Annotated in this window: 107 protein-coding genes, 2 tRNA genes and 1 pseudogene (1 of these 110 cut by a window edge); 35 read left to right on the top strand and 75 right to left on the bottom strand. The window is 67.7% G+C overall.

What is annotated here, in order from left to right:
• The 21 genes from ACW172_RS17220 to ACW172_RS17120 all read right to left on the bottom strand — a co-directional run.
• On the bottom strand, positions 1-417 hold the 5' portion of the coding sequence (locus ACW172_RS17220) for a type III pantothenate kinase (RefSeq protein WP_492035007.1). Its footprint begins 363 nt before the window's first position; 417 of the gene's 780 nt are visible here — the first part of the coding sequence; it begins with the start codon at positions 415-417; its stop codon lies beyond the left edge, outside the window.
• Entirely contained in the window at positions 414-1,184 is a 771-nt protein-coding gene (locus ACW172_RS17215; protein WP_492032651.1) for a biotin--[acetyl-CoA-carboxylase] ligase, read from the bottom strand. The genes ACW172_RS17220 and ACW172_RS17215 overlap by 4 nt, the downstream gene beginning before the upstream one ends.
• A 124-nt stretch (positions 1,185-1,308) precedes the next feature.
• A complete protein-coding gene (gene nuoN / locus ACW172_RS17210; protein WP_492032650.1) occupies positions 1,309-2,754 on the bottom strand; it encodes an NADH-quinone oxidoreductase subunit NuoN in 1,446 nt (481 codons plus the stop codon).
• 7 nt (positions 2,755-2,761) lie between these two features.
• Positions 2,762-4,252, bottom strand: coding sequence for an NADH-quinone oxidoreductase subunit M (locus ACW172_RS17205; protein ID WP_492035006.1), 1,491 nt, complete (start codon positions 4,250-4,252; stop codon positions 2,762-2,764).
• The gene (nuoL, locus tag ACW172_RS17200; RefSeq protein WP_492035005.1) at positions 4,249-6,345 is read right to left on the bottom strand and encodes an NADH-quinone oxidoreductase subunit L; all 2,097 of its coding nucleotides are present in this window, start codon (positions 6,343-6,345) and stop codon (positions 4,249-4,251) included. Before nuoL ends, ACW172_RS17205 begins: the two co-directional genes overlap by 4 nt.
• Before the next feature lie 8 nt (positions 6,346-6,353).
• Positions 6,354-6,659, bottom strand: a complete 306-nt coding sequence (nuoK, locus tag ACW172_RS17195; protein WP_492032649.1) for an NADH-quinone oxidoreductase subunit NuoK — start codon at positions 6,657-6,659, stop codon at positions 6,354-6,356.
• Positions 6,659-7,285 carry an NADH-quinone oxidoreductase subunit J gene (locus ACW172_RS17190; protein WP_492032648.1) on the bottom strand — a complete coding sequence of 209 codons (627 nt, stop codon included), beginning with the start codon at positions 7,283-7,285 and terminating at the stop codon, positions 6,659-6,661. The genes nuoK and ACW172_RS17190 overlap by 1 nt, the downstream gene beginning before the upstream one ends.
• 72 nt (positions 7,286-7,357) lie before the next feature.
• Positions 7,358-7,849, bottom strand: a complete 492-nt coding sequence (gene nuoI / locus ACW172_RS17185) for an NADH-quinone oxidoreductase subunit NuoI (protein ID WP_492032647.1) — start codon at positions 7,847-7,849, stop codon at positions 7,358-7,360.
• Complete coding sequence (locus ACW172_RS17180) at positions 7,846-8,064, bottom strand: hypothetical protein (RefSeq protein ID WP_492032646.1); 219 nt, start codon at positions 8,062-8,064, stop codon at positions 7,846-7,848. The genes nuoI and ACW172_RS17180 overlap by 4 nt, the downstream gene beginning before the upstream one ends.
• Entirely contained in the window at positions 8,064-9,134 is a 1,071-nt protein-coding gene (gene nuoH / locus ACW172_RS17175; RefSeq protein ID WP_492035004.1) for an NADH-quinone oxidoreductase subunit NuoH, read from the bottom strand. Before nuoH ends, ACW172_RS17180 begins: the two co-directional genes overlap by 1 nt.
• Before the next feature lie 12 nt (positions 9,135-9,146).
• Positions 9,147-11,195, bottom strand: a complete 2,049-nt coding sequence (gene nuoG / locus ACW172_RS17170; protein ID WP_492032645.1) for an NADH-quinone oxidoreductase subunit NuoG — start codon at positions 11,193-11,195, stop codon at positions 9,147-9,149.
• A complete protein-coding gene (locus ACW172_RS17165; protein ID WP_492032644.1) occupies positions 11,195-11,692 on the bottom strand; it encodes a hypothetical protein in 498 nt (165 codons plus the stop codon). Before ACW172_RS17165 ends, nuoG begins: the two co-directional genes overlap by 1 nt.
• Before the next feature lie 2 nt (positions 11,693-11,694).
• Positions 11,695-13,008, bottom strand: coding sequence for an NADH-quinone oxidoreductase subunit NuoF (gene nuoF, locus ACW172_RS17160; protein WP_492032643.1), 1,314 nt, complete (start codon positions 13,006-13,008; stop codon positions 11,695-11,697).
• Positions 13,009-13,500: 492 nt separating this feature from the next.
• The gene (locus tag ACW172_RS17155) at positions 13,501-13,770 is read right to left on the bottom strand and encodes a hypothetical protein (RefSeq protein ID WP_492032642.1); all 270 of its coding nucleotides are present in this window, start codon (positions 13,768-13,770) and stop codon (positions 13,501-13,503) included.
• Positions 13,767-13,970: a hypothetical protein gene (locus tag ACW172_RS17150; protein WP_492032641.1), complete on the bottom strand. Its 204-nt coding sequence runs from the start codon at positions 13,968-13,970 to the stop codon at positions 13,767-13,769. Before ACW172_RS17150 ends, ACW172_RS17155 begins: the two co-directional genes overlap by 4 nt.
• Complete coding sequence (nuoE, locus tag ACW172_RS17145; protein WP_492032640.1) at positions 13,970-14,632, bottom strand: NADH-quinone oxidoreductase subunit NuoE; 663 nt, start codon at positions 14,630-14,632, stop codon at positions 13,970-13,972. Before nuoE ends, ACW172_RS17150 begins: the two co-directional genes overlap by 1 nt.
• Positions 14,629-15,807 carry an NADH-quinone oxidoreductase subunit D gene (locus ACW172_RS17140; RefSeq protein ID WP_492035003.1) on the bottom strand — a complete coding sequence of 393 codons (1,179 nt, stop codon included), beginning with the start codon at positions 15,805-15,807 and terminating at the stop codon, positions 14,629-14,631. Before ACW172_RS17140 ends, nuoE begins: the two co-directional genes overlap by 4 nt.
• Positions 15,808-15,898: 91 nt before the next feature.
• Entirely contained in the window at positions 15,899-16,315 is a 417-nt protein-coding gene (locus ACW172_RS17135; RefSeq protein WP_492032639.1) for a hypothetical protein, read from the bottom strand.
• A gap of 6 nt (positions 16,316-16,321) precedes the next feature.
• On the bottom strand, positions 16,322-16,906 hold the full coding sequence (locus ACW172_RS17130) for an NADH-quinone oxidoreductase subunit C (RefSeq protein WP_492035002.1): 585 nt from the start codon (positions 16,904-16,906) through the stop codon (positions 16,322-16,324).
• 59 nt (positions 16,907-16,965) lie between these two features.
• Positions 16,966-17,589: a NuoB/complex I 20 kDa subunit family protein gene (locus ACW172_RS17125; RefSeq protein ID WP_492032638.1), complete on the bottom strand. Its 624-nt coding sequence runs from the start codon at positions 17,587-17,589 to the stop codon at positions 16,966-16,968.
• Positions 17,559-17,936 carry an NADH-quinone oxidoreductase subunit A gene (locus ACW172_RS17120; protein ID WP_492032637.1) on the bottom strand — a complete coding sequence of 126 codons (378 nt, stop codon included), beginning with the start codon at positions 17,934-17,936 and terminating at the stop codon, positions 17,559-17,561. The genes ACW172_RS17125 and ACW172_RS17120 overlap by 31 nt, the downstream gene beginning before the upstream one ends.
• Positions 17,937-18,196: 260 nt before the next feature.
• On the opposite strand from ACW172_RS17120, the gene ACW172_RS17115 reads away from it, so the two are divergent.
• Positions 18,197-18,273 (top strand) — tRNA-Asp (locus ACW172_RS17115).
• A 73-nt stretch (positions 18,274-18,346) separates the two neighbouring features.
• On the opposite strand, the gene ACW172_RS17110 is transcribed toward ACW172_RS17115, so the two are convergent.
• Positions 18,347-18,991, bottom strand: a complete 645-nt coding sequence (locus ACW172_RS17110) for a hypothetical protein (protein WP_492032636.1) — start codon at positions 18,989-18,991, stop codon at positions 18,347-18,349.
• A 520-nt stretch (positions 18,992-19,511) separates the two neighbouring features.
• Here ACW172_RS17110 and ACW172_RS17105 point away from each other — a divergent pair.
• The gene (locus ACW172_RS17105; protein ID WP_492032635.1) at positions 19,512-19,829 is read left to right on the top strand and encodes a hypothetical protein; all 318 of its coding nucleotides are present in this window, start codon (positions 19,512-19,514) and stop codon (positions 19,827-19,829) included.
• Positions 19,830-19,847: 18 nt separating this feature from the next.
• On the opposite strand, the gene ACW172_RS17100 is transcribed toward ACW172_RS17105, so the two are convergent.
• The 4 genes from ACW172_RS17100 to ACW172_RS17085 all read right to left on the bottom strand — a co-directional run bounded on the left by ACW172_RS17100 (position 19,848) and on the right by ACW172_RS17085 (position 23,267).
• Complete coding sequence (locus tag ACW172_RS17100) at positions 19,848-20,684, bottom strand: polysaccharide deacetylase family protein (protein WP_492032634.1); 837 nt, start codon at positions 20,682-20,684, stop codon at positions 19,848-19,850.
• A gap of 109 nt (positions 20,685-20,793) precedes the next feature.
• Positions 20,794-22,044: a glycosyltransferase gene (locus tag ACW172_RS17095; RefSeq protein WP_492032633.1), complete on the bottom strand. Its 1,251-nt coding sequence runs from the start codon at positions 22,042-22,044 to the stop codon at positions 20,794-20,796.
• A 120-nt stretch (positions 22,045-22,164) separates the two neighbouring features.
• Complete coding sequence (locus tag ACW172_RS17090; protein ID WP_492032632.1) at positions 22,165-22,353, bottom strand: type II toxin-antitoxin system antitoxin; 189 nt, start codon at positions 22,351-22,353, stop codon at positions 22,165-22,167.
• Positions 22,353-23,267 carry an SPFH domain-containing protein gene (locus tag ACW172_RS17085; RefSeq protein ID WP_492032631.1) on the bottom strand — a complete coding sequence of 305 codons (915 nt, stop codon included), beginning with the start codon at positions 23,265-23,267 and terminating at the stop codon, positions 22,353-22,355. Before ACW172_RS17085 ends, ACW172_RS17090 begins: the two co-directional genes overlap by 1 nt.
• Positions 23,268-23,473: 206 nt before the next feature.
• Between ACW172_RS17085 and ACW172_RS17080 the strand changes: the two genes are divergently transcribed.
• The 4 genes from ACW172_RS17080 to ACW172_RS17065 all read left to right on the top strand — a co-directional run bounded on the left by ACW172_RS17080 (position 23,474) and on the right by ACW172_RS17065 (position 28,213).
• On the top strand, positions 23,474-26,653 hold the full coding sequence (locus ACW172_RS17080) for an autotransporter outer membrane beta-barrel domain-containing protein (protein ID WP_492032630.1): 3,180 nt from the start codon (positions 23,474-23,476) through the stop codon (positions 26,651-26,653).
• Between the two features lie 68 nt (positions 26,654-26,721).
• Complete coding sequence (locus ACW172_RS17075; protein WP_492032629.1) at positions 26,722-27,372, top strand: COG4705 family protein; 651 nt, start codon at positions 26,722-26,724, stop codon at positions 27,370-27,372.
• Positions 27,373-27,404: 32 nt separating this feature from the next.
• Positions 27,405-27,830 carry a hypothetical protein gene (locus ACW172_RS17070; protein ID WP_492032628.1) on the top strand — a complete coding sequence of 142 codons (426 nt, stop codon included), beginning with the start codon at positions 27,405-27,407 and terminating at the stop codon, positions 27,828-27,830.
• Positions 27,773-28,213: a hypothetical protein gene (locus ACW172_RS17065; RefSeq protein WP_492035001.1), complete on the top strand. Its 441-nt coding sequence runs from the start codon at positions 27,773-27,775 to the stop codon at positions 28,211-28,213. Before ACW172_RS17070 ends, ACW172_RS17065 begins: the two co-directional genes overlap by 58 nt.
• A gap of 84 nt (positions 28,214-28,297) precedes the next feature.
• Here the strand turns inward: ACW172_RS17065 and ACW172_RS17060 are convergent.
• From ACW172_RS17060 to dusB, 14 genes and pseudogenes are all read right to left on the bottom strand, one after another.
• Positions 28,298-29,146: pseudogene (locus tag ACW172_RS17060) on the bottom strand (metallophosphoesterase); the annotation flags it as partial.
• Positions 29,147-29,396: 250 nt separating this feature from the next.
• Positions 29,397-31,676, bottom strand: coding sequence for a TonB-dependent receptor (locus ACW172_RS17055; protein ID WP_492032627.1), 2,280 nt, complete (start codon positions 31,674-31,676; stop codon positions 29,397-29,399).
• Positions 31,677-31,933: 257 nt separating this feature from the next.
• Positions 31,934-33,310 carry a sensor histidine kinase gene (locus ACW172_RS17050; protein ID WP_492032626.1) on the bottom strand — a complete coding sequence of 459 codons (1,377 nt, stop codon included), beginning with the start codon at positions 33,308-33,310 and terminating at the stop codon, positions 31,934-31,936.
• Complete coding sequence (locus ACW172_RS17045; protein ID WP_492032625.1) at positions 33,291-33,962, bottom strand: winged helix-turn-helix domain-containing protein; 672 nt, start codon at positions 33,960-33,962, stop codon at positions 33,291-33,293. The genes ACW172_RS17050 and ACW172_RS17045 overlap by 20 nt, the downstream gene beginning before the upstream one ends.
• Positions 33,963-34,507: 545 nt before the next feature.
• Positions 34,508-34,584 (bottom strand) — tRNA-Val (locus ACW172_RS17040).
• An 83-nt stretch (positions 34,585-34,667) separates the two neighbouring features.
• Entirely contained in the window at positions 34,668-34,943 is a 276-nt protein-coding gene (locus tag ACW172_RS17035; RefSeq protein ID WP_492032624.1) for an HU family DNA-binding protein, read from the bottom strand.
• A 171-nt stretch (positions 34,944-35,114) separates the two neighbouring features.
• The gene (gene lon / locus ACW172_RS17030) at positions 35,115-37,511 is read right to left on the bottom strand and encodes an endopeptidase La (protein WP_492032623.1); all 2,397 of its coding nucleotides are present in this window, start codon (positions 37,509-37,511) and stop codon (positions 35,115-35,117) included.
• A 340-nt stretch (positions 37,512-37,851) separates the two neighbouring features.
• On the bottom strand, positions 37,852-39,483 hold the full coding sequence (locus tag ACW172_RS17025; protein WP_492032622.1) for a Na+/H+ antiporter: 1,632 nt from the start codon (positions 39,481-39,483) through the stop codon (positions 37,852-37,854).
• A gap of 4 nt (positions 39,484-39,487) precedes the next feature.
• Entirely contained in the window at positions 39,488-40,801 is a 1,314-nt protein-coding gene (gene hflX, locus ACW172_RS17020; RefSeq protein WP_492032621.1) for a GTPase HflX, read from the bottom strand.
• 156 nt (positions 40,802-40,957) lie between these two features.
• Complete coding sequence (gene hfq / locus ACW172_RS17015; RefSeq protein WP_131249128.1) at positions 40,958-41,203, bottom strand: RNA chaperone Hfq; 246 nt, start codon at positions 41,201-41,203, stop codon at positions 40,958-40,960.
• 131 nt (positions 41,204-41,334) lie between these two features.
• Positions 41,335-42,198, bottom strand: coding sequence for a D-amino-acid transaminase (locus ACW172_RS17010; RefSeq protein WP_492032620.1), 864 nt, complete (start codon positions 42,196-42,198; stop codon positions 41,335-41,337).
• Complete coding sequence (gene ntrX, locus ACW172_RS17005; RefSeq protein ID WP_492032619.1) at positions 42,198-43,607, bottom strand: nitrogen assimilation response regulator NtrX; 1,410 nt, start codon at positions 43,605-43,607, stop codon at positions 42,198-42,200. The genes ACW172_RS17010 and ntrX overlap by 1 nt, the downstream gene beginning before the upstream one ends.
• A 9-nt stretch (positions 43,608-43,616) precedes the next feature.
• Positions 43,617-45,899, bottom strand: coding sequence for a sensor histidine kinase NtrY-like (locus ACW172_RS17000; RefSeq protein WP_492032618.1), 2,283 nt, complete (start codon positions 45,897-45,899; stop codon positions 43,617-43,619).
• Complete coding sequence (dusB, locus tag ACW172_RS16995) at positions 45,896-46,960, bottom strand: tRNA dihydrouridine synthase DusB (RefSeq protein ID WP_492032617.1); 1,065 nt, start codon at positions 46,958-46,960, stop codon at positions 45,896-45,898. Before dusB ends, ACW172_RS17000 begins: the two co-directional genes overlap by 4 nt.
• Before the next feature lie 64 nt (positions 46,961-47,024).
• Between dusB and ACW172_RS16990 the strand changes: the two genes are divergently transcribed.
• The gene (locus tag ACW172_RS16990) at positions 47,025-48,185 is read left to right on the top strand and encodes a bifunctional 2-C-methyl-D-erythritol 4-phosphate cytidylyltransferase/2-C-methyl-D-erythritol 2,4-cyclodiphosphate synthase (protein WP_492032616.1); all 1,161 of its coding nucleotides are present in this window, start codon (positions 47,025-47,027) and stop codon (positions 48,183-48,185) included.
• On the opposite strand, the gene ACW172_RS16985 is transcribed toward ACW172_RS16990, so the two are convergent.
• Positions 48,186-50,519, bottom strand: a complete 2,334-nt coding sequence (locus ACW172_RS16985; protein ID WP_492032615.1) for a fused MFS/spermidine synthase — start codon at positions 50,517-50,519, stop codon at positions 48,186-48,188.
• An 84-nt stretch (positions 50,520-50,603) separates the two neighbouring features.
• On the opposite strand from ACW172_RS16985, the gene ACW172_RS16980 reads away from it, so the two are divergent.
• Both ACW172_RS16980 and ACW172_RS16975 read left to right on the top strand, forming a co-directional pair.
• Complete coding sequence (locus ACW172_RS16980; protein ID WP_492032614.1) at positions 50,604-51,098, top strand: CinA family protein; 495 nt, start codon at positions 50,604-50,606, stop codon at positions 51,096-51,098.
• The gene (locus tag ACW172_RS16975) at positions 51,095-51,340 is read left to right on the top strand and encodes a sulfurtransferase TusA family protein (protein WP_492032613.1); all 246 of its coding nucleotides are present in this window, start codon (positions 51,095-51,097) and stop codon (positions 51,338-51,340) included. The genes ACW172_RS16980 and ACW172_RS16975 overlap by 4 nt, the downstream gene beginning before the upstream one ends.
• Here the strand turns inward: ACW172_RS16975 and ACW172_RS16970 are convergent.
• Complete coding sequence (locus tag ACW172_RS16970; RefSeq protein WP_492032612.1) at positions 51,306-52,244, bottom strand: YihY/virulence factor BrkB family protein; 939 nt, start codon at positions 52,242-52,244, stop codon at positions 51,306-51,308. The genes ACW172_RS16975 and ACW172_RS16970 overlap by 35 nt on opposite strands.
• 204 nt (positions 52,245-52,448) lie before the next feature.
• Here ACW172_RS16970 and ACW172_RS16965 point away from each other — a divergent pair, with 204 nt between their 5' ends.
• Positions 52,449-53,786 carry a diguanylate cyclase domain-containing protein gene (locus ACW172_RS16965; RefSeq protein WP_492032611.1) on the top strand — a complete coding sequence of 446 codons (1,338 nt, stop codon included), beginning with the start codon at positions 52,449-52,451 and terminating at the stop codon, positions 53,784-53,786.
• A gap of 234 nt (positions 53,787-54,020) precedes the next feature.
• Here the strand turns inward: ACW172_RS16965 and mfd are convergent, their stop codons facing one another.
• From mfd to ACW172_RS16950, 3 genes are all read right to left on the bottom strand, one after another.
• Positions 54,021-57,458, bottom strand: a complete 3,438-nt coding sequence (mfd, locus tag ACW172_RS16960; protein ID WP_492032610.1) for a transcription-repair coupling factor — start codon at positions 57,456-57,458, stop codon at positions 54,021-54,023.
• Positions 57,459-57,470: 12 nt separating this feature from the next.
• Positions 57,471-57,785 carry an FAD assembly factor SdhE gene (locus ACW172_RS16955; protein ID WP_492032609.1) on the bottom strand — a complete coding sequence of 105 codons (315 nt, stop codon included), beginning with the start codon at positions 57,783-57,785 and terminating at the stop codon, positions 57,471-57,473.
• A gap of 76 nt (positions 57,786-57,861) precedes the next feature.
• Positions 57,862-58,554 (bottom strand): hypothetical protein, encoded by a 693-nt coding sequence (locus ACW172_RS16950; RefSeq protein ID WP_492032608.1) that lies wholly within the window; start codon positions 58,552-58,554, stop codon positions 57,862-57,864.
• A gap of 98 nt (positions 58,555-58,652) precedes the next feature.
• Between ACW172_RS16950 and recG the strand changes: the two genes are divergently transcribed.
• Complete coding sequence (gene recG / locus ACW172_RS16945) at positions 58,653-60,734, top strand: ATP-dependent DNA helicase RecG (protein ID WP_492032607.1); 2,082 nt, start codon at positions 58,653-58,655, stop codon at positions 60,732-60,734.
• On the opposite strand, the gene ACW172_RS16940 is transcribed toward recG, so the two are convergent.
• Genes ACW172_RS16940 through ACW172_RS16925 form a run of 4 tightly spaced genes read right to left on the bottom strand, consistent with a single transcriptional unit; the run spans position 60,731 to position 65,435 of the window.
• Positions 60,731-61,840: a DUF3089 domain-containing protein gene (locus tag ACW172_RS16940; RefSeq protein WP_492032606.1), complete on the bottom strand. Its 1,110-nt coding sequence runs from the start codon at positions 61,838-61,840 to the stop codon at positions 60,731-60,733. The genes recG and ACW172_RS16940 overlap by 4 nt on opposite strands.
• Positions 61,837-62,838 (bottom strand): ADP-glyceromanno-heptose 6-epimerase, encoded by a 1,002-nt coding sequence (gene rfaD, locus ACW172_RS16935; RefSeq protein WP_492032605.1) that lies wholly within the window; start codon positions 62,836-62,838, stop codon positions 61,837-61,839. The genes ACW172_RS16940 and rfaD overlap by 4 nt, the downstream gene beginning before the upstream one ends.
• Positions 62,835-64,313, bottom strand: a complete 1,479-nt coding sequence (gene rfaE2 / locus ACW172_RS16930) for a D-glycero-beta-D-manno-heptose 1-phosphate adenylyltransferase (RefSeq protein WP_492032604.1) — start codon at positions 64,311-64,313, stop codon at positions 62,835-62,837. Before rfaE2 ends, rfaD begins: the two co-directional genes overlap by 4 nt.
• A gap of 27 nt (positions 64,314-64,340) precedes the next feature.
• Complete coding sequence (locus tag ACW172_RS16925) at positions 64,341-65,435, bottom strand: glycosyltransferase family 9 protein (RefSeq protein WP_492032603.1); 1,095 nt, start codon at positions 65,433-65,435, stop codon at positions 64,341-64,343.
• Positions 65,436-65,659: 224 nt separating this feature from the next.
• Here ACW172_RS16925 and ACW172_RS16920 point away from each other — a divergent pair, with 224 nt between their 5' ends.
• Positions 65,660-67,123: a cryptochrome/photolyase family protein gene (locus tag ACW172_RS16920; RefSeq protein ID WP_492032602.1), complete on the top strand. Its 1,464-nt coding sequence runs from the start codon at positions 65,660-65,662 to the stop codon at positions 67,121-67,123.
• A gap of 445 nt (positions 67,124-67,568) precedes the next feature.
• On the opposite strand, the gene parC is transcribed toward ACW172_RS16920, so the two are convergent.
• Together parC and recO are read right to left on the bottom strand one after the other, a co-directional pair.
• Positions 67,569-69,776, bottom strand: coding sequence for a DNA topoisomerase IV subunit A (parC, locus tag ACW172_RS16915; RefSeq protein ID WP_492032601.1), 2,208 nt, complete (start codon positions 69,774-69,776; stop codon positions 67,569-67,571).
• A 47-nt stretch (positions 69,777-69,823) separates the two neighbouring features.
• Complete coding sequence (recO, locus tag ACW172_RS16910; RefSeq protein WP_492032600.1) at positions 69,824-70,555, bottom strand: DNA repair protein RecO; 732 nt, start codon at positions 70,553-70,555, stop codon at positions 69,824-69,826.
• 133 nt (positions 70,556-70,688) lie between these two features.
• On the opposite strand from recO, the gene ACW172_RS16905 reads away from it, so the two are divergent.
• The gene (locus ACW172_RS16905; protein ID WP_492032599.1) at positions 70,689-72,473 is read left to right on the top strand and encodes a hypothetical protein; all 1,785 of its coding nucleotides are present in this window, start codon (positions 70,689-70,691) and stop codon (positions 72,471-72,473) included.
• Between the two features lie 20 nt (positions 72,474-72,493).
• Here ACW172_RS16905 and ACW172_RS16900 read toward each other — a convergent pair whose 3' ends face one another.
• Positions 72,494-73,024: a nuclear transport factor 2 family protein gene (locus tag ACW172_RS16900; protein ID WP_492032598.1), complete on the bottom strand. Its 531-nt coding sequence runs from the start codon at positions 73,022-73,024 to the stop codon at positions 72,494-72,496.
• Positions 73,025-73,083: 59 nt separating this feature from the next.
• Positions 73,084-73,695 (bottom strand): flavodoxin family protein, encoded by a 612-nt coding sequence (locus ACW172_RS16895; RefSeq protein WP_492032597.1) that lies wholly within the window; start codon positions 73,693-73,695, stop codon positions 73,084-73,086.
• A gap of 204 nt (positions 73,696-73,899) precedes the next feature.
• Here ACW172_RS16895 and ACW172_RS16890 point away from each other — a divergent pair, with 204 nt between their 5' ends.
• The 7 genes from ACW172_RS16890 to ACW172_RS16860 are packed head-to-tail and all read left to right on the top strand — an operon-like array spanning position 73,900 to position 77,201.
• Positions 73,900-74,253 carry an ArsR/SmtB family transcription factor gene (locus ACW172_RS16890; protein WP_492032596.1) on the top strand — a complete coding sequence of 118 codons (354 nt, stop codon included), beginning with the start codon at positions 73,900-73,902 and terminating at the stop codon, positions 74,251-74,253.
• Positions 74,237-74,755, top strand: a complete 519-nt coding sequence (locus ACW172_RS16885) for an SRPBCC family protein (RefSeq protein WP_492032595.1) — start codon at positions 74,237-74,239, stop codon at positions 74,753-74,755. The genes ACW172_RS16890 and ACW172_RS16885 overlap by 17 nt, the downstream gene beginning before the upstream one ends.
• A gap of 10 nt (positions 74,756-74,765) precedes the next feature.
• The gene (locus ACW172_RS16880; protein ID WP_492032594.1) at positions 74,766-75,245 is read left to right on the top strand and encodes an SRPBCC family protein; all 480 of its coding nucleotides are present in this window, start codon (positions 74,766-74,768) and stop codon (positions 75,243-75,245) included.
• Positions 75,246-75,268: 23 nt separating this feature from the next.
• Positions 75,269-75,688: a VOC family protein gene (locus ACW172_RS16875; protein WP_492032593.1), complete on the top strand. Its 420-nt coding sequence runs from the start codon at positions 75,269-75,271 to the stop codon at positions 75,686-75,688.
• Positions 75,689-75,720: 32 nt separating this feature from the next.
• Positions 75,721-76,161, top strand: a complete 441-nt coding sequence (locus tag ACW172_RS16870; RefSeq protein ID WP_492032592.1) for a VOC family protein — start codon at positions 75,721-75,723, stop codon at positions 76,159-76,161.
• Positions 76,161-76,568: a DoxX family protein gene (locus ACW172_RS16865; protein ID WP_492032591.1), complete on the top strand. Its 408-nt coding sequence runs from the start codon at positions 76,161-76,163 to the stop codon at positions 76,566-76,568. The genes ACW172_RS16870 and ACW172_RS16865 overlap by 1 nt, the downstream gene beginning before the upstream one ends.
• Before the next feature lie 12 nt (positions 76,569-76,580).
• The gene (locus tag ACW172_RS16860; RefSeq protein WP_492032590.1) at positions 76,581-77,201 is read left to right on the top strand and encodes a dihydrofolate reductase family protein; all 621 of its coding nucleotides are present in this window, start codon (positions 76,581-76,583) and stop codon (positions 77,199-77,201) included.
• A 26-nt stretch (positions 77,202-77,227) separates the two neighbouring features.
• Here the strand turns inward: ACW172_RS16860 and ACW172_RS16855 are convergent, their stop codons facing one another.
• On the bottom strand, positions 77,228-77,494 hold the full coding sequence (locus ACW172_RS16855) for a hypothetical protein (protein ID WP_492032589.1): 267 nt from the start codon (positions 77,492-77,494) through the stop codon (positions 77,228-77,230).
• 156 nt (positions 77,495-77,650) lie between these two features.
• Here ACW172_RS16855 and topA point away from each other — a divergent pair, with 156 nt between their 5' ends.
• On the top strand, positions 77,651-80,314 hold the full coding sequence (gene topA / locus ACW172_RS16850) for a type I DNA topoisomerase (RefSeq protein WP_492032588.1): 2,664 nt from the start codon (positions 77,651-77,653) through the stop codon (positions 80,312-80,314).
• A 19-nt stretch (positions 80,315-80,333) separates the two neighbouring features.
• Here topA and ACW172_RS16845 read toward each other — a convergent pair whose 3' ends face one another.
• The gene (locus ACW172_RS16845; protein ID WP_492032587.1) at positions 80,334-81,383 is read right to left on the bottom strand and encodes a copper resistance protein B; all 1,050 of its coding nucleotides are present in this window, start codon (positions 81,381-81,383) and stop codon (positions 80,334-80,336) included.
• The gene (locus ACW172_RS16840) at positions 81,383-83,173 is read right to left on the bottom strand and encodes a copper resistance system multicopper oxidase (RefSeq protein WP_492032586.1); all 1,791 of its coding nucleotides are present in this window, start codon (positions 83,171-83,173) and stop codon (positions 81,383-81,385) included. The genes ACW172_RS16845 and ACW172_RS16840 overlap by 1 nt, the downstream gene beginning before the upstream one ends.
• A gap of 163 nt (positions 83,174-83,336) precedes the next feature.
• Between ACW172_RS16840 and ACW172_RS16835 the strand changes: the two genes are divergently transcribed.
• Positions 83,337-84,641, top strand: coding sequence for a UDP-glucose dehydrogenase family protein (locus ACW172_RS16835; protein WP_492032585.1), 1,305 nt, complete (start codon positions 83,337-83,339; stop codon positions 84,639-84,641).
• A gap of 50 nt (positions 84,642-84,691) precedes the next feature.
• On the opposite strand, the gene ACW172_RS16830 is transcribed toward ACW172_RS16835, so the two are convergent.
• From ACW172_RS16830 to ACW172_RS16820, 3 genes are all read right to left on the bottom strand, one after another.
• Complete coding sequence (locus ACW172_RS16830; protein ID WP_492032584.1) at positions 84,692-86,125, bottom strand: M20/M25/M40 family metallo-hydrolase; 1,434 nt, start codon at positions 86,123-86,125, stop codon at positions 84,692-84,694.
• Between the two features lie 78 nt (positions 86,126-86,203).
• Positions 86,204-86,779: a DUF4287 domain-containing protein gene (locus ACW172_RS16825; RefSeq protein WP_492032583.1), complete on the bottom strand. Its 576-nt coding sequence runs from the start codon at positions 86,777-86,779 to the stop codon at positions 86,204-86,206.
• 3 nt (positions 86,780-86,782) lie between these two features.
• Positions 86,783-87,136 (bottom strand): phage holin family protein, encoded by a 354-nt coding sequence (locus tag ACW172_RS16820; protein WP_492032582.1) that lies wholly within the window; start codon positions 87,134-87,136, stop codon positions 86,783-86,785.
• 128 nt (positions 87,137-87,264) lie between these two features.
• Here ACW172_RS16820 and ACW172_RS16815 point away from each other — a divergent pair, with 128 nt between their 5' ends.
• On the top strand, positions 87,265-87,573 hold the full coding sequence (locus ACW172_RS16815; protein WP_492032581.1) for a CsbD family protein: 309 nt from the start codon (positions 87,265-87,267) through the stop codon (positions 87,571-87,573).
• Positions 87,574-87,629: 56 nt separating this feature from the next.
• Here the strand turns inward: ACW172_RS16815 and ACW172_RS16810 are convergent, their stop codons facing one another.
• The 3 genes from ACW172_RS16810 to clpS form a co-directional block, all read right to left on the bottom strand.
• Positions 87,630-88,508 carry an intradiol ring-cleavage dioxygenase gene (locus tag ACW172_RS16810; protein WP_492032580.1) on the bottom strand — a complete coding sequence of 293 codons (879 nt, stop codon included), beginning with the start codon at positions 88,506-88,508 and terminating at the stop codon, positions 87,630-87,632.
• A 141-nt stretch (positions 88,509-88,649) separates the two neighbouring features.
• Positions 88,650-90,959 (bottom strand): ATP-dependent Clp protease ATP-binding subunit ClpA, encoded by a 2,310-nt coding sequence (gene clpA / locus ACW172_RS16805; protein ID WP_492032579.1) that lies wholly within the window; start codon positions 90,957-90,959, stop codon positions 88,650-88,652.
• 12 nt (positions 90,960-90,971) lie between these two features.
• Positions 90,972-91,304: an ATP-dependent Clp protease adapter ClpS gene (clpS, locus tag ACW172_RS16800; protein WP_207932384.1), complete on the bottom strand. Its 333-nt coding sequence runs from the start codon at positions 91,302-91,304 to the stop codon at positions 90,972-90,974.
• A 220-nt stretch (positions 91,305-91,524) separates the two neighbouring features.
• Between clpS and ACW172_RS16795 the strand changes: the two genes are divergently transcribed.
• From ACW172_RS16795 to ACW172_RS16775, 5 genes are all read left to right on the top strand, one after another.
• The gene (locus ACW172_RS16795) at positions 91,525-91,839 is read left to right on the top strand and encodes an ArsR/SmtB family transcription factor (protein ID WP_492032578.1); all 315 of its coding nucleotides are present in this window, start codon (positions 91,525-91,527) and stop codon (positions 91,837-91,839) included.
• A gap of 10 nt (positions 91,840-91,849) precedes the next feature.
• Positions 91,850-92,065 (top strand): hypothetical protein, encoded by a 216-nt coding sequence (locus tag ACW172_RS16790; protein ID WP_492032577.1) that lies wholly within the window; start codon positions 91,850-91,852, stop codon positions 92,063-92,065.
• Positions 92,065-92,511, top strand: a complete 447-nt coding sequence (locus tag ACW172_RS16785; protein ID WP_492032576.1) for a hypothetical protein — start codon at positions 92,065-92,067, stop codon at positions 92,509-92,511. The genes ACW172_RS16790 and ACW172_RS16785 overlap by 1 nt, the downstream gene beginning before the upstream one ends.
• Before the next feature lie 36 nt (positions 92,512-92,547).
• The gene (locus tag ACW172_RS16780; protein ID WP_492032575.1) at positions 92,548-93,264 is read left to right on the top strand and encodes a DUF4386 domain-containing protein; all 717 of its coding nucleotides are present in this window, start codon (positions 92,548-92,550) and stop codon (positions 93,262-93,264) included.
• Positions 93,265-93,394: 130 nt separating this feature from the next.
• Positions 93,395-93,916 carry a nuclear transport factor 2 family protein gene (locus ACW172_RS16775; protein WP_492032574.1) on the top strand — a complete coding sequence of 174 codons (522 nt, stop codon included), beginning with the start codon at positions 93,395-93,397 and terminating at the stop codon, positions 93,914-93,916.
• Between the two features lie 63 nt (positions 93,917-93,979).
• Here the strand turns inward: ACW172_RS16775 and ACW172_RS16770 are convergent, their stop codons facing one another.
• On the bottom strand, positions 93,980-94,450 hold the full coding sequence (locus ACW172_RS16770) for a phasin family protein (RefSeq protein WP_492032573.1): 471 nt from the start codon (positions 94,448-94,450) through the stop codon (positions 93,980-93,982).
• Positions 94,451-94,804: 354 nt separating this feature from the next.
• Here ACW172_RS16770 and ACW172_RS16765 point away from each other — a divergent pair, with 354 nt between their 5' ends.
• Together ACW172_RS16765 and ACW172_RS16760 are read left to right on the top strand one after the other, a co-directional pair.
• Positions 94,805-96,370, top strand: a complete 1,566-nt coding sequence (locus ACW172_RS16765) for a D-alanyl-D-alanine carboxypeptidase (protein WP_492032572.1) — start codon at positions 94,805-94,807, stop codon at positions 96,368-96,370.
• A gap of 110 nt (positions 96,371-96,480) precedes the next feature.
• Positions 96,481-96,798 carry a hypothetical protein gene (locus ACW172_RS16760; RefSeq protein WP_492032571.1) on the top strand — a complete coding sequence of 106 codons (318 nt, stop codon included), beginning with the start codon at positions 96,481-96,483 and terminating at the stop codon, positions 96,796-96,798.
• A 56-nt stretch (positions 96,799-96,854) separates the two neighbouring features.
• On the opposite strand, the gene ACW172_RS16755 is transcribed toward ACW172_RS16760, so the two are convergent.
• The 3 genes from ACW172_RS16755 to ACW172_RS16745 all read right to left on the bottom strand — a co-directional run bounded on the left by ACW172_RS16755 (position 96,855) and on the right by ACW172_RS16745 (position 98,936).
• Entirely contained in the window at positions 96,855-97,283 is a 429-nt protein-coding gene (locus tag ACW172_RS16755; RefSeq protein WP_492032570.1) for a J domain-containing protein, read from the bottom strand.
• A gap of 13 nt (positions 97,284-97,296) precedes the next feature.
• On the bottom strand, positions 97,297-98,139 hold the full coding sequence (locus ACW172_RS16750; RefSeq protein ID WP_492032569.1) for a division plane positioning ATPase MipZ: 843 nt from the start codon (positions 98,137-98,139) through the stop codon (positions 97,297-97,299).
• Between the two features lie 128 nt (positions 98,140-98,267).
• Positions 98,268-98,936, bottom strand: a complete 669-nt coding sequence (locus ACW172_RS16745; protein ID WP_492032568.1) for an SPOR domain-containing protein — start codon at positions 98,934-98,936, stop codon at positions 98,268-98,270.
• A gap of 111 nt (positions 98,937-99,047) precedes the next feature.
• Between ACW172_RS16745 and panC the strand changes: the two genes are divergently transcribed.
• Entirely contained in the window at positions 99,048-99,905 is an 858-nt protein-coding gene (gene panC, locus ACW172_RS16740) for a pantoate--beta-alanine ligase (RefSeq protein WP_492035000.1), read from the top strand.
• An 85-nt stretch (positions 99,906-99,990) separates the two neighbouring features.
• Here the strand turns inward: panC and ACW172_RS16735 are convergent, their stop codons facing one another.
• The 3 genes from ACW172_RS16735 to ACW172_RS16725 form a co-directional block, all read right to left on the bottom strand.
• Positions 99,991-100,389, bottom strand: a complete 399-nt coding sequence (locus ACW172_RS16735) for a Gmad2 immunoglobulin-like domain-containing protein (RefSeq protein ID WP_492032567.1) — start codon at positions 100,387-100,389, stop codon at positions 99,991-99,993.
• 76 nt (positions 100,390-100,465) lie between these two features.
• Positions 100,466-101,257: a chorismate mutase gene (locus tag ACW172_RS16730; RefSeq protein ID WP_492032566.1), complete on the bottom strand. Its 792-nt coding sequence runs from the start codon at positions 101,255-101,257 to the stop codon at positions 100,466-100,468.
• A 288-nt stretch (positions 101,258-101,545) separates the two neighbouring features.
• Entirely contained in the window at positions 101,546-102,124 is a 579-nt protein-coding gene (locus ACW172_RS16725) for a prephenate dehydratase domain-containing protein (protein ID WP_492032565.1), read from the bottom strand.
• 152 nt (positions 102,125-102,276) lie between these two features.
• Between ACW172_RS16725 and ACW172_RS16720 the strand changes: the two genes are divergently transcribed.
• Positions 102,277-103,536, top strand: a complete 1,260-nt coding sequence (locus tag ACW172_RS16720; RefSeq protein ID WP_492032564.1) for an FAD-dependent oxidoreductase — start codon at positions 102,277-102,279, stop codon at positions 103,534-103,536.
• Positions 103,537-103,542: 6 nt separating this feature from the next.
• Here the strand turns inward: ACW172_RS16720 and ACW172_RS16715 are convergent, their stop codons facing one another.
• From ACW172_RS16715 to rpiA, 4 genes are all read right to left on the bottom strand, one after another.
• Positions 103,543-104,913, bottom strand: a complete 1,371-nt coding sequence (locus ACW172_RS16715) for a class II 3-deoxy-7-phosphoheptulonate synthase (protein WP_492032563.1) — start codon at positions 104,911-104,913, stop codon at positions 103,543-103,545.
• A gap of 119 nt (positions 104,914-105,032) precedes the next feature.
• Positions 105,033-106,430, bottom strand: coding sequence for a glutathione-disulfide reductase (gene gor / locus ACW172_RS16710; protein ID WP_492032562.1), 1,398 nt, complete (start codon positions 106,428-106,430; stop codon positions 105,033-105,035).
• Positions 106,431-106,499: 69 nt separating this feature from the next.
• Positions 106,500-107,120 (bottom strand): hypothetical protein, encoded by a 621-nt coding sequence (locus tag ACW172_RS16705; protein ID WP_492032561.1) that lies wholly within the window; start codon positions 107,118-107,120, stop codon positions 106,500-106,502.
• Positions 107,117-107,800: a ribose-5-phosphate isomerase RpiA gene (gene rpiA, locus ACW172_RS16700; protein WP_492032560.1), complete on the bottom strand. Its 684-nt coding sequence runs from the start codon at positions 107,798-107,800 to the stop codon at positions 107,117-107,119. The genes ACW172_RS16705 and rpiA overlap by 4 nt, the downstream gene beginning before the upstream one ends.
• 67 nt (positions 107,801-107,867) lie before the next feature.
• On the opposite strand from rpiA, the gene ACW172_RS16695 reads away from it, so the two are divergent.
• On the top strand, positions 107,868-108,407 hold the full coding sequence (locus tag ACW172_RS16695) for a hypothetical protein (RefSeq protein WP_492032559.1): 540 nt from the start codon (positions 107,868-107,870) through the stop codon (positions 108,405-108,407).
• Here ACW172_RS16695 and glmU read toward each other — a convergent pair.
• Entirely contained in the window at positions 108,404-109,756 is a 1,353-nt protein-coding gene (gene glmU, locus ACW172_RS16690; protein WP_492032558.1) for a bifunctional UDP-N-acetylglucosamine diphosphorylase/glucosamine-1-phosphate N-acetyltransferase GlmU, read from the bottom strand. The two genes, ACW172_RS16695 and glmU, sit on opposite strands and share 4 nt — an antisense overlap.
• 91 nt (positions 109,757-109,847) lie before the next feature.
• Between glmU and ACW172_RS16685 the strand changes: the two genes are divergently transcribed.
• Together ACW172_RS16685 and ACW172_RS16680 are read left to right on the top strand one after the other, a co-directional pair.
• Positions 109,848-110,819 carry an alpha/beta fold hydrolase gene (locus tag ACW172_RS16685; protein ID WP_492032557.1) on the top strand — a complete coding sequence of 324 codons (972 nt, stop codon included), beginning with the start codon at positions 109,848-109,850 and terminating at the stop codon, positions 110,817-110,819.
• A 1-nt stretch (position 110,820) separates the two neighbouring features.
• Complete coding sequence (locus ACW172_RS16680) at positions 110,821-111,540, top strand: HAD-IA family hydrolase (RefSeq protein ID WP_492032556.1); 720 nt, start codon at positions 110,821-110,823, stop codon at positions 111,538-111,540.
• Positions 111,541-111,724: 184 nt separating this feature from the next.
• Here the strand turns inward: ACW172_RS16680 and ACW172_RS16675 are convergent, their stop codons facing one another.
• Positions 111,725-112,141 (bottom strand): winged helix-turn-helix transcriptional regulator, encoded by a 417-nt coding sequence (locus ACW172_RS16675; protein WP_492032555.1) that lies wholly within the window; start codon positions 112,139-112,141, stop codon positions 111,725-111,727.
• Positions 112,142-112,168 lie beyond the last annotated feature (27 nt).

Below are 112,168 nucleotides of genomic sequence, written 5' to 3'. Positions count from 1 at the left end.
GATGTCAAAGGTGGTGGCGGTGCCGCTGTCGATCAAGAGCAGGTCGCCCGGATAGACCAGATGCGCCCCGATGGCGTTGACCAGACGGTCGGCGCCCGCCTCGGCCGGCTTGGTGATCCGCACCTCGATGCCCAGCCTGGCGTTCTCGCCGATAACCAGCGGCTCGGCGTTCATGTAGCGGCGCGACAGGTTGCGCAGGTTGAAGATCGACTGGGGCACAACGCTGGAGATGATGCAGCCCGTCAGGTCGTCGAACGACAGGGCGTGCATGTGCAGCAGCTGGCTCAGCCAGACGGCGTATTCGTCGGCCGTGCGGTTGGCCTCGGTCGCCGTGCGCCACTGGGCGATCCACGCCTCGCCGTCGTGGATGGCGAAGAGCGTATTGGTGTTGCCCTGTTCGATGGCCAGCAGCATCAGCCCTGCCCTTTCCCATTCACGCCGAAGAAGACGTCTCCGGCCGAGATCAGGCGCAGATGACCGTCGGGCAGGCGCAGGCGCAGGGCGCCGTCGGCCTCGACCCCCTCGGCCATGCCTTCCAGCGTTTCATGGCCCAGACGGGCGACGCAGGGGCCGTCGAGGCCGCGGGTGCGGGCGATCCAGGCGTCGAGAACCGGCTGGAAGCCCAGGGTCTCCCAGCGCTCCATCCAGATGGCGAAATGGCCGGCCAGGATCTCGGCCGCGATCTCGATACGCGGGGCGGCGTGGACTTCGGCCTTCAGATGGGCGGCGACGGCGGTGGCCGGGCGCTCGGTGCCGGACGGGGCCTCGGTCAGGTTGACGCCGATGCCGACGGCCAGCCACAGGCCGCCGTCCGCATGGGGACCGGACTCGACCAGGATGCCGACCAGTTTGTCGGCCTCGACCATCACGTCATTGGGCCATTTGATCGTCACCAGCGACGGCGGCACCAGTTCGCAGACCAGATCGGCGGCGGCGAGCGCGGCGACGAAGGTGACCTGGGCCGCTTCGGCCGGGGTCTTGCGGGTGGTGGTCAGCAGGGTCGCATACAGGTTGCCGGTCTCGGAGACCCACTCGCGGCCGCGCCGGCCGCGCCCGGCCGACTGGCGGCGGGCGACGATCCAGAGCGGGCCGGCCTCGCCCGCCTCGGCCCGGCGACGGGCCTCGGCGTTGGTGGAGTCGGTCTCTTCGAGCAGCAGGATCGGCGCGCCGACCGGCGAACCCACCTTAGAGCCCGATCGGCTGAGGAGGAACCGCTACGCGGTTCCGCTGATGCCGTGAATCGGGCTCCAGGAAGATGCTGGAGCATGATCTCGCCCGAAAACCGCGGACACTTTTCGGGATCATGCTCTAGCCCGCCCCGAAGCCCGCGGCGGCGGCCTTCGTCAGGGGTTCGAGGAAGGTCAGGCCGACGATGACCAGCGGGAAGGAGAAGGCCGCGCAGGCCCAGCCGATCCACTGCGATTCCACCGGGGCGGCGTCGGTGGCGACGTCGTCCAGCGGGGCGTCGAACCACATCAGCTTGATGATGCGCAGATAGTAGAAGGCCGCCACGACGGAGGCCACCAGGCCCGCCGCCGCCACCATCCAGTAGCCCGCGCTCGCGGCCGCGCCGAACACATAGTACTTGCCCCAGAAGCCCGAGAACGGGGGCATGCCCAGAACCGACAGGGACAGGACGGTGATCGCCACCGCCGTGACCGGCCGGGTCTTCTTCAGGCCGGCGAGATCGGAGATCTGGCGGATCGGCTTGCCGCCCTTGCCGAGCGACAGAATGATCGAGAAGAAGCCGAACTGGTCGATGACGTACAGCGTCATGAACATCAGCATGGCCTGGACGCCGACGGTCGTGCCCGCCGCGATGCCGAGGATGGCGTAGCCGATGTTGATGATCGAGGAATAGGCCAGCAGGCGCTGGATGTCCTTCTGGGCCAGACCGCCGAACGAACCGACGGCGAACGAGATCAGCGAGATCAGCACCAGCACCTGGGCCCACTGGCCGTGGATGCCGAGGAAGGCGCCGTCCAGAACGCGGACGATCAGGACCATGGCCGCGACCTTGGGGGCCGTGGCGAACAGGGCGACGACCGGGGTCGGGGCGCCCTCGTAGACATCGGGCGTCCACATGTGGAACGGCGCGGCCGAGACCTTGAAGGCCAGACCCGAGATCAGGAAGACCAGGCCGAAGATCAGGCCGGCGCCGACGTGGTCGCCCGAGGCGACGGGGGCGATGTCCTCGAAGCGCATCGAGCCGGTGAAGCCGTAGATCAGGCTGGCGCCGTACAGCAGCAGGCCCGACGACAGGGCGCCGAGGACGAAATACTTCAGACCGGCTTCCGAGGCCTTGAGGTCGTCGCGGTGGAAGGCGGCGAGGACATACAGGGCCAGCGAGTGCAGCTCGATGCCGACGTAGAGCGAGATCAGGTCGCCCGAAGAGGCCATCATGCTCATCCCGACCGAGGCCAGGACGATCAGGATCGGGAACTCGAACTTGGCGATCTTCGCGCGCTGCATCCAGCCGCCGCCGAGGATCACGGCGACCGCGCCCGACAGATAGATGACGACCTTGGCGTAGACGGCCAGGGGGTCAGCGACCAGGGCGCCGTGGAAGGCCGCGCCCAGCGGGCCGGTGGCGGCGACGGCCGAGGCGGCGATCAGCAGGGCGACCGACAGGATCGAGATCAGGCGCGCGCTCTTCTCGCCGATGAAGGCGCCGAGCACGAGCAGGACCAGACCGCCGATGGCGAGCGTCAGCTCCGGCGCGGCGAGATGAAGGGCGGAGGAAAGGTCAGGCATCAGGATCTCACCCACCGATCGCGGCACGGTACGCGCCGACGACGGCGTCGACGGAGGCGGCGGTATAGTTGAGCACCAGGTCGGGCTGCACGCCCAGCCAGATGGTGCCGATGATCAGCGGGACGAAGATCGCCAGCTCGCGCATGTCGATGTCCTTGATGGTCGCCAGCGCCGGATTGACGATCTCGCCGAACATGACGTTGCGGTAGAGCGTCAGGGCGTAGACGGCCGAGAAGATCACGCCCGAGGCGGCGACGAAGGCCACCCAGGTCGCTGCCTGGTAGCCGCCGGTCATGGTCAGGATTTCGCCGACGAAGCCCGAGGTGCCCGGCAGGCCGACGTTGGCCATGGTGAACATCAGGAAGATGGCCGCGTACCAGGGCATGCGCGAGGTCAGGCCGCCGTAGAAGCTGATCTCGCGGGTGTGCATCCGGTCATAGACCACGCCGACGCAGAGGAAGAGCGCGCCCGAGATCAGGCCGTGGCTCAGCATCTGGAAGACGGCGCCCTGCAGGCCCTGGGCGTTGCCGGCGAAGATGCCCATGGTCACGAAGCCCATGTGGGCGACCGACGAATAGGCGATCAGCTTCTTGATGTCGGTCTGACGGAAGGCGACCAGCGAGGTGTAGACGATGGCGATGACCGACAGGGTCATCACGAACGGCTGGAACATCTGCGACGCGATGGGGAACATCGGCACGTTGAACAGGATGAAACCGTAACCGCCCAGCTTCAGCAGGATGCCGGCCAGGATGACCGAACCCGCCGTGGGCGCCTGGACGTGGGCGTCGGGCAGCCAGGTGTGCACCGGCCACATCGGCATCTTCACCGCGAAGGAGGCGAAGAAGGCGAGCCACAGCAGCGGCTGGAACTCGGCCGGGAAGTGGAAGGTCTTCAGCTCCGGAATGCTGGTGGTGCCGGCGTAGTAGGCCATCCACAGCATGGCCAGCAGCATCAGCACCGACCCCAGCAGGGTGTAGAGGAAGAATTTGTACGAGGCGTAGATCCGGTTCGCCCCGCCCCAGATGCCGATGATCAGGAACATCGGGACCAGGGTGCCCTCGAAGAAGATGTAGAAGAGGAACAGGTCCAGGGCGGTGAACACGCCGATGACCAGGGTCTCCAGGATCAGGAAGGCGATCATATATTCGACGACGCGCGTCTCGATCGACTTCCAGCTGGCCACGATGCAGATCGGCAGCAGGAAGGCCGTCAGCAGGACGAACAGGATCGAGATCCCGTCGACGCCCAGGTGATAGCTGGCGCCCGCGAACCACTGGTGCATCTCGACGAACTGATAGGCGGTGTTCGACGGGTCGAACTGGAAGACCAGCACGATCGAGACCGCGAAGACGGCCAGGGTCGTGATCAGGGCGATCCAGCGCGCCAGCGGCGCCGCGGCCTCGGCGGACTTCTGCGTGAACCGCGCGGCCAGGAGCACGAGGGCCCCGACGAGCGGCAGGAAGGTGACGATGCTCAGGATTGCGGGCACGGTCAGCCTCCGAACGCATAGAGAGCGAAGGCGAGGAAGCCGGCGACACCGACCAACATCACGAACGCATAGTAGTAGACGTACCCCGACTGGAACTTCGACAGCCAGCCGGCGGACTTGAGCGAGGACCAGGCCGCGCCGTTGGGGCCCAGGCCGTCGATGATCTTCACGTCGCCGATCTTCCAGAAGACGTCGCCGATCGCCTTGGCGCCCTTCACGAAGACGGCGTCATACAGCTCGTCGAAGTACCATTTGTTGTAGAGGAACGCCCAGACGGGGCTCTTCTGCTCGGCCCAGAACTTCGCGACGCCTTCCTTGAGGACGTAGATCCAGAAGGCGATCAGGGCGCCCAGAACGGTCAGGACCAGCGGCGACAGCTTCACCCACATCGGAACCTCGTGGCTCTCGTGCAGGACGTGGTTGTGGGCGCCGGTGAAGATGGCTCCACGCCAGAACTCGTGCTCGCCGTGACCGATGAAGTTCGGGGCGAAGACCATACCGGCGAAGACGGCGCCGACCGACAGCAGCAGCAGCGGCACGACCATGACCCAGGGGCTCTCGTGCGGATGCAGCGGGCCGTGGTGGTGGTCGTCGTGCGCGTGATCGTCATGGGCGTCGTGACCCTCCGGCTCGGAGTGGGTCTCGATCTGGGCGTGCGAGGCGTGATCGTCCGCATGGTCGTCATGCGCGTGCGCGGCCAGGGCCTCTTCCGTCCACTGGGGCTTGTTGTGGAAGGTCATGAAGATCAGACGCCACGAATAGTAGCTGGTCAGACCGGCGGCCATGATGCCGATGAAGAAGGCGAAATAGCCGGCCGGCGAGTGACCGCTGGAGGCCGCGGCGAAGGCGCTCTCGATGATCGAGTCCTTCGAATAGAAGCCGGCGAAGCCGCCCACTTCCGGAATGCCCAGACCGGTGATGGCGATCGTGCCGATGACCATGACGGCATAGGTGATCGGCAGCAGCTTCCACAGGCCGCCCATCTTCCGCATGTCCTGCTCGTGATGCATGCCGTGGATCACCGAACCGGCGCCCAGGAACAGCAGGGCCTTGAAGAAGGCGTGCGTGAACAGGTGGAACATGGCGCCCTGGTAGGCGCCGACGCCGGCGGCGAAGAACATGTAGCCCAGCTGCGAACAGGTCGAGTAGGCGATGACCCGCTTGATGTCGTTCTGCATCATGCCGACGGTCGCGGCGAACAGGGCCGTGATGGCGCCGACGATGGCCACGATCAGCGAGGCGGTCGGGGCGTATTCGAAGATCGGCGACAGCAGGCAGACCATATAGACGCCGGCGGTGACCATGGTCGCCGCGTGGATCAGGGCCGACACAGGCGTCGGGCCTTCCATGGCGTCCGGAAGCCAGGTGTGCAGGAAGAACTGCGCCGACTTGCCCATGGCGCCGATGAACAGGAGGAAGGCGGCCAGGTCGATCGCCGACCAGTCATGGCCCAGGAACTCCCAGGTGGTGCCGGCCTTCGAGGCGATCATCGGGAACAGCTCGGCGAAGTTGATCGTGCCGAACATCCAGAAGACGGTGATGATGCCGAGCGCGAAGCCGAAGTCGCCGACGCGGTTGACGACGAAGGCCTTGATGGCGGCGGCCGAGGCGCTGGGCTTCTTGAACCAGAAGCCGATCAGCAGATAGGAGGCCAGGCCCACCCCTTCCCAGCCGAAGAACAGCTGCATGAAGTCGGCGGCGGTGACCAGCGCCAACATGGCGAAGGTGAACAGCGACAGATAGGCAAAGAAGCGCGGGCGGCTGTCGTCTTCCGACATATAGCCCCAGCTGTAGAGGTGGACGAGCGACGAGACGCTGGTCACCACGATCAGCATGGTCGCCGACAGGGCGTCGATGCGGATCGACCAGACCGACTTGAAGTCGCCCACGGTGATGAAGGGCGCGATCTTGACGGTGAAGGGCTCGAGGCCGCCCCAGGTCCACTGGCCGAAGACGGTCCAGGCCACGGCGCAGGCGAAGAACAGCAGACCGGTCGTGACCGCCTGCGACGGGATGTTCCCGATGCGGCGGCCGAAGAAGCCGGCGATGGCGGCGCCCAGAAGCGGGGCGAAAACGCCGAGAGTGACGAGCAAGTGCAGGTTCACGATCAGCCCTTCATGACCGAGGCGTCGTCCACGGCGATGTCGCCGCGGTTACGGAAGAAGGTCACCAGGATGGCGAGGCCGACGGCGGCCTCCGCGGCGGCGACCGTCAGGACGAACATCGCCATAATCTGCCCCTGCACATCGTGCAGATAGGTCGAGAAGGCGACGAAGTTGATGTTTACGGCGAGCAGGATCAGCTCGACCGACATCAGGATGATGATGACATTCTTGCGGTTCACGAAGATGCCGAACACCCCGATGGTGAACAGCATGGCGGCGACCACGAGATAGGCGTGCAGGCCGATCATCAGCGAAGCTCCTCGGGGTTCAGGCCCGCGCCGGAGACGGCGCCCTTGATCTCGATGGCGGTCTTGGCGTTGCGCGTGACCTGATCGTGGATCTTCTGACGGCGAACGCCGGGCTTGTGGCGCAGGGTCAGGACGATGGCGCCGATCATGGCGATCAGCAGCACGATGCCCGCGGCCTGGAAGAAGTAGACGTAGTCGGTGTAGAGCACCCGGCCGATGGTCTCGATGTTCGAGGCGTCCGGGGTGGCGACCGCAACCGCCGTCGCCGTGGCCCCTGCCCCGCCGGTCACGACCTTGGCGGTGATCAGGATCATCTCGATCAGCAGGATGGTCGCGACGATGATCGCCAGCGGCATGTAACGGGTGAAGCCCTCGCGCAGGCCGACGAAGTCGACGTCCAGCATCATGACGACGAACAGGAACAGCACCGCCACCGCGCCGACGTAGACCACGACCAGCAGCATGGCCAGGAACTCGGCGCCCAGCAGGACGAACAGCCCCGCGGCCGAGAAGAAGGCCAGGATGAGGAAGAGCACGCTGTGCACGGGATTCTTCATGGTCACGACCAGAAGGCCCGAGACCACGGTGACCGTCGCCAGCAGATAGAAGGCAATGCCTTGCAGCATGATGGGCCCAGCGCCCCTTTTCGTCCTGAACCGCGATCCGTGAATCGCGGCTCCGTTTAAGCGAGATGCGCCTTAGCGATAAGGCGCGTCGAGTTCCAGATTCTTCGCGATCTGCCGTTCCCAGCGGTCGCCGTTTTCGAGCAGGCGTTGCTTGTCGAAATAGAGTTCCTCACGCGTCTCGGTCGCGAACTCGGAGTTCGGTCCCTCGACGATGGCGTCCACCGGGCAGGCCTCCTGGCACAGGCCGCAGTAGATGCATTTGACCATGTCGATGTCGTAGCGGGTCGTGCGGCGGCTGCCGTCGGCGCGCGGTTCGGCCTCGATGGTGATGGCCTGGGCGGGGCAGATGGCCTCGCACAGCTTGCAGGCGATGCAGCGTTCCTCGCCGTTGGCGTAGCGGCGCAGGGCGTGCTCGCCGCGGAAGCGGGGCGACTGCGGGTTGCGCTCGAACGGATAGTTGACCGTCATCTTGGGACGGAACATCTCGCGCACCGTCAGGCCGACGGCGCCGACGGCGTCGAGGAGCAGCGCGCCCTTCGCGGTCTGGATCAGGCGGTCGATCATCGGATGGGGTCTCCCGGACGGGTGCAGTCGCGTTTGTAGCGATCGCTGTCCTTGTTCATGATGGCGCACAGGCGCTGGCGCTCGTCTTCACGGCGCTGGATGTCGTCCTGACGGCGCTGCCAGCCGTAGACCGAGGTCGGATCGGCCTCATAGGGCTGCGGGAAGCTGCAGGCCCCGGTAGCGGCGGCGAGAAGGATGGCGGCGGCCATGCGCATCAGGCCCCCACCGCGAAGACGCGCCAGGCCGAGACGCCGACCACGGCGACCAGCGAGGTCGGCAGGAAGATCTTCCAGCCCAGACGCATCAGCTGGTCGTAGCGGTAGCGGGGCACGAAGCCCTTCACCACGGCGAACATGAAGAACCAGAAGACGATCTTCACCGCGAAGACCAGCAGGTAGAAGAGGTTGGCGATCCACACCGGCCATTGGCTGAGGCCGATCAGCTCGACGTCGAAGCCCGGGTTCCAGCCGCCGAAGAACAGCAGCGAGATCATGGCGCACATGAAGATGATGTTGACGTACTCGCCCATCATGAAGAGCAGGTACGGGGTCGAGGAATATTCGACCTGATAGCCGGCGACCAGCTCGGACTCGGCCTCGGGAAGGTCGAACGGCGGGCGGTTGGTCTCGGCCAGGGCCGAGACGAAGAAGACGATCATCATCGGGAACATGATCACGATGGTCGGCCAGGTCCCTGCCCCGCCGCCGAAGGCGAACCAGTTCCAGAACCAGCCGTCCTGAGCGGTCACGATGCCGGTCAGGTTCATGGTGCCGGCCAGCAGGATGACGTTGATGATCACCAGGCCGATGGAGACCTCATAGGAGACCATCTGGGCCGCCGAGCGCAGCGAGCCGAGGAACGGATACTTCGAGTTCGAAGCCCAGCCGCCCATGATGATGCCGTACACGCCCAGCGACGAGATGGCGAAGATGTACAGGATGCCGACGTTCAGGTCGGAGATGACCCAGCCCGGGGCGAAGGGCATGACCGCCCAGGTGATGAAGGCGGTGATCACGGTGATGATCGGGGCCAGCAGGAAGACCGCCTTGTCGGCGCCCGCCGGGACGACCACTTCCTTCAGGACGAATTTGATCATGTCCGCGAAGGACTGCAGCAGGCCGAACGGACCCACGACGTTGGGGCCCTTGCGCATCTGGATGCCCGCCCAGATCTTGCGGTCGGCGAGCAGCAGGAAGGCGACGGCGATCAGCACGGCGACGGTGACGAGCAGCACGGCGCCCGTGGTGGCCAGGAACCAGCCGAGAGGGGTGCTCCAGAAAGACATCGGGTCCATCGGTTACTCCGCCGCCATCGCTGCGGCCGGAGCCGACCGCAGGGCGGACAGCTCGACCATCGTGTCGCTGGCGCGCGCGATCGGATTGTTGAGATAGGGATCGGCCACGGCCGGGACGAAGGCCGTATCGCCGAGTTCGCCCTTCTTGCCCAGAGCCGAGGGATCGAAAGTCGCCGGGGTCGGCAGGGCGTCGATGCGGCCGAAGCTCGGGGCGTCGGCGATCAGCTTCGAACGCAGCTGGTCGAGGGTGTCGTACGGCAGGGTCTGACCGACCTTGGCCGACAGGGCGCGGACGATGGCCCAGTCTTCCTTGGCGTCGCCCTTGGGGAAGACGACCCGTTCGGCCATCTGCACCCGGCCCTCGGTGTTGACGTACAGGCCCGACTTCTCGGTGTAGGCGGCGCCCGGGAGGATGACGTCGGCGCCGTGGGCCCCGTTGTCGCCGTGGCTGCCCAGATAGACGCGGAAGGCGTTCGAGGCCGTCGAGTTCACTTCGTCTGCGCCCAGCAGGAACAGGACGTCCAGCGCGTCGGGCTTGAGCATCTCGGCGACGGTCAGGCCGCCTTCGCCGGGGACGAAGCCCATGTCCAGACCGGCGACGCGCGAGGCGGCGTTGTGCAGGACGTTGAAGCCGTTCCAGTCAGCCGTGACCACGCCGACCTTCCTGGCCAGGGCGCCGACGGCGTTCAGGACAGCGTCGCCGTTGTCGCCGTTCAGGGCGGCCGAGCCGAGGATGATGGCCGGGCGCTGGGCGTTGGTCAGGGCGTCGCGGGCGGCCTTCGGCATCTTGGCCAGCGTCTGCGTGCCGGCGCCGAGGTAGCTGTAGGGATAGGTCAGGTCGGCCTGTTCGCCGATCACGCCCACGGTCGCCTGACCGCTGAGCCAGATCTTGCGCAGGCGGGTGTTCAGCAGCGGGGCCTCGGTGCGCGGGTTCACGCCGACCAGCAGGACCGCGTCCGCCTGTTCGATGCCGATCAGGCTGGAGTTGAACAGCCAGCTCTCGCGCGGGCCGTAGCCCAGGGTCGAGCCGTCCTGACGGCAGTCGGTGTTGGCCGAGCCGAGCGCGCGGAACAGGTCCAGCGTCGCCTTCATGCCCTCGGCGTCCTGCAGGTCGCCGGCGATGGCGCCGATGCGGTTCGCGGGCGCGGCCTTCAGCTTGGCGGCGACGGCGTTCAGGGCCTCTTCCCAGGTCGCGGCGCGCAGCTTGCCGTTCTCACGGATGTACGGACGGTCCAGGCGGCGCTTCTGCAGGCCGTCGACGACGTAGCGGCTCTTGTCGGACAGCCACTCCTCGTTGATGCCCTCATTGACGCGCGGCAGGACGCGCATGACCTCGGCGCCCTTGGAGTCAGCGCGGATGTTCGAGCCCAGGGCGTCCATGACGTCGATGGTCTCGGTCTTCTTCAGCTCCCACGGGCGGTAGTGGTACTGCCACGGGCGGTGGGTCAGGGCGCCGACCGGGCACAGGTCGTTGACGTTGCCCGACAGTTCACTGTCGACGTTCTTCTCGAGATAGGTCGTGATCTCGGCGTCCTCGCCGCGCGAGATCATGCCGATGTCCGGCACGCCCGCGATCTCGGAGATGAAGCGGACGCAGCGGGTGCACTGGATGCACCGGGTCATGAAGGTCTTGACCGTCGGACCCATGTTCTTTTCTTCGACGGCGCGCTTGTTCTCGGAATAGCGCGAGCCGTCGCGGCCGTAGCCGACCGACTGGTCCTGCAGGTCGCATTCGCCGCCCTGGTCGCAGATCGGGCAGTCGAGCGGGTGGTTGATGAGCAGGAACTCCATCACCCCCTCGCGGGCCTTCTTGACCATCGGGGTGTCGGTGAAGATCTCCTGGTTCTCGGCGGCCGGAAGGGCGCACGAGGCCTGGGGCTTCGGCGGTCCGGGCTTCACCTCGACCAGGCACATGCGGCAGTTGCCGGCGATCGACAGCCGCTCGTGGTAGCAGAAGCGCGGGATCTCATGCCCGGCGCGCTCGGCGACCTGCAGCACGGTCATGCCGGGCTCGAATTCGGTTTCTACGCCGTTGACCTTGGCGACGGGCATCAGGCGGCCTCTTTACTCGCAGGGACCGTGAGGTCCGACTGTTGGTTCGTACCGTCGGGGAAGGTCTGGGTGACCGTCACGACGTCGCCTTTGACGGCGAAGGTGTTTGCGGGGTCGCCGGACTGGTTCATCCAGCGATTGTCGGCGGCATCGGGCAGATCCACCGGTTTCCAGGTCAGCAGCGGACCCTCGGTGCGGCATTGGGCCTTCATCAGGCCGCCGTCGACGGGCGCGGGCCACTGGGCGTTGACGACCGAGCCTTCCAGACCGGTGATCTGGATGGCCTCGGGCTCCTGACCATGGATGGCGGCCAGACCGGCGCGGCAGACGCGGCGCAGATCGACGGCCGACAGCGGACCCGTCGGGGCGGTCGCGGCGTCCGAAGTCACAACGGGGGCCGAGGCCTTTTCCGTCGCCTTGGACGCAGCCTTCTCCGCCGGCTGACCGCAGGCGGCCAGACCGAGAAGTCCTCCAGCGATGGCGGTCGCTGCCCTCATCTTTACTCCGCCGCGATCGCGTGGCCGGCGAAGTTCGCGCGGCGGGTGCGATAGGTCTGGATGCGGTCCTCGATCTCGTGGCGGAAGTGCCGGATCAGGCCCTGGACAGGCCAGGCCGCGGCGTCGCCGAGGGCGCAGATGGTGTGGCCTTCGACCTGACCGGCGACGTCGAGCAGCAGGTCGATCTCGGACGGATCCGCCTCGCCGATCGCCATCCGCTCCAGCACGCGCCACATCCAGCCGGTGCCTTCGCGGCACGGCGTGCACTGGCCGCAGCTCTCGTGCTTGTAGAAGTAGCTGATACGGGCGATCGCCTTCACCAGGTCGGTGTCATTGTCCATGACGATGACCGCCGCGGTGCCGAGGCCGGAGCGCATCTCGCGCAGGCTGTCGAAGTCCATCAGGGCGGTTTCGGACATCTCGCGGGTGATCAGGGGCACGGAGACCCCGCCCGGGATCACGGCCTTCAGATTGGCCCAGCCGCCGCGCACGCCGCCGCAATGCTCTTCCAGCAGCTGACGCAGCGGGATCGACATCGACTCTTCGACATTGCACGGGCGGTTCACATGGCCCGAGATCGACATCAGCTTGGTGCCGGTGTTGTTCGGACGGCCGAAGCCGGCGAACCAGTCGGCGCCGCGACGCAGGATGGTGCCCACGACGGCGATGGATTCGACGTTGTTCACGGTCGTCGGGCAGCCGTAGAGGCCGGCGCCGGCGGGGAACGGGGGCTTCAGGCGCGGCTGGCCCTTCTTGCCTTCCAGGCTTTCCAGCAGGGCGGTCTCTTCGCCGCAGATGTAGGCGCCCGCGCCGTGGTGGATGTAGACGTCGAAGTCCCAGCCATGGACGTTGTTCTTGCCGATCAGCTTGGCCTCATAGGCCTGCTTGACCGCCGCCTCCATGCGCTCGCGCTCGAGCACATATTCGCCGCGCAGATAGATGTAGCAGGCATGGGCCTGCATCGCGAAGGAGGCGATCAGGCAGCCTTCGATCAGCAGGTGGGGATCATGGCGCATGATCTCCCGGTCCTTGCAGGTGCCGGGCTCGGACTCGTCGGCGTTGACGACGAGGTAGTGAGGACGATCCTTGAGCTCCTTCGGCATGAAGGACCACTTCAGGCCGGTCGAGAAACCGGCGCCGCCGCGGCCGCGCAGGCCCGAGTTCTTGACGTTGGTGATGAGCCAGTCGCGGCCCATGTCCAGCATGTCCTTGGTGGCGTTCCAGCAGCCGCGATTCTTCGCGCCTTCGAGGCCCCAGTCCTGGAGCCCGTACAGGTTGGTGAAGATGCGATCCTTGTCTTCAAGCATGCCGATCATCGGGCCGCCTCCCCAACCAGGTGGATCCGGTCGCCACAGCCGGGAACGTGAGAGCTCGCTTCGGCGGTCGCGACGGTCGCGCTCGCCGAGGACAGGCGTTTGACTTGAAGGGGAAGGCGAAGGGCGTTCAGGGGCATCAACGGGGCCGGTCGGCTGAGAAACAGGGGAAGGCGACGGCGAAGGCGCCGCGCTTGAAGTCGGCGCTTGCGAAGGCGCCGGTTGCGACGCCAATCCTTGCGAGGACTGGGGCGTTTCCGGTCGGGCGTGCCCGCCCACGGTCATCCCCAGGACGCCGAGCAGATTGGCGAGGAAGGCGGCGGCGCGCCGTGTTTTCGACGGACGAGCGGACGCACGCCCGCGCTTGCCGGTTTTCCGATCGGCCATTCCATATCCCCTGGTCCTGACAGACCAGAGAGCATCGTTCGTCTTGTCGACGTTGGCACGACAGCTCGCCTGAACGGAGTCGATCCTTAACCGTATGATGCAGGGACATCACAGCCCCTCCGCCAGACGACGACGGTGATAGCGGGTGCGGATGACGATCCCGGCCAGGACCAGACCCCAGCCGAGACCCAGCGCCGCATAGGCGACCGGCAGGACACTGTTGGTCAGGCCGAGAATGTTGTTGCGGACCATCAGGGCCAGGACCGCGCCGAGCACGATCAGGGCCAGACCGCCCCAGCGGATCGGCAGGGCCACGCCGCGCAGCTCCTTGCGATAGGCCGCGCGGCCGTCTTCGGTGTTCAGGTCGGGAAGGCTCACGCGTCGCCCTCCCCTTTCTCAGCCTTCTTGCCCCTGGCGATGAAGCTTCCGCCGATGGCGAGGAAGGCCGCGCCGACGCCGAGGAAGGCCAGCAGGTCATGATTGGTCGCGCCGATCGCGATGAACGCCGCACCGGCGCCCAGGAAGGCGACGCCGCTTCCCTGCAGCGCCTTCGGCGATTTCGGATCGGTCTTCGACATCAGGCCGGCGCCTTGTCGGAGTTCGGCAGCTTCTTGATCGGCTTGGCGGCCGAGCCGTCGTACAGTTTCTTGTCGAGCAGGGTCAGGGCCCCGCCTTCCGGCGCCGAGTTGACGCGGTCGACGTACGGACCCGGCTTCGGCTTCTTGCCGGCCGCGAAGTCGTCGATGATCTGGTTCATGTCCGCGGCGGTCAGGTCTTCATGGTAGTAGTCGTTGACCATGGCCATCGGCGCGTTGACGCAGGCGCCCAGGCACTCGACCTCTTCCCAGTAGAACTTGCCGTCGGCCGACAGGGTCTGTTTCGGGCCGATGCGGTCCTTGCACACCTTCATCAGGTCGCCGGCGCCGCGCAGCATGCAGGGCGTGGTGCCGCAGACCTGGATCAGGGCGGCCGAGCCGACCGGCTCGAGCATGAACATGGTGTAGAAGGTCGCGACCTCCAGCACCCGGATGTAGGCCATGCCCAGGGTGTCGGCGAGCAGGCGGATGGCGGGCTCGGAAACCCAGCCCTCCTGCTTCTGGATCAGCCACAGCCCGGGGATCACCGCCGACTGGCGGCGGTCGGCCGGATACTTCTGGATCCACCAGTCGAGCTTGGTCTTGGTCGCCCTGGAGAAGGCGAAACTCTCAGGCTGGACCTGGGCGAGACGACGAACGCTCATCGGTCCACCTCTCCGAAAACGATGTCGAGCGAACCCAGGATGGCGGAGACATCGGCCAGCATGTGGCCGCGGTTCATCCAGTCCATGGCCTGGAGGTGGCGGAAGCCGGGGGCCGAGATCTTGCAGCGGTACGGCTTGTTGGTGCCGTCCGAGACCAGATAGACGCCGAACTCGCCCTTGGGCGCCTCGACGGCGGCATAGACCTCGCCCGGCGGGGTCTTGAAGCCCTCGGTGTAGAGCTTGAAGTGGTGGATCAGGGATTCCATCGACCGCTTCATCTCGCCGCGACGGGGCGGAACGACCTTGTTGTCCTCGGTCATCACCGGCTCGCCGGGGCAGTTGCGCAGTTTATGGATGCACTGCTCCATGATGTGGACCGACTGCTTCATCTCCTCGATGCGGCAGAGGTAGCGGTCCCAGCAGTCGCCGTTCTTGCCGACGATGATATCGAAATCGAGATCGGCGTAGCATTCGTAGGGCTGCGAGCGGCGCAGGTCCCAGGCGATGTCCGAGCCGCGCAGCATCACGCCGGAGAAGCCCCACTCCAGGGCCTGTTCCTTGGTGACGACGGCGATGTCGACGTTGCGCTGCTTGTAGATCCGGTTCTCGGTGACCAGGGCTTCCAGGTCGCCGAGCTTCTTCGGATATTGCTTACACCAGCGGTCGATGTCGTCGATCAGCGCCATCGGCAGGTCCTGGTGGACGCCGCCGGGGCGGAAGTAGTTGGCGTGCAGGCGCGCGCCGCAGGCCCGCTCGTAGAAGACCATCAGCTGTTCGCGCTGCTCGAAGCCCCACAGCGGCGGCGTAAGGGCCCCGACGTCGAGCGCCTGGGTCGTCACGTTCATGATGTGGTTCAGGATGCGGCCGATCTCGCAGTACAGAACCCGGATCAGCTGGCCGCGATACGGCACCTCGATGCCCAGCAGACGCTCGATGGCCAGGCAGAAGGCGTGCTCCTGGTTCATCGGCGAGACGTAGTCCAGCCGGTCGAAGTACGGGATGTTCTGCAGATAGGTCCGCGATTCCATCAGCTTTTCGGTGCCGCGGTGCAGCAGGCCGATGTGCGGATCGACGCGTTCGACGACTTCGCCGTCCAGCTCCAGCACCAGACGCAGCACGCCGTGCGCGGCCGGGTGTTGCGGGCCGAAGTTGATGGTGAACTTGCGGTCGTCCATCTCCTTCGCGTGCGAGGTGCGATGGTCCAGATCGTCCGCGAAGACGTCCAGTTCGGCGACGGTGGGCGTCATGTTCTGAATTTTTGCGCCGTCAGCCATCAGACAGCTCCGTTTCGATCGGTTCGATGCTCGGCTGATGCCGGCGCGTGAGCGCGACCAGCCAGCCGAGTGCGAGAGTAAGCAGCCCCATACTGGAGACCGCGGCCGTCGACAGCTGCCAGTCGCCGGTCAGGACCGCGATCGCCAGCGGCGTCGACAGAAGGATGGCCGAGGCGCCCAGCAGCGCGCTCTGCAACTCGCCGGCCGAAAGCCGACGAATGCCCGCGCCCACGGCCAGACAGACCACGGCGACCATGATCGCGATGCCCAGCGCCTGCTGCTGCTGCGGCGGCACGTCCGGCGTCCGCGTGAACCAGCCGGTCAGCCGCGCGCCCAGGGTGAACAGAAACGCGGTCGAGAACGTGACCAGAAAGAACGAAGACGCCGATCGAAAGGCCGCCCGATTCATATGTGCTCATCCCGCCTTCTCGTCGCCGGGCAGAACGGGAGCCGGGTATTCGGCGCCTTCCCAGGGCGACAGGAAATCAAAGTTCCGGAACTCTTGGGTCAGTTTGACGGGTTCATACACAACCCGCTTCTGCTCCTCGTCGTAACGCACTTCGACATACCCGGTCATCGGGAAGTCCTTCCGCAGGGGATGCCCCTGGAAACCGTAGTCGGTCAGCATCCGGCGCATGTCCGGATGGTCCGAGAAAATCATGCCGTACATGTCGAACGCCTCGCGCTCGAACCAGCCGGCCGAAGGATAGACCGAAACCGCGCTGGGCACAGGATCGGTCTCGTTGGTCGCGACCTTGAGGCGGATGCGCGCGTTCCGGGTCAGCGACAGCAGGTGATAGACCACGTCGAAACGGTCGGCCCGCTCCGGATAGTCGACGCCGCACAGGTCCATCAGCTGCTGGAACTGGAACGTGTCGCGCAGCGCCGTCAGGACCTCGATCACGCGATCGCGGCCGCAGAGGATGTTCAGTTCGCCATGCTCGACCAGGACGTCGACCTGAAGCGCGGCGACCATCTCCTGACCGAGCGGGGTCAGCATGGCCTCATTGGCGATCAGGCTCGCCAGGGTCCCGCCGGTGGCGCTGGAGGGAAAATCGCTCATCGCTCGATCGTCCCGGTGCGGCGAATCTTCTTCTGCAAGGTCAGCAGGCCATAGACCAGAGCCTCCGCCGTCGGCGGGCAACCCGGAACATAGACGTCGACAGGTACAACGCGGTCGCAACCCCGCACGACACTGTAGCTGTAGTGGTAATACCCGCCGCCATTGGCGCAGGAACCCATCGACAACACGTAACGCGGGTCCGGCATCTGGTCGTAAACTTTGCGAAGCGCCGGGGCCATCTTGTTCGTCAGCGTACCGGCGACGATCATCAGGTCGGACTGACGCGGGCTGGCGCGCGGGGCCATGCCGAAGCGCTCCAGATCGTAGCGCGGCATCGACGCCTGGATCATCTCCACGGCGCAGCAGGCCAGACCGAAGGTCATCCACATCAGCGAACCGGTGCGGGCCCAGGTGATGACGTCGTCCAGCGGCGCGGTGATGAAGCCCTTGTCGGCGACCTCGGTGTTGACCGCCTCGAAGAACTTGTCGTGCAGCTTGGGATCGTAACCCTCGACGGTCGAGCGCGCGCCGAGACCATAGGAGGTCAGGGGCTGGCCCGAGGCGGTCACCAGACCGCTTTTAGGTGCTGCTACTCCCATTCGAGGGCGCCCTTTTTCCATTCGTAGATGAACCCGACGGTCAGAACGCCGAGGAAGACCATCATCGACCAGAAGGCGAAGACCATGCCGGCGTGGCTGAGGTCGAACATCGACACGGCCCACGGGAACAGGAAGGCCACTTCCAGGTCGAAGATGATGAAGAGGATGGAGACGAGGTAGAAGCGCACGTCGAACTTCATGCGCGCGTCGTCGAAGGCGTTGAAGCCGCACTCATAGGCGGACAGCTTCTCCGAGTCGGGGCTGTTCGGCGCCATCAGCAGGGCCGCGACGATAAACAACAGACCGATGATGGCCGCGATCCCGATGAAGATCACGACCGGCAGGTACTGCAGAAGGAATGCGTTCATAAAAAATGGCCTCGCGGGCCGGATGGGGAGTCCGGCTGATCGGGGGGATTCGGCGCTTCTTAGACCCAACAACGCTGCCGTTCAAACCCATGCGGCAAAAGGGTTTTCATTGAGAATGGTTCGCAGATTTCAGGCTTAATTCTCGAAGATTCCCGGTGTCGCAAAAAGTACGTGCGAACCTGAATTCGTCGCTTGACCCGCCGCTACGGTCCGCCTAAACGACGCCCCTCGCCGCGGCGCAACCCGCCGCAGCGAGCAACGCGGGTGTAGCTCAGTTGGTTAGAGTGCCGGCCTGTCACGCCGGAGGTCGCGGGTTCGAGTCCCGTCACTCGCGCCATTCTTTCTGTGATCAGAAAGAATGGCGCGTCCCCCGCCTTCTTCTTCAAAGCATTGTTTTGTTGTTCCGATGCCTAGGCCGGATGAGGATTCGCACCATCTTCTGCGGACTGGCCGCCACCTGCCTCAAATGACCCAACAGCTGGCGCTGGAACAGCGGCAATCAGGGCCCCAAGGTCACCTTTGAAATCCGGCAAGACGCTGTGAGACCAAAGATGGAAACAGTGCCCGATATGATCGAGTGCCCCATCCTGCAGAGCCGGGCGTTGGTCTAGATCGATCGAAGCGAAGGTTCGAGGGTAAATCCACTGCAACCCCATCGCCTCCAGATGTGTGGACAACGCTAGAGGAAACCTGCCGCCAAACGCGGCAACCACGAACAAATCTCCTACGGCAAGAATCGAGCTACCCCAGCCTTCTAGCCACCGCCCATCCTTCAAGCCTGCGGCTCCGCCTTTCCAGCATCGGGCGTTATCGATGCTCCCAGCAAACCGCCCTACAAGGATTGAGGTGCCGTTCGGCATCACATGTGACGCGCCGAAGAACTTTCGATCATTCACTGGCACCAAGGGAGTCTCGCCCTGATGAGTGTCAATCACCATTGCGGTCATAGTCACCCAACGGGCAAGTGCGGCCTGCTGATCACGATCTAATGCACCCTGCTCTGCGAAGAATGCATGCCCCAGGTGATTTCGCGCGTAGTCTTGGATACCGCTCATCCAACCGTTGTTGCATCGCCGACAAAACCCTGGGGCCTTGTCATTTATGCGTGAGCGGCCGGCCCTACGCATGCCTTGGGTAATGATTACAACGTCCTCCCCCGGCATCATGGCGACCCGAGGTTCAAAGCCAGTCATTGAACTCTTCTTGGCGGTCTCCACGAATTTCGGATGAGGCCACAGCCATCGAGGCCAATAGTCTTCAGCGGACCTCTCGGAACCAGTGTTAGGCCCGCCGCAGAACCAGCAGCCCTCCTTCATCATGGCTGTCTTGCGCTCACCCCCGATGGTCGGAGCTGTTGCCAAACCAGCCCCTCGCGCTTTGGTCTGATCCATACCTCAAGCCTATTAGAATCCCGTGCCAGGGGAGCCTCGAAACGGTATCACGCCGAGATCTCTCAGTCGCTCTTCAGTCCTGCCCTCAGCAGCGTCTGCGGTTTCGCCTGCGCGGTTCCACACCGCTGACGTTTTGGCAACAATCTCTCCCGTTCCATGGCGTCAGATATTCGGGAGCAATCGCATGGCCTGCCTTTCGGTTCGGATGAAAGACGCGCGCGGGCATGGCGTAGTCGCGAATCCAATCTTCCTCACTTCAAGCATCGAGAATTTGGTCCAAGGCAGCGTCATTACCTTCGAGGTCATGGAGCAGGACGCGGGATCCCTGAACGCCTTGGTCAATGAGCCTGAGCTCTATTCCTTGGGCACAGAGGTCGCGTTCTTTGGGAAACTCCGATCACTGGAAGCCAAGCCCGCGACCGTGTCGGCCTTGGCGATCCTCGGAAGGCCGACCTTGCACGCCACAATTGATGTCTTCGTCGAAAGCGGCAGCGTCCAATGAGGCTTGCTCCGCATTAGGTCACAGATCGGTCTTCAGTCCTGCTCTCAGCAGCGTCTGCGGTTTCGCCTGTGCGTCCCGGCGCGCCGCGTCCCCGGCGGTGATCTGGACGAAGCGGAAGCCGCGGCGGTTCAGTTCGTCCAGCAGGCCCGGCAGGGCGGCGATCATGGCCGGATGGGTCTCGTGGATGATCAGGACGCCGCCGTCGCTCTCGGCCATGTTCGCGAGGGTCCGGCGGGTGATGGCCTCGGCGCCGATGCCGCGCCAGTCGTCCGTGCCGCCCTCGGCGCCCACGACGGCGATTCCCTCGTCGCTGAGCCAGTTTCTGAGCCCCGGGCTGTCTCCGAGCCCCGGGAAGCGGAAGAAGGGCTCTACCTGGCCCGGAGCGGCGTTTTCGACGGCCAGGAAGCCACGCCTGATCTCCGCCTGGGCCGTCTCCCTGCCCCACCAGGCCAGACGCGTCGGATGCGACCAGCTGTGGCTGCCCACATTATGTCCGCGGCGGACAGCGTCGCGGACGATGTCGGGCCTCAGGGCCGCGTACTGTCCCACATAGAAGAAGGTCCCGCGCAGGCACCGGGATTCGAGAATCGCCATGACCGCCTGCGACCCGCGCGGATCAGGGCCGTCGTCGACGGTGATGGCGATGGTCTTCGGCCCCAGAGGCGTGCGCCGGTACTGCAGATTTCCATAGGCGCCGGGCGTGGTCAGGACGACCTGTTCGATCTTGCCGGGGAAGTTGGGCGCCGTCGGGCACGGTCCCACGGCCTGGGGCGCGCTGATCGCCTGCACCGGACGCGGCGCGGGCGGCAGGAACCAGGCCCCCACGGCCACCAGAACAATCAGAAACAGCCGCACGCCGAGCCCCCGCCCGTGACCAGACGGGCTTTGTGGCCCATCGCACGCGGGTTGACGAGAGGGTTAACGTGAAAGGCGAGCGGCTGTGTCGGCTGCGCCTCTGCAAGCCCTAGTGGACCGCCAGTTCCTCGGCCGGATGGACGAAGGCGGGCTGGCCGCTGACGTCGGCATAGACCATGCACAGGTCCTCGAAGACGCGGTTCCAGGCGAAGCGCTCGACCGTATGGACCCGGGCCGCGGCGCCGATGGCCTCGATGTCGCGCGCGAACAGGGCCTCGATGGCGGCGGCGTATTCGGTCGGATCGGCCGAAGCAGCCAGCTGGCCGACCTCATTGGTGACAGTCTCCGCCACGCCGCCGGCGTTGACGCCCACGACGGGCCGGCCGCAGGCCATGGCCTCCAGCACGATCAGGCCGAAGGGCTCCTTGTCGTTGGCGTGGACGAAGGCGTCGCAGCTGGCGATGATCCGCGCCACGGCCTTGGGGTCCTTCTCATACGGCAGGGCGATGACGCGGTCCTCGGCGGGCATCCCCTGCCCGGCCCCGACCAGCACCAGATGATAGGGATCACCCAGCTTCTGGACCGCCTCGATCAGCACATCGATGTTCTTCTCGCGCGCCGGACGGCCGGCGAAGCACAGCAGGCGGGCGCTGGCGGGCAGGCCCAGCTTCTTCAGGAGCCAGTCGCGGTCGCGGCGGTCGGGGCGGAAGGTGTCGATCTCCACGCCCAGGGGCCGGATGACGATATTGCCGACCCCGGCCTCTTCCAGACGGCGGGCGATGAATTTGCTGGGCGAGACGACGCGGTCGAACTGGCCGAACAACCGGGCCCAACGCTTCTCGACCGGCTTTTTGGCCCATTCGCCGAAATGCAGGGCGGCCAAACCAGCGGGATCGGAGTGGCAGAAGCCGACGACCGGGCAGCCGGCCCTCTGACCCGCCTCCAGCGCGCCCTGACCGGGCGTGTAGGGATCGCCGGCCTCGATGATGGCGGGCTTCATGGAGGCGACCCAGGCGCCCCAGCGCTTGACCGAGGACGGCCAGCGATAGCCGTCGCCGAACGGTAGCTTGGTCGCCCGCAGCTTGATGATTCCGTCGGCGCCCGCGTCATGGCGCGCGCCGGGCACGACCAGCGAATGGGCGACGCCGGGCCGATTCTCGGCCAGCCACAGCTTCTTGGATTCCAGATAGCGCTTCACCCCGCCCGAGCGGGGCGCATAGAGCATGGTGGTGTCGACCAGACGCGGACGCGGATCCTCCGCCGAGGCCTTGAGGATCCTGAGCGTCTCGGCGACCTCTTCGTCCCACCCGGGGATCAGACGCAGGTCGGCTTCGGTGACGTCGAGATCGATCAGGCTCATTGAAGATTTCTCCGCTCGCTTGGACCGGGCAACGCGCGGCGTGCGAGTTTGGATGCGGGCGGCTTTTTTACGCGGGACCATGAAACGCCCCTAGACCCGCTCAACGCCAAGCTCAAGAGGTCATGCGGGATCGTCAGGCCCCGGATCGTTCCCGGTCGTGGGGATGCCGCGACGCAGCAAGGCCTCTCGCAGCAGGACCTCGACCTGGGCGTTGACCGAGCGCAATTCGGCGGCCGCCAGACGTTCGACGGCCGCCATCACGCCCGGAGAGGCGCGCATCAGGAAGGGCTTGCGCGGCTTGGCCGCCATCAGCCGTACAGGGTGCCGGTGTTGACCACGGGCTGGGCCTCGCGGTCCGCGCACAGCACGACCAGCAGGTTGGAGACCATGGCCGCCTTGCGGTCCTCGTCCAGATCGATGACGCCGCGCGCGCTCAGATCCTCAAGCGCGGTCTCGACCATGCCCACCGCGCCGGTGACGATCAGGCGACGGGCCGCAAGGATGGCCTCGGCCTGCTGACGCCGCAGCATGGCGCCGGCGATCTCGGGGGCGTAGGCCAGGTGGGCCAGGCGCGCCTCGTCGACCACCACGCCCGCCACGCCGCAGCGCTTGGCCAGTTCGTCGCGCAGCCGGGCGGCGACATCCTCGGCGTCGGCGCGCAGGGTCAGCTCCTGATCCACGCCCTCGACCTGTTCGCCGTGGTCGTAGGCGTAGTGGGACGCGATGTCGCGCAGGCCGGTGTCGACCTGGATGTTCACGAAGGCCTGATAGTCGTCGACGTCGAACAGGGCCTGGGCCGAATCCGACACCCTCCAGACGACGTTGGCCGCGATCTCCACCGGATTGCCGCGCTTGTCGTTCACCTTCAGCTTGTCGCTGGTGATGTTTCGCGCCCGCAAGGAAATCTTCTTGCGGCTGTACCAGGGCAGAACCCAGCGCAAACCGGTGTGGCGGTCCGTGCCGCGATAGTCGCCGAACAACAGGATGGCCGTCGCCTCATTGGGCTGCAGCGAATAGAGGCCGCACAGGATCAGCAGGCCGACGACCGCCGCGGACAGGCCGAAGACGACCGAGCCGACCTCCTCGCCATGCGATGCCGCCCCGTTTGCGCCCGCGAAACCGAGCAAGGGTCCGCCGACGATAAGGGCCAGGCCGAGCAGCAGCATCAGCACGCCGTTGGTGGTGGCGGCCGGCCGCTCGGATGAGGTGGAATGGGTGGTCATGATTCAGATCCCTCCGATATTCGTTATCGAAGTGATATCACTTTGATCGCGTCACTGACAAGCAGCATCGTTGCGAGATGCTTTCAAAGACGTCGTTCTGGCCTTGCAATCGCCTCAAATTCGAGAAACTTGAGGCAAGCTCGCGGACGCCCTGTTACAGGGTCGCGACAATCGTGCGCGTGTGTGTCCACAGGGGTTCCTACCGAATGCGTAAACTGCTCGCGACCGCTGCGGCGCTCGCTCCGCTGATGGTCGCCACCGGCGTTCAGGCGGAGGTCGTCGTTTCGACGACTCGCACCACCCCGATCCAGACCTCGAACGCGACCGGTTCGGCCGCCGACAACATCCGCTTCGCCTCGGGCGGCGGAACGAATCTGTCGTCCGGCACGGCCGTGACCATCGATTCGAACAACACGCTGATCATCGACAGCGGCGCGGCCGTGAATATCGAGAACGCCGCCGACAACTCGGTCGGGATTCAGGTCAACGGCGGGGTCTCGACGACCATCACCATCGCCGGCCAGGTCCTGGTCAACGACAGCATCAACACCTATCCGGACACCGACAACGACGGCGACCTGGATGGTCCTTGGGCGACGGGCACGGGCAAGTACGGCTTGCGTCTGTCCGGCGCGGGCGCTGTGACCGGCAACATCGAGATCCAGAGCTCGGGCGTTATCCAGGTCGAAGGCAACAACTCCTACGGCGTCGCGATCAACACGCCGCTGATCGGCAACCTTAATGCCTTCGGCAACATCAACATCGTCGGCGACAACTCCGTGGGTCTGAAGACCACGGGGTCGGTGACAGGCAACGTCAACATCGACGGCGCCATCACGGCCACCGGCGGCGGCGTGTCCGGCGCCGTGTTCGAGGGCGACGTTTCCGGGCGGCTGACGATCCAGGGCGCGGTGACCGCGACCGGCTATCGCTACACGGCCCTGGGAACCGACGCCTTCGTGGCCGGTCTGGAGGCGGAAGACAAGCTGCAGGGCGGCTCGGCGGTCGTGGTGGCGAGCAATGTGGGCAACGGACTGGTGTTCGACACCGCCCCGGTCGATGCGGACGCCAACAACGCCGACGAAGACGCCGACGGTCGACCCGACGCGTCCGAGGGCACGGCGAACATCACCGTCTACGGCGGCGCGCCGGCGGTCACCATCGGGTCCGCGACGCGGTCCATCAGCATCGGCGTGGCCGGCACGGGCGACGCCGCCTATGGCCTGATCAACAAGGGCCAGCTGGTCGGCAACGGCGTCTATGACGGCGTGGCGGCCCACGCCCTGCAAATCGGCGGCAACGCCGGCCAGACCGTCAACATCGCGGGCGGTATCCGCAACGACGGCACGATGGCCATCATCTCGCTGAAAGCCGACGGCACCGCGGTGCGCCTCGGTTCCGGGACCACGACGCCGACCCTGCTGAACAACGGCTTCATCACGGCCGCCGGTTCGACCTCCCTGGCCAGCAGCCTGGAGGCCGTGCGGATCGACGCCGGCGCCAGCCTGTCGTCCTTCACCAACAACGGCTCAATCCTGGCCAGCGCCGCGGGCGGCACGGCCAATCTGACCGCCATCCACGATCTCAGCGGCACCCTGACGAACATCGTCAACACGGGCTCGCTTCAGGCCAATCTGTCGCCGAACGACGCGGGCGACGCCATGACCGGCTCCGCGACCGCCATCGACGTGCGCGCCAACACGACCGGGGTGACGATCACCCAGTTCGGCGTGCTGGCCGGTACGGGCAGCACCGCGACCGACACCGACGGCGACGGCGTCGCCGACGCCGACGAACCCATCATGTACGGCAACGTCCTGCTGGGTTCGGGCGCCGACTCGGTCAACATCCAGAACGGCGTCTTCGTCGGCGACATCGCCTTCGGGGCCGGGGCCGACGCCCTGAACGTCACAGGCGGCGCGATCGTGCGCGGCGCCCTGTCGGACACCGACGGCCTGCTCAACGTCAACGTCGCCAACGGCACCCTGGAAGCCCGCCAGACCAACCAGCTGAACGTCACCGGCCTGAACGTCGGCTCGACGGGCACCCTGCTGGTCTCGCTGGATCCGGCGGCGGGCCTGACGGCCGGCGGTTTCAAGGTCAACGGCACGGCCACGGTCGCCACCGGCGCCACCCTGGGCATCCGGTTCACCTCGCTGCTGCAGGCGCCGCAGCGCTTCACCCTGATCCACGCCGACACCCTGAACTACGGCACGGTCAACCCGGCCGGGGTGCAGGACAACTCCCCCTATCTGTTCGTGGTCTCGGCCGGCGCCAATGTCGCCGCCGGCGACGTCTATATCGACGCCCGCCGCCGCACCGCCTCCGAGATCGGGATGATCGGGGTCGAGGCCTCCGCCTTTGACACGGTCTACAACGGCCTGGCCGCCAACTCGGCCCTGCAGAGCGCCTTCCTGTCCGAAACGACGCGCGACGGCCTGATGAACCTGTATGAGCAGACCCTGCCCGACCACTCGGGCGGTCCCCTGCTCTCCCTGGCCAGCGGCGTCGACGCCGTGACCCGCGCCCTGACCGGCCGCAACGCCTCCGCCGGCGTCGGCGAGACCAGCGCCTGGGTCCAGGAAATCAACTTCTACGCCGACAAGGACAAGACCGACACCTACGGCTTCCGCTCGGAAGGCTTCGGCGTCGCCGGCGGCGTCGAGGCCGGCACCAGCCTGGGCGCCGTGGGCGTCTCGGTCGCCTTCACCTCCTCCGACATCAAGGATCCCGAGGCCGAGGCCCAGGAAGTCCTGTCCGCCAGCCTGGTCGAGATGGGCCTCTACTGGCGCGCCCAGGGCCAGTACTGGACCACCTGGGCCCGCGCAGCGGCCGGCTACGCCACCTTCAAGGCCGACCGGGCCCTGGTCGGCGACGGCCTGTATCTGAACAACCAGTCGGAATGGAACGGCTATACCCTGGCCGCGGCCGGCGGAGCCTCCTACGAGCGGACCTTCGGCCGCCTGAACGTCCGCCCGGAAGTCTACGGCGAGTTCTTCAGCCTGCATGAGGGCTCGCGCACCGAAAGCGGCGGCGGCGACGGCTTCGACCTGAACGTCGACGCGCGCGACGGCCATATCCTGAGCGGTGTGGCGGCGGTCAACATCGGCTACGGCTTCGGCTCCAACGGCTGGATCCGCCCCGAGCTGCGCCTCGGCTGGCGTCAGAACTTCTCGGTCGATCCGGGCCAGACCATCGCCCGCTTCGCCTCGGGCGGCTCGTCCTTCACCCTGGATCCGACCGACATCCAGGGCGGCGGCTTCATCGCCGGCTTCCACCTGGCCGTCGGCAACGAGCTGGGCAAGCTGAGCATCAACGCCGACGCCGAGATGCTGGAAGACTACGTCCGCTACACCCTGCTGCTGCGGGCCAGCTTCCGGTTCTGATCCGAAGCCTCCGCACCAAACGCGAAAAGGCCGCCGGATCGCTCCGGCGGCCTTTGTCGTTTGGAGCGGTGGTAGGCGGCGACGGGTTCGAACCGCCGACCCTCTCGGTGGTTCTCGTCATCGCCCAGATCCGGGCCAGAGCCTTTCATCCCTTCCTCTACTGGGCGACCATCATCGCCTCGACCACCGCGGGCACAACCCTGGCCGACTTCGCGACGCGGTCGCTGGGCATCGGCTATACGGGAGGCTCGGCCCTGTTGCTGACCGCCGTCCTGGTCTCGCTGGCGGCCTGGCGGTTCACTCTCGGCGCGATCTCGTCGGATCTGATCGCCTCGCCGAAGGCCGAACTCTTCTACTGGGTCACCATCACCCTGTCGCAGACCCTGGGCACGGCGCTCGGCGACTGGACGGCGGACACCGGCGGCCTCGGCTATGTCGGGGCGGCGGCGATCTTCGGCGCGCTGCTGGCCGTCGTGGCGGGGCTTGCCCTGTGGCCCCGCATCAACCGCGTCATCCTGTTCTGGGCCGCCTTCATCCTGACCCGGCCGCTGGGCGCGGTCGTCGGCGACTTCCTCGACAAGCCCCTCGACCATGGCGGCCTGGCCCTCAGCCGGCCCATCGCCTCGGCCGTCCTGGCCGTCGCCATCATCGCCCTCATATGCATCCTGCCGCAGAGGGCGGGACGGCGTGACGGCGGCGATGCCGCCGTCACGGCCTGACCTGCGCTGCTCGCTATGCCCTTCGAATTGTCATGACCAAAGACCCACAGTTTGGCCGATCCGTGCGCTGGATGTCGCGTCTGGAGCGGCCGCTCCTGGCGGTCCTCGCCCTGATCGCCGGCGCCATCTGGGCCTTCCTCTATCTGGCTGACGAGGTGAAGGAGGGATCGACCGCTGCGCTCGACCGGTCGATCCTGCTCTGGTTCCGTCACGGCCAGACCCTCCAGCCGCTCGGCCCCCGTTGGCTTCAGGAGACCGAGCGGGATTTCACCGCCCGCGGCGGGTTCACCATCCTCACGCGGATCACCGTCTTCGCCGTGGTCATGTTGCTGATCACGGACGGTGGATCCAGGCCGCGATCTACTTCGCCACCGTCTGCGCCGCGCAGATCCTGTCCGAGGTGGTCAAGGCGGTCGTCGCCCATCCCCGCCCCGACATCGTCCCCCAGCTCGATCTGACTTATTCGAGCAGCTTTCCCAGCGGCCATGCCATGATGGCGCCAGCGCAGACTTCGCAGAAGCGCTCCCGGCGCCAAGGCGAGACGTCAGCGAGGCGGCGCCGTGGCGGGAGAGGGAACGCGTTTGACGCGACAGGAGGAACGCCGGCCATCGATGCGGCAGCGGTTGACCACGTGACCGTCCACGTCGCGGATCGTCGCGGCCCACGAGCGGACGCCGCGCCGCTCCAGGGTCATATAGCCGAAGCCGTCGACCCACGAGCTGAACTGCTCGACCACCGACCCCATCCCCGCGCTCGCCCCCTCGGGCAGGGTCTCCGGGAGCGGCACCTTGTCTTCCAGCGTGCCCGAGAAACCGGTCACGAACTGGCTCGGATGCGCTGACGAGAAGCTCGCCTGTTCGAACAGGTGGACATGGCCCGCCAGAAGCACGTCGACGCTGTCCGGCAGCCCCCCGCCATCGGGCGCGCCGATCACCGACTGGATGGCGCCATTGCCGGGCTGAAGGGTCATGATCCCGTTCTTGTCGTCGGCGGAGATGCTGAGGACGGGATAGTGGTCGAGCGCGAAGGTGAAGCGGGCCTGACGGCCGAGGCGGTCCAGCTCGGCGAAGGACTGGCGGATATTGGCCCGGCGCGGGTCGTCGGTCGCCAGCGCCCTGCCGCCGATGCCCGAGAGATCCATCACCACGACCTGGGCGCCGCCGCCCAGCGGCACCGCGAAGGGCGCACTGTAATCGCCGGTCGCATCGTCGGCGGCGCGGTCGCAGGTCTGGTTGGCGACCGGCGGACGGGGATCGATGAAGCGCCACCAGCCCTGACCGCCCCGCGCGCAGCTCTCGTGATTGCCCCGCGTCATGATCCACGGCGCGGCGGCCAGAAGCGGCGCCGCCGGGTCGAAGAAATCGGCCTTCCAGGCGTCATAGCCGAAGCCCCAGGGCGTCCCGGCGCATCCGGCCTCGCTGTCAGGGCACGGGTTCTCGCGATAGAGCAGATCGCCCACATGGATGACCGCGTCCGGACGCCACGCCGCGGCCCGGGCCGAGATGCGGGCGAAGGGATAGGCGGCCGGATCGTTGCAGGGCTGATACGCCGCGTCCGTAGCCTTGAGCCGGCAGCCGGTGTCCCCGATGACCACGATCCGGTTCAGACGCGCGCGCGGCAGAGGCAGACGATGGCCGTCGACCGTGGCGCTGCGCGTCCCGGTCGGCAGGGCCAGTTCGCACGTCAGCACCGGAAAGGCCGAAGGCTTCGAAAACTCGACCGCCGACGCCGTCGGACGCTGGGCCACCGTGCCCGGCTCGCGCCGCACGGTCATGGGAAGATCGCGGCGATCCGCCCGGACGGTCGGGCAATGGTCCGCCTCCGTCAGCACCCGCGCCACCGGCCTCCCCTCCTCGCCGAGGATCACATAGGCGGTCGAGGCGAAGGCCGGCAACGGCGCCAGACCACAGACCCCCGCCATCACAGTCACGAGGAGGGATCGATACGACAGGGTCATGAGCGGCGCCGGAAAAAAGGGAAACGGGGACGCGCCTGCGCGCGCCCCCTCAAGCAGACGTGGCGGACTAGAAGTTAGCCTTGAGGCTGACCTGGAAATTCCGCTCCGGCTGGAAATAATACTGGTCGTACGGCGTGGTCTTGCCAGGTTTGATGGCGGTCACTTCCTGGCTGTCGAAGACGTTGTAGACGGCCGCTTCCAGACGATAGCGGTCGAAGCTCAAGGTCGCGGTCAGATCGGCCGAGTTGTAGCCGTCGATGTGATAGGCGGCCGGTTCGCCTTCGCTGGCCCAGGACTCGCCGGTGTACTTGTCGATGAAGGACACCGTTAGGCCGTTGTGCGCGTCATAGATGACGCCGGCCGCGGCGGTGGTGGTCGGGGCCTGGGCGATCTGCAGATTACCGACCACGCCGAGCTGGGTGTTGCCCTTGGTCTCGGCGCTGTTCAGCGAGCCGTTGGCGAACACGAACAGCGAGTCCATCGCCTGGACGGTCAGCTGACCCTCGATCCCCTTGTAGATCGCCCCGCCGAGGTTGAACGATTCCGTCTCGCCCGTGGTCGCGTTGAACGCGGTCTGGATCTTGTTGTTGAAGTCCACATAGTAGACGTCGGCGTCGAACGAGAACCGGTCGCCGTGGAAGACCGTACCCAGCTGATAGTTGGTCGAGGTCTGCGGCTGCAGGTCCGACAGGTTGGGCTTGGCCACCTGGGTCGAGCTGATGTCCGGCACCAGGAAGCCTGTGGCGTACTGGCCATAGACCGACCAGTTGTCCTGCAATGCGTAACGCGCGGTCAGGAAGGTCAGGGTCTTCTCGAAGGTCTTGCCGCCGTGGAAAGGCTCGCGGGACTTCTGGTTGACCTCGGAGTCGACGCGCAGGTCGAAGTTCACGTACTTCAGGCCCGGGGTGATCGTCAGGCGCGGCGTGACGTTCCATTGCACGTCGATGAAGGGCTCGGTCTGGTTCCAGCCGGAATACTGCAGATACTCCAGCGTCTGGGGCACGCCGGCGAGGACCTTCTGGCGATAATCGGGACCGCCCGTCGTCGCGTCATAGTCGATACGCGAGCGCGGGCCGGTGTCGGCATGCTCCCACCACAGCCCCGCCCGGATCTCGCCGAACGGCACGGTCTGGGTCAGGTTCAGGGTGTCGCCCCAGATGCGATAGACGTTCAGCTTCTGATAGCCGGGGATATGGCCGTTCACCGTCGGTTTGCCGCCCGGCGTCAGAGTGATCTGCAACCCCTTCTTCGCGGCGATATCCGCCGGAGACAGGGTGACGTCCAGGGCCGATTCCGTGTCGTTCTTGTAGTAGTAGCTATAGACCGTGTTCTTCAGCGACAGGCTGTCGGTCAGGTCGCCGGCGAGACGCGCATAGTTGAAGTAGGTGTGCTTCTCGACGCTGTTGTAACCGTACCAGGTCGGCAGGTTGGGATCGTCGGTGAGGGCGAAATTCTTGCCGTACAGATCGACCTGCGCAAGGGTCGCGCCGGCGCTGTCGTTGGTGTGGATGCGGGTGTAGTTCCACGCGCCGAACACGGTCAGGTCCCAGCTGCCCATCAGCGGGAAAACGCCGCGGACCATCTGGTTGCTGGCCACCGCATCGTTGTGGGTCAGATAGCCGTCGGTCTGCATTTCCTGGAAGTTGAACAGGATATGGGCGCCGTTGAGCTGGTCGATGTCGCCGGTGTTCAGTTTGGTGACCGACATCATCGTGTTCCACGATCCGTAGGTCAGGGACTGGGAGCCGCCTCGGTCGTGGCTGACCTCGGGCGAGAACAGGTTGATCGAGCCGCCGAAGCTGGCCTGGCCGAGCTGGCTGGCCTCGCCGGGACCGCGATCGACGATCACGGCGCCGATGGTCGAGGACGGGAAGAAGGAGGTCGAGTGGTGGGTCGGGCCGTTGGCGTCGCCCCACGGGATGCCGTCGTAGGTGATGTTGTACTCACCGTCCTTGAAGCCCCGCAGGGTGGTCTTGGCCTCGCCCAGACCCGGACCGTTGAACGAGGTGCCGGAGACGCTGGGCGCCAGGTTGACGATCTGGGTGTAGTCCGCCGTGGCGGGAATGAATTGGTCGATGGCCTTGCGGTCGATGATCGATTGCGGCTGGGTCGCGTTCAGCGAGGCCTGGACGGGCGAGGACAGCGGACGGCTGGCGACGCCCGTAACCACGACGTCCTCGACGCGCGAGCTGTAGTCGGGGTTTTCCGGGTCGCCGGTCACCGGCGTGGTCGGCCCGTCGGGCCCGGTCGGCTCGGCCGCCGCGGCGCCCGCCGCCAGGCCGGCCAGGGTCAGCACCGCAAGCGCGGACACAGTGGTCCGGAAGCCGGTCTTCGAAAGGTATCGCATGAATTTTGCCCCATCTGTCCGTCTGACACCGGAGGGGGACGTTTTCGCCTCTGCCCCCCGACCTGACGAAGTCGGCGGCTAGGGCGCGGCGAGGGCCGGCTCAAATGAAGGATTCACGCACCAAAGACGACAATTCAGTAACGCCGTTTGTGGTTCTTGATTTCATTACGATTCCGCCGGATCTATATTCAGATCACGGATCATTTCTGAAACATTGTCTTTTCCCAATGTGACCAGCGGCGCGATTTTCGCGCTGGTTAATCTTGGGATGCGTCCGGAACATTCGTCGCGAAGCGCAGACGAACGCACAGGCCCGGATCGGCGTTTTCCAGCCGCATTTCGCCCCCGTGAAGACGAGCGACCGCGGCGACGATCGGCAGGCCGAGGCCCGAGCCCGGCGTCGTGCGTGCGGGATCCAGCCGGCCGAACGGCCGCAGAGCGGCCTCGCGGCGAGCCTCGGCGATCCCCTGACCATGGTCCCGGACGCAGAGTTCGACGAAGCCACGCCCTGCGGAGACGGTGACCATGGTGGGACTGCGTCCATGGCGCAGCGCGTTTTCCATCAGATTCGACAGGGCCTGGACCAGCAGCTCGGCGTCACCGGTCATCGGACAGGGCTCCGGCGCCTCGAGCAGGACGGCCCCGCCCGCCGCCTCGATATCCGCCCGCCAGGCGTCCACGACATCGGCGGCGACCTCGTCCAGCGCCAGCGACGCGAACCGTTCGCGGGCGGCGCCGGCCCTGATCTCGGCGAGCCGCAGCATGGCGTCGAACACCGCAAGGGCTGCGGCGAGGCCTGTCCGGGCACCGTCGATCGCCGCATCACGCGCTTCGGCGGTGGTCGCAGTGCGGGCAAGCTCCAGCCTTTGACGAACGTGGGACAGAGGGGTTCGCAGATCGTGCGCGACCTCCGCCGACACCTGCCGGAGCGCGCCGACGAGGTGGTTGATCTGATCCAGGGCGTGGTTCACCCCCCTTGAAAGGTCGTCCATGTCCGTCCGCGCCGTGGATCCCACGTCGATGCGAGCGGACAGATCGCCGGCGGCGACGCGGTCAAGCGCGGCGTTGATCCGGTTCATCCGTGACAGGGCGCGGCGGGTCAGCAGCAGGCCCAGCAACAGGCTCACAAGGAGCGCCAGCCCGTCCCACACGAACAGGGTTCTGAGGAGATTTCGCCGCAACGCCTCGGCCCTGTCCATGTCCTCGGCGACGGTGAAAACGGAACCGTCCGGCAGAAGGCCCGTGAAAGCCAGCAACTGGCCCTTGTCAGTCGAATGGCCGACAATGCCGGCCTCGGCCACCGTTCGCAAACCGGGCTCGAGTCGGGGCAGTTCGCCAGTGGACGAGCCCCCGCCGCCGGGAGGGTGCAGACCGTATTCGAAGGCGCCCGGCAGTCGCGTTCGAGCGGCCACGACCGAAGCGGCCCGGTCTGCTCCCCCTGCTCCGATGTCGCTGACGACGGCGTCGTATTCCATCAGGACGTGATCCCGGGCGTCGGCGAGCGCGACATTGCGGGTGACGAACCAGCCGCCGACGCTGGCCCCGACGAGCGCCGTCGCCAGAACCGCCATCTGAAGCAGGAACAGACGAAAGGCGGTGGAGCGGAACCAGAGGCTAGCCGACGAAGGCGGCATAGCCTTCTCCCCTGACCGTATGGATCAACGGCCGGTCGCCGCCCCGGTCGATCTTGCTGCGCAGCCGACTGATATGGCTTTCGACGAGGTTGGTGCCCGGATCGAAATTGAAGCGCCAGATCTTCTCCAGCAGCATGGACCGTGTCACCACCCGCGGCGTCTCGAGAAGAAGCAGCTCGAGCAGCTGGAACTCTCGGTGCTGCAGGTCGACCGGATCGCCGCCGCGCGAAACGGTTCGGGCCAGCCGGTCCAGAACGAGGTCGAGCAGGACGAGCCGGGTCTGGGTCTCCGCCTCTCCCCGGCGAGCCAAGGCGGCGATGCGGGCCGCCAGTTCGGGCAGCTCGAAGGGTTTGACCAGATAGTCATCGGCCCCGCCCTCCAGGCCTTCGACTCGGTCCTCGACCAGGCCGAGCGCAGTCAACATGAGGACTGGAATGCGATGACCGCCGGCCCTCAGCGTGCGAACGGCCGTGAGGCCATCAATGCCGGGCAACATCCGGTCGATCACCACGATATCAAAGCCCCCGCCCAGGGCCCGGGCCAGACCGCCGTCGCCGGTAGCCTCGACCTCAACCTCATGCCCCCGGACGTTCAGGCCGGCCGTGACATAGGTCTGGGTCTCGACATCATCCTCGATCAACAGAACGCGCATCGTCTCCCCGGGGCGCGAGTTTGGCCCGATCTCAAAGGACAAGCCGCACACGCGCTGTCAACCGAAGTCCCTCAAGCGCCACATAGACATTAGTCGCGCCGGTGGAACCCGAGCGGCGATGAAACCGGGTTACCAATGCAGACCAATCGCTCTCAGGCGAAGGTTCGGTTCCCGACCCGGAACTCCACGCTGTCCAGGATCGGATGGGCCTCCACGGCCGGAAGACTCAGCGCGAATGCGTGAAATGTCTCAGACGTCATCGCGCCCCAATTGAAGGGGCCTTTTTGTCCCCGAGTCGGCGAACAACGAAAGTCGGACGAGCGTGGCGGCCGTTGAATGCCGCGCGAATCGAGGGCCGGCGCACAGAAATCCGGACATTCCGCCCTGCTTGGCAGCTGGGCCGGGTTTTTCACCGAAGTGCAGATCGGTTCACCGAAGTTCGCAAAAACTGCCCCCAAACCGCCCCCAAACGGAGATTTTGCTCCATATACGGAGCATTTTTAAAATCCAATATCCACGCAATCATGTGATATTTCAGAGAAAAATGGTAGGCGGCGACGGGTTCGAACCGCCGACCCTCTCGGTGTAAACGAGATGCTCTGACCAGCTGAGCTAGCCGCCCTCACCATGTCGCGGCGCCCCTTTCGGGATGAGGAGGTCGAGAAGACCGCGCCGCGTTGGATGGGTGCTTTTGCCCGTCCCGGCCTATCCGTTCAAGACGCTTTTCAGACCTTCGCCCGGGCGGAAGCGGGCGGTGCGGGAGGCGGCGCGGCTGATGGTTTGGCCCGTCTGGGGATTGCGGGCGACGCCGGCCTTGCGGTCCACCACCACGAAGCTGCCGAAGCCGACGATGCGGACGTCCTGACCGCTCTTGAGCGCCCCGCTGACGCCGTCGGTGAAGGCGTCCAGCGCCAGCTTCGCCTGGTCGCGCGAGATATCGGCGCCCGCCGCCATGGCGGCGATCAATTCGGCCTTGGTCATCCTGGTCAGCGTCCCCTTGCCGGATGCGTCGCCGCATCCATCCCCACGTGAAGCCCATCCGGGAATCAGTAAGGCCGGGTTTTGGGCTCGCGTCAAAAGAGAAACGCGGCCCGGGAGGTCCCGGACCGCGCTTTTCGTACCTAACGCCGGATCAACCGTAAGGCTGAACCGTCAGTGGCTGACGACCGCCGAGCCGTCCGTCGCCGGCGGAGGCGTGGGGTTCAGCGGCTCGGCCGCCTCGTCCCATTCGACCGGGGTCAGGCTGCCGACCAGGGCCCATTTGAGCGCCTCGTCCGCCGTGGAGATCGGCACGATCTCCAGCGCCGACTTCACATTGTCCGGCACGTCGGCCAGGTCCTTCTCGTTTTCCTGCGGGATCAGCACCGTCTTGATGCCGGAACGCAGGGCCGCGAGCAGCTTCTCCTTCAGGCCGCCGATGGCGGTGACCCGGCCGCGCAGGGTGATCTCGCCGGTCATGGCGATGTCCTTGCGGATCGGGATCCCGGTCAGGACCGAGACCATGGCGACCGTCATGGCCACGCCGGCCGAGGGACCGTCCTTGGGCGTCGCGCCATCCGGCACGTGCACATGGATGTCGGTCTTCTCGAACACCGGCGGCTTGACCCCGATGTTCAGGGCGCGGGCCCGGACGTAGGAGGCGGCGGCGGAGACGGACTCCTTCATCACCTCCTTGAGGTTGCCGGTCACGGTCATGCGGCCGCGGCCCGGCATCTTGATCGCCTCGATGGTCAGGATGTCGCCGCCGAACTCGGTCCAGGCCAGACCGGTGACGATGCCGACCTGATCCTCCTCGTCCGTCTCGCCGTAGCGATACTTCTGGACGCCCGCGTATTCGGCCAGTTTGGCCGCGTCGACGGTGATGGAGTCCACGCCGGTCTTGGCCATCTCGCGCACGGCTTTGCGGGCCAGACCGCCGAAGGCCCGTTCCAGCGACCGCACCCCGGCTTCGCGGGTGTAGTAGCGGATCAGGTCGCGGATGGTCTCGTCCGGCACCACGAACTCGGCCGGCTTCAGACCGTTGTCGGTCGTGACCTTGGGCAGGACGTGACGCTTGGCGATCTCGACCTTCTCGTCCTCGGTGTAGCCGCTGACCCGGATGATCTCCATCCGGTCCATCAACGGTTGAGGCATGTTCAGGCTGTTGGCCGTGGTGACGAACATGACGTTGGACAGGTCGTAGTCGACTTCCAGATAGTGGTCGCCGAAGGCATTGTTCTGGGCCGGGTCCAGCACCTCCAGCAGGGCCGAGGACGGATCCCCGCGCCAGTCGGCGCCCAGCTTGTCGATCTCGTCCAGCAGGATGAAGGCGTTGGTGGTCTTCACCTTCTTCATCGACTGGATGATCTTGCCGGGCATCGAACCGATGTAGGTCCGGCGGTGACCGCGGATCTCGGCCTCATCCCGCACGCCGCCCAGCGACATGCGGATGTATTCGCGGCCGGTCGCCTTGGCGATCGACTTGGCGAGCGAGGTCTTGCCGACGCCGGGAGGGCCGACGAGGCACAGGATCGGACCCTTCAGCGAGTTGGTGCGGGCCTGAACGGCCAGATACTCGATGATCCGTTCCTTGACCTTCTCCAGGCCGTAGTGATCCTCCTCGAGGATGTCCTCGGCCTTGTTGAGGTCGATCGGCTTCTGCTTGGTCTTGCCCCACGGGATCGACAGCAGCCAGTCGAGGTAGTTCCGGACCACGGTCGACTCGGCCGACATCGGACTCATGTTGCGCAGCTTCTTGACCTCGGCCTCGGCCTTGGCGCGGGCTTCCTTGGACAGCTTGGTCTTCCGGATGCGCTTTTCCAGCTCCATGATCTCGTCACGGGCGTCGTCGGTCTCGCCCAGCTCGCGCTGGATCGCCTTCATCTGCTCGTTCAGATAATATTCGCGCTGGGTCTTCTCCATCTGGCGCTTCACGCGCGAGCGGATCTTCTTCTCGACCTGCAGGACGGAGATTTCGCCCTCCATCAGGCCATAGACCTTCTCCAGACGCGCCGGGACCGCGATGGTCTCCAACAGGGCCTGTTTGTCGGCGATCTTGACCGACAGGTGCGCGGCGACGCTGTCAGCCAGCTTGGACGGCTCGGTGATCTGGGGGATGGAGCTGAGGGCCTCGGGCGGGACCTTCTTGTTCAGCTTCACATAGTTCTCGAACTGCTCGACCACGGCGCGCAGCAGGGCCTCGGACTGGGCCGGTTCGCCGGCCTCGTCGGCGATGGTCTCGGCTTCGGCTTCGAAATACTCCTCGCGGTCGGTGAATTTGGTCAGGCGGGCGCGGCCCTTGCCTTCGACCAGGACCTTCACGGTGCCGTCGGGCAGTTTGAGCAGTTGCAGGACGGTGGCGAGGACGCCGACCGGATAGATGGCTTCAGGCGTCGGATCGTCGTCGACGGAGTTCTTCTGGGTGGCGAGCAGGATCTGCTTCTCACCCTTCATGATCTCGTCGAGGGCGCGCACGGATTTCTCGCGACCCACGAACAGGGGCACGACCATGTGCGGGAAAACCACGATGTCCCTCAGAGGCAACACGGGCAGGATTTTGGTCTCGGTCATTCTACTTACTCCCGGGCCATTGGAGATCTCCGGCCCGTCGCTCCGAAAAGCCCCGCGACATGCAGCGACCCCACGAAACGACCCGTCGATTCCGACGGCGCTCAAGGGAGTATGTGGTCTCACGGCCTCAGGGTTCAAGCGTGACCGCTCAACGGTCCACGGAAGCGTGATAAGACCGTGACGCTGGACGGTTCGGGCGTTTTTTCCGCCGGATGCGGACAAATCGGACGAGATCGCCTTGGGCGGCGCATTTCGGCTCCGGCGGGCTCTGTGGCGCGCGGAACTCACTTTAGGCGGGGCTTCGGGCTTAATGGGCGCGATCAGGCCGCCCGCAAGCCTTTCAGAGGAAGCGCAGTTCCTGCAGATCGACCTCGCGGATCAGCTTCTTGCCCGTGTCGGAATCGATCTCGCGGGCGCGCATCAGGCGGCCCAGTTCATCGCGTTCGGCCCTGAGGCCGGCGAGGCGCAGCTGGCGCTCGATCTCGTCCAGACGGCGCGAGGCTTCGATGTCGTCCTCGTCGGTGCGGGTGCGGCTCTCGATGCGCTGGCGATAGAGGGCCATGAGCCGGGCGGCGATGTCCGTATAGGCGTCGGGGTCTGACTTGCCCTCGGACAAGGCGTGGGCCTTGTCCTCGACGGCCTGCAACGCGGCCTCGGCGGCGGCGACGCGGGACCGGTCCTCCTCCTGCTGATGCGAGGGCTCGGGCGGCAGTTCGATGTTCTTCATCAGCCCCGGCAGGACAAGGGTCGCCAGCACCAGCGAGACGATGATCACCCCTGCGGCAAGGAAGATGGCGAGGTTGCGCGACGGCATCTCGGATCCGTCGGCCAGGACGAACGGCAGGGTCAGGATGCCGGCCAGGGTGATCGCGCCGCGCACGCCCGCCATAGACATGACCATGGTCAGGCGCAGACCGACCCTCGGCGGCGGACCGTCCTCCCGGCGGCGCAGCAGGGTCATCTTCAGCGAGGTCCACACCCAGATGAAGCGCAGGGCCGCCAGGGCCGCGACGATGCCGAAGACATAGACCGCCAGCCACCAGATCTCGGGCCGCGAGGTGCCCGCCACCACCTCGGCCGCACGGGCCAGGATGGAGGGCATCTGCTCGCCCAGGATCACGAAGATCACCCCGTTGGCGGCGAACTGGACGGTGTCCCAGACCACGGCGCGGCGGATGCGGGTCGTGGCCAGCTGCTGCGTCTGGCCGCGCTCGGTGAAGCTCATGGTGATGCCGGCCGCGACAGCGGCGAGAATGCCCGAGGCGTGCAGCTCCTCGGCCGCCAGATAGGCGGCGAAGGGGATCAGCAGGCTGACCAGGATCTGGGCCCCGACGTCCTCGCCCCATTTGCGGCTGATGACGTTCTTGATCAGGGAGATGGCCAGGGTGACCACGATGCCGACCGCAACGCCGGCGAGCGCCAGCCAGGCGAAGGTCCCGACCGCATGGCCGATGGAGAAGGCGCCGGTCGTCGCCGCCAGCACCGCGATCCGCATACAGGTCAGGCCGGTGGCGTCGTTCAGCATGGCCTCGCCCTCGAGGATATGCATCAGCCGCTTGGGAATCGGAACGCGGGCGGCGATGGCCTGAACCGCGATCGGGTCGGTCGGCGACAGGATGGCGGCAAGCGCGAAGGCCACCGGCAGGGGCATCTCCGGGATCATCCACCAGATCAGGAAGCCCAGCCCCACGACGGTGAACAGCACCAGCCCGAGCGCCAGCTCCAGGATCACCGCCCGGTCGCGGAACAGATCTTCCTTGGGAATGCGCCAGCCGTCGAGGAACAGCAGGGGCGGCAGGAACAGCAGGAAGAAGATGTCCGGCTTCAGGTCGATGGTATGGCCTGTGATCAGAACCACGACCGCCCCCAGCGCGATCTGCACCAGAGGCAGGGCGATGCGGGTCATCCGCGCCACCGCTCCCGAGACCACGACGGCCAGAAGCAGCAGCAGGACGGTCTCGATCACCGCCATACGGTCAGGCCCCCATGTCGGGATAGAGGCGCTCGAACCGGCCCAGCGCCTGGGGCGCCAGACGGACGACCACATGGGTGCGGCCCGCATCGTCGGTGTCGCGCGAGGTCACGCGGCCGTGCTGATAGAGCCAGGCGAGGGCGTCGCCCTGCTCCGGCTCCAGCGTCAGCCGGGTCTCCGGATCGTCGTCGATCAGGGTGGTGATGACCTGACGCAGGGGTTCGATCCCCTCCCCGGTCCAGGCCGAGACCGCGACCGCCTTGCCTTCGGCGGCGAGACGTTCGGCCTGACCGACGATGGCCTCGCGGGCCTCTTCGTCCAGCAGGTCGATCTTGTTCCAGACCTCCAGCACCCGGCGGGTCTTGCCCTCGGGAATCTCGATCTGTTTGAGCACCTGTTCGACGTCCTTTGCTTGTGCTCCGGAGTCGGGCGAGGCGATGTCGCGGACGTGCAGGATCAGATCGGCCTCGCCGACCTCCTCCAGGGTGGCGCGGAAGCTCTCGACCAGTTCGTGCGGCAGGTCGGAGATGAAGCCGACGGTGTCCGCGACGATGGCCGGCCGGCCCTGCGGCAGGCGGATGGTGCGCTGGGTGGTGTCCAGCGTCGCGAACAGCAGATCCTTGGCCAGGACCTCCGAGCCCGTCAGCCGGTTGAACAGGGTCGACTTGCCGGCGTTGGTGTAGCCCACCAGGGCGATGGTCGGGAACGGCGCCTTCTGCCGCTGCTTGCGGTGCAGGCCGCGCGTGCGGCGCACCTCTTCCAGCTCGCCCTTCAGACGGACGATGCGGTCGGCGATCAGGCGGCGGTCGAGCTCGATCTGGGTTTCGCCGGGGCCGCCGGTCGAGCCGGTGCCGCCGCGTTGCCGCTCGAGGTGGGTCCAGGTGCGGACCAGGCGCGACCGCTCATAGTCGAGCCGGGCCAGTTCGACCTGCAGCCGGCCTTCCTTGGTCCGCGCACGACGGCCGAAGATCTCGAGGATCAGGCCGGTGCGGTCGATGACCTTGCACTCCCAGGCCTTCTCCAGATTGCGTTGCTGGACGGGGGTCAGCTGGTCGTCGACGACCACGGCCTCGGCCTCGGCCGCGCGGACCAGGGCCGCCAGCTCCTCGACCTTGCCGGCGCCGAACAGGGTGGCGGGGGTGGTCTTGCGGATACGCACGATCTCCTCGGCGCGCACGTCGAGGTCCAGCGCGCGGGCCAGGCCCGCCGCCTCTTCCAGCCGTTCCTCCGCCAGTCGGGAGCTTTCGCTACGCCCGTCCGGATGGATGACGATCGCGCGGATCAGGGGAACGGAATGGTCGATCAGTTTTGAAGTCAAAGGGTCTCTGTCGTTTGGGTTCTGCGACGGCGGCACAGGCGCACGCCGTCATCCCCGGCTCGGGGGTCCGGGGATGCAATGTAGTGCGCGTCCCCCCGTTTCGAAAGGACAGGTTTCGTATGCGGCCGTGGGTGACCCGCGAGGGTCGGTCCCCGATCAGTCCTCGTCGGCGTCGGGCTCGTAGAGCTGGACCGGGGCCGAGGGCATGATGGTCGAGATGGCGTGCTTGTAGACCAGCTGCGACTGGCCGTCGCGGCGCAGCAGCACGCAGAAGTTGTCGAACCAGGTCACAATGCCCTGCAGCTTGACGCCGTTGACGAGGAAGATCGTCAGGGGGGTCTTGGTCTTGCGGACCGAGTTGAGGAAGGTGTCCTGAAGGTTCTGACGCTTGTCTTGCGACATGGCAGGTTATTCCTGTTCTTGCTTGTTACGCCCGTCTGGGGAGGACGGGGACCGGATCGAAGCGCCCGGCCCACTCACCTTAGACGCCAGCGAACCGCCGCCGCAACCGCTCGAATAGCTTAATCAGTCGCTTAAATGGCGTCGCGCCGCGCCGCTTCAATATACCGCGCCCTGAGTTTGGTCGCGACCGGGCCCGGCTTGCCGTCGCCGACCTTCGCGCCGTCGATGGAGATCGCGGGCGTCACGAAGCCGCTGGCCGAGGTGTAGAAGGCCTCCTTCGCCGCCTTGGCCTCGTCGACGCTGAACGGGCGTTCGTCCAGTTCGAAGCCTTCCGAGGCCAGGATGTCGAGCACGGCGGCGCGGGTAATCCCGCGCAGGATGTTGGCCTGTGTATCCCGCGTCCTCAGCTTGCCGTCCTGGTCCACGATCCAGGCGTTGGTCGAGGAGCCCTCGGTGACCAGCCCCATCTCGTCGACGAACCAGGCCTCCGCGGCGCCCCGTTCCTTCGCCGCCTGTTTGGCGAGGACGTTGGGCAGCAAACCCACGGTCTTGATGTCGCAACGCCCCCAGCGGATGTCCGGCTGGGTGATCACGGCGACGCCCTTCGCGGCCTGGGCCTCGGAGCGCGGGTAGTTCAGGTTCTTCGCCGTGACGATGACGCTGGGCGGGGTGCCTTCCGCGGGGAAGGCGTGGTCGCGCCGGGCCGTGCCGCGGGTGATCTGCAGATACACGAGGCCGTCGCGCACCCGGTTCCGGCGGATGGTCTCGCGCAGGACCTGCGTCAGGGCCTCCCGGGTCATCGGAGCGGGGATGCGCAGTTCCGTCAGGCTGCGGGCCAGCCGGGTCATATGGCCGTCGTAGTCGGCCAGCCGCCCGTCGAACACGGCCCAGACCTCATAGACGCCGTCGGCGAACTGAAAGCCGCGATCCTCGATATGGACCGTGGCCTCGCCCAGCGGGGCGTACTGGCCGTTGACGTAGGCGACGCGCGACATCAGTCCAGACTTCCTTCGTCGTCATCCCCGCCGCGCGACGGCGAGACGCCCAGCGACTTCAGCTTCCTGTGCAGCGCCGAGCGCTCCATGCCGATGAAGGCGGCGGTGCGCGAGATATTGCCGCCGAAACGCATGATCTGGGCGGCCAGATACTCGCGTTCGAACACCTCGCGCGCTTCACGCAGCGGCAGGGCGATGGTGCGCTCGGCCCCCATGGAGGCGCCCGAGTTGGACGAGGCCACCTCCTGCGGCAGCATCTCGGCGCTGATCGGGTCGTTGAGGTCGCCGGTCGCCAGGATCAGCAGCCGCTCGACGTTGTTGCGCAGCTGGCGGACGTTGCCCGGCCAGGGATGGACCTGCAGCACGGCGACGGCGTCGTCACCCATGCGCCGGCGCGGCAGGCCCTGCGAGCTCGACAGGCTGTCGATGAAATAGTCGACCAGTTCGGAGATGTCCTCCCGGCGTTCCGACAGCGGCGGAACGCGGATCGGCACCACGTTCAGGCGATGGAACAGGTCCTCGCGGAACCGGCCCTCGGTGATCTCGACCTTCAGGTCGCGCGAGGTCGAAGTGACGACACGGACATCGACCTGCACGTCCTGTTCGCCGCCGACCCGGCGGAAACGCTGGTCGACGAGGACCCGCAGGATGCGGCTCTGGCTCTCGCGCGGCATGTCGCCGACGTCGTCGAGATACAGGGTGCCATTATGGGCGCGCTCGAACACGCCGATCTTGCGCGGACGGCCGTCGGCCCCCTCCTCCCCGAACAGTTCGACATCGAGGCGTTCGGGCGTCATGCCGGCGGCGGAGATGGCGACGAACTCGCCGCGGCCGCGCGGGCTGGCCTCGTGGATCTGACGCGCGACCAGTTCCTTGCCCGAACCGGGCGGGCCCGAGATCAGGACGCGGCTGTTGGCCGGAGCCACCTTGGAGATGGTCGAACGCAGGGCCTGGGCCGCCGCCGACCGGCCGATCAGGCCCGACGGCGCCATGGCCTGGGCGCGCAGGCGGCGGTTCTCGCGCTTCAGGCTGGCGGCCTCCAGCGCGCGCTCGATGACCACCACCAGCCGATCAGACTTGAACGGCTTCTCGATGAAGTCATAGGCGCCGCGCTTCAGGGCGCTGACGGCGGTTTCGATATTGCCGTGGCCCGAGATCATGACGACCGGCAGGTCGGCGTCCAGCTCCTTGACCATGTCGAGCAGCTCCAGCCCGTCCATGCCCCCGCCCTGCATCCAGATGTCGAGCACCAGAAGGGTGGGCTTGCGCGCACGGATGCCCGCCAGGGCCTCCTCGGCGTTGGACGCCACGCGCACGGCGTGGCCTTCGTCCTCGAGCAGGCCCGAGACCAGTTCGCGAATGTCCGCCTCGTCATCGACGATCAGGATGTCAGCGCCAGTAGAACGCATATCGCCTCGCTATTCGGCCGCGACCACACCGGACGCACGGGCGTCGTCGGCGGTCTTGGGGTGGGGGTTCAGGGGGAAGATCAGACAGACCCGCGCGCCATGCAGGGTCTCCGCGTCGGCCAGCTTCAGCTCGCCGCCATGGTCCTCGCAGATGCGTTTGACGATGGCGAGGCCGAGGCCGGTGCCCTTCTCGCGGGTGGTGACATAGGGCTCGGTCAGGCGGTCGCGGTCGCGCGTCGGCAGACCCTTGCCGTCGTCCTCGATGACGAAGGTGGCGATTCCGTTCTCGACCGACAGCCTGGCGATGATCGCGGGCGCGGCCTCGTCCGCATCGGGCGTGCCGAGACGGCGGGCGGCGACGGCCTCTCCGGCGTTCTTGAGGATGTTGGCGAGGGCCTGACCGACCATGCGGCCGTCGGCCTGGAACTTCACTTCCGGCAGGGGCTCGACCATGTCGACGGCGATGTCGGGCGCCGCGACCCGCTGGGCGAAGACCGCCGCGCGCAGCAGCTCGGCCGGGTTCTCGGTCGTGAAGCGCGGCGTCGGCATCCGGGCGAAGGACGAGAACTCGTCGACCATCCGGCCGATGTCGCCCACCTGACGGATGATGGTGTCGGTGCAGCGGTCGAAGACCTCGACGTCGTCGCCGATCCGCGCGCGATACTTGCGCCGCAACCGCTCTGCCGACAGCTGGATCGGGGTCAGGGGGTTCTTGATCTCATGGGCGATGCGGCGGGCCACGTCGCGCCAGGCGGCGTTGCGCTGGGCGGTGACGAGACGGGTGATGTCGTCGAAGGTCAGGACCATCTCCCCGCCCTGCCCACCCTCGATACGGACGCGCAGGCGCCGGGTCTCGCCCTCGCGCGCCACATCGATGTCCTCTTCGATATGGGCCTCGACCCTGCTGACCAACTCGGACAGTTCGGGCGCCACCTCGGCCAGGGGGCGGCCATAGACGTCGGCCTCGGCGATGGAGAGCAGTTGCAGGGCGCTGTCGTTGATGGCCGAGATCCGGCCGCGCCGGTCCAGACCGATCACGCCCGCGCTGACACCCGACAGCACGGTCTCGATGAACAGGGTGCGCGACTGGGCGTCTTCGGACGCGGTCTTCAGCGCCGCCTGCTGATGCTCCAGGTCGCCGGTCATGCGGTTGAAGGCCTCGGACAGGTCGGCGATCTCGCCGGGCGCGCCCTGGTTGTCGACACGGGCGCTCAGGTCGCCGCCCGCCACCTGGTCCGCCGCCTTGATCAGCCGCCCGATCGGACCGGAGATGGCGCTGGCCGCCGACATGCCCAGCCAGACCGCGCCGACCAGCACCAGCAGGGCGGTCTCAAGATAGCTGAGGGCGAAGGCGGACTGGATGCGCGCGCGGCTCTCCTCTGCCTCGCGATAGCCCTGGATCGACACCACGGCCGCGCGCATCTGGGCGACCAGACCCGGCGCCAGGGGCCGCACGACATAGAGGTAGGCGTCGCCGTATCCCGGCAGGGGATAGAGGGCGCGGACGGTGTCGGGGTTCTCGGTCACCTGCACGGGCGCGTCAGAGCCCTCGGCCGCGATCTCCAGCGCGGAGCGCGGCGGGGCGACATAGGGCGGGGCGTCCGGCAGTTCGCCGCGCGCCAACACCTCGCCGTCGCCGTTCAGGATATAGACCGCAGGATAGCCGAAGAAGTCCGCGATCTGGGTCAGGGCGCCGGTGAACTGGATACGGTTGTCGAAGACCTGACGCACCCCGCCCAGCTCATTGGACATGGCGCCCAGATCGCGGGTCATGCGGCCGCCGACGTCGGCGATATAGGCCTTGCCGATCGAGGCGCCGTTGTCGACCGCGTCGGAAACGTTCTTGCTGAACCACTGGTCCACGCCCCGGTTGACCAGCACCCCGAACACCAGGGCGATCAGAATGGCCGGCACCACCGCCACGAGGGAAAACAGGGCGACGAAGCGCAGGTGCAGCCGGGCGCCCGGATCGGTGTTGCGGACGCGGACCAGCCGCATCACCTGGGTCCCGATGATGACCGCCAGGACGCCGATCAGGATCAGGTTGGCCAGAAGGATCAGCAGCACCGCCTGACCGGCGACGGCGCGCGCCCCGCCGTCGGCCGTGGCGCCGGGCGCGATGGCCACCAGCCAGATCGCCGCCGCCGCCGTCAGCACCGCGATGCCGTACGCCGCGCCGAACAGGGCGCGTGCGCGACCAGCCGCGAACCGGGCCCAGAGGCTGGGCTCGGCCCCGGTCGTGGTCAGGGCTTCATTATCGGCGCCCGGCAGGGAGGCGGGTGTGTCCGTCATGCCGCATCAGCTTCAACCAGCTGTGGCGAAAACTCAACAGGAGAGTTGCCGAAATGAGGCATCGGTAACCAAAGGTTTTTCAGCTCCCGGATCACGTCTTCGGGATCGTCGAGCCGACAGAGCCGCGACTTGGCCGCGCGGCGCTCCCCCGGGTCGGCGGGCCAGGGCGCCTGTTCGACGTACCAGCCCAGGTGTTTGCGGAACATCTTCAGCCCCACCGGCCCGTCATAGAAGGCGACCGAGGCCCTCAGATGCTCGGCGACGATGGCCAGCCGCGCCTCGGGTCCCGGCTCCTCGAGCTCTGTCCCGTCGGCCAGGGCCCGGTCCAGATGGGCCGCCAGCCAGGGCCGTCCGTAGACGCCGCGGCCCAGCATCAGGGCGTCGGCGCCCGACCGCTCCAGCGCCTCACGCGCCTGACCGGCGGTGATGATGTCGCCGTTGACGATGACCGGGATCCCGACGGCCGCCTTGACCTCCCCTACCGCGTCCCAGTCGGCGACGCCGGTGTAGAACTGCTGGCGCGTGCGGCCATGCACGGTGACGGCGGCGACGCCCAGTTCCTCGGCCCGTTTGGCCAGCCAGGCGGCGTTCTTGCTGTCGTCGTCCCAGCCGAGGCGCATCTTGACCGTCACCGGCCGGCTGACGGCCCCGACGGCGGCGGCGATCAGGCGCGAGGCCAGGTCGGGCGTGCGCATCAGGGCCGAGCCCGAAGCCGCGCCCGTGACCTCCTTGGCCGGGCAGCCGAAATTCAGGTCGATGATGTCGGCGCCGGCGGCCTCGGCCATCCGCGCGCCCTCGGCCATGGCGCCGGGATCGCGGCCGACCAGCTGGATCACCGTCAGGGGCAGGCCGCCGCCGACAGCCGCGCGCCGCACCACGTCGGGCCGCCCGCGCGCCAGCTCGGCCGAGGCCACCATTTCGGTCGCCACATAGGCCGCGCCCAGCCTGGAGGCGAGCAGACGGAACGGCAGGTCGGTGACCCCCGTCATCGGCGCCATCAGCACCCGGCCCGCGATCTCCACGTCGCCGATCTTGAGGATGTTGCCAGAACTGTCCGTCATCGGCCCTTTCCGCCGTCTTTCAGTTCCTCTCGTCAAGCCGAACCGGGGCGATTAGAAGGCCGCCATGACATTCGCCGCCATCGTCGTCGCCGCCGGAACCGGCTCCAGAGCCGCTGACTCCGCCGGCATCGCCAAGCAATGGCGTCTACTGGGCGGCAAGCCCGTGCTGCGCTGGTCCGTCGAGGCCCTGTTGGCTGCGGGGGCGGAAGACGTCGCTGTCGTGGTCTCCCAAGACGGGCATGAGGCGGCCGGAGCGGCTCTGGCGGGTCTGACCGGCTGGCGCTCCGTCACCGGCGGCGCGACCCGGGCCGAGTCGGTGCGCGCCGGGCTGGTGAGCCTGACCGGCCCGACCGACCAGATCGTCCTGATCCACGACGCCGCCCGTCCGCTGTTGAGCGCGCCCGTGATCCGGCGGCTGCTCACCGCCCTGGACACCGCCGACGGCGCCCTGCCCGCCCTGCCCGTCGCCGACACGCTCAAGAAGACTTCAGGCGACGCCATCACCGGCACGGTCGACCGCGACGGCCTCTGGCGCGCCCAGACCCCCCAGGCCTTCCGCCGGGATCGCCTTGAGGCGGCGTGGGCCAACTGGTCCTCCGCGGAAAGCCCCACCGACGACTGCGCCGTGGTCGAGGCCGACGGCGGCGAGGTCGTGGTCGTCGAGGGCGACGCCCGACTGATGAAACTCACCTTCCCCGAGGATTTCGCCATGGCCGAGGCCCTGATCGCCGCTGAAACCCGTATGCAGACCCGCGTCGGCTCCGGCTTCGACGCCCACCGCTGGGGTCCCGGCGGCTCGGTCTGGCTGTGCGGCATCGAGATCCCCCACGACCAGACCCTGATCGGCCATTCGGACGCCGACGCCGGCCTGCATGCCCTGACCGACGCCATCCTCGGCGCTCTGGGCGACGGCGACATCGGCGACCACTTCCCGCCGACAGATCCGAAGTGGAAAGGCGCTTCGTCCGACCGTTTCCTCGAATACGCCGCGCAGAAGGTCACGGCGCGCGGCGGCCGGATGGTCCATGTCGACGTCACCCTGATCTGCGAGCGGCCCAAGGTGAAGCCGCACCGTCAGGCCATGCGCGAGCGCGTCGCCGCCATCCTGTCCCTGCCGCTCGACGCCGTCAGCGTGAAGGCCACCACCACCGAGGCCATGGGCTTCACCGGCCGTGGCGAGGGCCTGGCCGCCCAGGCCGTCGCGACGATCGAACTACCCGGCTGATCAGGGCTGCTCCCACTGCGCCTTGAGGTGCCGCCACAGGGAGCCGAACAGGTTCACATAGTCGTCGGTCCAGGGCCGGACCTTCGGATCGCGCAGATGCGCCCAGCGGGGGTCCGCCTCGAACTCGGCCAGCCCCTCTTCCGTCGGCGACAGGATCAGGGCCTCGGTCGAGGCCTCGGCCATGTCGGGGGCGTCGGGGTCCTCGATATAGATCTGGTGCAGGTGCGGCGCCTTCAGCGCCCGCGCCGCCGCCTCGGCCGGTCCGGTGATGTCGAGATTGCGGTTCGACAGGTGCAGGATGACGACGCCGGTGGGCTTGAGCAGCTTCAGATAGCCGGCGATCGCCTCTTCGGTCAGCAGATGGGTCGGCACCGAGTCGGACGAGAAGGCGTCGATCAGCAGCAGGTCGTAGGTCCCCGCCGGCTGCTTCACCAGCGACAGCCGCGCGTCGCCCAGCACGGTGTCGATAGCCCCGCCCGGCCCGTCCTGCTTCGAACAGCCGTTGATGAAGGTGAACCATTTCGGATCGCGCGACAGCCTGTTCACCATCGGGTCGATCTCGAAGAAGGTCAGCCGGTCCTCGGCCCGCTTGTAGCCCGCCATGGCGCCGGAGCCCTGCCCCACCACCCCGATGCGGATGCCCCAGGCCCGGTTCTGCACCGCCTGCGTCACCTGACCGATCGGGGTCGCGGGCGCATAGTAGAGGGTCGGCAGACAGGCATGGGCCGGGTCGCGCGGCTGGGCCCCGTGCAGGGTCGTGCCGTGCATCAGGACGTGCACCTTACCGCCCAGCCGGTCGTCGCGGGTATCGGCGACCCGCATCACCCCGAAGAAGCTGCGCTCCGTCAGGGCCCAGTCGTAGCCCCGGCCGATGGTCAGGGTGACGATGGCGATCAGGGCGCTGATGATCACAAAGGCCGGCATCCGGTCGCGGATCAGAAAGGCCGCGATCATGGCGAACAGCAGGATCAGCTGGGTCGTCTGCTCCATGGAGACATTGACGTTGCGGCTCCAGGCCCAGGCCAGGTCCCAGTTGGCGTCGAACACACCCTTGAGCACGATGGGCGCCAGGCAGATCAGGATGGCCGCGACGAAGACATAGACCTCCCACTTGCGGATCGGCGCTTTGCTGTTGGGCCGCGCCAGACCGACCAGCACCAGCACCAGCGGATACTCCAGCACCGTGCTGAAGATGACCGGCGCCAGCAGGGCCGTGAAGGCGCCGCCGACCACCCCGCCCAGCGACATCAGCAGATAGAATTCGGTCAGCCGGTCCGGCGCCGGACGCCGGGCCGCCAGCCTCTGGTGACACATCAGCGCCAGGAAGAAGAAGGCCGTCAGGTGCAGGCCGAACATCATCGCCCAGTTGCCCGAGCGCGAGGCGGTGAAGCAGATGCAGACGATGCCCACCGCCGCCGCGATCATCAGGGTGATCGGCAGCGGGATGATGGGCCGGTTCTGGAAGGCGATGACGAAGGTCAGCAGATAGAGCGCCAGCGGGATGACCCACAGGAAGGGCGCTGAGGCCACGTCGGTCGACAGATGCGCCGTCACCCCCAGCATCAGGCTGGACGGCCCCGCCGCCAGCAGCACCAGCACCGCCTTCTCGCGCCAGGGAATGGTCGGGCTGACCGGCAGCGCCTCGGGTTCGACCGGAACGGACGCGTCGAGGCGGCGGCGCCAGACCACGAAGGCCAGGGCCACGACCATCAGAAGGAAGGCCGCATAGCCGCCGCTCCAGCCGACCCTCTGGCCCGACAGCGACATCAGGGGCTCGATCACGACCGGATAGGCCAGCAGGGCCAGGAAGCTGCCGAGGTTCGACGCGGCATAGAGGACATAGGGGTTCTGGCCGTCCGCATGGCCGGCGCGAACCCGGGCGTACCAGGCCTGCAGCAGGGGCGCGGTCGCCGACAGGATGGCGAAGGGCGCGCCGACCGACAGGGTCAGGGTGGCCAGCAGCCAGCCGATGGGCGCGGCCGGGTTCGGCTCGCCCAGCAGGCCGCTGATCTTGAGCGGCAGGAACAGGGCCGCCAGCACCAGCAGGGCCAGATGCACCATCAGCTGCGTCCGCACCGCCTTCAACCGCTGCAGCGCATGGGCATAGGCGTAGCCGGCCAGAAGCGCGGTCTGGAAGAAGACCATGGAGGTGTTCCACACCGACGGCGACCCACCCAGCATCGGCAGCACCAGCTTGGTGACCATCGGCTGGACCACGAACACCAGGGCCGCCGAGGTGAAGATGGCCACCGCGAACAACAGGGGCGCCGGATCGCGCCCAAAGGCGCCATGGAGGGGCTGAACGGAAACGCTGTCGATATCGGTGTCGGTCATCAGGGCTCCGTCACGGTCCAGCGGTCGACAGACCGGCGGGCGGCGGTCACCCTAGGCCGACTCGCCAACGCTGCGGATAGGACAATGTTTCCCGAAGACATCGAAGCCCTGGCCCGCGCCGTCATCTCCGCCGCTCTGGAGAGCGAGATCATGATCGCAACGGCCGAGAGCTGCACGGGCGGTCTGGTCGCGGGCGCCCTGACGGCCATCCCGGGCTCCTCAGCCGTCGTCGACCGGGGCTTCGTCACCTATTCCAACGAGGCCAAGCACGGGATGCTGGGCGTGCCGATGGACCTGATCGTCGCCAACGGCGCGGTGTCCGAGCCCGTAGCCCGGGCCATGGCCGTCGGAGCGGTCGCCCACTCACGGGCGTCGCTGGCCGTCTCGATCACGGGCGTCGCCGGCCCCGGCGGCGGCTCGGCCGAGAAGCCGGTCGGTCTGGTGCATTTCGCCGCGGCCGACGCCGACGGGGTGGTTCATGAGGAACGCCGCTTCGGCGACCTGGGCCGCGAAACCGTGCGGCTGGAGAGCGTCAGGGTGGCGCTGAACCTGCTCCTGGCCCAACTTACCGCCCGATGATCGTCGATGCGCGCGGCCATCGCTGCCCGGTGCCGTCGCTGCGGCTGCGCAAGGCGCTGGAGGGGGCGGCTCCGGGAACCCGCGCCACCCTTCTGGCCACCGACCCCATGGCGCGGATCGACGTGCCGTTTCTGATGAGCGAGTTGGGCGGCCGGGTGGTCGAGACGACCGAGGCCGGTGGCGTCCTGACGCTGACCGTCGAGACCTCTACCGTCGCGACTGGCGACGTTCCGACAGGCTGACGACGCGACCGTCGCCGTCGCCCGGCTCGATATGGGGCTTGCCACGCGTGCGCCAGGCGATCTCCATCTCGGTGGCGAAGGCGCCGCCGTAGAAGATGGCGTTGACGTTCCAGGACAGCCAGATCAGCAGCACCACCACGGCGCCGACCGAGCCGTAGGTCGCGCCCAGGGACGCGACCTGCTCCACATAGATGGCGCACAGCCAGGACGAGATCATCGACATCACCGTCGCCACCAACCCGCCGGTGATGGAGCAGGCCCAGGCGACCTTGGTCCGGTGCGACATGGCGTAGCGGTAGAGCATGGTCAGACCCAGGGCGAGGCCGAGCGCGGGCCAGACGCCGTCCAGCGGCAGGGCGTGGCCCCGCACCTCGGCCGTCGTGTGCTCCATCAGCCGCGAGGTCACCACGGCGCCCGACACCACGGTGAACAGGACGAAGGCGAACAGGGCCACGAAGAAGGCCAGCATGTTGAATTTCACGAAGCCGTGCGGCTCGGTCTCGTCATGGATCAGGTTCAGTCCGGCCAGCAGGGCCTTGAACCCGCGATGGGCCGCATAGGCGCCGATGAACAGGGCGAACAGGCTCTGGGCCGAGACGGTGCGCGCCCCGACGCTGGCCAGCCGCTGCACCTCCTGCTGGAAGATGGCGCGGGCGGCGTGGGGCAACATGTCGGCGACGGCCATGGCCTGTTCGCTGACCTGGGTGATCGACAGCACGGCCTTGTAGAAGCCGATCAGAATCGCGATCGCCGGAAACACGGCCAGCAGGGCGAAGAAGGAGACCCCGCCCGTATAGAGCATGACGTCACGGCCCCAGCTGCGGGTGAAGGCCCGGACCGCCAGTCGCCCCCAGAATGCAGGAGAGAGCCTGCCCTGATGACCTTCGGTCTCGGCCTCTGTCATCTGTCCGCTCAAGCCGGTCCCCACCGCAGTACAAGCGACCGAGTCTAACGGAAAATCCCCGCGAGGGAAGCAGACGAAAGTCGAACGAAGTTTTCCCCTCGCGGCGCAGCATAGCCGTTGCGTCGGCGGCGGGGGCGTCGCTATGGTCCCGCCGACTTCGCAGGGGTTTGAATCCCGTGGTTTTGCGAGGCTTAGGAGACGATATTGGGTCCCGATCCACGCGTTCTGGTCGTCGCCGAGACGGACGATCTGGTCGGGCCCCTGTGCCGCGGCCTCGACGCCCTGGGCTGGCGGACCCTGACGGCGCGCTCGGCGGCCGCCGCCGTCGCGGCCCTGGGCGACTTCACCCTGGAAGCCGCCGTCCTTGACGCCAGCCATCCCGGCTTCCCCGAGATCGCCCCCCTGCTGCGTGAGGCCGCCGGCGACCGGCGGCTGTCGATCATCGCCGTCGGCTCCCAGGCCGACGCGCCCGGCGTCGACCTGGCCATGTCGGAACCGCCGCATCCGGCCCAGGCCGCGCTGCGCATCGAACACCTGATGCGCGCCGCCATCGCCGAGGAGGAGTTCCGCCTGCGTCAGGCGACCTTCGCCCTGCAGGGCGCGACCCTGACCGCCGACACCCCCGATCCCGCCCCGCTCAAGGTGCTGGTCGCGGGCGGCGCCGATCCGCGCTTCATCGCCCTGTCCAACGCCCTGACGGCGGCGGGCGCGGAGGTGGTGGCGGCTCCCACACCCTATACGGCCTTCGACTATCTGCATGAGACGACGTTCGACGCCGCCGTGCTGTGGGGCGCGCCCGACCATGCGCCGGCCCTGTCGATCGCGGCGGGGATGAAGCGCAACACCCGCCTCTATCACATTCCCCTGGTCCTCTATCTGCGCAGCGCCGGCGAGATCAATCTGGCCGAGCTCTACAACCGGGGCTTCGCCGACATCGCCGCCGCCGATACGCCCGAGGCCGAGACCGCCTCGCGCGTCCTCGGTCTGGCCGCCTCGCACCGGCGGCATCAGGCCATCCGCAAGGCGCTGGAGACGGCGCGCGGCTCGGGCCTGATGGACGGCTCGACCGGCCTGTTCACGCGCGACCTGTTCGCCTCCCACCTCGCCCGTCTGGCCGAGGGGGCGAAGTCGCGCCGCCGGGCCCTGTCGGTCTGCGTCCTGCGCGTCGCCGACAACGACAGCCTGGCCCACGCCCGCGCCGGCGGCTGGCTGGACCGCGCCATGCCCCAGATCGGGGCCATGGTCTCGCGTCTGGTGCGGGTCGAGGACACCGCCGCCCTGCTGGCGCCCGAGGTCTTCGCCCTGGCCCTGCCCGCCACCCCCGGCCCGGCCGCGCGTCTGGCCGCCGAGCGCATCGCCGCCGTGGTCGGCTGCACCGCCTTCGACGCCGGCCCCGACCGCTCGCCCTTCGTGGTCGAGTTCGACGTCGGCTCGGCCGAGGTCTCCCCCGGCGAAAGCCCCGCCTCCGTCCTCGAACGCGCCTCCGCCGACCTCTCGCGCCGCAAGCAGGAAGCGGCGAAGGCTGCGGCGGCGAACGCCTAGGCCTTCAGAGCCGCGCGGCGCCTACCGCGGCCACAACAGGATCGCGGCGCACAAACCTGCGACCACCAACGCGATACAGATCTCGAGCACCGGCGAGCGCGGCGAGCGCAGCCGCCCGGGCGTGGCGTCACGGAAGCGCTCCCGCAGCGCCGCAGCTCTTCGTTCCTTTTCTGCCCAGTCCCGCATGGCCAGACCCTGCCGGAGCCCGCCTAACGCCGGGTTCGCAAAGGCGGTTTACGCCGCCGCCCCCGCCACCCGCGCCAGATCGGCGGTGATGCGTTCGGCGACCTTGAGGCGATCCTCCGGCGTCGGCCAGTCGCCCATGACGACGATCTTCTGGTCCGGGCGGATCTTCCAGAAGGCGTGGTTCTTCTGGATCAGGCCGACCAGCCCCATCGGGTTGGGGAAGCTGTTGTTGCGCAGCGTCATGACACAGCCCTTGGGCCCGATGTCGATGCGCTCGATGCAAGCGGTCTTGCAGCTGGCCTTGATCCCGACGATGCGCAGCAGCTGCCTGGCCTCGTCCGGCAGGGGGCCGAAGCGGTCGATCAGCTCGGCGGCCAGGGCTTCGCGCTCCTCGGTCTTTTCGGCGTCCGACAGGCGGCGATACAGGCTCAGACGAACGTTGAGGTCCGGGACGTAATTCTCTGGAATCAATACGGCCGCGCCGACATTGATGGCCGGAGACCAGCCGCGATCGACGACCTCTTCACCGGCTTCCCGCAGGGAGGCCACGGCGTCTTCCAGCATCTGCTGATAGAGCTCGACCCCCACCTCGCGGATGTGGCCCGACTGTTCGTCGCCCAGCAGATTGCCGCCGCCGCGCTGATCCAGATCGTGCGAGGCCAGCTGGAAGCCGGCGCCGAGGTTGTCCAGCGATTGCAGCACCTGCAACCGCCGCTCCGCCGACAGGGTCAGGGGGCGTTTCGGGTCGGTGGTCAGATAGGCGAAGGCCCGCGCCTTGGACCGCCCGATCCGGCCGCGGATCTGGTGCAGCTGCGCCAGGCCGAACATGTCGGCCCGGTGCACTATCAGTGTGTTGGCGGTCGGAATGTCGATGCCGCTCTCGACGATGGTGGTCGAGACCAGCAGGTCGTACTCGCCGTCGTAGAAGGCGCTCATCACGTCTTCCAGCTGGGTCGGGGACATCTGGCCGTGCCCGACCACGAACTTGATCTCCGGCACCTGTTCGCGAAGGAACTGTTCGATGTCCGGAAGGTCCGACAGGCGCGGACAGACGTAGAAGGCCTGCCCCCCGCGATACTTCTCGCGCAGCAGGGCCTCGCGGATCAGCACCCGGTCCCACGGCGTCACATAGGTCCGCACGGCCAGACGATCGACCGGCGGCGTGGCGATGATCGACATCTCGCGGATCCCCGACAGGGCCATCTGCAGGGTGCGCGGGATCGGCGTCGCCGTCAGGGTCAGCAGGTGCACATCGGCGCGCAGGCTCTTGAGCTTCTCCTTGTGCTTGACCCCGAAGTGCTGCTCTTCATCAACGATAACAAGGCCCAGATCCTTGAACCCGACCTGTTCCGAGAGGACGGCGTGGGTGCCGACCACGATCTCGAACGACCCGTCCTTCAGGCCCGCGCGGCTCTCCGCCGCGTCCTTGGCCGTGACCATGCGCGACAGGTGGCGGACGGTGATCGGCCAGCCGGCGAAGCGTTCGGAGAAGGTCTTGAAATGCTGGCGCGCCAAGAGGGTCGTCGGGCAGACGACCGCCACCTGCTGCCCGCTCATGGCCACGACGAAGGCGGCCCGCAGGGCCACCTCGGTCTTGCCGAAGCCGACGTCGCCGCAGATCAGGCGATCCATCGGCGTGCCCTTGCCCAGATCCTCCAGCACGTCGCCGATGGCGTTGAGCTGGTCGTCCGTCTCCTCATAGGGGAAGCGGGCGCAGAACTCGTCGAATAGCCCCGCGGGAGGGGTGATGGCGTCCGAGACCCGCAGCGCCCGCTTGGCGGCCAGGGCGATGAGCCCCTCGGCCATTTCGCGCAGCCGGGCTTTCGCTTTCGCCTTGCGCCCCTGCCAGGCGGCGCCGCCCAGACGGTCCAGCTGGACGTCGTCGGAATCGGTCCCGTAGCGCGTCAGAAGGTCGATGTTCTCGACCGGCAGGAACAGCTTGGAATCCCCCGCATACTGCAGCTCCAGGCAGTCGTGCGGCGCGTCCTGGATGTCGAGCGTCTTCAGCCCCTCATAGCGGCCGATGCCGTGATCGAGGTGGACGACGAGGTCACCGGTCGTCAGGGCCGAGGCCTCGGCGAGGAAGTTGGAGGCGCGGCGCTTGCGCTTCGGACGCGCCAGCCGGTCGCCCAGCATGTCGGTCTCGGAGATGACCGCGAGGCTGTCGGTGGTGAAGCCGTGCTCCACCGGCAGGACGGCGCGCAGATACAGGTCCTTCGGCGCGGCCTGCACATCGGCCCAGTCGCGCACGGCGACGACATGGTCCAGCCCGTGGTCGGCCAGCATGACCGACAGCCGCTCGGACGAGCCCTCGGACCAGGAGGCGAACAGGACGCGCTTGCCCTGCCCCTTCAACGCCTCGGCGTGATGGGCGACGGCCTCGAACAGATTGACGCTGTCCTGGGCCCGCTCGGCGGCGAAGGTCCGGCCCAGCCGGCCGCCGGCGTCCTCGCCGGTCGTATCAAATGGGGTCAGGCGGCGGACGTCGCGGCCCGCGAGCGCGCTGTTCCAGTCCCCCTCGGGCAGATAGAGCCGGTCCGGCGGCAGGGCGCGGTTGGCGGCCCCCGCCTTGGTCAGGGACGCCTCGCGCCGCGCCTCATAGGCGTCGGCGGCCAGAGCCCAGCGTTCGCCGCGCGCCGCCTCGACCTGATGATCCAGGAACAGGGTCGCCGCGTCGGGCAGATAGTCGAACAGGGTCTCCAGGTTCGGATAGAGCAGCGGCAGCCAGTGCTCCATTCCCTGACGCCGCGCGCCCTCGGACACGGCGACATAAAGCGGGTCGTCCCCGCCCGCCCCGAACAGGCCCAGATAGCCGGTGCGGAAGCGCGAGATGGTCTCGGCGTCCAGCAGGGCTTCGGACACCGGCGACAGGGAGATCTTCTTCCTCTGCCCCGTCGACCGCTGGGTCGCCGGGTCGAACGTCCTGATCGATTCCAGCTCCGAGCCGAACATGTCGAGCCGCACCGGCTCCTCGAACCCGGGCGGGAAGACGTCGATGACCCCGCCGCGCACCGCATATTCGCCGCGCTCGTTGACGGTCGAGGCGCGCATATAGCCGTTGGCGGTGAAGTATTTCTCCAGGACCGCCTGATCCAGCTCGCGGCCCACGGCGGCGTCGAAGCCGGCCGAGGCGGTGACCTCCTGCGGCGGGGTGCGCTGCATGGCGGCGGCGATGGTGGTGACGACCAGCAGCGGTTTCGCCTCCCGCGCCGGCCGTCCGGCCAGTTCGGTCAGGGCCGCCATCCGCTCGGCGGACACCGACGACGTCGGGCTCAGCCGGTCGTAGGGCAGACAGTCCCAGGCCGGAAACTCAAGAACCTCAATGTCTTTCGCGAAGAAGCGGAAAGCCTGCGAGAAGTTGCCGGCGCGCTGATAATCGCGGGCGATGAAGACGGCGACCCCGCCGGAAGCCTTCAGCCGCTCGGCGACGGTCAGGGCGTCGAGACCCTCGGGCGCCCCGCCGAGTTCGATGTCAGTCCGTTTCAAGTTCGGGGCCACTCAGCCGATCCCCTGCTGCACGGCCTGGGCGACATGGGCCTTCACGAAGGCCCGGATGCGGGCCATCAGCGGCGTGTCGTGCTCGGGCGGCGTGGGCGCCGTCTCGATGATCCAGCTGTAGAGCTCGTGGTCGTTGTCCTGCATCAGCAGGCCCTCGAACTCGGTCAGCTCGGCCTCGGTCAGTTCGGGCCCGACCTGTTCGACGAACGGCCCCAGCACCATGTCGGCTTCGCGGAAGCCCCTACGCCAGGCGCGAAAACGCGCGCGAGACAGGCGGTTCTGGTCTTGGGTGGCGGTTTCGGGGGCATCGGTCATGAGGCGCGGGATATAGCGAGACCCGCGCCGCGCCGCCAGCCGTGCCGGCGTCAGGAACGGACGCCTCCTGCCAACATCACGCGGGCCAGATCGCCTTGATCCTGTTGGTCAAGGCCGTGCGCTCGTCCAGGCCGTTGTACCCGCCGTTGACCCGCAGGGTGACCTCGCGAACATCGTCGGCGAGGGCCGGAACGCTGACCTTCTTCCACTTCCAGAAGTCGACGGCTCCGGTGACCGATCCGGCGGGCGTCAGCAGCAGATCCGGGTTCAGCTCATAGGCGGCGCCCAGCTTGGCGTAGTTGCCCCGCCCCGTCAGCTGGATCAGGCCCCGCCCGCGATACAGATAGCCGTCGCCGGGCTGGGTGTTGCCGAGGTTCTTCTCGCCCCAGGCGCCGCCATAGATGGTGTTTCCGATCGCGACCTGATCCGCCTTATGGGCAGCGGTGCGGCCATACTGCTGGGCCTGGGCGGCGGTCATTCTCTTGGGGACAAACTTGGCCAGCGCTGTCGCCGAGTAATTCAGGCTCTCTTCGACGGGCTTGAAATTGCTCTCGTGGGCGACCTGGGCGAAGAAATGGATATAGTCCAGGCGCTCCGTGACGACCTTGCGCAGGGCCAGGGCCAGCAGATCACCCGTCCCCTTCGGCGCCTTGCCGTCGGTGATGAACGCAGCCAGAGCCTGAAAGGTCAGGGCGCCCAGCTTGCCGTCCACGATGCCGGCGTCGTAGCCCTTCTTGATGAGATTCTTCTGCAGATCCGAAACCGACATGGGCCGCTCCCTCCGCGCTGTCTGGATGACGGCGATCCTGCTCCCGCATAACATCGTTCGCAACCCTTGCGCGTTGTGCGCGGAAGAATTCGCCTGACATGCGCCCGCCCGCCCTCTTCCCCCTGTTCGCCGAAGCCACGACCCTGAAGGGGGTGGGGGCCAAGGTCGCACCCCTGATCCAGAAGCTGGCCGGCCCGCTGGTGCGCGACGTCCTGTTCCTGAGCCCGTCCGGGGTCATCACCCGTCGCCGCACCACTGCCGCCGAGGCCGTGGATGGCGAGGTCGGGGTGTTCGACGTGGTCGTCGACCGGCTATTCGTGCCCTCGCGGCCGGGCGCCCCGCTCAAGGTCCGGGCCTCGGACGACACCGGCTATGTCCACATGGTCTGGTTCGGCGGCTCGCCCCAGCACATCGACCGCCAGCTGCCGCGCGGCGAGCGGCGGCTGGTCTCGGGCAAGGTCGAGCGGTTCAACGGCGAGGTGCAGATCCTGCACCCCGACTGGATCGTGCCGCTGGATCAGGGCGAGGAGATCCCCACCGTCGAACCCGTCTATCCGGCCACGGCGGGCCTGACCTCACGCGTGGTGCGCAAGCTGGCGCTACAGGCCCTCACGGCGGCCCCCGAACTGGCCGAATGGCAGGACCCGGCCTGGATCGCGAAACAGAACTGGCCCGGCTGGCGGCCGGCGCTGGAGGCCCTGCACGCCCCGACCGGCGAGCGCGATCTGGAGCCCGACGCCCCGGTGCGGCAACGGCTGGCCTATGATGAGCTGTTCGCCCACCAGTTGGCCCTCGCCCGCCGCCGCCGCGCGCGCCAGATCACCCCCGCGCCGGTGATCCGCCCGGGCGAGGCCTCCGACGCCCTTCTCGCCGCCCTGCCCTTCACCCTCACGGGAGCGCAGGCGCAGGCCGTCGCCGAGATCCGCGCCGATCTGGCCGGCGGCGAGCAGATGGGCCGGCTGCTGCAGGGCGACGTCGGCTCAGGCAAGACGGCCGTCGCGGCGCTGGCCATGGCGGACGCGGCCTCCAGCGGCTTCCAGGCGGCCCTGATGGCCCCGACCGAAATCCTCGCCCGCCAGCACTATCAGCGCCTGTCGCCGATGCTGGAAGCCGCCGGCATCGCCTCGGTCCTGCTGACCGGCCGCGATACGACGGCGGAGCGGCGCGAGCGGCTCGACGCCCTCGCCACCGGCCGCGCCCAGGTCGCCATCGGCACCCACGCCCTGTTCCAGGACGCGGTCCGCTTTGACCGGCTGGGTCTGGCGGTGATCGACGAACAGCACCGGTTCGGGGTCAACGAGCGCCAGAGGCTTCAGGCCAAGGGCGATCCGCGCAGCGGCGGCGTCCATCTGCTGACCATGTCGGCGACGCCCATCCCCCGGACGCTTGAACTGACCCAGTATGGCGAGCTGGAGGTCAGCCGGCTGATGGAGAAGCCGCCCGGCCGCACGCCCGTCGCCACCGCCGTCCTTCCCGGCTCGCGCATCGGCGAGGTGGCCAAGCGGCTGAAGGCGGCCATCGAGGGCGGCGCCCAGGCCTACTGGATCTGTCCTCTGGTCGCCGAGAGCGAAGCCACCGACCTCGCCGCCGCCGAGGCCCGCGCCGAAGACCTGCGCCGCATCCTTCAGGTCGAGGTCGGTCTGGCCCACGGCCAGATGCCGGGCGCCCAGCGTGAGGCGGTCATGGCCGATTTCGCCGACGGCCGCATCCCCATCCTGGTCGCCACCACCGTGGTCGAGGTCGGCGTCGATGTGCCCAACGCCTCCATCATGGTCATCGAACACGCCGACCGCTTCGGCCTGGCCCAGCTGCACCAGTTGCGCGGCCGGGTCGGGCGCGGGGCCAAGGCCAGCGCCTGTATCCTGCTGTACGGCGATACGCTTGGAGAGACGGCGAAGGAACGGCTGGAGACCCTGCGGCGCACCGAGGACGGCTTCGAAATCGCCGAGGAGGACTTCCGCCTGCGCGGCGGCGGCGATCCCCTGGGCCTGAAGCAGAGCGGCTTCCCCGCCTACCGCTTCGCCGATCCGATCCGGCACCGCAGCCTGATGCTGGCCGCCGCCGACGACGCCCGGCTGGTTCTCGGCCGCGACCCGGACCTGCTCACCCCGCGCGGCGAGGCGGTGAAGACGCTGGAGGCCCTGTTCGACTGGCGCAACGACCGGCCGGGTCTGGACTAGCCGCCCGGGTTCGCCGCCTTCCAGGCGTTCAAACGATCCTGAACGTCAGCCTGAACATCGGCATAGAACAGATTGTACTGCCTCGCCTTCCTGCGGTCCGCCCAGTCGCCGACCTCCTTGAAGGCCTCGGACTCCGGCGTGGTGTGACGCAGCAGGCCGCCCCGACACTGCGTGGCGATCAGCCGGTCGAGGAAGGCGGGGCGGACTCCCCATTCCAGCCCCGTGGCGTTGGCGGCGCCCAGGTGGCGGCGGGCGGGCACGGGCTGTTCGTCTGCGGCCCCGCTGACCGGATTGACGCACAGGGTCCTGCGCCCGTCCAACTCGGTCAGCCGGCCGCGCGCGTTCCAGACCAGGGCCCGGCGCAGCCGCCGTTCCGCCGCCCCATCGTCGCCCTCCCCGACCTGGGACCAGCCGACCACGCAGCCGGTCTGGCGGCGCGAGGCGCAGGGCGGAACATCGGGGCTCATCTGGTCCACGGCGACCAGGGTGTCGATCTGATAGGCCGCGACAAGACGGCGGCGCAGGGCCGCGTCGGGCGCGACCCGGGCGCGAACCAGCCGGTCCAGGAGGTCGCCGCCCTGCTCCACCCCGGCCAGGACGATCGGCCCGGTCGGATGCCGCGCCAGCCAGGTCTCGAAGGCCTTCAGTACGTCGCCATAGGCGAAGGCCCGGGCGTCGCGGGCGTCGGTGCGCAGGGTCAGCCGTGTATAGAGGCTGGCCTGACGATAGCGCGGGATGCTGATCGCCCCGGCCCGCTCAAACGGCCCGGCATAGTTGGGAATGACCACCCGGCGCAGATAGGCGTCGGCGTCCCTGTCGTCGATCGGCCCGTTCCAGTCGCGGCCGCCGTCATAGGTGGTGGAGTGGACGAAGAAGACCGCCGCCTCGTCCGCCCCCGGCGCCCGCGCCTCGCTGAGCGCCCAGCTGGAAGGCTTGGCATAGTCCGGAGCCGGCGGCGGACGGTAGGTCTGGAACGGCACCTGCGGGTCGAGCCCCGCCTTCAGGATGTCACCCCGCCAGACCGCCGTCGCCGCCGCGACGATGAAGACTATCGCGAACCCGAGCCAGCCGATCCACTGGCGAAAGGTCAGCCGCCGACGGGTCACCGGTATTGATCCGCCTGGGACAGGAAGTCCTGAACGTAGCGGCGCACGCCTTCTTCCAGCGGCGTCGACTGGCCGGGATAGCCGGCGGCGCGGATCCGCTCCATCCGGGCTTCGGTGAAGTACTGATACCGGTCGCGGATCGAGACCGGGGTGTCGACATAGTCGATGGCCGGGGTCTTGCCGGCGGCGGCGAAGGTGGCGTTGGCCAGGTCGAGGAAGGACCGCGCCTGCCCCGACCCCGCATTGAACACGCCCGAGACGTGCGGACTGTCCAGCAGCCAGGCGATGATGTCGACCACGTCCTCGACGAAGACGAAGTCGCGCATCTGGCCGCCGTCCGGATAGTTCGGGTTGTGCGAGCGGAACAGGGTGACGGTCTCACCGGCCGCGACCTTGGGCCAGATCTGGGCGACGACCGACTTCATCGTGCCCTTGTGGCCCTCGTTGGGGCCATAGACGTTGAAGAACTTCAGCCCCGCCCACTGGCTCGGCGACTGGCCGCGGTCCGACTGGCGCGCCGCATACTGGTCGAACAGCATCTTGGAATAGCCGTAGGCGTTCAGCGGGCGCAGGGCGGCCAGGCCCTCCAGACTGTCGTCGTCCTCGAAGCCGCCGTCGCCATCGCCATAGGTCGCCGCCGAGGAGGCGTAGATGAAGCGGGCGTCGCGGATCGAGCACCAGTCCCACAGGTCGCGCGACAGGATGAAGTTGGTCCGCATGATCAGATCGGCGTCCTGCTCGGTCGTCGCCGAGATGGCGCCCATATGGACGATGGCCTCGATCGACTCGGCGTATCGCTCGAGCTGTTCGAACAGGTCCTCGGGCTCCCAGAAGTCGGCGATCGGGTGCTTGGCCAGGTTCTTCCACTTGGCCAGGTCGGCGGTCTCCATGCGGTCGCAGACGACGACGTCGTAGCGGTCCTCGCCCGTCAGCCGGGCGACGATGTTGGAGCCGATGAAGCCGGCCCCTCCGGTCACGACGATCATCCGACGGCTCATGCCGCATCTCCCGACAGTTTTTCGATGGTCTTGGTGGTCGAATAGCCGTCCTGGAACTGGGCCAGCTTGACCTCGCCGCCCCAGCTCTCGACCAGATCGCCACCGACGACGCCCTCGCGCGTATAGTCCGCGCCCTTGATCAGGACGTCGGGGCGCAGGCGTTCGATCAGGGCGATGGGGGTCGGGTCGTCGAAGGCGGTCACCCCGTCGACGCTGGCCAGACCGCCGATGACGGCCGCGCGGCTGTCCAGATCGTTGACCGGACGGCCGTCGCCCTTGAGCCGACGCACGGACTCGTCGGTGTTCAGCGCCACGACCAGCCGGTCGCACCAGCTGCGCGCCTGGGCCAGATAGGCCACGTGGCCGCGGTGCAGGATGTCGAAACAGCCGTTGGTGAAGCCGATGCGCAGGCCCTGACGGCGCCAGGTCTCGACCCGGCCGGCCAGTTCCTCGACCGGGGTGACCTTGGCCTGGGCCAGCGAGGCGTGCTGGCTCATCTCGGCCTCGATCAGCTCGGCCGGGGTGACGACGGCGGTGCCGCTCTTCCCGACGACCACGCCCGAGGCGAGGATGGCGAACTCCACGGCCCGCTCCAGCGAGGCCCCGGCGCCCAGGGCCAGACCCAGCGACGCCATACAGGTGTCGCCCGCGCCCGAGACGTCGAAGACCTCGCGCGCCCGGCCGGGCAGATGAACGATGGGCTCGCCGCGTTTGGCGATGGACATGCCCTTGCCGGCGCGGGTCACGACGATGGCCCTGGCTGTGGTGATCGACAGCAGATAGGCCAGCGCCGCCTCGACCTCGGCGTCGGTCCCGACCGCCATGCCGGTGGCCCCGGCCAGTTCGGAGGCGTTGGGCTTGATCACATCGACCGCGCCGTAGCGGGCGAAGTCGCGCCCCTTCGGATCGACCACGATGGGCGCGCCGGAGGCGGCGGAGGCCGCCAGCGCCGACTGGATCAGGGCGTTGGTCACCACCCCTTTGTCGTAGTCGGACAACAGGATCGCCGAGGCGCCGGCGAAGACGTCCTGACGCTCGAAGACGGCCTTCGCCTTCTCTTCCTCGTCGAGCCGCAGCAGCTGCTGGCCGGCGGCGACGAAGCGGGTCTTGACGATGGTCGAGGCCGTCGCGGGCCGTTCGACGAAGTCGCCGATCCGGTCCTCGGCGGCGATCAGGGCCACCAGCTCATCGCCCGCGGCGTCCGGCCCGATGACCGCGCCCAGCCGCGATTCCCCGCCCAGGGCCGCGACGTTACGCGCCACATTGCCGACCCCGCCGGGCATGGAGACCGTCCGCGCGGTCTTCAGCACCGGGATCGGCGCCTCGGGCGACACGCGGGTCACCTCCCCATAGACGAACCGGTCAAGCATCAGGTCGCCGACGCAGGCGATCTCCAGCCCCGCGACCTTGTCGAGCAGGATCTGCAGCTGGCCCAGGTCGAGCGTCGGGTCGGTGGCGGCGGTCGGGTCGGTCATGGGTGACTCTTCTTCGGCGGAGTGGCTTTAGACCATTTCGGCGGCGGGCGCCGCGCCTTCGGTCGGAACGGGACGCAGCATGGCCTGGGCGGCCTCGACGACCTCGGAAACGGTGATCCGGTCCAGACCGCTCATGCGGTGGATGATGCGCACATGATCGCCGACGGGATGCCACAGGATCGGGCGATTGTAGTTTCCGAACAGGCCGATGGTCGGGGCGCCGCCGACGGCGCACAGGTGCAGGGGCCCGGAGTCATGGCCGATGAAGAGGGCCGCGCGTTCCAGCACCGCCCCGCTCTCGCGCGGGGACAGGTCGCCGCACAGGTTGAGCACCGGCCCGGCCCAGGCGGCGCCCAGCTCATCGGCGCGAGCCCGGTCCGACGGGGCTCCGACGACCACCAGGCCATGGCCCGGCGCGGTCGCGGACAGCTGACGCAGCAGGGCGTACCAATTGGCCACGCCCCAGTCCTTCTCGGCCGCCTTGCCGCCCATGTTGACGGCGATGAAGGGCGCGCCGGCCAGCGGCGCCAGCACCCGGCGCGCGGTCGCGTGCTCGGCCTCGCACAGGACCAGACTCCAGTCGGCCGGGTCGTCCAGATCGGGCGCGGCGACGTCGACGGCCATGTTGCGGGCCAGCCGCGAGGCCTCGCGCTCGACCACCCCGCCCGCGTCCACCCGCGCCTCGCGCAGGTCACGGGTCCAGGGCATGCCCAGAACGGAGCCGAAGCCGCAGAACTTGAAGAACAGCCAGTCGCGCAGGATGGCCTGGGGGCTCCGGGCCGGGGCCAGATAGACGAGGGCGTCGGCCTTCAGGGCCTTCAGCCGCTCGCGCAGATCCAGCAGGGCGCCGAGGTTTCTGAGGCCCACCGGATAGGCGATGGAGCCCTGCACCAGCGCCTCCTCGCCCAGCACCGACAGCAGGGGGGCGGCATTGGACGCCACCGGGACATTGGTCAGGACCAGACGGCGATGTTCGGGGAAGCGGCGGGCGATGGCATGAAAGCACGGCAGGGCCGCGACGGTGTCGCCGAGGCTGCCCAGGCGGAAGATGACGACGGTCTTGCCGGACGCGGCGGCGGGGTCTTCGCGACCTGCCCCAAGGCCCGTTTCTGCATTCGTCACTGCTGCCTGCCGCCCTGCTCTCAGGATCCCCGCCGATCCGCTGACAGGCATAGATCAACCGAACCGTGAAATCCACGTGAATGCTGCGCTGCAGCAGACACTTGTGACAAGACGTGACCCCTGAAGCAGGAAACCTTGGCGGCCGGGATGTCTTGTGCGTTGAAGGACTTGGGCGGCCAATGGCGGTCCCGCCTGATGATTCCCCCCGCAAGGAGCCCGACCGTTTGCCCGACCGCCTGGACGCCGCCGCCCCGCCCGTCATCCTGTGGTTCCGGCGCGACCTCAGGCTGGCCGACAACCCGGCCCTGAACGCGGCGGCCGAGACCGGGCGGCCCGTGATCCCCGTCTTCATCCTCGACAGCGCCGGCGACGGGCGGCCGTGGGGCGCGGCCTCGCTCTGGTGGCTGGACGGATCGCTGCGGGCGCTGGCCGACAGCCTGAAGGCCCGGGGCGCTCCGTTGATCCTGAGGCGCGGCCATGCCGAGAGCGAACTCCGGCGGCTCATCGACGAGACGGGCGCGGACACCGTCTTCATGAACCGCCTGTTCGAACCCGAGGCCTGGACCCGCGACGCCGACATCGCCCACGGGCTGAAGGACGACGGCGTCGAGTGCCGCGGCTTCAACGGCTCCCTGATGGCGAAGCCGGGCTCGATCCTGACCGGCTCGGGCGGGCCGTACAAGGTGTTCACCCCGTTCAAGAACGCCCTGCTCGCCAAGGCCGAGGCGCCGCCCCACACGACCGGGCCCCGCGAACTGACGCCGGTCAAGGGACTGGACAGCGACGCCATCGACGACTGGGACCTGACGCCGTCAAAGCCCGACTGGTCGACGGGCTTTGACTGGACGCCCGGCGAGGCCGCCGCCGTCGAGGCCCTGCACGCCTTCACGAACGCGGCGCTGAAGACCTACTCCGTCGGCCGCGACCATCCGGCCGAGGTCGGCGGCAGCCGCCTGTCGCCCCATCTCCACTGGGGCGAGGTCCATCCGTGGCGGGTGGTCGAGGCGGTGCGCAAGGCCGCCGCCGACGGCCGCGCCCCGGCCGCCGAGGCCGAGAAGTTCGTCGCCGAGATCGCCTGGCGCGAGTTCTCGGCCCATCTGCTCCACGCCTTCCCCCAGATCACGGAGCGGTCGTTCCGCCCGGAGTACGACGCCTTCCCTTGGCGGACGGATGCGAAGGGCTTCCGCGCCTGGACCCGGGGACAGACCGGCTACCCCATCGTGGACGCCGGCATGCGCCAGCTCTGGACCACCGGCTGGATGCACAACCGGGTGCGGATGATCGTCGCCTCCTTCCTCGTGAAGGACCTGCTGGTCGACTGGCGCAAGGGCGAGGCCTGGTTCTGGGACACCCTGGTCGACGCCGACCTCGCCAACAATGTCCAGAACTGGCAGTGGGTCGCGGGCTCGGGCGCCGACGCCTCCCCCTTCTTCCGCATCTTCAATCCGACATCCCAGGGCCAGCGCTTCGACGCCGACGGCGACTATGTCCGCCGCTGGGTCCCGGAACTGGCCGCCCTCCCCGCCAAATGGATCCACGCGCCGTGGACCGCGCCGGAGGACGTGCTGGCGAAGGCGAAGGTCCGCCTCGGGACCGACTACCCCAAACCCATCCTCGACCACGGCGAGGCGCGGGACCGGGCTCTGGAGGCCCTCAAGGCCATCGCCCGATCGAAGTACGAGGACTGAGGGCGTTCAACCTCGCATTCGCCGGCCCACGAAACCCTTGCCGATCAAGAGCCTGCCGATCCGCAGCGCCAATCGGTTCGGCGCCCTCCGGAACGGGCGTAGACTGCCGCGTTCCGGTCTTTGACATTGCCGATGACGCCTGCACGCCGTTGCACCTGAGTGCAAAGCCGAGGCGGCAGCTCTGGATTCAGAAAATGGTTTTCAATCAGCGGATTGGATGCCGGTTTTCATAACGAACATCCGCCAGTGCACTCGAGTGCAACGTTTTTTCCGGAGTGCAAACCCTCCTTCTCCCCTTGTGGGAGAAGGTGCCCCGGAGGGGCGGATGAGGGGTCGTGCGGCCTGACCGATGAGGGCTCACACGCGTAGACGTCAGCCGCCTGCGTGACCCCTCATCCGTCTCGCTCCGCGAGCCACCTTCTCCCACAAGGGGAGAAGGAAGGCCTTACCGGAACTTCCGCAGTCCCCTCGGCCCCATCCGGCCCGCCCCGGCGCGCTTGCCGAGCCAGTCCTTCCAGTCGGGCCAGTTGCGGCGGCGGCCACCGCCGTCGGCCCATTCGGGTCCGATCTCGCCGTTGAAGACGGTGATGTCCTGCAACCCGCCCTGTTTGTAGGACTGGAGCTTCACCCCCTTGCCACGGCCCATCTCGGGCAGCTCTTCCGCCTTGAAGATCAGGGTCTTGAGGTTCTCGCCGATGGTCGCGACGTGGTCGGCGGCGCCGAGGCGCAGCAGGGCCAGAAGGTCGCCGTTGAGCACCTGCTTGCCGCCCCGCTTCTGGGCCAGCATGTCGTCCTCGGGGGCGATGAAGCCATAGCCGGCCTTCGACGCCACCATCAGCTTGGAGCCCGGCTGGTGAGCCAGGACGGCGACGATGTCGGCCTTCTCCTCCAGCTCGATCATCAGACGCAGGGGCTCGCCATGGCCACGCCCGCCGGCCAGCTTGTCGGCCCCGATGGTGAAGACCCGGCCGTCCGAGGCGGCGACCAGGATCTTGTCCGTCGTGAAGGCGGGCACGAGGTAGGCGAGCGCGTCGCCCTCCTTGAACTTGAGTTCCGACGGGTCCTCGACCTTGCCCTTGGCGGCGCGGATCCAGCCGCGTTCCGACAGGATGACGGTGATGGCCTCGCGCGGGATATAGGCTTCCGGCGCAACGAAGGCCGAGGTGTCGACGGCCTCGGCGATGGTGGTGCGGCGCGGCGAGATCATCACCTTGCGGACGGCCGCCAGGTCCTGGCCGATCTTCTTCCACTGCTTGGCCGGCGAGGTCGACAGCGCCTGGAGCATGGCCAGTTCCTCGGCCAGCTCCTTGTGCTCGTTCTCGATGGCCATCTCCTCGATCCGCGCCAGCTGACGCAGTCGGGTGTCGAGGATGTAGTCGGCCTGCAGCTCGGTCAGGCCGAAGCGGGCGATCAGGACGGCCTTGGGCTGCTCCTCCTCGCGCACGATGCGGATGACCTCGTCGAGGTTGAGGAAGACGATCCGCAGGCCTTCCAACAGGTGCAGTCGCTTCTCGACCCGCTCGATGCGCCATTGGGCGCGGCGGACCAGGACGTCGCGGCGGTGGTCGAGGAAGGCCTGCAGACAGGCCTTCAGGCCCATGACGCCCGGGGTGCCCGTGGCGTCCAGGACGTTCATGTTGATCGGGAAGCGAACCTCCAGATCGGAGAGCTTGAACAGGCTCTCCATCAGGACCTCGGGCTCGATGGTCCGGTTCTTGGGCTCGATGACCAGACGGATGTCCTCGGCGGACTCGTCGCGGACGTCGCCCAGCAGCGGCGCCTTCTTCTGCTCGATCAGCTCGGCCAGGCTCTCGATCAGCTTGGACTTCTGAACCTGGTACGGCATCTCGGTGACGATGATGCGCCAGACCCCGCGGCCCAGGTCCTCGGTCTCCCAGCGGGCGCGCAGGCGGACGCCGCCCCGGCCGGTCTCATAGGCGTCGAGGATGGAGGCGTGGCCCTCGACGGCGACGCCCCCGGTCGGGAAGTCCGGCCCCGGCACGATCTCGGCCAGTTCGGCGGTGGTGGCGTCGGGTCGGTCCAGCAGCAGCTGGCAGGCGTCGATCAGCTCGCCGACATTGTGCGGCGGGATCGAGGTCGCCATGCCCACGGCGATGCCCGACGAGCCGTTGGCCAGCAGGTTGGGGAAGCCCGCCGGCAGGACCATGGGCTCCTCGCCCTGGTCGTCATAGGTGGGGCGGAAGTCGACCGAGTCCTGATCGATGCCCTCCATCAGGATGACGGCGGCCGGGGTCAGCTTGCACTCGGTGTAGCGCATGGCGGCGGCGTTATCGCCGTCGATGTTGCCGAAGTTCCCCTGCCCGTCGACCAGCGGATAGCGCTGCGAGAAGTCCTGGGCCAGACGCACCAGGGCGTCATAGATCGAGGCGTCGCCGTGCGGGTGATAGGTGCCCATCACGTCGCCCACGACCTTGGCGCACTTCCGCGCCGCGGCCTGCGGGTTCAGACGCATCTGGTGCATCGTGTACATGATGCGGCGGTGCACCGGCTTGAAGCCGTCGCGCACGTCCGGCAGGGCGCGGTTGGTGATCGTCGACAGGGCGTAGGCCAGGTAACGGCGGCTCAGCGCCGTCTCCATGGGCTCGTCGATGATACGGCCGCCCTCGGGGGGCGGAGGCGTGTGGATGGTCATGCGGGATCGAATCACTCAGGCGGAACAGGAAGTCTAGCCCGCCCCGGTCAAAGCCGCCCCTGTTCCCTCAACTTGCCCACCATCCAGTCGCGGGCAGGCGGCAGGGGCTTGTTCTGGGGGTGGAAGACGAACTGTTCGAGGAAGTGACCGGTCAGGTCCAGGCCCGCGCCGACGTCGCCCTCGCCGAGGCCCGCCTGGGCGCCGAGCATGAAGGGCGGCAGCTTCAGCATCTTGTCGGCATAGGGGGCGCCGGCCTCGCGGGAGACGGCGCGGCCGGTGCGGGGGCTGACGTAGATCAGGTCGTCCATCGTGCCGGTCGCGGCGCATCGGGACAGGTCGAGGCCGAAGCCGAGGTCCTCCAGCAGCCCGGCCTCGAAGCGGACGAAGATGGCGGGCCAGACCTCGGGGATCTGGAACGCCCCCATCAGGGCCTCGAAGGCGAGGAATGCGCCGGGATGGGCCTCGCGCTCCGGCAGGGCGCCTTGCGTGACGGCGGTGGCGGCGGCGAGGCCGGTCAGGGCCAGAGGGTCATCGAACAGGGCCGAAACCCCCTCGCCCACCGCCTCCAGCCGGGCCGAGCCCAGATGGTCCGAGGTGCGGGCGCGGTAGTCGGCGATGACCCGCGACCCGGGCTGGAGGAAGGGCTTCATCTTGCGCGACGCCCCGCCCGCCACATAGGCCGCGTGCCGGCCGTGGGTCTCGGTCAGCAGATCGACCACCGCCCCCGTGTCGCCATGCGCCCGCGCCGACAGGACGAAGGCCTCTTCCTGGAACTCCATACCGTCTTCTAGGCCCGTCCCCGAGCCATGAACAGGCCGACCGCAGAGATCACCCCTAGGTTGATAATGTGGCTCGACTCCTTTGATAACGGAACTATAGATAACGACGATCTTGCAAACCGGGAGGGCAGGCGTGACTAGACAGTGGATTGCTGTAAGTGCAAGCGCCGTCCTGATGCTGGGATGTGCAGGCACAGGCGCCGGCGAGGCCGCCGACATCTCCGGCTCGGCCGCCCCGACCATCCAGGCTTCGACCGCTACGGCTCCGGCCGCGCCCGCCTCGGCGCCCGCGGTGCCCGTCCCACCCACCGCGCCGGCCGGGGCGACTTGCACCATCACACGAACCTCGAACGGCGCGGCCGCAGACGCCGTCCGCCTTTGCCGCACCGGCACCACGATCACCGGCCTGCAGGCCAATGACAATCTGAGCAACTACTACGGCTTCGTCTCCGCCACGACGCTCGACATGGCCATTGACGCCACCTCAAAGAAGTCGCTCGGCGACTTCCTCTACCGGATCTTCGGGACCCCTGAGTTCACGGCCCAGATCTCGATCATCATCGAAATTCACACCGCAGGCGGCGTGACGCCCCTCGCCGAACGGCCGCTGGTGATCGTCCAGAAGAAGGGCAATGTGGTCAACGTCGAGACCGATGGCGCAGCCCTGCAGGACACACAGATCACGCCAGCCTTCGCCCTCGACGACGGCGCGCCGACGGTCAATGTGCGGTTCCGCATTCGCCGCACCGACGATGTCACGTTCCAGGCCGCGCAGATCGCCCGAGCCGGAGGCGAAGCGGTCGCGGCCGCCGGCGGGTCGGGATGGGTCATCAACGGCCTGGCCAATGCGGTCGTCTTCGACGCCCTGACAAAGAGCCAGACATTCGTGTCGGACTACTTCTCGGATGACGTCACGGTTTCGACCGTCGCCCCCCTCGCCTTCGCCCCGGGCGGCCTGTCGACGGCGACCTTTGAGACCGGGTGGAGTCAGGGGGCCCGTTCCCTCTACAAGATCGAGGTCAAGCTCGGGGTCGTTCAGTCCCAGATCACCCGACGGCTGCGCGCGATCACGGCTGGTGGCCTGCAAGTCCCCGACGTCATCACCCCCCAGTATGCGCCTGGCGCCGGCAACTGGGCCGGCAATATCGTGGTGATACCCAAGGTCGGTTCCGCCCCGTCCAAACGGCTCAACAATATCCTTGCCGAACAGGGCGTGCCACGCGCCTTGGCCGACCTCGACCCCGCCGCGTCCGCCTCCAGTCCCACCCCCGCCGAGCGGGTCAACCGGGCGTGTCAGGATTTGAGCGAGGCCTTGCGCAGCGACCAGTACTTCCGGCTTAACCAGACCGACACAGCCTTGATCGTGTACGACCAACTCTATCGCGCGGACGTATTCAGACGGTTCCAGGTCGGCGAGATGCAATGCGTCAACTCGTTCATGCCGATCTGGAAGGAACGTTACGGGCTTACGATCATGGTGGAGCCCCCCATTCCGCCTCAGGCAAGGATCGCCCGAATGACCCAGATGGCTAGGCAGTGGAAACTGCCGACCGTCGAAGGTCGGGCCGAGATCGCCAGCAGCTTCGTCAGCCCGTTGAACATCGATGTCCCCCTCGGCCTCTTCCCGGACCTGGCGGTTGCGCTGACCGAAGAGGAAGCCGGGTTCGGGCGGGGTCAGGTCAATGCCAGCGCGTTGAAATCCCTTCAGGCGACCTGCTTCGGCGCCTATGACAAGACGACTTCCACGCCCTTCGACGGCTGGGCGCTGGCGAAGTTCAGCGGCCTGACCGACTCCTACCTTGTCCAGATGACCTTTGTGGAGGTTCCGGGCCTGGGAACCCAGGCCCGATCGTTGCGGATTCGGGCCATGACGCCCGCTGACAAGGTCACCTATGCGGGCAAGGACTGCGTCGACTGAACGGGAAGCCGGCCTGTCAGTCAGCGAGGTGATGATCCCGGCCGGCCACCATCACGAATGACGGCGACCACACGATCCGCCGCCTCATTGGGCACGGTGAAGCTGAGCACGTACTGCTGGATCCTGAACCGGCCGTCGGTGTCGCGCAGCAGGACGCCCGAGCCGCGCAGCTCGCCATAGCCGGCGTTGGTCAGCTTCTCGTCGAAGAAGAAGACGTCGCCGACCGACATCACCGTCCGGTCGTGCGGGTGATAGGTCCAGCCCTTGCCCTGGGCGAAGTAGGGCTCGGCATAGGCGCGGAACTGCTCGAGGGTCCAGTGCTCGCCGGCGTCGGTGCCGATGAAGCGGGCGTAAGGGGCGAACTGGGCGAAGTAGGTCGGGCCGTCGGCGCGCGACGCCGCCTCATGCATGGTGTCGATGACCGCGTTGACCTCGGCCAGGGTCGCCTGATCGCGCTGGACGTCGGCTGCGGTCGGCGGCGCCGGGACCATGGCCGCATCGGGCGGCCCCACCTGCAGGGCGATGGCGAGGGCGAGGGCGATGACGGACATGGCGGCAGTTCCCGGTTTGTACGCACCTTCCTAGGCGTCGCCGCGCCGGACGGCAAACCCTACTCGCCGCTCTCCGGAACCGGATAGGTCTCCGGCTTCAGGACCTTGGCCATGGCCAGCAGGTTCCGGGCGGCGTTGCGGCCGACGCGGTCGGAGTAGTCGTGGCCCTGATCGGTCTCGACATAGTCGGGGCCGGGTCCGGGGCCGAGGTGCCAATAGGTCCAGCTCTGCGCCGGGATGGTGAAGCCCATGTCGATCAGGCCCTGGCTGATGGTCGCCACGATGTGGTGGGCGCCGTCCTCATTGCCGGTGATGACGATGCCCGCGACCTTGCCGAAGGCGACCGGGCGGCCGCTGTCGTCGGTCTCGGCGAACCAGGCGTCCATGCGTTCGAGGGCGCGCAGGGCGACGCTGGACATCTGGCCCAGCCAGGTCGGGGTGGCGAAGACCACGATGTCGGCGGCCTTCAGCTTCGCATCGACCTTGGGCCAGTCATCGCCCTTGCCCATGTCGCTCTCGACGCCCGGTTTGAGGTTCAGGTCGACCAGGCGGACCAGTTCGGTCTCCGCCCCGCCCTTCTCCAGCTCGGCGATGACGACCTTCGCGAGAGCCTCGGTGCTGGAGGTCTCCGGCGAGGGCTTGAGGGTGCAGTTGAGGACGACGGCCTTCATGGGTGCGCTCCGGTGGGGCTGGATGAACCGTCGAACGGCCGGCCCGTTCCATTGTTCGGAAGGGGGCTGAAGGCCCCCTCCACCACCCGTCGGGCGGCGGGCGGTCCCCTCCCCACTTCGTGGCGAAGAGATTATTTAACCGATCGGTTGACAGCTATTTCAACGAGGCGTACTTAACCATCAGGTTAGATTTGAAGACGGACGATGGCGCCCACACCCGATCCTCTGGATGCGAAGTTCGCGGCCCTGGCCGACCCGACCCGTCGGGCCATCCTGGCGCGGCTGACCGAGGGTGAGGCCAGCGTCAACGAACTGGCGGAACCGTTCGACATGAGCCTGCCGGCGGTGTCGAAGCATCTGAAGGTGCTGGAGAAGGCCGGGCTGATCTCGCGCGGCCGCGAGGCCCAGTGGCGCCCCGCCCGACTGGAGCCGATGGCGCTGAAGAGCGTCTTCGAATGGATCGAGCACTACCGCCGGTACTGGGACAAGTCCTTCGACCGCCTGGAAGACTATCTGCGTAACGTTCAGAAAGGAAAAGACGATGGCAAGCGAAACTGAAGCCGCCCACCCCAACGACAACCCCTGCGACACCGACGGCGCGGCCCACGCCTTCGACCTGGTGCTGGAGCGCGTTCTGGACGCCCCGCCGGAGAAGGTCTTCAAGGCCTATACGGACGCCACGATCCTGGCCCAGTGGTTCTCGCCCAAGCCGTGGACGATCACCGACGCCGTCGTCGAGCCGCGCGCCGGCGGGCGCTTCAACTTCACCATGCACGGGCCGAACGGCGAGGTCTTCCCGAACAGCGGCGTCTTCCTTGAGGTGGTGCCGAACCGGCGCCTGATCACCACCGACGCCTTCACCCCCGAGTGGAAGCCCGCCGGCCAACCCTTCATGACGGCGCGGATCGAGATGGAGCCGACGGCGGACGGCAAGACGAAGTACAAGGCCACGGCCAGCCACTGGAACGAAGCCACCATGAAGCAGCATGAGCAGATGGGCTTCCACGATGGCTGGGGCCAGGTTGCCGACCAGCTGGCCGAACTCGTGAAGACCCTCTGAGGCCAGAGCCATGAACCTCGCCGTCGCCGAAGCCCCCGCCAGACCGACCCTGAAGATGCGCCGAACCTTCGACGCGCCGCGTGAGCTGGTCTGGCGGGCCTGGTCGAACCCCGAGGTCCTCGTCCTGTGGATGGGACCGGTGGAATGGCCGGCGGTGTCGGCGACGTGCGACTTCCGCGTGGGCGGCGCCTGGCGCATCTGCCTGCGCTCGCCGAAGACGGGCGAGGACCTGTGGCAGGGCGGGATCTACACCGAGATCGAGGCCCCGCGCCGCCTGGCCTTCACCTTCAAGTGGGACGAGAGCCACGAGGACGGCCCGCCGGTCGACACCCAGGTCACCGTCGACTTCGACGAGACCGCCGACGGCAAGACCGTCATGGACTTCACCCACGAGGGGCTGAAGTCCGAGCAGAGCCTGACCGGCCACAAACACGGCTGGACCTCGACCGTCGACCGACTGGAGGCCTGGCTGGCCGCCAACCCCGACTGACATTCCCTACCGGAGACGCCGTGATGAAGATCGTGACCAGCGTAAGCCTGCCCGGGACCTGCCGCGAGGCCTTCGACTTCTATGCGAAGGTTCTGGGCGGGGAGATCACCACCGCCATCCGCTACGGCGAAGCCTTCCCCGACGGGCCGCCCGAGGTCGCGGACAAGCTGATGTACTGCTGGCTGCAGGTCGGGGATCAGGCGATCCTGGGCTCGGACATGCATCCGGACCATGCGCCGGACATGCACAAGCCCAAGGACGGCTTTGACATCACCCTGCATTTCGACACGGTCGAGGAGGCGCGGCGCGTCTTCGAGGGCCTGTCGCAAGGCGGCCAGGTCGAGATGCCCTTCGGCGTCAATGACTGCGCTCCCGGCTTCAGCGGCTTCACCGACCGGTTCGGGGTGCCGTGGATGACCAATGTCGTCGCGCCGACCGCCTGATCACCCCCAAAACATAAAGAGGAGACGCCGTCATGAAACTGGTCACCAGCCTGAGCTTCTCGGGCCAATGCCGTCAGGCCTTTGAGTTCTATCAGTCGGTCCTGGGCGGAGAGATCCGCGCCTTCCCGTTCGGCGACGGCCCGCCCGATATGCCGATCGACGCCAAATACAAGGACTGGCTGATGCACGGCTGGCTCGAGATCGACGGCCAGGCCCTGATGGGCGCCGACATGCCGCCCGAGTTCGCCCCCAACATCGACAAGCCCAAGAACGGCTTCGACGTCACCTTCCACTCGGACGACGTGGCGGAATCCAAGCGGGTGTTCGAGGCCCTGTCCGAGGGCGGCAAGGTCGGCATGGCCTTCGGCGAGACCTTCTGGTCGCCGGGATACGGCTCCTTCACCGACAAGTTCGGCATCCCGTGGATGATCAACACCAATCCGTCCGCGGACTGGAAGCCGGGCGCCGTCTGATGTCGCTGAAAGCTTCCCCGATGGTCTGGACGGGGCGCGTGCTCAGCGCCCTGTTCGTCCTCTTCATGCTCGGCGCCTCGGTCCTGCCCAAGCTTACGGGCATGGCCGTCGCCGGGGACACGCTGGAGCAGGTCGGCTGGTCGCGGGCCTGGGTTCTTCCGATCGGCCTGATCGAGCTGACCTGCGTCGTGCTCTATGTTTATCCGCGGACCAGCGTCTTCGGCGCCGTGGTGATGATGGGGCTGCTGGGCGGGGCCATGGCCACCCAGGTCAGGGTCGATGCGCCCCTGTTCAGCCACCAGCTGTTCAGTCTCTACCTGGGCCTGATCATGTGGGCCGGGCTTTGGCTGCGCGATCCGGCCCTGCGCGCCCTGTTCCCCTTCCGTCGCGCCGCGACGGCGATCTGAGGAGATACCCCGATGAGAAAACTGATCGGCGCCGCCTTCGTCAGCCTCGATGGCGTGATGCAGGCTCCCGGCGGGCCCGAGGAGGATCCGGCCGGCGGCTTCGCCTACGGCGGCTGGACCGCCCCCTTCTGGACCGAGGACGCCGACCCCTTCATGGGCGTCTTCGGCAAGACCGAGACCGAGCCGTTCGACCTGCTGCTGGGCCGCAAGACCTATGACATCTTCGCCGGCTACTGGCCGGTGCATCAGGAGCATCCGATCGGGCCGCTGTTCAATCGGGTGACCAAATATGTGGCCACCTCCTCTCCGGACAGTCTGGAGTGGATGAACTCCGTGGCGCTGACGGGCGACGTGCCCGCCCGGGTCGCGGAGCTGAAACAGGGCGACGGTCCGGACCTGTTGACCCAAGGCTCCAGCGTCCTGCTGCACGCCCTGCTGGCCCACGACCTGGTCGACGAGCTGCGGCTGATGATCTTCCCCCTCGTGCTGGGCGGCGGCAAACGCTGGTTCGACGGCCTGTCCAAACCGGGCGGCTTCGCGCTGGAGAAGAGCGAGACGACGAGTTCGGGCGTCATCTCGACACTCTATCGCCGCTCGGGCGAGGTGAAGACGGGGACGGTCGGAGAAGGCTGACCGCCCCCGTCTTCTGCCCGCCGCTGTCAGGCCCGGCGGGCCACCCGCTCGACCGTCCCGATTTCGGAACGGTCTGGCCGGGGCTCATGCGAGCGGGCGGCCGCCGTTTCGAGCAGGACGGCCAGCCGCTCGTCCCCGTCCCAGCGGGCCATCTGGGCCAGCTCCATACACATGCCACCGATGTATTCACGCACCGGATAGTCCTCTGCGGTCTCCGCTGCCGGCGGCTCGGAGCGCGGTTTGCGGCGGGTCTGTTCGCTCGGATGTTCGCTCGGCCTGACGACGTGCGACATGGGTCGATCCTGTGAATCGCGGTTAACCGCCCCAGTGAATACAACTTAAGGTAAGATTGCAACCTTTCCGGGAAGTTGTATTCGCCCAACGGCTCATGATTGACACGCCGCCCGGCGCCAACCACGTTCGCGCCCTCCCCAACAGACTGCGCTGTAATGAACCTCGTCATCGTCGAGAGCCCGGCCAAGGCCAAGACCATCAATAAATACCTCGGCTCCGGATACGAGGTTCTGGCCTCCTACGGCCATATCCGCGACCTGCCGTCGAAGGATGGATCGGTCAAACCCGACGACGACTTCGCCATGGAATGGGAGGTCGACGCCCGGGGCTCCAAGCGCATGTCCGAAATCGCCGAGGCGGCCAAACGCGCCGACCGCGTCATCCTGGCCACCGACCCGGATCGCGAAGGGGAGGCGATCAGCTGGCACGTGCTCGAGGTCCTGAACAAGAAGAAGGCGCTCAAGGACACCCACGTCGAGCGCGTGACCTTCAACGCCATCACCAAGTCGGCCGTGCTGGACGCCATGGCGGCGCCGCGCCAGATCGATATGGAGCTGGTCGAAGCCTATCTGGCCCGCCGCGCCCTGGACTATCTGGTGGGCTTCACCCTGTCGCCGGTGCTGTGGCGCAAGCTGCCCGGCGCCCGCTCGGCCGGCCGGGTGCAGTCGGTCGCCCTGCGCATCGTCGTCGACCGCGAGATGGAGATCGAGCGGTTCAAGGCCCAGGAATACTGGTCCGTCGAGGCCGATCTGGCCGCCGACAGCCCGCCGTTCACGACCCGTCTGGTCAAGCACGCCGGCAAGCGGATCCAGCGCCTGGACATCCCGTCCGAGGCGGTGGCCTTCGCCGCCCGCGATGCGATCAACGCCGGCGACTTCACCATCAAGTCGATCGAGAAGAAGCCGGTCCGCCGCTTCCCCTCCCCGCCCTTCACCACCTCGACCCTGCAGCAGGAGGCCGCGCGCAAGCTCGGCTTCAACGCCCAGCGCACCATGCAGGCGGCCCAGAAGCTGTACGAAGGCGTCGATGAGACCGGCGGCCTGATCACCTATATGCGGACCGATGGCGTCCAGACGACGCCCGAAGGCATCGCCCAGGCGCGCGAAGTCATCGCCGGCCAGTTCGGCCCCGCCTTCGTCCCCGCCGAGCCGCGCTACTACAAGACCAAGGCCAAGAACGCCCAGGAAGCGCACGAGGCCATCCGTCCGACCAATATCGCGCGTCACCCCGACTCCTTGCGTCTCGATGGCGACCTGCAGCGGCTTTATGAGCTGATCTGGAAGCGTATGGTCGCGTCCCAGATGGAGGCCGCACGCCTCGACCGAACGACGGTCGACGTCGAAACCTCAGACGGTCAGACGGCCCTGCGCGCCACCGGCCAGGTGGTCACCTTCGACGGCTTCCTGGCCGTCTATGAGGAAGGCCGCGACGAGAAGCAGAAGGGCGCCGAGACGGACGAGGACGACGATTCGACCCGCCTGCCGACGCTGAAGGAAGGCGCCAAGGCCAAGGTTGAGGCGATCCGCACCGAGCAGCACTTCACCGAGCCGCCGCCGCGATTCTCGGAAGCGACCCTGGTCAAGAAGCTGGAAGAGCTCGGCATCGGCCGACCCTCGACCTATGCCTCGATCCTGACGACCCTGCGCGACCGCGAATACGTCCGCACCGACAAGAACCGCTTCTATCCCGAGGACAAGGGACGGCTGGTGACGGCCTTCCTGGAACAGTTCTTCCGCAAATGGGTCGAATACGATTTCACCGCGGCGCTGGAGACCCGGCTCGATGAGGTGTCGGCCGGCGATCTGAACTGGAAGGTGCTGCTGCGCGAGTTCTGGTCGGACTTCCACGTCGCGACCGCCGCCGCCGGCGAGCTGCGCACCACGGCTATCCTCGACGCCCTGAACGAGTCGCTCGGGCCGCACATCTTCCCGCAGAAGGAGGACGGTTCGGACCCGCGCGCCTGCCCGACCTGCGGCATCGGTCAGCTGAGCCTCAAGACCAGCCGTTTCGGCGCCTTCGTCGGCTGTTCGCGCTATCCGGACTGCAAATACACCCGCCCGGTGGCCTCTCCGGATTCGGAAGCGGCGGCGGACGGCGGCGATCGCGAACTGGGTCTGGACCCGGAGACCAACCAGCCGGTTCACCTCAAGATCGGCCGCTTCGGCCCCTATGTCGAAACCACCCCGCCGGAAGCGGACAAGCCGAAGCGCTCGTCCCTGCCCAAGGGCTGGAGCCCCGCGTCCCTGACGCTGGACCAGGCCCTTCGCCTGCTGGCCCTGCCGCGCGAGGTGGGCGTCCACCCCGAGGACGGCAAGCTGATCACGGCGGGTCTGGGCCGCTACGGGCCGTTCGTCCTGCACGCCGGGACCTATGCCAATGTCGCGGATATCGAGGAGGTGTTCGAGATCGGGCTGAACCGCGCGGTCGTGCTGCTGGCCGAGAAGCGGGCCGGCAAGTTCGCCGGTCGCGGCGCGGCCGTGGCCCCGCTCAAGGACCTGGGCGCCCACCCGGAGACGGGCGAGCCGATCCACGTCATGGCCGGCCGCTTCGGTCCCTATGTGAAGTCGGGCAAGATCAACGCCACCCTGCCCAAGGGCACGGCGCCCGAGGATCTGACGCTGGAAGTCGCCCTGCCGCTGCTGGCCGCCCGCGCCGCCGCCGCCCCGTCCAAGGGCAAGAAGGCGCCGGCGAAAAAGGCTGCTCCAAAAGCGGCCGCCGAGAAGAAGCCCGCGGCCAAGAAGGCGGCTGCGAAGAAGCCTGCGGCGAAGAAGGCTCCGGCCAGGAAGCCGGCCGCCAGGAAAGCCGCCGCCGAGGACTGATCCGGACGGCGGGAAGGGGCTAGAACCAGGCCCTGAGGCCGACGACGACGCGCACGTCGTCCGCCTCCCCGCCCCCGGCCTCGACGAGGTCGCGCGTCTCGCCGAGACGACGAGTCCATTCGACGCCGACGTAGGGGGCGAACTCGCGGCGGATCTCGTAGCGCAGGCGCAGGCCCAGCTGGAGCGAGGACAGGCCCGAACCGACCTCGATCTCGGGAACGTCCGACGCCGCCAGGGTGACCTCGGCGCGCGGCTGCAGGATCCATTTCTGCGTGAGCCTCTGGTCGTACTCCGCCTCGATCCGGGCCGAGAGGTCGCCCTCGGTCGACAGGAAGGCGGCGGCGTCGATCTCGAACCAGTGGGGCGACAGACCCTGCACGCCGATCACGAGGTCGGTCGTGTCCCTCAGATCGGGCCGGAAGGTCTGTCGAACCCCCGCTTGCAGATCCCAGAAGGGCCGGATGGCGCGGCTGTACAGGGCCTGAACCTCGGCCTCCTCAAGCTTCGCACCGCCCTCCCCCTCCGACTTCCACCAGAGGCGGTTGATATCGCCCCCGGTCCAGCCCTGGGCGTCCCAGAGGTATGTCGTGTGGCCGTCTCCGAACCCGGCCTCCAGCCGGTCAATGACAATCCCCGTCGTGCGAACATCGCCGTTCTCGGCCAGCATGGCGTCACGCGCGGCCGCCATGGCGGTCGGGTCGAAGAAGCGGTCGGCGGCGTGGGCGGGGCTCGCCAGGGCCGCGGCGGGCGTCGGCTGGCGCGGCGGGCGTCCGGCGTCATCGGCGCTGGTCGGCATATCGGGCGGGCCCATCGTCATCCCGGGCATACTCATCGCGGACATGTCGTGGCCCGCGTGAGGATCGACGGGCGGTGTCCGGGCCGGCCCCTGCTGTGCGGGCGTCATCGTCATGCCGCTCATATCGTGGCCCGCATGAGGATCGGCTGCGGGCTTCGCGGGTGCGGCTTGCCCCATCGCCGACATGTCGTGACCCGCGTGGGGATCAGCCGTCTGGGCGAGCGCAGGCGTCGCGACCGCCAGCGGCAGCAGGATCGGAAGCAGAGCGCGCATCAGGCCTCCCCCTCCAGCGGCCGCACGGTCACGACGTTGAACATCCCCGCGTGCATGTGCATCAGCAGGTGGCAGTGGAAGGCCCAGTCACCGGGCGCGTCGGCGGTCAGGTCGAGCGTCACCTTCGAGCCCGGCGCCACATTGACCGTGTGCTTGAGCGGCTGACGCCCGCGCGGCCCGCCGGTGACCAGTTCGAAGAAATGGCCGTGCAGGTGGATCGGGTGGGACATCATGGTGTCGTTGACCAGGGTCACCCGCACCCGCTCGTTGCGCTCGAACCGGATCGGCTCGACCAGCTCCGAGAATTTGCGCCCGTCGAAGCCCCACATGAACCGTTCCATGTTTCCGGTCAGATGGATTTCCAGCGACCGCGACGGCGACCTCTGGTCCCGGTTCGCGGTCAGGGCGACGAGGTCGGTATAGACCAGCACCCGGTGATCGACGTCCTGAAGCCCAAGCGGCCGCTCGCCCAGCCTGTTGGCGGGATCGGGCGCGATCATGTCGACCCCGACGCCGACCGCCATCTCCGCCGGCGCATTGTCCGGATCGCGCATGGCGCCGGGCGAGTGGTCCATCCCGGCCATGGCGCCGTGATCCATCCCGCTCATGCCGGAGTGATCCATGCCGGACATCCCGGCCATGCCCCCCATCCCCATGTCCTTCATGGTCAGGTTCGAAACCGGCCTCAGCGGCGGCGCCTCCGCGCGCATGCCCGCGCGGGGCGCGAGCGTCGCGACCGCCATGCCCGACCGGTCGATGGCCTCGGCGACGAGGGCGAAGGCGCGGTCCTCCGTCGGGCGGACGATGACGTCATAGGTCTCGGCGACCGAAATCTGGAATTCGTCGGTCTCCACCGGGCGCACGTCGCAGCCGTCGGCCGCCACCACCGTCATCGGCAGGCCCGGAATGCGGAAGTTGAAGATCGACATGGCCGAGGCATTGATGATCCTGAGCCGCACCCGCTCCCCTGCGCGGAACAGGCCGGTCCAGTTCTGATCCGTCGCATGGCCGTTGATCAGATAGGCGTAGGTGGTCCCGTTGACGTCGAGGATGTCGCGCGGGTCCATCCGCATCGAACCCCACATCCGACGCTCCTCCAGGCTCATCCGGTCCGAGCCGTCGATCAGCCCGGCAAGCGTCGTACGCTGGCGGTTGAAATAGCCGGGGCTCTTCTTCAGCCGGTCGAGGATCTGGTGCGGATGAAGGGCGCTCCAGTCCGACAGGACCAGCACATGCTCGCGGTCGTGCTCGACCGGATCGGGCGTCAGGGGGTCGATGATCAGCGGGCCGTAGAGGCCGATCGCCTCCTGCATGTTGGAGTGGCTGTGATACCAGTAGGTCCCGTGCTGGCGGACCGGGAACTCATAGACGAAGGTCTCGCGCGGTTTGATTCCCGGGAAGCTGATCCCCGGCACCCCGTCCATCTGGAAGGGCAGCAAGAGGCCGTGCCAGTGGATGGAGGTATCCTCGTCCAGGGTGTTGGTCACCGACAGCCGCGCCGTCTGGCCCTCGCGCAGCCGGATCAGCGGGCCCGGCAGGCTGCCGTTGACGGTGACCGCATGGGCCGTCTTGCCGCCGGCCGAGAACATCTGATGCCCGATGCTCAGGGCGACGTCCGGGCCGGTCAGCGTGCCATCCCGGGACGCCCCCTGCGCCGACGTGTCGCGCATCGAGCCGGCCGAAATCGTCCTCGCCCAAGCCGGCGTTACGCCCTGAAGCGCGAGGAGACCGCCGCCCAGCAGCCCTCCTCGAAGAGCCGCACGACGATTCAGACCAGCAGGAGACGCCAATTCACGAGCCTTGTTCAAAACGACGGGCCGAAACCCGACGGGGTATCCTAGCGTGTCCCTGACATGGGACGTAACGCACCTTGACCGTGTCCTCCATGGCCAGTTTGTTGCACTGCAAAACCGGTCGGGCTAAGTCCCTGATGTCTCTGGAGGGGAAGTCTCGATGCGTATTGCGATGATCGGCACCGGCTATGTAGGCCTCGTGTCCGGAGCCTGTTTCGCCGACTTCGGCCACGACGTTACATGTATCGACAAGGATGCGGGCAAGATCGAGCGCCTGCACCAGGGCATCATGCCCATCTACGAGCCCGGCCTGGACCGTCTGGTCGAGACCAATGTCACCGGCGGACGCCTGTCCTTCGCCATCGACGGCAGCGAGGCCATCAAGGCCGCCGACGCGGTCTTCATCGCCGTGGGCACCCCCTCGCGCCGCGGCGACGGTCACGCCGACCTGAGCTTCGTCTATGCGGTGGCGAAGGAAGTCGCCGAGCTGATGGAAGGCTTCACCGTCGTGGTGACCAAGTCGACCGTGCCGGTCGGCACAGGCGACGAAATCGAACGCATCATCCGCGAGATCCGCCCCGACGCCGACTTCGCCGTCGTCTCCAACCCCGAGTTCCTGCGCGAAGGCGCCGCCATCGACGACTTCAAACGCCCGGACCGGGTCGTGGTCGGCGTCGAGGACGACCGGGCCCGCGCCGTCATGGCCGAGATCTATCGCCCGCTGAACCTCAACGAGAGCCCGCTGCTGTTCGTCGGCCGCCGCACCTCGGAACTGATCAAATACGCCGCCAACGCCTTCCTGGCGCTGAAGATCACCTTCATCAACGAGATGGCGGACCTGTGCGAGGCCGTGGACGCCAACGTCCAGCAGGTCGCGCGCGGCATCGGTCTGGACAACCGGATCGGCTCGAAATTCCTGCACGCCGGCCCGGGCTACGGCGGCTCCTGCTTCCCGAAGGACACCCTGGCCCTGGTGCGCACCGCCAGCGACGCCGGCACCCCGGTCAGGCTGGTCGAGACCACCGTCGCCGTGAACGACGCGCGCAAGAAGGCCATGGCCGGCCGCGTCGAGAAGGCGCTGGACGGCGATCTGAAGAACAAGACCGTCGCGGTCCTGGGCCTGACCTTCAAGCCGAACACCGACGACATGCGCGACGCCCCGTCGCTGGACGTCGTCCCCGCCCTGATCGCCGCCGGCGCCACGGTCCAGGCCTTCGATCCGGAAGGCATGCATGAGGCCGGCAAGATGCTGACCGGCGTCGAGTTCAAGGACGACCCCTACGCCGCCATCACCGGCGCCGACGTCCTGGTCATCCTGACCGAGTGGGACCAGTTCCGCGCCCTGGACCTCGACAAGGTCAAGCTGCTACTCAAGACCCCGACCGTCGTCGACCTGCGTAACGTCTATCGCCCGGACGACATGCGCGCCCGCGGCTTCAAATACTCGTCGATCGGCCGAGCCTGAGCCCAGCCCTCAGACCGGCCTGTCGCAGGCCGGTCAGACCGCCGCGAGCCTTACTGCGCGGCCGGCTTCGGCATGGCCGAGCGGAACTCCACATTCGAATTGGCGATCAGCCAGACCAGGGCCGTCCAGGCGGCGACGTTCTGGTTCAGCTGGGCCGGATCGACCTTGTCCAGCGTATCGTTGGCCGTGTGGTGCAGGTCGAAGTAGCGGGTCCCGTCCTGCTTGAGGCCGAACACCGGCACCCCCGCCTCGGCCAAGGGCCCGACGTCCGAACCGCCCTCCGTCTCCGGCCGCGCCGAGGTCAGGACGCCGATCGGATAGAGGACGCGCGACGCGATCCGCTGGAACTCCGAGCCCTGCGAGCCCGGCGGCAGGGCGAAGGCGAAGACGCGGTCGGCCCCGAAGTCGCTCTCGCCCGCGATGATGTGGTCAGCGACCTTCGCCTCACCCTGCTCACGCACATAGGCGCCGCCGCCGTTGCCGGTGTTGGTCGGCTGGGCCACCTCTTCCGAGCCGTACAGGATCACGCGGATGGTGCGCTCGGGACGTTGGCCGTTCTCCGCGATGGCCTTGGCCGCCGCGAGGGTGATGGCCCCGCCCGCGCCGTCATCGATGGCGCCCGTGCCCAGATCCCAGCTGTCCATATGCGAGCCCAGGACGATGACCTCGTTCGGCCGCGTCCGCCCCGGCAGGTCGGCGATGACGTTCTGGGAGTGGGTCTCGTACAGGCGGGCGGTCGAGGACAGATGCACCCGCACCGTCTGGCCTAGCGCGATCAGGCGCGCGATCTGGTCGGCGTCGGGGTTGGAGACGGCGAAGCCCGGGATGGCCACCTTGCCGTCGACATAGCGGGTCGTGCCGGTGTGCGGCAGGCGGTTGTCGTCGGAGCCGACCGAGCGGATCAGGAAGGCCGCGGCCCCCTTCTTCGCCGCCACATCGGGACCCGCGCCGCGGATGCGCGTCTGGGGACCATAGCCCGAGCCGTCCTGCATGGCGTGCATCTGGCCCACGTCGACGAGGGCGATCTTGCCGGCCAAGGAGCCGTCGGGCACGGCCTGCAGGGCCTCGAAGCTGGTGAAGCGCACCACCTCGGCCTCGATCCCGCCCTCGGGCGTGGCGGGCGAATGGCCCAGAGCCGCGACGGCCAGCGGTTGCGGATTGTCGCCGAGGATCGAGCCGCTGTCCTGGCCCCGCTCCCAGCCGACCAGCGGGAACTCCTGGATGTGGACGTTCTGGAAGCCCAGGCCCTTCAGGTATTCGGCGGCCCAGGCGGCGGCGGCCTGTTCCGAATGCGAGCCCGCCGGGCGCGGCCCGAAGCGGGTCGTCAGCTGGGTGACGTAGTCGAGGGCGACGTTGGACGACATCGCCTTGTCGCGCAGCTGCTCGGCCTGACGGATGGTCGCCTCGTCCTGGGCGGACGCCGCGAAGGGGGCGGCGGCGAAGGCGAGCGCGGCGGCGCTGGCGGCGAGCAGAAGGCGGGACATGGGACGACTCCGGACAAACGGGAAGCGCGACCCTAACGGCTCAGCCGCGTCCGGCAAGGCGCCGGAACGCCGCTTGGGTCAGCCGTTGTCAGCAGCCTGTGCAAACAGCGCCGCGATGTCGGCGTCGACCTGATCCACACTGGTCAGCTCAACCACGGCCGACAGCCGTTCGGACCAGCTTTCCTTCTTCACCGACGGCGACAGACGCGGCGAGACGGCGGGGTCGAGCTTGAGGCCGAGCAGCAGGCCGCCGCCCTTCAGCGGCCGCGCCGCCGCGAACTGCACCGCGCGGGAGAAGGAGGTGAAGCTCTTCCTCTGGCCCGAGATGACGCCGTCCAGCCTTCCGGCGACGGCCTCGACCGCCTCCAGCACCGCAAGTGAGCCCGGCTCCTTCCACAGGGCGGCGCGCAGGTCGGGTTCGTCCCAGCCCATGCCCTGCCCTTGCGTCTTCATGCTGTCGAGGATGAAGGCGGCGCCGTTCTGGCCCACGCCGTGCTCGGCCTTCAGCCAGGCCATCTGGGCCCGAGGCTTGGTCTCCGGGCAGGTCTTCATGATCTCGAGCCACGTGGCCATGGGCTTGCCGGTGTTCTTCTCGAAATTCGCCTGGACGGTGGCGAACCACTTCTGCTGGCGTTCGGTCAGGACAGCGGCCATGGCTCAGCCTCCCTTGCCGTCGGCGATGAAGGCGCCGGCCAGCCAGCTGACGATGCCGGTGATGATCGCCGCCCCGATCCCGGCGGCCAGGCCATCGACGACAAAGCCGTTCAGCAGCACCGCCACCAGACCGATCATCGCCGCATTCACCACCAGCAGGAACAGGCCCAGGGTGATGAGGGTGATCGGGAAGGTCAGGACCGTCAGGATCGGCCGCACGATGGCGTTGACGACCCCCAGCAGGATGGCCGCCAGCAGCAGGGTTCCGGTGTCGGTGAAGCCGACCCCCGGCACGATCCGCGAGGCCAGCCAGAGGCCGAGGGCGGTGACGAGGAACTGGGCGATGAAACGCAGCATGGAGGACGCCTGTCTGTGATGATGGGGATACTCTGCCACCGATCCTGTGTGGCGTCTTCACCGGCGCTGGAACCGCGACCGTTCACGTGCACTATGGGTGCGAACCCTCTCTCCCAAAGGACAGTCCCATGACCGATCAGCGCATCAACGGCGGCCTCTCAAACCTCGGCGGCAAGCTGCAGGAAGGTCTGGGCAAGCTGACCGGCGATTCCAAGCTCCAGCTCGACGGCAAGCTGGATCAGGTGAAGGGCAAATACCTCGACGGCTACGGCAAGGTCATCGACGGCCTGGACGGTCTGGTCGAGAAAGCCCCGAGCGATCTGCAGGAACCGGCTCGCGTCGGCCTCGACTTCGCGCGCAAGAAGCCCTTCCTGACCACGGCAATCGTCGCGGGCATCGGCCTGCTGCTGGCCGGCGCGGGCCGCCGCCGTCGCTGATCGCAGCCTGAGATCATGAGAAAGGCCCGGACGGCGACGTCCGGGCCTTTTGCGTTTCAGGAGGCGGCTTTCGGCAGGATGGCCGCGATCCGTTCGGCGCCGGCCAGGACCTGCTGATGCGGAGGGCCACCTTCGCCGCCGGGGCCGAAGCCTCCGGGAGGCGGGCCCATCATTCCGGGCGGCGGACCGCCCGGTTCACCGGGGCCGAAACCGCCCTCCTCCGACCGCGCCGCGCGATCGACGCCGAGGGTCACGGTCATCGCATAGTGGTCGGCCTGTTCGCTGATGGCGCCGAAGGTCGAATACCCCTGCCCCCGGGCGATGCCGTCGGTGCGGTTCAGGGTGTCGCGCGTCTGGCCCCCGCGCACATAGTCGGGGGCGTTCGAGAACAGCCATTCGCTGAGCGCGTCGGGGAAGAAGAGCTGGCAGGTCAGGACGTTGGTGGTCCCTTCCTCATCGAGGAAGACCTTCACATGCACATGGGGCGTGCGCCCCTGATACCAGCCCGGATAGACGGTCAGGAATGTCGCGACGCCGTCGGCGCCCGTCGGCTGATGCCCGCGCAGGAAGGTCTCGCCCTTGGTCGAACCGGTCGGCCCCTGCCCTTCGTAGCCTGAGTAGACGCCTTGGGCGTCGCAGTGCCAGACGTCGACGCGGGCGTCCCTGATCGGCGCGCAGGTCGCGCCCTCCAGCACCCTGATGGCGATCCTCAGCGGCAGGCCCTTGCGGCCCTCGGTGATGTCGGCCCGCTCCAGATTCGGATCGAACCAGTAGGGTCCCTGGGTCGCCTGGGGCGTGATCAGACAGACCTCCCCGGCGGCTGTCGTGGTGCGCGCGCCAGCCGGTCCGGCGACGGCGGCGAGGCCTCCGAAGAGACCGGCGGTCAGGGCGCTTCTGCGCGACAGGGCGATGTTGATCTTCGTTTCGTGGGGCACGGCGCACTCTCTTCAATCCGGGGCCGAGCCATAAAGACCCCACGCGCCGCGCGTGTTTCACCACCGAAACGCCGGAGACAAACAAGGAAAAAGGCCCCGGCGTTTCCACCGGGGCCTTCAGCTTTCAGCCTGTGACGGTCCTTAAACCGCCTGTTCCTCGTCGGCGGCTTCCTTGACCGCTTCGCCGCTCGCCGAGGCGATGTCGAAGGCGATCTTGCCGTCCTTGAGGGTGACCTTGACGTGGCCGCCGCGCGTGAGGCGTCCGAACAGGATGTCGTCGGCCAGCGGCTTCTTGATGTTCTCCTGAATGACCCGGCCCAGGGGGCGCGCGCCGTACAGTTCGTCGAAGCCGTTCTTGGCCAGCCAGTCGGCCGCGTCGTCCGACAGTTCGATGGTGATGTTGCGATCCGCCAGCTGGGCTTCCAGCTGCAGGACGAACTTGGTCACCACCTGACGGATGGTCTCGGGCTGCAGCGGCTTGAAGCTGACGATGGCGTCCAGACGGTTGCGGAACTCCGGCGCGAACAGGCGCTGGATGGCCTTGTCGTCCTCGCCCTCGACCTTGCCGCGGCCGAAGCCGATGGAGGCCCGGGCGTTGTCGGCGGCCCCCGCATTGGTGGTCATGATCAGGACCACGTTGCGGAAGTCGACCTTCTTGCCGATCGCGTCGGTCAGCATCCCGTTGTCCATCACCTGCAGCAGGATGTTGTAGACGTCGGGGTGGGCCTTCTCGATCTCGTCCAGCAGGACCACGGCGTGCGGGTGCTGGTCGACGGCGTCGGTCAGCAGGCCGCCCTGGTCATGGCCGACATAGCCCGGAGGCGCGCCGATCAGACGCGAGACGGTGTGCCGCTCCATGTACTCGGACATGTCGAAGCGCAGCATCTCGATGCCGAGCGTCGAGGCCAGCTGCTTGGCCACCTCGGTCTTGCCCACGCCGGTCGGGCCGGCGAACAGGAAGGAGCCGATCGGCTTCTGCGGATCGCGCAGCCCCGCCCGGGCCAGCTTCATGGCCGAGGAGACCTGTTCGATCGCCGCGTCCTGACCGAAGACGGCGCGGTTCAGGTCGGTCTGCAGTTCGCGCAGGCCCTCGACGTCGGACTTGGAGACCGACTTCGGCGGGATGCGGGCCATCTTGGCGATGACGGCTTCGACCTCCTTCTGGCCGATGACCTTCTTCCGCTTCGACTCGGCCAGCAGCATCTGCGAGGCGCCGGCCTCGTCGATGACGTCGATCGCCTTGTCCGGCAGTTTGCGGTCGGTCATGTAGCGGGCCGACAGCTCGACCGCCGAGCGGATGGCCGCCTCGGTGTAGCGCAGCTTGTGGTGGCTCTCGTACGAAGCCTTCAGGCCGCGCAGGATCTTGATCGAGTCCTCGACCGTCGGCTCATTGACGTCGATCTTCTGGAAGCGCCGGACCAGGGCCCGGTCCTTCTCGAAATGCTGGCGGTATTCCTTGTAGGTCGTCGAGCCCATGCAGCGCAGGCTGCCCGAGGCCAGGGCCGGCTTGAGCAGGTTGGACGCATCCATCGCCCCGCCCGAGGTCGCGCCGGCGCCGATCACCGTGTGGATCTCGTCGATGAACAGGATGGCGTTCTCGTGGTTCTCGAGTTCCTTGACGACCTGCTTCAGCCGCTCCTCGAAGTCGCCGCGATAGCGCGTCCCGGCCAGCAGGGCGCCCATGTCGAGGCTGTAGATGGTCGCGCCTTCCAGCACGGCCGGGACCTCGTGATTGACGATCTTGCGGGCCAGACCTTCGGCGATGGCGGTCTTGCCGACGCCCGGCTCGCCGACCAGCAGCGGGTTGTTCTTGGTGCGCCGGCACAGGATCTGGATGGCCCGCTCGACCTCGGCGTGACGGCCGATGAGCGGGTCGATCTTGCCCTTCTTCGACTTCTCGTTGAGGTCGACGCAATAGGCTTCCAGCGCCTCGCCGCCCTGTTTGACGGCGGCGGCGTCCTCGGCCTCCTCAGGGCTCGAGCCCTTCGCCGGACGGGCCTCGGCGGACCCGGCCTTCTTGGCGATGCCGTGGGCGATGAAGTTGACCGCGTCGTACCGCGTCATGTCCTGCTCCTGCAGGAAGTAGGCGGCGTGGCTTTCGCGCTCGGAGAAGATGGCGACCAGGACGTTGGCGCCGGTCACTTCCTCGCGGCCCGAGGACTGGACGTGGATCACCGCGCGCTGGATCACGCGCTGGAAGCCGGCCGTCGGCTTGGCGTCGTCGCCGTCCGAGGTGGCCAGAGCCGCCAGGTCGGTGTCGACATAGAGCGTCAGGGCGGTCTTGAGGGATTTGAGATCGACGTTGCAGGCGGACATCACCGCCGTGGCGTCGGGGTCATCGATCAGCGCCAGCAGGAGGTGCTCGAGCGTCGCATACTCATGACGGCGCTCGTTGGCGTAAACCAGGGCACGTTGCAGCGTGTCTTCGAGAGGACGTGAAAATGAGGGCATGGGGAGATCCTCTCAGTCTTTTTCCATCGTGCATTGCAGCGGGTGCTGGTGACGGCGCGCCGTCTCGACCACCTGGGCGACCTTGGTTTCGGCCACTTCGTAGGTGAAGACGCCGCACACCCCGACGCCATGCTGGTGCACATGCAGCATGATGCGGGTCGCGTCCTCGCGGCTCTTCTGGAAGAACCGCTCCAGCACATAGACGACGAATTCCATGGGCGTGTAGTCGTCGTTCAGGATCAGCACCCGATACAGCGAGGGCTTCTGAAGCTTGGGCTTTGTTTCGGTGATCGTGGTGGCGCCGAGGCCTCCACCCTGTTGATCGCCTGGCCTTTGTGACGGCATTCGCATTCCGGAGTTTCGGGGAGTCGAAACACTAGATAGGCAGTGTTCGACGGTTTTTAAGCCTCGTCCAGTCACGGGTTTCGTGAACAGCGTTCAGGGCCCTGAAACTCGCCCGCCGCCGTGCCCGCCGGGCTCCCACAACAATGCTCGAGCATCCGAAAAGCTGCTTGACACCTTTCATGCGTCAGGTATTTCTTACACATGAAAGGGCGGATGCGTTATGACCCCGGGTGATCGTTTGCTGACCGTCCTGTCCGCCCTGGACAACCCCCACCGGCTGCGGGTGCTCGCCGCCCTGCAAGCCGGTGGACGCAACTACGTCAGCCAGCTGGCGCGGGAGATCGGCATCAGCCGCCCCCTGCTGCATCTGCATCTGAACAAGCTGGAAGAAGCCGGCCTCGTGAAGAGCCACCTCGAACTCTCGTCGGAGGGCAAGGCGCTCAACTACTTCGAGATCGCCCCCTTCCATCTGGAAGTCACACCCCGGTCCATCGTGGACGCCGCCGCCTCCCTGACGGCCAAGACGGAAAAATAGGAGACCATTCGTGTCGGAACATCTCTACCTCCTGACGATCTGCCTGCCGCTCGGCACCATCCTTCTGGTGTTCGGGATGCGCTACCTGGCCATCATCCGTCAGGCGAAGGCGAAGACGGATCAGGACGAGGCCTACAGAGCCCTGGCCGAGAGCACCCGCGCCGCCCTGGCCGAGATGCAGGCGCGGCTCGAGGGCATCGAGAAGATCCTCAAGGATGTCGAATAGTGACCGACGCCGCCCTCGCACCCGGCCCCGTCGCCGGCGCTGAAGACGCGCCCCTGCCCCTCTGGCGACTGTACGGACTGCGCGCCGGCTATCTGCTGCTGGCCGTGGGGCTGGGCGTGCAGGTCTGGCCCGGGATCCTGACGAACCATTCGGACTGGGAGCTGATGGAAGGCGTGGTCCAGTGCATGCTGGGCGCGATCGGCCTGCTGGCGGTTCTCGGCCTGCGCTACCCCGTCCGCATGCTGCCGCTGCTGTTCTTCGAGATGCTCTGGAAAGCGCTGTGGCTGGGCTTCGTCGCCGTTCCGCGCCTGATCGAGGGCCGGATGGATGACGGCGCCTGGTCCACCCTGTCGGCCTGTTTGCTGGTCGTCGTCTTCCCCATCGTGACGCCCTGGCCCCGGGTCGTTTCCCTCTTCATCACGGCGCGCGGCGACCGCTGGCGCTGAGCCAGACGCCGCGCCCTCCCCGATCCGGACCGTTTCATGCCCTTTGACATCCGCAGCCGCCCGCTCGCCTACGCCCGCCTCGCCGGCGCCATCTATCTCGTGGTCATCGTGGCCGGGGCGCTCGCCGAGGGCATCGTCATGAACACGGTGACGGTTCCGGGCGACGACGCCGGAACGATCCGGACGATTCTCGCCCACTCCTCCCTCTGGACCTGGGGTCTGGCGGCGAACCTCGTCATCCCCCTGATCGCCGTGGTCCAGCTCTGGATCGAATACATGCTGCTCCGGCCGGCCGGACGCGGGCTGGCCCTGCTGTTCCTGCTGCTCAACCTCGCCTCCCTCGCGGTGGAGGCGGTCAGCAAGATGTTCCAGCTAATGGTCGTGCCGCTCGCCTCGGGCGGTTCCGGCGGCGCCCTGTCCGAAGCCATGGCGACCTTCGCCCTGACGGCCCACGGCGTGGCGTTCAACATCGCCCTGATTTTCTTCGGCGCGGCCTGCCTCGTCAGCGGGACGCTGATCTGGCGATCCGGCTATCTGCCCCGGTTCATCGGCGTCCTGATGCAGATCGCCGGCCTCTGCTACCTCGTCGCCTCGTTCGCCGAACTGCTGGCGCCGTCGTTCGCCCGCATGCTCAGCCCGGCCATCCTGCTGCCCGTGCTGGTGGGCGAGACGAGCTTCTGCCTGTGGCTGCTGATCCGGGGCGTGAACGTCCGCAAATGGAACGAGCGTCAGGACTCGATCGCGCGAGGCTAGGCGTGGCTGCGGGCCGAGGTCGCGCTCAGCTCGATCCCAAGGCCGGCCATGACCAAAGATTCACGGGACTCCGGCGCCCCACGGACACATCGTGAGTCTGGCCGTGAACTGCGATGGCGGAGACGAACCTATGACCATTCCCGCTCTTCTTCTCGCCCTGGCGCTGGCCCTGCCCGGTCAGGACGCAGCCTCGACGCCCGCCGTGACCGTCCCGAGCGAGCCGGCCCTGTCGACCGCCATCGCGGATCGGGACACTGTCCTGTTCCGCGTCATGTTCGACGACTGCGACCCGGCGGCCCTGGCCGATCTGGTGACCGACGACATCGAATTCTACCACGACCGCGGCGGACTGATGTCGACGCGGACGGCCTTCGTCGCGGACTACCAGAAGGGCTGCGAGGCGAAGAAGGCCCCCGACGCCTTCCGCTCGCGCCGCGAACTCGTGCCCGGTTCGATGCGCGTCTACGCCATCCCGGGCGCGGGCGCCGTCGAGGAAGGGACCCACCTCTTCTACGAGCGCCGGGGCGACGGGCCGGAGAAGCTGGTCGGGCGGGCGCGGTTCTCGATGTTCTGGAAGCTGGACGCCGATGGCCAGTGGCGGCTGTCGCGCGCCTTCAGCATCGACCATGCGGCGGCTTCCGCGCCGGAATAAACAAAAGGGCCCGGAGCTTTCGCTCCGGGCCCTTCTGGTACGCTACTGAACCGTGAGATCGCCTTAGCGGGCGGCCTGGAACTTTTCGACCGAGGCGGTGACGCGCTCGTTGATCGGCTTGAAGCTGTCCTTGACCGAAGCAGTCAGGGTTTCGGTCATCTTGGTCATTTCGGACATGTAGATTTCCATGGCCGACTTGGTGAAGCTGGTTTGCAGTTCGATCAGCTCCTGAACCGAACGGGCCTTCGACATCGACTGGGCGGCGGCGACGCCCGATTCCCAGCTGGTCTTGCCGTACGACAGGGCCTGGGCCTGCAGGGCCTCGGCGCCCTTCTGGGCGGCGGTGGTCGAGGCGACCACGGCGTCGAGGTTCAGCTTGGACTGGGCGCCCAGCTCGGTCAGCGAGGCGGTGGTCTTTTCCAGACCGTCCTTGAACGCCTGGGCGCTCGCGGTCTGAACCTTCTCGGCCTGTGCCTTGGCGGCGGAGGCGGTTTGTTCGACGGTCTTTTTGACGGCTTCGGCGGTGTCGGCCATGTGAAGTCTCCTGAACCCGGTGATCGGGCCCCGTTCGTGTCGACGGACCCGTGTTGATTGCTCTCGCGACGGAATGCTCCCTCGCGACAGGGCTCATATGGTGCATGTGCGAACACGGGTCAAGGATTTTTGTGCACTGCACAATATGAACGGCGATAACCTGACAAACGACGAAAACGGCTCAGCTTTCGCGTCGCGGGCGAAACGTTCAAATCTCCGTTGAGACCTCGTTAACCACCGCGAAACCCCGAGATCGCATGCTAGGGTTCACCCATTGCGCCGGGGGGCCGCCCAACATTCGCGTTGCGTCTCTGGCCACAGGGACGTCACAGTTACGAGGCTATTCGGTTGCCGATGACCGCTTTCTTCCGTCGCATCGCCGTCGGCGTCATGGCTGTTCTGGCGGTGACCGCCGTCTCGATCTCGCCCCTGTCGCCGATCACCTCGATGGTCGAGGCCCAGTCGTCGGACAACGCCCGCTACGCCGCCATCGTCGTCGACGCCCAGACGGGCGAGGTTCTGTTCGCCCGCCGCGCCGACAGCCCGCGCTATCCGGCTTCGGTCACCAAGATGATGACCCTGTATCTGACGTTCGAGGCTCTGGAAGCCGGACGGGTCAAGCTGGACGACGTCGTCACCGTCTCCCCCCTCGCCGCCTCCCAGCCGCCGTCCAAACTGGGTCTCGCCGCCGGCCAGACGATCCGCTTCGACGACGCCATGCGCGCCACCACGGTCCGGTCCTGCAACGACATGGCCATGGTCCTGGCAGAGCACGTCGGCGGCTCCCAGGCCCGGTTCGCGGCCATGGCCACCCTCAAGGCCCGTCAGCTGGGCATGACCCAGACCAACTACGTCAATCCCAACGGCCTGCCCGACAGCCGCCAGGTCACCTCGGCCCGCGACCTGGCCATCCTGGCCCGCGCCATCATGCGCGATTACCCCCAGTATTACAGCTACTTCGGCCTGCACGACTGGGCCTTCCAGGGCCGCGAGTACCGCAACACCAACGGCCTGCTGCTGGGCGGCGACGGCTATGACGGCATCAAGACCGGCTTCACCAACGCCTCGGGCTACAACCTCGCCGCCTCGGCCGTGCGCAACCATCGCCGGCTGATCGTCATCGTCATGGGCGGTCGCTCCAGCGCCACCCGCAACGCCCATGTCGCCGAGCTGATGAACACGGGCTTCGAGGTCGAGAACCGCCGGGCCCAGGGCGAGACCATCCAGGTGGCCCAGACCTTCTTCGAACAGCGCGGCTTCGGCGTCGACGGCACGGGGATGACCGACGGCGTCGGCCCGGTCGCCTATGCCGCCCTGAACGGCGAGCGCGGCTCGCCTGTCCGTGACGACGAGGACGGCGAGGGCTCGACCGCCGTGGCCTATACCGCCCTGCCTCCGCGCGCCCAGCCGCGTCCGACCGCGCCGGTCTCCTCGCCGATCCACGTCGCCGGATCGGAAACGCCCCTGCCGAGCACCGCCCGCAGCTACGCCGCCGTCGCCAATCAGCCGCCGCCGGTTCCGGCGCCCGCCCCGGCGCCCCGGACTGACAATCGCGCCGTCGCCAATGATCCGGGCAGCCTGACCGCCTCCCTGAACGGTGGGGTCGCGGCGCCGCGCACGACCGCTCCTGCTCGCACGCCTCCCGCCGCCACGCGTCCGGCCGCCCCGGCCCGCACGCCGGCGGGCCGCTGGGCCGTTCAGGTCGGCGCCTTCCGCAGCGAGTCCGTCGCCCGGGACTGGCTGACCGAGGTCAACCGCCGCTTCCGCGCTCAGTTCACCGACGCCGAGCGTGCTGTGCAGTCCAACGACGGCTGGTTCCGCTCGCGCTTCACCGGCATGACCCAGGCCAAGGCCGAGGACGCCTGCGAGGCCCTGGCCGCCCGCCGCGTCACCTGTTCGGTGATCCGCCCGGGGGCGTGACCGGCTGCCTTGGTCGCCCGAAGGGACAGATCTGCGTCCGCTTTCAGCCCGTTGGCCAACGACCGCTTTCGACCCATTGCGGACATCGGAGGTCGGCGCGATGATCGCTGATGTCCTCCATCGCACTCATCGTTCAGGCCGACGAGCCTGCGTTGTTCTTCTCATCAGTGAGTGGGGCAGAAGGCTACCTCGAAGCGATTGATGTAAGCGATGGCGTCTACCCCATCGCCTATGGACCGGACGGGCAAGTCTTCCAGTTAGAGGCGATCGGCGACCGCGTGCGGATCAACTCCGTAGAAGGCTCGAAAGCACCCGACGACCTGCGGGCACTTCTGCTCCGCTATCTTTCCGCCGCTAAACAGCATGACGTCAGAAGCACTGACCCCCTTTCTGGTCTGCTCGCGCGATGCGAGACGGCTGTGATCTGACATCCGCTTTCCACCCTTGGCGGCTGTTGGAAACGTCTGTTCCACGCAGCTAGCCACTAGGACTTCAGCAATCTGTCACGCGCCGCGTTCACCCGCGCGGCCAGCCCCTCGGTGCCGCCCTGATCGGGATGCGCCCGCCCCATCAGCCGGCGCCACGCCTCATTGATCTCGGTCTTCGTCGCGTTCGACCCGACGCCCAGGATGGACCGCGCCTCGGCCTCCGAAAGGGGTTCTGGCCTAGCCGCCCTCGGCGCGACGGCCCGGAGGCGTGAGCTGAAGATCAGATAGAAGCCCGCGCCGATCATACCGGCCATGGCGAACCAGGCCCCGTGCGACGCCGCCAGCACGGCGCCGCCCAGAAGCACCGCGCCGAGGATCGTCGCGGCGATGCGCCATTGCCCTCTTCCCGGCCTCTCGGATTGTCGCCCCAGCCGGACCAGTGCCCAGACGGCGATCGCCGCCAGGGCCAGCCAGATCAGACCCATAATGCCTGCTGGCTCAGGCCGCCGCGTCCAGGGCGGACAGGCTGTTCAGCGAGGCCTCGTCCAGACCCATGGCCAGCATCAGGTTGCGCATCTCCTGCCGCGCCGCGACGTGGGCCAGGGACACGGCCACCGGACGCACGTCGTTGGACAGGTCCGCGACCGTCAGGCCGAAGGGGAAGAGCTCGCGATAGATGACCCGGTCGCGCAGACCCGGCCCGACGCGGAAGCCGACGCGCTTGGCCAGCTTGGCCATACGCTCTTCCAGACGGCGGCGGTTGCGGGCCTCGGCGACGGCCAGACGGTTGGTCACCACCAGCCAGTCGATGGCGGCGTGGCGGCCCTCCTTGATGGCGCGCTGCTTGCGGGCCTCCCAGACGCTCTCGGAATAGATGGAGGGCTTGAGCAGCTCCAGCGTCACCGGATCCACCTGACCCAGCAGGTCGAAGTCGACGAAGCTGTCGTTCATCGGGGTGACGATCTGGTCTGCTCGGGCGTGGGCGGCGCGCGACAGGGCGGTGTCGCCGCCGGGGGTGTCGATCAGGATGATGTCGACCTCGCCGCACTGGGCGTAGGCGGCCTCGAAGGTCGCCAGCTGGTCCTCTTCGGACGCCCGGGCCAGGGCCTTGCCGTCGCCGAGGTCCGGCTCGACCGGCATGGGCAGGACGTGGCCGTTGGCGGCGGTCCAGGCGGCGCGGTTGGCGAAGAAGTGGGACATGGACCGCTGGCGCAGGTCCAGATCGATGATCGCCACCTTGTGGCCCGCGTGAAGCAGACCCACGACGATGTGGATGGCCAGGGTGGACTTGCCCGCCCCGCCCTTTTCATTGCCGACGACGACGACCTGAGGCTGCGCCATTTTGCGATGACCCGATGCTGGCGACGACTCACTCACGCGTCGTCAATGGTCGCCAGACTCGGGCGCCGCTCCGCCAACGTCAACAAAGGGTTAATGCGTAGCTGTGGACGGACGGTTACGCCCCGTCTCTAGGCTCGGCGCGCGCACCACGGGTCGCTGACCTGGGCCGCGCGGCAGATGGCGCCGGCGGCCGAGGCCGGGGCCGCGACCTTCAGCCGCGTCAGGGCGCGCCCGTTGACCGTGGCCTGTTCGAACACGGGCGACAGACCGTTCAGGACCTGACGCGCGGCGCCGGCCTTGACCGTGGTCCAGGCGTGGCGGGCGGCGGCCTCGCTGGAATAGGCGCCGAGCTGGATGACGGTGCGTCCGCCGGTCGCGGCGGGACGCAGCCCGGCGGCCTGGGACGGACGAACCGCCTCGGTCGCGCGGGTGGAAACCTGCTGGACGACGGCGCGGGCCACGGCGGGCGCGGCGGCCTCGGCGACAGCGGAGGCCTGTCGTTCGACCGCCTGGCTCACCGCCTCGGACTTGATCCCGTCGCGGGCGTCCCACAGGGCGTGCGGATCCATGACCTCGACACGCAGGGCCGAGCGCAGGCCGGACTGTGCGGCGGTGCCCGTCAGGGGCGTCGGCGCCGGTGTTGAAGAAGCCGGGGCTTCCGACCCATCCAGACGGATGTCGGCGACCTTCTGGGCGAGGGACTCAAACCGGTGCGGGTCCGCATCCACCATACCGCAGGACGCGGTCGTGAGACCGGCCCCCGACAGGGTGAGGCAAACCAGGACTGGACGAAGCATTCTGCTGGGCGTCATAAGCGCAACCCTACGAAACAGGCTTTGAAACGCCGTTCACGAACACGCTTAAAGCGAAGGGTTAACGTCATAACCATCCCCGAAAACCCTGAGACCCTGCCGATCATCCGGACCGTGAGCGAATTGCGCGCGGTTGTTCGGGGCTGGAGACTGCAAGGTTTGACGGTCGGTCTGGTTCCCACCATGGGTGCCCTGCACGAAGGACACCTGACCCTGGTGAGGGAGGCGCTGCGCCGTACGGACCGGGTCGTGACCAGCGTCTTCGTCAACCCGACCCAGTTCGCGGCTCATGAGGATCTGGGCACCTATCCGCGTCAGGAGGCCCGCGACGCCGAGCTTCTGACCGCCGCGGGCGGCGCCGTGATGTTCGCCCCGACGGTCGCGGAGATGTATCCGACCGGCTTCGTCACCTCGGTCACGGTCGGGGATGCGGCGAAGGGCGGGCCCTCACAGGGGCTGGAGGGCGAGTTCCGCCCGGCCATGTTCGGCGGCGTCGCCGTGGTGGTCTCCAAGCTGCTCAACCAGGTCCAGGCCGACGTCGCCGTCTTCGGCGAGAAGGACTGGCAACAGCTGATGGTGGTGCGCCGCATGGCCGCCGACCTCGACATCCCGACGCAGATCGTGGGCAGCCCGACCCTGCGCGACGACCACGGCCTGGCCCTGTCCTCGCGCAACGCCTACCTGTCCGAAGCCGAGCTGGCCGTGGCGCGTCAGTTGAACGTGATCCTGCGTCAAGCCGCCGATCAGGCCGCCGCGAAGCGTCCCCTCGCCGCCGTCGAGCGCGAGGCCTATGGCGCGATCCTCAAGGCCGGGTTCGACCGCATCGACTATGTCACCGTGCGCCGGGCCGACGACCTGTCCGTCTTCGCCGACGGCGTCGTTGACGGGCCCGCCCGCATCCTCGTCGCCGCCGTCATCGGCAAGACGCGGCTGATCGACAATATGGCGGTCTAGTTACTCGCGGTCAGGGTGACCGGGATGCGCACCTCGCGCACCGGAGCGTCATCGCCGTCCTCGCCCTTGCCGGTCTGGTCCTCGGTCAGGACCACCGTCCCCGCCTGGGCCGTATCGACGGCATAGGTGAGCACCGCCTTGAAGGGCACGGGGCCGGGTTTGGCCAGTCCGTCTGGGCCTGGGCGGGCGCCTGGGTGAGGAGATTGCCCTGGGCGTCCAGCAGGACGGCGTCGAACACCGCCTCGAAATACCAGTCTTTGGGCGCCACGCCCGTGACCGTCAGCGGGCTGGCCGTCGTCGCCCCGGCTGAAGGCGAGGTCAGACTGAACCCGGCGGGATAGACCACCGCCGGAGACGGCGCGGCGGTCTCGGTGGGCCCCGGCCCAACGGTTGACTGGGCGTCGGACGGTTCGGGGGTCTTCGCGGACTGGCCACAGGCGGCCAGACCCAGCAGGAGGACGCCGAGAGCAAGGTGTTTACGCATGGACGGTTCCCGAACCCGACGGCGGAGGCCGCCTGTTCGGGAACGCTCGTCCCTGACTATCGTCGCGTCAAGAGCCTCAGCCGATGGCGCCGACGCAGCCCTCGACCTCGCCCGGGGCCAGGTCGGCGTCGGTCAGGGCCAGGGTCCAGCCGTGGTCAGTGGCCAGGCCCCAGCGGCGGGCGCCGCCGCCGTCGCCCGCGTCACCGCCGGCAGCGACGACCACGCGGCGGCCGGTCGGCAGGGCCGGCGGATCGATCTTGCCGACGGCCAGGGCGGTCGGCTGACCACCGCCGAGGCCGAAACCGTCGAACACCGACAGACTGGACCATTCGCGGCGCAGGCCCACCCACCAGGCGTCGTCAGTGTTGATGGCCAGGACGGCGACGCCGTGGCCCTCGGCCGCAAAAGCCAGCGCCGCCTGCGGATCGCGGACCATGCGGATGTCGGCGGCCATGCCGAAGCGCTGGCGGGCGCCGTCGAAGGCGCGGGTCGGGTCGTTGGGGGCCCAGACCTGGACCTGCAGCGTGCCCTGACGGGCCAGACCCCAGCCGACGATCTCGCGCCACAGGCCGGACACGGCCTCGACGTTCTCGGGCTGGCACTGGCTGAGCACGCGACCCAGGACGGTCTGTTCGCGGTCGGGACGCAGCTTGGTGTGAGGGCCGTGCGGCGCGTCCTTGGCCTTGCCGACGCTGGCGGCGATGGCGAGACGGCGCTCGAACAACTCCAGCAACTGGTCGTCGATCAGGTCGATCTCGTGACGCAGGGCGGCCAGGGCCATCTGTTCGGGCGTCATGTCGGCAGGGTTCATGTCAGCGGGCCAGACCTGCTTGATGTTGGAATTCGGATTCAGGGTGGAGACGGTCATTTAAGAAGGGCTTTCGCGAATACGGGAATTTCGATGGGAGGGTGCGAACAGGCGCACAGCCGCTCGGGGTCCGAGCGGTCGCCGGTGAGGCTGTCAGGAGCGAAGAGCGCTCGAGGCCTCAGCCGGCGTATCGAAAGCCGTAATAGGAGCCGCTAAAATAAAAGCCGGCAACCGCGCGCGAACGGGTCGAAAGGGTCAGAACGGAAGCGCGCAGCGGGGACATGGGAGGGTCCAATCGCGGACCAGGACGGCCCGTGGGGCCTTAAGACACGCAACGATCGTGCGTCGTCAACCCTTTTGGGCGCCCAGCAGGACAAAACGCGTCCGGTTATCGGCCGAATCCTGAAGGTCGTGACGCAGAATCGACAGGCCATAGACCTCGGCCGCGGCTATGGGCGCCAGAGCCGCGCGGGTCCGGTCCCCGGCCTCGGCGACGTCGCGGGCGGCCCCCGCGGTGTCGAAGGCGACCACGATCTTCGCATTGATCTGAGACAGGGTCTGGCGGCACTGGTCCAGGGCGATGGGGTGGCTTTCGATGGTACGGATGTCGGCCATCCGCGCGCCCTCGATGGCCATCAGGCAGTGGCGGATCGGCCGCCAGACGTCGGCCAGGGTCTCGAAGCCCGACTCGCGCACCAGCGTCGCCGCCGGCTCCACCGCCCCGATGGTCGAGTTCTCGATCGGGATCAGGGCCATGTCGCAGTCGCCGTCCCGAACCGCCGCCAGCGCCTCGGCGAAGGTCTCGAAGGGCACGGCCTCGTCCCACGGACGCAGGGCCACGCAGGCCTCGTGGCTGAAGGCGCCGGGCGCGCCCTGAAACGCCACGCGGGCGTTGCGGTCGTCTTGCGTCGTATCCGGGGTGGTCATCTGTCTTCTCGCCTCGCTCCGGCATCAAATCCGGACGCCATGTCCGCAACGCGTCCACAACGCATCGCCTTTGCGGCGCCCGGGCGCGCGGGACAAGCCCCGACATTCCCGCTAAGCCTCGAACATCGCCAAAGCTTCAGGGGAAACAGCCGATGACGGACGCCATGCTGAAGAGCCGTCGTCTGGTCCTGATGGGTCTCGGAGGTCTGGGCGCCGGCAGCCTGGCGGGCTGCGTCACCGGCGCCGCATCCGCCCCTCCCCTGCTCACCCCGACGCCCCGCTTCATCGTTCCGCCTCTGGCCCCGATGAACCTCAGGGCGGACCGGATCACCCGCATGACCGTCTGCCTGCGCCCCTTCCGCGCCGCCGGCCCACGCATCGAGGCCGAGCGGATCGGCGACAAGCGGGTGGTGCACAACTATGGCCACGGCGGCTCGGGCTGGTCCCTGTCGTGGGGTTCGGCCCAGCTCGTGCGCGAGCTCGCCATGGCCGACGGGACGACGGACATCGCGGTCATCGGCTGCGGCGCCCTCGGCCTCACCGCCGCCACCACCCTGCAGCGCGCGGGGGCGAAGGTGACCATCTACGCCGCCGACCGCCTGCCCCAGACCCGCTCGGCCCGCGCCACCGGGACCTGGACGCCCTCCTCCCGCATCGCCGACGAGAACAAGGTCGACGCCGCCTTCCCCGACCTGTGGGAAAAGATGGCCCGCGCCTCCTGGGCCATGCATCAGACATACGTCGGCCAGCCCGGCGAGCCCGTGGCCTTCCTCGACCGCTACATCCTGTCCGATACCGCGCCCTCGACCGAGCCGTCCGGCCCGCCGTCCCCGCCGTCGTCGAACCCGGCCATCACCGCCTCGACCCCGCCGCCTCCGCCCGGCGTCATTCGTTTCGCCGACTATGAGGGCGAGGGCCGTCTGCGCGACATCACGCCCCGCTCCCACGCCCTGATGCCGGACCAGCATCCCTTCCCGGTCGCCTCCGCGCGCCAGACCTCGAACATGCAGTTCAACATCGCCGAGCTGGGCCACAGGCTGATGGCCGACTTCATCGCCGAGGGCGGACGCATCGAGCAGCGGACATTCAACACGCCCGCCGACCTCGCGACCCTGAAAGAGCCGGTGATCGTCAACTGCACGGGATACGGCGCGCGCGCCCTGTTCGGCGATGAGAGCATCGTCCCGGTGCGCGGCCAGATGGCCTGGCTGCCGCCCCAGCCGGAGGTCCGCTACAGCCTCTACTACAACGGCGTCGGCCTGATCTCCCGGCCCGACGGCATCGGGGTCCAGGCCCTGCGCGGCGGCGACATGTTCGGCTATGGCCTCGACAACGAGACGGCCGACCGCGCCGAAGCCGAGGCGGCCATCGAAAGAGCCGCCCCGCTGTTCGCGAAAGCCTTCAGCGCCTGACCGAAGTCAGGCGGCGCGCGACTGGTTCAGACGCCCGACCTTGAGCCGCTCGGCCACCAGGAAGGCCAGCTCCAGCGCCTGGTCGGCGTTCAGGCGCGGGTCGCAGTGGGTGTGATAGCGGCTCGACAGATCGTCCTCGGTCACGGCCGTGGCCCCGCCGATGCATTCGGTGACGTTCTGGCCGGTCATCTCCAGATGGACGCCGCCGGGGTGAACGCCCTCGGCCTCGGCCACGTCGATGAAGGTGCGGACCTCGGTCATGATCCGGTCGAAGGGCCGGGTCTTGTAGCCGTTGTCGGCCTTCAGGGTGTTGCCGTGCATCGGGTCGATCGACCAGATCACCTTGTGGCCGCTGTCCTTGACCGCCTTCATCAGGTTGGGCAGGCGCTTGCCGACCTTGTCGTGACCGAAGCGGCCGATGACCGTCATCCGCCCCGAGATGTTGTCCGGGTTCAGCTTGTCCAGCAGCGGCAGCAGGTCGTCCGGCTCCATGGTCGGGCCGCACTTCACGCCGATCGGGTTTTTGATCCCGCGCATGAACTCGACGTGGGCGCCGTCCAGCTGACGCGTGCGCTCGCCGATCCACAGCATATGGGCCGAGGTGTCGAACCATTCGCCGGAACCGCCGTCCAGACGGGTCAGGGCGCTCTCGACGTTCAGCAGCAGGGCCTCGTGCGAGGTGAAGACCTCGACGCGGCTCAGGTCCGGATGGGTCTCCGGAGTGACGCCGACCGCCTCCATGAAGGCCAGGGCCTCGGTGATCTTGTCGGCCAGCTCGCGGTACTGGGCGCCCGCGCCGTTGTCGGCGAAGCCCAGGGTCCAGCGGTGGATGTTGTAGAGGTCCGCGTAACCGCCGCTGGCAAAGGCGCGCAGCAGATTCAGCGTCGAGGCCGACTGGTTATAGGCCTTGATCAGCCGCTGGGGATCGGGAAGCCGCTCCTCCAGCGTGAAGCCCGAGCCGTTGATGTTGTCGCCGCGGTAGGACGGCAGCTCGACGCCGCCGATCTCTTCCACGGGGGACGAGCGCGGCTTGGCGAACTGGCCGGCGATACGGCCGACCTTCACCACCGGCTTGCGGCCGGCGAAGGTCAGGACCACGGCCATCTGCAGGATCAGGCGGAAGGTGTCGCGGATGTTGTCGGTCGAGAACTCCTTGAAGCTCTCGGCGCAGTCGCCGCCCTGCAGCAGGAAGGCCTCGCCCTTTTCGACCTGGGCGAGCTTGGACGTCAGGGTGCGGGCCTCGCCGGCAAACACGAGCGGCGGCATCGCGCGCAGTTCGTCTTCGACGGCGGTCAGTGCGCGCGCGTCCGGATAGTCCGTCGGCATGTGCGCGACGGGCTTCGATCTCCAGCTCTCTGGGGTCCAACGGGTACTCATGCCGCGCTACATAGTCCCAAGGACGCATTCGGACAATGAAATACCCCTGCAAACGCGCTGCAGCCTAGCTGGCAGGCGTTCGGGCACAGGGCGGCGCACCAACCGTGCTCAGGCAGGCTTCACCCCGCCGACATGCTCGCCGGGGTCTGCTTGTCCTTCAGGGTGACCAGTTCCTCGGCCATGGTCGGGTGGACGGCGCAGGTTGCGTCCCACTGGGCCTTGGTCAGGCCGGCCTTCACGGCGATGGCGGCCAGCTGGATCATCTCCGGCGCCTCGGGCCCGACAATGTGGACGCCGATGACCTTCTGGCTGTCAGCGTCGACAACCAGCTTCATCAGCACCCGTTCGTCCGAGCCGGTGAAGGCGTATTTCATCGGCCGGAAGCGGGTCAGATAGACATCGACCTCGCCCTTGCAGGTGTGGCGCGCCTCATTCTCCGACAGGCCCACGACGCCGACCGGCGGCTGGGAGAAGACCGCCGTGGCCACGGCCTCATAGTCGAAATGCTGCGGATTGTTCTTGTAGACGGTCTGGTGGAAGGCCACCGCCTCGCGGATGGCGACCGGCGTCAGGTTCATCCGGTCGGTCACGTCGCCGATGGCCCAGATGTTGTCAGCCGTCGTTTTCGACAGGGTATCGACCTTGATCGCCCCGCCCTCGGTCAACTCGACCCCGGCCTTCTCGAGGCCCAGATCCTTCACATAGGGAATACGGCCGGTGGCGAACATGACCACGTCTGTCTCGATGGTCATGCCGTTCTCGAGGTGATTCACCAGCCCCGTCTCGGTCTTCTCGATGCTGGAGTGTTGGCAACCCAGGATGACCTTGATGCCGCGCTTCTCGATCTCGCCGGCCAGATGGGCGCGCACGTCGTCGTCGAAGCCGCGCAGGATGTTCGGCCCGCGATAAACCAGGGTCGTCTCGACGCCGAGGCCTGCGAAGATGCCCGCGAACTCCACCGCGATATAGCCGCCGCCCGCGATCAGGATGCGCTTGGGCAGTTCCGGCAGGTGGAAGGCCTCTTCGGAGGTGATGGCGTGCTCGATGCCCGTCATCGTCTCCGGCACCCAGGGCCGGCCGCCCGTGGCGATCAGAATCTTTTCGGCGGTGAAGGTCCCGCCGTCCGAGCCGTCGCGCTTGGTGACCTTCACGGTGTGGGCGTCGGTCAGAACCGCCCGGCCGTTGACCAGATCGACCCCGGCCTTGCCGAGGTTAGCGGCGTAGATGCCCGACAGGCGCGCGATCTCGACGTCCTTGGCCTCGAGGAATTTCGGCCAGTCGAAGCTGGCCTCGACGGTCCAGCCGTAGCCAGCGGCGATCTCGAAATCGTGGGCGAAGTCACTGGCCATGACCATGAACTTCTTGGGCACGCAGCCGCGGATCACGCAGGTCCCGCCGACCCGGAACTCTTCCGCGATGGCCACCCGCTTGCCGCCCAGCGCCGTCAGCCGCGCCGCCCGCACCCCGCCGGAGCCCGCCCCGATGACGAAGAGGTCGTAGTCGTAGGTCTGGGTCATTGTGTGCTTTCGGCGGGAAGATGGGCGAATATCGGGAGCGGCGAACGAAGGTTCAATGATCGAGCGTGGCTATTGCCCGACCTGGGCGGCGTATCGCTCTCGTCCGCGACAATAGTCAGCCAGTTCGGGGTTTGCCGCGAGCGACCCGCCATAGACCTCTACGGCTTCGGCCGACGGCGGACCTATGGACACGACGCGGTCCGCCCAGAATTCACGTTCTGCCATTCCGAGGTGGCCATACGAGCCCTTGGACTCGGTCATCCAGCCGTCCACGGTAATTGAGCCGATGCGCATCCCGCATCCTCCGGGGACATAGCGCCCCATCTGCTCACGAAGGCGGTCCCCGCCTCGCTCCGCCAATCCGTCGGTGGCGGAAAACCACGCCGTCTCATTCGTGACCTCATCGTTCTGATCGAAGCGAAGACGATCCCCCATGACGAGGCTGGACAGTTCGAAGTCGCCCAAAAGGATCCCCGTCACGCGCTGTTTCGGGCCCAGAACGGCGCAGCCCAGCCGGCGCGCATCGACATCGTGCGGCCGCGAAAGATTGGGTAATCCCGCTCGGCACAGGCCTCCGATCATCGCGGTCCGATCCACGGCGTACCATCCCGCCAGTCCGGCGACGCTCGTCCCGATCAGGCCGACCACGATCAGCCCCAGAACCATCGCGATCCGCCCGGAGCGCTTCACGGCAGCAGGACCTCGATCCCGTCGTCCTTGCCGATGATCGCCTCGTCCGCCAGATCGAGGAACAGGCCATGCTCGACCACGCCGGTGATCAACTTGAGGTCGTCGGCCAGACGCACCGGGTCGTGGATAGCCCCGCACTTCGCGTCATAGATCAGATTGCCGCCGTCGGTGCGTACCAGTCCCCGGTCGGCGGTGCGGGCGCGGGCGGGCTGGATGATCTCATGGTCCAGCAGGACGTCGGCGATGCGGTTGCCGGTCGTCTTGTGCCCGAAGGCCACCACCTCGATCGGCAGGGGGAAGGTCCCCAGCACCGGCACCACCTTGGCGGCGTCGGCGATGACGATGCAGCTCTTCGACGCCTCCCAGACCAGCTTCTCGCGCAGCAGGGCCGCACCGCCGCCCTTGATCAGGGCCAGCCCCGGCCCGACCTCGTCGGCGCCGTCCACGGTCAGATCGATCTTCGACACGTCCTCCAGCGAGACCAGCGGCAGGCCGAGTTCGCGCGCCAGATCGGCAGTCTTCTCTGACGTCGGGACGCAGCGCAGGTCCTTCAGACCCCGCGCCGCCAGCGCCTTGACGAACCAGGCCGCCGTCGAGCCGGTGCCCAGCCCGACCACCATCCCGGCCTCGACCCGTTCGGCGGCGGCCTCGCCGGCGCGTTGCTTCTGCAGATCGGACATCGGGAACTCGCTTGCGACGGGGTGGGATTCGTGGCTGGCTCCCCGCGCTTTATCGGGGGAGAGGGCAATGGGAAAGCAGAACAACACGACGCGATCGGTCGCACGCCTGAAGGCGGCCCTGCTGATCGGCGGGCTGGGCCTCGGACTGACGGCCTGCGAGACGGTCTTCGTCCAGCCGGCGGAGTCACCGACCACCGCCGGCATCGACTATGTGCGTGACCCGGAACTGGGCCGGTTCGGCACGGGCGAGATGGTGTCCTGGGCCAGCGACCCGGACTGCGCCCGGACGCTGCGCATCTCGTCCTATGATCCGATGACGCTCGGATCGAAATCCTTCCGTCTGGCCGGCGGCGCGCGGGTGCACCTTCTCGCGGACATCTTCCCGGTCGGTCCGGGCGGCCTCTACACCAACACCCAATGCGTCAATGTCGTCAGCTTCGTTCCCGAGGCGGGCCACAACTATACGCTGGTCCAGACCTTTACCGCCGGGAAGTGCAAGACCACGGTCACCGACAAGGCCTCCAACGCCCCGCCGCCGACCTTCGTCGAACACCCGCTGGTCGCGACCTGCGTCAAGACCCCGGCGGGCTATACGCGGGTGGGCTAGGCCTTCTTCTTCGCCGCCTTGATCGCCATCGCCTTCTCGCGGAAGGCCGCGCCGGCGCCCTCCTTGTTCACCTGACGCCCGCGCGCAAGGGACAGGGCGTCGGCGGGGACGTCCTCGACGATCACCGAGCCCGAGCCGACGATGGCGCCGGCTCCGATGGTCACCGGCGCCACGAGGGCCGAGTTGGAGCCGACGAAGGCTCCCTCCCCCACCACCGTCTTCGCCTTGTTGAAGCCGTCGTAGTTGCAGAAGATCGTGCCCGCGCCGATGTTCGCGCCCGCCCCGACCGAGCCGTCGCCGAGATAGCTCAGGTGATTGGCCTTGGCGCCCCTGGCCATGGCGACATTCTTCACCTCGACGAAGTTTCCGACCTTCACATCCTCGCCCAGAGCCGCGCCCGGACGCAGCCGCGCATAGGGGCCGACCTCGGCGCCCGGGGCCACCGTCGCCCCCTCGATATGGCTGAAGCCGCGGATGCGGACGCGTTCGGCGATCTTCGCGCCGGGACCGAAGATGACGAAGGGCTCGATGGTCGTGCCCGCCCCGATCTCGGTGTCCCAGGCGAAATGCACCGTCTCTGGCGCGCTCATGGTCACCCCGGCGGCCAGAAACGCCTCGCGCTGGACCGACTGGAACAGGGCCTCGGCCTGGGCCAGCTCGCCCTGGGCATTCACCCCCATGACCTGGTCCTCGCCCGCGAACACGGCCCGCGTCGGCGCCCCGCGCTTCCTCGCCAGCTCGACCACATCGGTCAGATAGTATTCGCCCTTGGCGTTCTCATTCGTCACCTCAGCCAGCAGCGAGAACAGCAGGCCCACCGGCGCGGCCATGACGCCCGAGTTGCAGGCGGTGATGGCCAGAACCTCCGCCGACGCCTCCTTGGCCTCGGTGATGGCGGTCAGGACGTCGCCGTCCATGACCAGTCGGCCATAGGCGCCGGGATCGCGCGCCTCGAAGCCGATGACGGTGACCCCGTCGTGGTTCTGGAACACCGGCTCGATGTCGGCGGCCTTCAGCAGGGGCACATCGCCATAGGTGACCACCACCTGCCCGACGAAGTCGCCCAGCACGGCCTCGGCGGCGCGGACGGCGTGACCGGTGCCCAGCGGGGGGGCCTGCACGGCGATGGCGTCCTCGCCCAGCCGTTTGACCACATGGTCGCGCACCTCCGGCGAGTGCGACCCCACCACCACCACGATCCGCTCGCAGCCCAGGGCCTCCGCCGCATCGATGGCGTGGTCCAGCATGGCCCGATGCCCGACCGGGTGCAGCACCTTGGGCAAAGGCGATTTCATCCGCGTGCCCTGTCCGGCGGCGAGGATGATGGCGGCGCGAGGATGGGTGGTCATGAGTCGATCCGGTAAGAATAGCTGTCGATCTCTACAGGGTGGCGCGGGCGGCGAAAACCGGCATCCTCCCCGGATATCAAGGGGAGCTGAAATGCGGGTTTCGAGACGATCCTTCCTGGCCACGGCCGCCGCGACGGCGGTCCTGCCCGCCCTTCCCGCCTTCGCCGCCGACGATCCCGCCGTGCCTCGCCCCGATCAGGAGCACCGCGTGCCGGTTCCGGGCGGCGAGGTCTATGTCCGGATCAACGGCGACCTGAAGTCGGGCAAGACGCCGCTGCTGCTGGTCCACGGCGGTCCGGGCGGCGCCTGTTGGCAGATGTTCCCCGCCCTGCCCCTCGCCGCCGACCGGGCGATCATCCTCTATGATCAGCTCGACAGCGGCCGGTCGTCTGCGCCCGGTGATCCGGCCAACTGGACCATCGACCGCTATGCGTCGGAGATCGACGCCATCCGCCTCGCCCTGGACCTGCAGCAGGTTCACCTGCTGGGGCACAGCTGGGGCGGCATACTGGTCGCCAACCATGCCGCCGGCCAGGTGTCGGGCGTCCGCAGCGTCATCCTGCAGGGTGCGCCCATGTCCGCGCGAGGCTGGGCCTCCAGCATGGACGAGCTGCTGGCCGCCATGCCTGACGGTCAGGGGCGGCTGATCAGCGCCCCCACACCCGCTGACAGTCCCGACGCCATCGGCGCCGCCTTCACCGCCTTCATGGCCACCCACCTGAACCGCACCCGCTCCCCGGCCTATGCGCCGGCCTATATGCGCGACGTGCCTGTGGACCGGGGCGATGCGCTGGCGGCGGCCGCCATGGGCGACGGCATTCCGCGCATGACCGGCTTCCTCAAGGACTTCGACGAGGAGCCGCTTCTGAACCGGATCAACGTCCCGACCCTGCTGCTGGGCGGCCAGTACGACCTGGTGACCCCCGCCACCAACCGCGCCCTCCTGCACCGTCTGCAAAAAGGTTCGCTCGTCACGCTTGCCGACGCCGGCCATATGGCCCAGTTCGACCAGCCCGAGGCTTGGCGACAGGCCGTCGGCGATTTCATAGCGCGAGCAGACTGACATGAATCCGGACCGCGACCTTGAAGGCTGGACGATCGCCTTCGATCTGGACGGCACCCTGGTGGAGACGCAGGGCGATCTGGTCGGCACCCTGAACCGGATGCTGGTCCGCGAGGGTCATCCGCCCGTGCCGATGGACAGCGCGCGCAAGCTGATCGGCAGCGGCGCCCGGGCCCTGCTGGAGCACGGCTTCGTCGCGGCAGGCGCTTCCTGGGAAGAGGCCAGCCAGCAGACCCTCTTCGACGCCTTCATCGCCGACTATGTCGAGCATATCGCCGACGAGTCCCACCCGTTCGAGGGCGTGGTCGAGACGCTGGAACAGCTGGCCGAACGCGGCGCCAGGCTGGTGGTCGCCACCAACAAGCGCACCGACCTGTCCGAGCTGCTGCTGGGCAAGCTGGACCTGACCCGACACTTCGCCGCCATCGTCGGCCCCGACAAGGTCAGCGCCAGGAAGCCCTCGGGCGCCCACCTGAGGGAAGCCGTCCTGCTGGCCGGCGGCGACCCGTCCATGGCCATCATGGTCGGCGACGCCTCCCCCGACACCGGCGCCGCCCGCGACGCCGACATGCCCTGCATCGTCGTCACCTTCGGCTATACCCAGATCCCGCCGGAAGAGCTGGGCGGCGATGTCCTGATCGACCACTTCGAGGATCTGGAAGAGGCGATCGATGGGCTGCTGACGGACCTGTACGTCTCGCGGGCGCTGGCGGGGCTGTGAGGTCTCCTCCCCGTCGCGAAGCGATGGGGAGGTGGCGCGGCGCTCCTTCAGCGCCGTGACGGAGGGGCTCTGCCAGCGCGCGCGATCCGCCTGACACAAGACCGCGTTCGTGGAGAACTCCTCCACCGCTTCGCGGTCCCCCTCCCCATTCGCCAGCGGCGAACGGGGAGGACACGCGCCACCCTTACCCCGCCTTCGCCTGATCGAACGTCGCCCGCGCGGCCTCGATCCGCTCCAGATGCTCCCCGGCCCAGGTCCACACCCCGCAGAAGGCCTCGGCCAAACTGAAGCCCATGTCGGTCAGGCGGTATTCGACCTTCGGCGGCACCACCGGGTGGACGGTGCGCACCACCAGCCCGTCGCGCTCCATGGCCCGCAGGGTCTGGGTGAGCATCTTCTGGCTGATGCCCTCGGACAGCTCGCCGATGCGGGTGAAGCGCAGCTCGCCGTTCTCGGCCAGCACATCCAGCACGATCATCGTCCATTTGTCCGCCACCCGGCCGATGACCTCGGTGACCAGGGCCTCGATGCGCGGGTCGACCGGCGGATATTCGACGCGGCCGTTGACGACAGGACGGGGCTTGAAGGCCGTGGCGGTCATGACTTTCCTTTCGGTAAGTACCGAACG

The organism is Brevundimonas sp. ALps5 (genome assembly GCF_058681645.1).
This window is presented reverse-complemented; position numbering and strand designations above follow the sequence as displayed.

Excerpts from the sequence above, each read along its gene's own strand:
- nuoN (WP_492032650.1), bottom strand. The coding sequence starts at position 2,754 with ATGCCTGACCTTTCCTCCGCCCTTCATCTCGCCGCGCCGGAGCTGACG.
- nuoK (WP_492032649.1), bottom strand. The coding sequence starts at position 6,659 with ATGATCGGCCTGCACGCCTATCTCGTGGTCGCCGCCATGCTGTTCACC.
- ACW172_RS17190 (WP_492032648.1), bottom strand. The coding sequence starts at position 7,285 with ATGCTGCAAGGCATTGCCTTCTATCTGCTGGCGACGGTCACCGTGGTC.
- nuoI (WP_492032647.1), bottom strand. The coding sequence starts at position 7,849 with ATGATCGACCGCCTGATCCAGACCGCGAAGGGCGCGCTGCTCCTCGAC.
- ACW172_RS17180 (WP_492032646.1), bottom strand. The coding sequence starts at position 8,064 with ATGCGCATGGCCGCCGCCATCCTTCTCGCCGCCGCTACCGGGGCCTGC.
- nuoH (WP_492035004.1), bottom strand. The coding sequence starts at position 9,134 with ATGTCTTTCTGGAGCACCCCTCTCGGCTGGTTCCTGGCCACCACGGGC.
- nuoG (WP_492032645.1), bottom strand. The coding sequence starts at position 11,195 with ATGCCCGTCGCCAAGGTCAACGGCGTAGAAACCGAATTCGAGCCCGGC.
- ACW172_RS17165 (WP_492032644.1), bottom strand. The coding sequence starts at position 11,692 with ATGAGGGCAGCGACCGCCATCGCTGGAGGACTTCTCGGTCTGGCCGCC.
- nuoF (WP_492032643.1), bottom strand. The coding sequence starts at position 13,008 with ATGATCGGCATGCTTGAAGACAAGGATCGCATCTTCACCAACCTGTAC.
- ACW172_RS17150 (WP_492032641.1), bottom strand. The coding sequence starts at position 13,970 with ATGTCGAAGACCGATCCGAAATCGCCGAAGGCGCTGCAGGGAAGCGGC.
- nuoE (WP_492032640.1), bottom strand. The coding sequence starts at position 14,632 with ATGAGCGTTCGTCGTCTCGCCCAGGTCCAGCCTGAGAGTTTCGCCTTC.
- ACW172_RS17140 (WP_492035003.1), bottom strand. The coding sequence starts at position 15,807 with ATGGACGACCGCAAGTTCACCATCAACTTCGGCCCGCAACACCCGGCC.
- ACW172_RS17135 (WP_492032639.1), bottom strand. The coding sequence starts at position 16,315 with ATGAATCGGGCGGCCTTTCGATCGGCGTCTTCGTTCTTTCTGGTCACG.
- ACW172_RS17130 (WP_492035002.1), bottom strand. The coding sequence starts at position 16,906 with ATGCTGACCCCGCTCGGTCAGGAGATGGTCGCCGCGCTTCAGGTCGAC.
- ACW172_RS17125 (WP_492032638.1), bottom strand. The coding sequence starts at position 17,589 with ATGGAAAAAGGGCGCCCTCGAATGGGAGTAGCAGCACCTAAAAGCGGT.
- ACW172_RS17120 (WP_492032637.1), bottom strand. The coding sequence starts at position 17,936 with ATGAACGCATTCCTTCTGCAGTACCTGCCGGTCGTGATCTTCATCGGG.
- ACW172_RS17110 (WP_492032636.1), bottom strand. The coding sequence starts at position 18,991 with ATGAGCGGTATCCAAGACTACGCGCGAAATCACCTGGGGCATGCATTC.
- ACW172_RS17105 (WP_492032635.1), top strand. The coding sequence starts at position 19,512 with ATGGCCTGCCTTTCGGTTCGGATGAAAGACGCGCGCGGGCATGGCGTA.
- ACW172_RS17095 (WP_492032633.1), bottom strand. The coding sequence starts at position 22,044 with ATGAGCCTGATCGATCTCGACGTCACCGAAGCCGACCTGCGTCTGATC.
- ACW172_RS17090 (WP_492032632.1), bottom strand. The coding sequence starts at position 22,353 with ATGGCGGCCAAGCCGCGCAAGCCCTTCCTGATGCGCGCCTCTCCGGGC.
- ACW172_RS17085 (WP_492032631.1), bottom strand. The coding sequence starts at position 23,267 with ATGACCACCCATTCCACCTCATCCGAGCGGCCGGCCGCCACCACCAAC.
- ACW172_RS17080 (WP_492032630.1), top strand. The coding sequence starts at position 23,474 with ATGCGTAAACTGCTCGCGACCGCTGCGGCGCTCGCTCCGCTGATGGTC.
- ACW172_RS17070 (WP_492032628.1), top strand. The coding sequence starts at position 27,405 with ATGACCAAAGACCCACAGTTTGGCCGATCCGTGCGCTGGATGTCGCGT.
- ACW172_RS17055 (WP_492032627.1), bottom strand. The coding sequence starts at position 31,676 with ATGCGATACCTTTCGAAGACCGGCTTCCGGACCACTGTGTCCGCGCTT.
- ACW172_RS17050 (WP_492032626.1), bottom strand. The coding sequence starts at position 33,310 with ATGCCGCCTTCGTCGGCTAGCCTCTGGTTCCGCTCCACCGCCTTTCGT.
- ACW172_RS17045 (WP_492032625.1), bottom strand. The coding sequence starts at position 33,962 with ATGCGCGTTCTGTTGATCGAGGATGATGTCGAGACCCAGACCTATGTC.
- ACW172_RS17035 (WP_492032624.1), bottom strand. The coding sequence starts at position 34,943 with ATGACCAAGGCCGAATTGATCGCCGCCATGGCGGCGGGCGCCGATATC.
- lon (WP_492032623.1), bottom strand. The coding sequence starts at position 37,511 with ATGACCGAGACCAAAATCCTGCCCGTGTTGCCTCTGAGGGACATCGTG.
- ACW172_RS17025 (WP_492032622.1), bottom strand. The coding sequence starts at position 39,483 with ATGGCGGTGATCGAGACCGTCCTGCTGCTGCTTCTGGCCGTCGTGGTC.
- hfq (WP_131249128.1), bottom strand. The coding sequence starts at position 41,203 with ATGTCGCAAGACAAGCGTCAGAACCTTCAGGACACCTTCCTCAACTCG.
- ACW172_RS17010 (WP_492032620.1), bottom strand. The coding sequence starts at position 42,198 with ATGTCGCGCGTCGCCTACGTCAACGGCCAGTACGCCCCGCTGGGCGAG.
- ntrX (WP_492032619.1), bottom strand. The coding sequence starts at position 43,607 with ATGCGTTCTACTGGCGCTGACATCCTGATCGTCGATGACGAGGCGGAC.
- ACW172_RS17000 (WP_492032618.1), bottom strand. The coding sequence starts at position 45,899 with ATGACGGACACACCCGCCTCCCTGCCGGGCGCCGATAATGAAGCCCTG.
- dusB (WP_492032617.1), bottom strand. The coding sequence starts at position 46,960 with ATGACGGACAGTTCTGGCAACATCCTCAAGATCGGCGACGTGGAGATC.
- ACW172_RS16990 (WP_492032616.1), top strand. The coding sequence starts at position 47,025 with ATGACATTCGCCGCCATCGTCGTCGCCGCCGGAACCGGCTCCAGAGCC.
- ACW172_RS16985 (WP_492032615.1), bottom strand. The coding sequence starts at position 50,519 with ATGACCGACACCGATATCGACAGCGTTTCCGTTCAGCCCCTCCATGGC.
- ACW172_RS16980 (WP_492032614.1), top strand. The coding sequence starts at position 50,604 with ATGTTTCCCGAAGACATCGAAGCCCTGGCCCGCGCCGTCATCTCCGCC.
- ACW172_RS16975 (WP_492032613.1), top strand. The coding sequence starts at position 51,095 with ATGATCGTCGATGCGCGCGGCCATCGCTGCCCGGTGCCGTCGCTGCGG.
- ACW172_RS16970 (WP_492032612.1), bottom strand. The coding sequence starts at position 52,244 with ATGACAGAGGCCGAGACCGAAGGTCATCAGGGCAGGCTCTCTCCTGCA.
- ACW172_RS16955 (WP_492032609.1), bottom strand. The coding sequence starts at position 57,785 with ATGACCGATGCCCCCGAAACCGCCACCCAAGACCAGAACCGCCTGTCT.
- ACW172_RS16950 (WP_492032608.1), bottom strand. The coding sequence starts at position 58,554 with ATGTCGGTTTCGGATCTGCAGAAGAATCTCATCAAGAAGGGCTACGAC.
- recG (WP_492032607.1), top strand. The coding sequence starts at position 58,653 with ATGCGCCCGCCCGCCCTCTTCCCCCTGTTCGCCGAAGCCACGACCCTG.
- rfaD (WP_492032605.1), bottom strand. The coding sequence starts at position 62,838 with ATGAGCCGTCGGATGATCGTCGTGACCGGAGGGGCCGGCTTCATCGGC.
- rfaE2 (WP_492032604.1), bottom strand. The coding sequence starts at position 64,313 with ATGACCGACCCGACCGCCGCCACCGACCCGACGCTCGACCTGGGCCAG.
- parC (WP_492032601.1), bottom strand. The coding sequence starts at position 69,776 with ATGACCATCCACACGCCTCCGCCCCCCGAGGGCGGCCGTATCATCGAC.
- recO (WP_492032600.1), bottom strand. The coding sequence starts at position 70,555 with ATGGAGTTCCAGGAAGAGGCCTTCGTCCTGTCGGCGCGGGCGCATGGC.
- ACW172_RS16900 (WP_492032598.1), bottom strand. The coding sequence starts at position 73,024 with ATGTCCGTCATCGCCCTCGCCCTCGCCATCGCCCTGCAGGTGGGGCCG.
- ACW172_RS16895 (WP_492032597.1), bottom strand. The coding sequence starts at position 73,695 with ATGAAGGCCGTCGTCCTCAACTGCACCCTCAAGCCCTCGCCGGAGACC.
- ACW172_RS16890 (WP_492032596.1), top strand. The coding sequence starts at position 73,900 with ATGGCGCCCACACCCGATCCTCTGGATGCGAAGTTCGCGGCCCTGGCC.
- ACW172_RS16885 (WP_492032595.1), top strand. The coding sequence starts at position 74,237 with ATGGCAAGCGAAACTGAAGCCGCCCACCCCAACGACAACCCCTGCGAC.
- ACW172_RS16880 (WP_492032594.1), top strand. The coding sequence starts at position 74,766 with ATGAACCTCGCCGTCGCCGAAGCCCCCGCCAGACCGACCCTGAAGATG.
- ACW172_RS16875 (WP_492032593.1), top strand. The coding sequence starts at position 75,269 with ATGAAGATCGTGACCAGCGTAAGCCTGCCCGGGACCTGCCGCGAGGCC.
- ACW172_RS16870 (WP_492032592.1), top strand. The coding sequence starts at position 75,721 with ATGAAACTGGTCACCAGCCTGAGCTTCTCGGGCCAATGCCGTCAGGCC.
- ACW172_RS16865 (WP_492032591.1), top strand. The coding sequence starts at position 76,161 with ATGTCGCTGAAAGCTTCCCCGATGGTCTGGACGGGGCGCGTGCTCAGC.
- ACW172_RS16860 (WP_492032590.1), top strand. The coding sequence starts at position 76,581 with ATGAGAAAACTGATCGGCGCCGCCTTCGTCAGCCTCGATGGCGTGATG.
- ACW172_RS16855 (WP_492032589.1), bottom strand. The coding sequence starts at position 77,494 with ATGTCGCACGTCGTCAGGCCGAGCGAACATCCGAGCGAACAGACCCGC.
- topA (WP_492032588.1), top strand. The coding sequence starts at position 77,651 with ATGAACCTCGTCATCGTCGAGAGCCCGGCCAAGGCCAAGACCATCAAT.
- ACW172_RS16845 (WP_492032587.1), bottom strand. The coding sequence starts at position 81,383 with ATGCGCGCTCTGCTTCCGATCCTGCTGCCGCTGGCGGTCGCGACGCCT.
- ACW172_RS16835 (WP_492032585.1), top strand. The coding sequence starts at position 83,337 with ATGCGTATTGCGATGATCGGCACCGGCTATGTAGGCCTCGTGTCCGGA.
- ACW172_RS16830 (WP_492032584.1), bottom strand. The coding sequence starts at position 86,125 with ATGTCCCGCCTTCTGCTCGCCGCCAGCGCCGCCGCGCTCGCCTTCGCC.
- ACW172_RS16825 (WP_492032583.1), bottom strand. The coding sequence starts at position 86,779 with ATGGCCGCTGTCCTGACCGAACGCCAGCAGAAGTGGTTCGCCACCGTC.
- ACW172_RS16820 (WP_492032582.1), bottom strand. The coding sequence starts at position 87,136 with ATGCTGCGTTTCATCGCCCAGTTCCTCGTCACCGCCCTCGGCCTCTGG.
- ACW172_RS16815 (WP_492032581.1), top strand. The coding sequence starts at position 87,265 with ATGACCGATCAGCGCATCAACGGCGGCCTCTCAAACCTCGGCGGCAAG.
- clpA (WP_492032579.1), bottom strand. The coding sequence starts at position 90,959 with ATGCCCTCATTTTCACGTCCTCTCGAAGACACGCTGCAACGTGCCCTG.
- clpS (WP_207932384.1), bottom strand. The coding sequence starts at position 91,304 with ATGCCGTCACAAAGGCCAGGCGATCAACAGGGTGGAGGCCTCGGCGCC.
- ACW172_RS16795 (WP_492032578.1), top strand. The coding sequence starts at position 91,525 with ATGACCCCGGGTGATCGTTTGCTGACCGTCCTGTCCGCCCTGGACAAC.
- ACW172_RS16780 (WP_492032575.1), top strand. The coding sequence starts at position 92,548 with ATGCCCTTTGACATCCGCAGCCGCCCGCTCGCCTACGCCCGCCTCGCC.
- ACW172_RS16775 (WP_492032574.1), top strand. The coding sequence starts at position 93,395 with ATGACCATTCCCGCTCTTCTTCTCGCCCTGGCGCTGGCCCTGCCCGGT.
- ACW172_RS16770 (WP_492032573.1), bottom strand. The coding sequence starts at position 94,450 with ATGGCCGACACCGCCGAAGCCGTCAAAAAGACCGTCGAACAAACCGCC.
- ACW172_RS16765 (WP_492032572.1), top strand. The coding sequence starts at position 94,805 with ATGACCGCTTTCTTCCGTCGCATCGCCGTCGGCGTCATGGCTGTTCTG.
- ACW172_RS16760 (WP_492032571.1), top strand. The coding sequence starts at position 96,481 with ATGTCCTCCATCGCACTCATCGTTCAGGCCGACGAGCCTGCGTTGTTC.
- ACW172_RS16755 (WP_492032570.1), bottom strand. The coding sequence starts at position 97,283 with ATGGGTCTGATCTGGCTGGCCCTGGCGGCGATCGCCGTCTGGGCACTG.
- ACW172_RS16750 (WP_492032569.1), bottom strand. The coding sequence starts at position 98,139 with ATGGCGCAGCCTCAGGTCGTCGTCGTCGGCAATGAAAAGGGCGGGGCG.
- ACW172_RS16745 (WP_492032568.1), bottom strand. The coding sequence starts at position 98,936 with ATGCTTCGTCCAGTCCTGGTTTGCCTCACCCTGTCGGGGGCCGGTCTC.
- ACW172_RS16735 (WP_492032567.1), bottom strand. The coding sequence starts at position 100,389 with ATGCGTAAACACCTTGCTCTCGGCGTCCTCCTGCTGGGTCTGGCCGCC.
- ACW172_RS16730 (WP_492032566.1), bottom strand. The coding sequence starts at position 101,257 with ATGACCGTCTCCACCCTGAATCCGAATTCCAACATCAAGCAGGTCTGG.
- ACW172_RS16725 (WP_492032565.1), bottom strand. The coding sequence starts at position 102,124 with ATGACCACCCCGGATACGACGCAAGACGACCGCAACGCCCGCGTGGCG.
- ACW172_RS16720 (WP_492032564.1), top strand. The coding sequence starts at position 102,277 with ATGACGGACGCCATGCTGAAGAGCCGTCGTCTGGTCCTGATGGGTCTC.
- ACW172_RS16715 (WP_492032563.1), bottom strand. The coding sequence starts at position 104,913 with ATGAGTACCCGTTGGACCCCAGAGAGCTGGAGATCGAAGCCCGTCGCG.
- gor (WP_492032562.1), bottom strand. The coding sequence starts at position 106,430 with ATGACCCAGACCTACGACTACGACCTCTTCGTCATCGGGGCGGGCTCC.
- rpiA (WP_492032560.1), bottom strand. The coding sequence starts at position 107,800 with ATGTCCGATCTGCAGAAGCAACGCGCCGGCGAGGCCGCCGCCGAACGG.
- ACW172_RS16695 (WP_492032559.1), top strand. The coding sequence starts at position 107,868 with ATGGGAAAGCAGAACAACACGACGCGATCGGTCGCACGCCTGAAGGCG.
- glmU (WP_492032558.1), bottom strand. The coding sequence starts at position 109,756 with ATGACCACCCATCCTCGCGCCGCCATCATCCTCGCCGCCGGACAGGGC.
- ACW172_RS16685 (WP_492032557.1), top strand. The coding sequence starts at position 109,848 with ATGCGGGTTTCGAGACGATCCTTCCTGGCCACGGCCGCCGCGACGGCG.
- ACW172_RS16680 (WP_492032556.1), top strand. The coding sequence starts at position 110,821 with ATGAATCCGGACCGCGACCTTGAAGGCTGGACGATCGCCTTCGATCTG.
- ACW172_RS16675 (WP_492032555.1), bottom strand. The coding sequence starts at position 112,141 with ATGACCGCCACGGCCTTCAAGCCCCGTCCTGTCGTCAACGGCCGCGTC.